This is a genomic window from Salmonella sp. GDC200615 (assembly GCF_050574145.1).
GTDB classification, from domain to species: Bacteria; Pseudomonadota; Gammaproteobacteria; order Enterobacterales; family Enterobacteriaceae; genus Salmonella; species Salmonella enterica.
Genome location: NZ_CP192247.1, coordinates 115,343 through 230,685 on the forward strand (window position 1 = coordinate 115,343; position 115,343 = coordinate 230,685).

96 protein-coding genes, 1 tRNA gene, 1 other RNA gene and 11 pseudogenes (2 of these 109 running past the window's edge) are annotated in these 115,343 nt (G+C 51.9%); 61 read left to right on the forward strand and 48 right to left on the reverse strand.

What is annotated here, in order from left to right:
* The 10 genes and pseudogenes from rfaQ to ACQ29O_RS00605 form a co-directional block, all read left to right on the forward strand.
* Positions 1–766 carry the 3' portion of a lipopolysaccharide core heptosyltransferase RfaQ gene (gene rfaQ / locus ACQ29O_RS00560; RefSeq protein WP_001522125.1) on the forward strand. Its footprint begins 305 nt before the window's first position, so only the last 766 of its 1,071 coding nucleotides appear in the window; its start codon lies beyond the left edge, outside the window; its stop codon occupies positions 764–766.
* Positions 763–1,887 (forward strand): glycosyltransferase family 4 protein, encoded by a 1,125-nt coding sequence (locus ACQ29O_RS00565; RefSeq protein WP_001261577.1) that lies wholly within the window; start codon positions 763–765, stop codon positions 1,885–1,887. Before rfaQ ends, ACQ29O_RS00565 begins: the two co-directional genes overlap by 4 nt.
* Positions 1,880–2,677, forward strand: coding sequence for a lipopolysaccharide core heptose(I) kinase RfaP (gene rfaP / locus ACQ29O_RS00570; protein ID WP_000229830.1), 798 nt, complete (start codon positions 1,880–1,882; stop codon positions 2,675–2,677). Before ACQ29O_RS00565 ends, rfaP begins: the two co-directional genes overlap by 8 nt.
* Before the next feature lie 55 nt (positions 2,678–2,732).
* Positions 2,733–2,894 (forward strand): annotated as a pseudogene (locus tag ACQ29O_RS00575) (glycosyltransferase family 8 protein); the annotation flags it as partial.
* A 117-nt stretch (positions 2,895–3,011) separates the two neighbouring features.
* On the forward strand, positions 3,012–4,091 hold the full coding sequence (gene waaB / locus ACQ29O_RS00580) for a lipopolysaccharide 1,6-galactosyltransferase (RefSeq protein ID WP_000683976.1): 1,080 nt from the start codon (positions 3,012–3,014) through the stop codon (positions 4,089–4,091).
* 5 nt (positions 4,092–4,096) lie between these two features.
* Positions 4,097–5,110 carry a lipopolysaccharide 3-alpha-galactosyltransferase gene (waaO, locus tag ACQ29O_RS00585; protein ID WP_000088475.1) on the forward strand — a complete coding sequence of 338 codons (1,014 nt, stop codon included), beginning with the start codon at positions 4,097–4,099 and terminating at the stop codon, positions 5,108–5,110.
* A 17-nt stretch (positions 5,111–5,127) separates the two neighbouring features.
* On the forward strand, positions 5,128–6,141 hold the full coding sequence (gene rfaJ, locus ACQ29O_RS00590; RefSeq protein WP_000376870.1) for a lipopolysaccharide 1,2-glucosyltransferase RfaJ: 1,014 nt from the start codon (positions 5,128–5,130) through the stop codon (positions 6,139–6,141).
* A 22-nt stretch (positions 6,142–6,163) separates the two neighbouring features.
* Positions 6,164–6,862, forward strand: a complete 699-nt coding sequence (gene rfaY, locus ACQ29O_RS00595; RefSeq protein WP_000582808.1) for a lipopolysaccharide core heptose(II) kinase RfaY — start codon at positions 6,164–6,166, stop codon at positions 6,860–6,862.
* Positions 6,863–7,011: 149 nt separating this feature from the next.
* Entirely contained in the window at positions 7,012–7,821 is an 810-nt protein-coding gene (waaZ, locus tag ACQ29O_RS00600) for a 3-deoxy-D-manno-oct-2-ulosonate III transferase WaaZ (RefSeq protein WP_000536017.1), read from the forward strand.
* Positions 7,822–7,920: 99 nt separating this feature from the next.
* Positions 7,921–9,066, forward strand: coding sequence for a lipopolysaccharide N-acetylglucosaminyltransferase (locus ACQ29O_RS00605; protein WP_001747197.1), 1,146 nt, complete (start codon positions 7,921–7,923; stop codon positions 9,064–9,066).
* Positions 9,067–9,123: 57 nt separating this feature from the next.
* Here ACQ29O_RS00605 and rfaL read toward each other — a convergent pair whose 3' ends face one another.
* The 4 genes from rfaL to rfaD are packed head-to-tail and all read right to left on the reverse strand — an operon-like array spanning position 9,124 to position 13,312.
* Positions 9,124–10,338, reverse strand: coding sequence for an O-antigen ligase RfaL (rfaL, locus tag ACQ29O_RS00610; RefSeq protein WP_000958456.1), 1,215 nt, complete (start codon positions 10,336–10,338; stop codon positions 9,124–9,126).
* A 39-nt stretch (positions 10,339–10,377) separates the two neighbouring features.
* Complete coding sequence (gene rfaC / locus ACQ29O_RS00615; RefSeq protein ID WP_001264619.1) at positions 10,378–11,331, reverse strand: lipopolysaccharide heptosyltransferase RfaC; 954 nt, start codon at positions 11,329–11,331, stop codon at positions 10,378–10,380.
* Complete coding sequence (gene rfaF, locus ACQ29O_RS00620; protein ID WP_000699205.1) at positions 11,331–12,377, reverse strand: ADP-heptose--LPS heptosyltransferase RfaF; 1,047 nt, start codon at positions 12,375–12,377, stop codon at positions 11,331–11,333. Before rfaF ends, rfaC begins: the two co-directional genes overlap by 1 nt.
* 2 nt (positions 12,378–12,379) lie before the next feature.
* Entirely contained in the window at positions 12,380–13,312 is a 933-nt protein-coding gene (gene rfaD, locus ACQ29O_RS00625) for an ADP-glyceromanno-heptose 6-epimerase (RefSeq protein WP_000587775.1), read from the reverse strand.
* Between the two features lie 202 nt (positions 13,313–13,514).
* On the opposite strand from rfaD, the gene kbl reads away from it, so the two are divergent.
* From kbl to ACQ29O_RS00640, 3 genes are all read left to right on the forward strand, one after another.
* Positions 13,515–14,711 carry a glycine C-acetyltransferase gene (gene kbl, locus ACQ29O_RS00630; protein ID WP_001213799.1) on the forward strand — a complete coding sequence of 399 codons (1,197 nt, stop codon included), beginning with the start codon at positions 13,515–13,517 and terminating at the stop codon, positions 14,709–14,711.
* A 9-nt stretch (positions 14,712–14,720) separates the two neighbouring features.
* Positions 14,721–15,746, forward strand: coding sequence for an L-threonine 3-dehydrogenase (tdh, locus tag ACQ29O_RS00635; protein WP_000645994.1), 1,026 nt, complete (start codon positions 14,721–14,723; stop codon positions 15,744–15,746).
* A 293-nt stretch (positions 15,747–16,039) separates the two neighbouring features.
* Positions 16,040–17,074 carry a glycosyltransferase gene (locus ACQ29O_RS00640; RefSeq protein ID WP_000798202.1) on the forward strand — a complete coding sequence of 345 codons (1,035 nt, stop codon included), beginning with the start codon at positions 16,040–16,042 and terminating at the stop codon, positions 17,072–17,074.
* On the opposite strand, the gene ACQ29O_RS00645 is transcribed toward ACQ29O_RS00640, so the two are convergent.
* Genes ACQ29O_RS00645 through gpmM form a run of 3 tightly spaced genes read right to left on the reverse strand, consistent with a single transcriptional unit; the run spans position 17,061 to position 20,864 of the window.
* A complete protein-coding gene (locus tag ACQ29O_RS00645; RefSeq protein WP_001135519.1) occupies positions 17,061–18,023 on the reverse strand; it encodes a divergent polysaccharide deacetylase family protein in 963 nt (320 codons plus the stop codon). The two genes, ACQ29O_RS00640 and ACQ29O_RS00645, sit on opposite strands and share 14 nt — an antisense overlap.
* A 3-nt stretch (positions 18,024–18,026) precedes the next feature.
* Positions 18,027–19,286 carry a murein hydrolase activator EnvC gene (gene envC / locus ACQ29O_RS00650; protein ID WP_231849108.1) on the reverse strand — a complete coding sequence of 420 codons (1,260 nt, stop codon included), beginning with the start codon at positions 19,284–19,286 and terminating at the stop codon, positions 18,027–18,029.
* Between the two features lie 33 nt (positions 19,287–19,319).
* The gene (gene gpmM / locus ACQ29O_RS00655) at positions 19,320–20,864 is read right to left on the reverse strand and encodes a 2,3-bisphosphoglycerate-independent phosphoglycerate mutase (RefSeq protein ID WP_000116576.1); all 1,545 of its coding nucleotides are present in this window, start codon (positions 20,862–20,864) and stop codon (positions 19,320–19,322) included.
* Positions 20,865–21,111: 247 nt separating this feature from the next.
* Here gpmM and ACQ29O_RS00660 point away from each other — a divergent pair, with 247 nt between their 5' ends.
* From ACQ29O_RS00660 to cysE, 5 genes are all read left to right on the forward strand, one after another.
* Positions 21,112–21,543 (forward strand): rhodanese-like domain-containing protein, encoded by a 432-nt coding sequence (locus tag ACQ29O_RS00660; RefSeq protein WP_001156179.1) that lies wholly within the window; start codon positions 21,112–21,114, stop codon positions 21,541–21,543.
* A gap of 86 nt (positions 21,544–21,629) precedes the next feature.
* Positions 21,630–21,881, forward strand: a complete 252-nt coding sequence (gene grxC, locus ACQ29O_RS00665; protein ID WP_001273795.1) for a glutaredoxin 3 — start codon at positions 21,630–21,632, stop codon at positions 21,879–21,881.
* A gap of 43 nt (positions 21,882–21,924) precedes the next feature.
* A complete protein-coding gene (gene secB / locus ACQ29O_RS00670; protein ID WP_000003370.1) occupies positions 21,925–22,392 on the forward strand; it encodes a protein-export chaperone SecB in 468 nt (155 codons plus the stop codon).
* Positions 22,392–23,411 carry an NAD(P)H-dependent glycerol-3-phosphate dehydrogenase gene (gene gpsA, locus ACQ29O_RS00675; RefSeq protein ID WP_001076596.1) on the forward strand — a complete coding sequence of 340 codons (1,020 nt, stop codon included), beginning with the start codon at positions 22,392–22,394 and terminating at the stop codon, positions 23,409–23,411. Before secB ends, gpsA begins: the two co-directional genes overlap by 1 nt.
* Positions 23,412–23,488: 77 nt before the next feature.
* Entirely contained in the window at positions 23,489–24,310 is an 822-nt protein-coding gene (gene cysE, locus ACQ29O_RS00680) for a serine O-acetyltransferase (RefSeq protein WP_001112114.1), read from the forward strand.
* Between the two features lie 82 nt (positions 24,311–24,392).
* Here cysE and ACQ29O_RS00685 read toward each other — a convergent pair.
* Both ACQ29O_RS00685 and ACQ29O_RS00690 read right to left on the reverse strand, forming a co-directional pair.
* Positions 24,393–25,703: pseudogene (locus ACQ29O_RS00685) on the reverse strand (MFS transporter).
* A gap of 73 nt (positions 25,704–25,776) precedes the next feature.
* Positions 25,777–26,973 carry an L-talarate/galactarate dehydratase gene (locus tag ACQ29O_RS00690; RefSeq protein WP_001218249.1) on the reverse strand — a complete coding sequence of 399 codons (1,197 nt, stop codon included), beginning with the start codon at positions 26,971–26,973 and terminating at the stop codon, positions 25,777–25,779.
* 317 nt (positions 26,974–27,290) lie between these two features.
* On the opposite strand from ACQ29O_RS00690, the gene ACQ29O_RS00695 reads away from it, so the two are divergent.
* On the forward strand, positions 27,291–28,295 hold the full coding sequence (locus ACQ29O_RS00695; RefSeq protein ID WP_001537635.1) for a LacI family DNA-binding transcriptional regulator: 1,005 nt from the start codon (positions 27,291–27,293) through the stop codon (positions 28,293–28,295).
* A gap of 67 nt (positions 28,296–28,362) precedes the next feature.
* Here the strand turns inward: ACQ29O_RS00695 and trmL are convergent, their stop codons facing one another.
* The 7 genes and pseudogenes from trmL to ACQ29O_RS00730 form a co-directional block, all read right to left on the reverse strand.
* Positions 28,363–28,836 (reverse strand): tRNA (uridine(34)/cytosine(34)/5-carboxymethylaminomethyluridine(34)-2'-O)-methyltransferase TrmL, encoded by a 474-nt coding sequence (gene trmL / locus ACQ29O_RS00700; protein WP_000932336.1) that lies wholly within the window; start codon positions 28,834–28,836, stop codon positions 28,363–28,365.
* Between the two features lie 65 nt (positions 28,837–28,901).
* The gene (lldD, locus tag ACQ29O_RS00705) at positions 28,902–30,092 is read right to left on the reverse strand and encodes an FMN-dependent L-lactate dehydrogenase LldD (RefSeq protein ID WP_000586995.1); all 1,191 of its coding nucleotides are present in this window, start codon (positions 30,090–30,092) and stop codon (positions 28,902–28,904) included.
* Positions 30,089–30,865 carry a transcriptional regulator LldR gene (gene lldR / locus ACQ29O_RS00710; protein ID WP_000636698.1) on the reverse strand — a complete coding sequence of 259 codons (777 nt, stop codon included), beginning with the start codon at positions 30,863–30,865 and terminating at the stop codon, positions 30,089–30,091. Before lldR ends, lldD begins: the two co-directional genes overlap by 4 nt.
* A complete protein-coding gene (lldP, locus tag ACQ29O_RS00715) occupies positions 30,862–32,517 on the reverse strand; it encodes an L-lactate permease (RefSeq protein ID WP_001055311.1) in 1,656 nt (551 codons plus the stop codon). The genes lldR and lldP overlap by 4 nt, the downstream gene beginning before the upstream one ends.
* A 298-nt stretch (positions 32,518–32,815) precedes the next feature.
* Positions 32,816–36,924, reverse strand: a pseudogene (gene sadA, locus ACQ29O_RS00720) (trimeric autotransporter adhesin SadA).
* A gap of 43 nt (positions 36,925–36,967) precedes the next feature.
* Complete coding sequence (locus ACQ29O_RS00725) at positions 36,968–37,651, reverse strand: DUF3251 domain-containing protein (RefSeq protein WP_000549457.1); 684 nt, start codon at positions 37,649–37,651, stop codon at positions 36,968–36,970.
* Positions 37,652–38,138: 487 nt separating this feature from the next.
* Positions 38,139–38,501, reverse strand: a complete 363-nt coding sequence (locus ACQ29O_RS00730; protein WP_000665687.1) for a YibL family ribosome-associated protein — start codon at positions 38,499–38,501, stop codon at positions 38,139–38,141.
* Positions 38,502–38,791: 290 nt separating this feature from the next.
* On the opposite strand from ACQ29O_RS00730, the gene ACQ29O_RS00735 reads away from it, so the two are divergent.
* Entirely contained in the window at positions 38,792–39,001 is a 210-nt protein-coding gene (locus ACQ29O_RS00735) for a hypothetical protein (RefSeq protein ID WP_001062558.1), read from the forward strand.
* A gap of 9 nt (positions 39,002–39,010) precedes the next feature.
* Here ACQ29O_RS00735 and mtlR read toward each other — a convergent pair whose 3' ends face one another.
* The 3 genes from mtlR to mtlA form a co-directional block, all read right to left on the reverse strand.
* Positions 39,011–39,601, reverse strand: a complete 591-nt coding sequence (mtlR, locus tag ACQ29O_RS00740) for a mannitol operon repressor MtlR (protein ID WP_000193201.1) — start codon at positions 39,599–39,601, stop codon at positions 39,011–39,013.
* Entirely contained in the window at positions 39,598–40,746 is a 1,149-nt protein-coding gene (mtlD, locus tag ACQ29O_RS00745; protein ID WP_000645377.1) for a mannitol-1-phosphate 5-dehydrogenase, read from the reverse strand. Before mtlD ends, mtlR begins: the two co-directional genes overlap by 4 nt.
* 220 nt (positions 40,747–40,966) lie before the next feature.
* Complete coding sequence (gene mtlA / locus ACQ29O_RS00750; protein ID WP_020937251.1) at positions 40,967–42,883, reverse strand: PTS mannitol transporter subunit IICBA; 1,917 nt, start codon at positions 42,881–42,883, stop codon at positions 40,967–40,969.
* A 475-nt stretch (positions 42,884–43,358) separates the two neighbouring features.
* On the opposite strand from mtlA, the gene ACQ29O_RS00755 reads away from it, so the two are divergent.
* The 3 genes from ACQ29O_RS00755 (at position 43,359) to selB (ending at position 47,304) form a co-directional block, all read left to right on the forward strand.
* Positions 43,359–43,967, forward strand: coding sequence for a glutathione S-transferase (locus ACQ29O_RS00755; RefSeq protein ID WP_000766681.1), 609 nt, complete (start codon positions 43,359–43,361; stop codon positions 43,965–43,967).
* 98 nt (positions 43,968–44,065) lie between these two features.
* Positions 44,066–45,457, forward strand: coding sequence for an L-seryl-tRNA(Sec) selenium transferase (gene selA / locus ACQ29O_RS00760; protein WP_000200193.1), 1,392 nt, complete (start codon positions 44,066–44,068; stop codon positions 45,455–45,457).
* Positions 45,454–47,304: a selenocysteine-specific translation elongation factor gene (gene selB / locus ACQ29O_RS00765; RefSeq protein WP_000582388.1), complete on the forward strand. Its 1,851-nt coding sequence runs from the start codon at positions 45,454–45,456 to the stop codon at positions 47,302–47,304. Before selA ends, selB begins: the two co-directional genes overlap by 4 nt.
* Positions 47,305–47,551: 247 nt before the next feature.
* Here the strand turns inward: selB and ACQ29O_RS00770 are convergent, their stop codons facing one another.
* Positions 47,552–48,433 (reverse strand): ROK family protein, encoded by an 882-nt coding sequence (locus ACQ29O_RS00770; RefSeq protein WP_001188269.1) that lies wholly within the window; start codon positions 48,431–48,433, stop codon positions 47,552–47,554.
* 168 nt (positions 48,434–48,601) lie between these two features.
* Between ACQ29O_RS00770 and aldB the strand changes: the two genes are divergently transcribed.
* Positions 48,602–50,140 carry an aldehyde dehydrogenase AldB gene (gene aldB / locus ACQ29O_RS00775; RefSeq protein WP_020937252.1) on the forward strand — a complete coding sequence of 513 codons (1,539 nt, stop codon included), beginning with the start codon at positions 48,602–48,604 and terminating at the stop codon, positions 50,138–50,140.
* Between the two features lie 117 nt (positions 50,141–50,257).
* Here aldB and ACQ29O_RS00780 read toward each other — a convergent pair whose 3' ends face one another.
* Positions 50,258–52,213, reverse strand: a complete 1,956-nt coding sequence (locus tag ACQ29O_RS00780; protein ID WP_001101503.1) for a glycoside hydrolase family 127 protein — start codon at positions 52,211–52,213, stop codon at positions 50,258–50,260.
* Between the two features lie 263 nt (positions 52,214–52,476).
* Here ACQ29O_RS00780 and ACQ29O_RS00785 point away from each other — a divergent pair, with 263 nt between their 5' ends.
* Entirely contained in the window at positions 52,477–53,292 is an 816-nt protein-coding gene (locus ACQ29O_RS00785) for an AraC family transcriptional regulator (RefSeq protein WP_000891818.1), read from the forward strand.
* A gap of 160 nt (positions 53,293–53,452) precedes the next feature.
* On the opposite strand, the gene araD is transcribed toward ACQ29O_RS00785, so the two are convergent.
* From araD to yiaK, 10 genes and pseudogenes are all read right to left on the reverse strand, one after another.
* A complete protein-coding gene (gene araD / locus ACQ29O_RS00790; protein ID WP_000893174.1) occupies positions 53,453–54,148 on the reverse strand; it encodes an L-ribulose-5-phosphate 4-epimerase in 696 nt (231 codons plus the stop codon).
* Positions 54,142–55,002, reverse strand: a complete 861-nt coding sequence (locus tag ACQ29O_RS00795; protein ID WP_001244035.1) for an L-ribulose-5-phosphate 3-epimerase — start codon at positions 55,000–55,002, stop codon at positions 54,142–54,144. Before ACQ29O_RS00795 ends, araD begins: the two co-directional genes overlap by 7 nt.
* Positions 54,995–55,657 (reverse strand): 3-keto-L-gulonate-6-phosphate decarboxylase UlaD, encoded by a 663-nt coding sequence (gene ulaD, locus ACQ29O_RS00800; RefSeq protein WP_000089527.1) that lies wholly within the window; start codon positions 55,655–55,657, stop codon positions 54,995–54,997. The genes ACQ29O_RS00795 and ulaD overlap by 8 nt, the downstream gene beginning before the upstream one ends.
* Entirely contained in the window at positions 55,654–57,150 is a 1,497-nt protein-coding gene (locus tag ACQ29O_RS00805; RefSeq protein WP_000074094.1) for an FGGY-family carbohydrate kinase, read from the reverse strand. The genes ulaD and ACQ29O_RS00805 overlap by 4 nt, the downstream gene beginning before the upstream one ends.
* A 3-nt stretch (positions 57,151–57,153) precedes the next feature.
* Positions 57,154–58,140: pseudogene (gene yiaO, locus ACQ29O_RS00810) on the reverse strand (2,3-diketo-L-gulonate TRAP transporter substrate-binding protein YiaO).
* Positions 58,141–58,151: 11 nt separating this feature from the next.
* Entirely contained in the window at positions 58,152–59,429 is a 1,278-nt protein-coding gene (gene yiaN, locus ACQ29O_RS00815) for a 2,3-diketo-L-gulonate TRAP transporter large permease YiaN (RefSeq protein WP_000301822.1), read from the reverse strand.
* Positions 59,430–59,431: 2 nt separating this feature from the next.
* A complete protein-coding gene (gene yiaM / locus ACQ29O_RS00820) occupies positions 59,432–59,905 on the reverse strand; it encodes a 2,3-diketo-L-gulonate TRAP transporter small permease YiaM (RefSeq protein WP_000832316.1) in 474 nt (157 codons plus the stop codon).
* A gap of 138 nt (positions 59,906–60,043) precedes the next feature.
* Positions 60,044–60,976, reverse strand: coding sequence for a DUF4862 family protein (locus ACQ29O_RS00825; RefSeq protein WP_000794979.1), 933 nt, complete (start codon positions 60,974–60,976; stop codon positions 60,044–60,046).
* Positions 60,977–60,999: 23 nt separating this feature from the next.
* Positions 61,000–61,464, reverse strand: a complete 465-nt coding sequence (locus ACQ29O_RS00830) for a YhcH/YjgK/YiaL family protein (RefSeq protein ID WP_000576102.1) — start codon at positions 61,462–61,464, stop codon at positions 61,000–61,002.
* Between the two features lie 11 nt (positions 61,465–61,475).
* A complete protein-coding gene (yiaK, locus tag ACQ29O_RS00835; protein ID WP_000869008.1) occupies positions 61,476–62,474 on the reverse strand; it encodes a 3-dehydro-L-gulonate 2-dehydrogenase in 999 nt (332 codons plus the stop codon).
* Between the two features lie 229 nt (positions 62,475–62,703).
* On the opposite strand from yiaK, the gene yiaJ reads away from it, so the two are divergent.
* Positions 62,704–63,504, forward strand: coding sequence for an IclR family transcriptional regulator YiaJ (gene yiaJ, locus ACQ29O_RS00840; protein WP_000081337.1), 801 nt, complete (start codon positions 62,704–62,706; stop codon positions 63,502–63,504).
* A gap of 116 nt (positions 63,505–63,620) precedes the next feature.
* Entirely contained in the window at positions 63,621–64,094 is a 474-nt protein-coding gene (locus tag ACQ29O_RS00845) for a 4Fe-4S dicluster domain-containing protein (RefSeq protein ID WP_001078822.1), read from the forward strand.
* Positions 64,095–64,130: 36 nt separating this feature from the next.
* Here the strand turns inward: ACQ29O_RS00845 and avtA are convergent, their stop codons facing one another.
* Both avtA and ACQ29O_RS00855 read right to left on the reverse strand, forming a co-directional pair.
* Positions 64,131–65,381 carry a valine--pyruvate transaminase gene (gene avtA, locus ACQ29O_RS00850; protein WP_000144381.1) on the reverse strand — a complete coding sequence of 417 codons (1,251 nt, stop codon included), beginning with the start codon at positions 65,379–65,381 and terminating at the stop codon, positions 64,131–64,133.
* Positions 65,382–65,554: 173 nt separating this feature from the next.
* Positions 65,555–67,582, reverse strand: coding sequence for an alpha-amylase (locus tag ACQ29O_RS00855; RefSeq protein WP_000761307.1), 2,028 nt, complete (start codon positions 67,580–67,582; stop codon positions 65,555–65,557).
* Between the two features lie 315 nt (positions 67,583–67,897).
* On the opposite strand from ACQ29O_RS00855, the gene ACQ29O_RS00860 reads away from it, so the two are divergent.
* Positions 67,898–68,722: a protein bax gene (locus tag ACQ29O_RS00860; protein WP_001575119.1), complete on the forward strand. Its 825-nt coding sequence runs from the start codon at positions 67,898–67,900 to the stop codon at positions 68,720–68,722.
* Between the two features lie 60 nt (positions 68,723–68,782).
* Here ACQ29O_RS00860 and xylR read toward each other — a convergent pair whose 3' ends face one another.
* Complete coding sequence (gene xylR, locus ACQ29O_RS00865; protein WP_000459821.1) at positions 68,783–69,961, reverse strand: D-xylose utilization transcriptional activator XylR; 1,179 nt, start codon at positions 69,959–69,961, stop codon at positions 68,783–68,785.
* A 363-nt stretch (positions 69,962–70,324) separates the two neighbouring features.
* Between xylR and xylA the strand changes: the two genes are divergently transcribed.
* The 3 genes from xylA to ACQ29O_RS00880 all read left to right on the forward strand — a co-directional run bounded on the left by xylA (position 70,325) and on the right by ACQ29O_RS00880 (position 73,729).
* On the forward strand, positions 70,325–71,647 hold the full coding sequence (gene xylA / locus ACQ29O_RS00870; protein ID WP_001149571.1) for a xylose isomerase: 1,323 nt from the start codon (positions 70,325–70,327) through the stop codon (positions 71,645–71,647).
* Positions 71,648–71,746: 99 nt separating this feature from the next.
* Entirely contained in the window at positions 71,747–73,201 is a 1,455-nt protein-coding gene (gene xylB, locus ACQ29O_RS00875; RefSeq protein ID WP_000275327.1) for a xylulokinase, read from the forward strand.
* A 174-nt stretch (positions 73,202–73,375) separates the two neighbouring features.
* Complete coding sequence (locus tag ACQ29O_RS00880; RefSeq protein ID WP_000340935.1) at positions 73,376–73,729, forward strand: YiaA/YiaB family protein; 354 nt, start codon at positions 73,376–73,378, stop codon at positions 73,727–73,729.
* Positions 73,730–73,751: 22 nt separating this feature from the next.
* On the opposite strand, the pseudogene ACQ29O_RS00885 reads toward ACQ29O_RS00880, so the two are convergent.
* Positions 73,752–74,746: pseudogene (locus ACQ29O_RS00885) on the reverse strand (acyltransferase).
* A 165-nt stretch (positions 74,747–74,911) separates the two neighbouring features.
* On the opposite strand from ACQ29O_RS00885, the gene ACQ29O_RS00890 reads away from it, so the two are divergent.
* The 7 genes and pseudogenes from ACQ29O_RS00890 to ACQ29O_RS00920 all read left to right on the forward strand — a co-directional run bounded on the left by ACQ29O_RS00890 (position 74,912) and on the right by ACQ29O_RS00920 (position 80,708).
* A complete protein-coding gene (locus ACQ29O_RS00890) occupies positions 74,912–75,214 on the forward strand; it encodes a YsaB family lipoprotein (RefSeq protein WP_000605594.1) in 303 nt (100 codons plus the stop codon).
* Positions 75,215–75,352: 138 nt separating this feature from the next.
* Positions 75,353–76,264: a glycine--tRNA ligase subunit alpha gene (glyQ, locus tag ACQ29O_RS00895; protein WP_001168551.1), complete on the forward strand. Its 912-nt coding sequence runs from the start codon at positions 75,353–75,355 to the stop codon at positions 76,262–76,264.
* A 9-nt stretch (positions 76,265–76,273) separates the two neighbouring features.
* Entirely contained in the window at positions 76,274–78,343 is a 2,070-nt protein-coding gene (glyS, locus tag ACQ29O_RS00900) for a glycine--tRNA ligase subunit beta (protein ID WP_001291748.1), read from the forward strand.
* 389 nt (positions 78,344–78,732) lie between these two features.
* Positions 78,733–79,131: pseudogene (locus ACQ29O_RS00905) on the forward strand (transposase); the annotation flags it as partial.
* Between the two features lie 171 nt (positions 79,132–79,302).
* Positions 79,303–79,770, forward strand: a complete 468-nt coding sequence (locus ACQ29O_RS00910) for a GNAT family N-acetyltransferase (protein ID WP_000702452.1) — start codon at positions 79,303–79,305, stop codon at positions 79,768–79,770.
* Positions 79,771–79,947: 177 nt separating this feature from the next.
* A complete protein-coding gene (locus ACQ29O_RS00915; RefSeq protein ID WP_000965886.1) occupies positions 79,948–80,235 on the forward strand; it encodes a DUF1778 domain-containing protein in 288 nt (95 codons plus the stop codon).
* On the forward strand, positions 80,223–80,708 hold the full coding sequence (locus ACQ29O_RS00920; protein WP_000533909.1) for a GNAT family N-acetyltransferase: 486 nt from the start codon (positions 80,223–80,225) through the stop codon (positions 80,706–80,708). The genes ACQ29O_RS00915 and ACQ29O_RS00920 overlap by 13 nt, the downstream gene beginning before the upstream one ends.
* A 370-nt stretch (positions 80,709–81,078) precedes the next feature.
* Here ACQ29O_RS00920 and cueP read toward each other — a convergent pair whose 3' ends face one another.
* The 3 genes from cueP to ACQ29O_RS00935 form a co-directional block, all read right to left on the reverse strand.
* Entirely contained in the window at positions 81,079–81,618 is a 540-nt protein-coding gene (gene cueP / locus ACQ29O_RS00925; protein ID WP_000047147.1) for a copper-binding periplasmic metallochaperone CueP, read from the reverse strand.
* A 172-nt stretch (positions 81,619–81,790) separates the two neighbouring features.
* Positions 81,791–82,003, reverse strand: coding sequence for a transcription antiterminator/RNA stability regulator CspE (gene cspE, locus ACQ29O_RS00930; RefSeq protein WP_000014594.1), 213 nt, complete (start codon positions 82,001–82,003; stop codon positions 81,791–81,793).
* A gap of 287 nt (positions 82,004–82,290) precedes the next feature.
* Positions 82,291–82,581, reverse strand: coding sequence for an HTH-type transcriptional regulator (locus tag ACQ29O_RS00935; protein ID WP_000455790.1), 291 nt, complete (start codon positions 82,579–82,581; stop codon positions 82,291–82,293).
* Between the two features lie 438 nt (positions 82,582–83,019).
* On the opposite strand from ACQ29O_RS00935, the gene ACQ29O_RS00940 reads away from it, so the two are divergent.
* Complete coding sequence (locus tag ACQ29O_RS00940; protein ID WP_000190524.1) at positions 83,020–83,730, forward strand: DUF3053 domain-containing protein; 711 nt, start codon at positions 83,020–83,022, stop codon at positions 83,728–83,730.
* A 49-nt stretch (positions 83,731–83,779) separates the two neighbouring features.
* On the opposite strand, the gene ghrB is transcribed toward ACQ29O_RS00940, so the two are convergent.
* Entirely contained in the window at positions 83,780–84,742 is a 963-nt protein-coding gene (gene ghrB, locus ACQ29O_RS00945) for a glyoxylate/hydroxypyruvate reductase GhrB (protein ID WP_000804673.1), read from the reverse strand.
* 218 nt (positions 84,743–84,960) lie between these two features.
* Positions 84,961–85,623, reverse strand: a complete 663-nt coding sequence (locus ACQ29O_RS00950) for an OmpA family lipoprotein (protein WP_000747548.1) — start codon at positions 85,621–85,623, stop codon at positions 84,961–84,963.
* 152 nt (positions 85,624–85,775) lie between these two features.
* Between ACQ29O_RS00950 and ACQ29O_RS00955 the strand changes: the two genes are divergently transcribed.
* Positions 85,776–88,109, forward strand: a complete 2,334-nt coding sequence (locus tag ACQ29O_RS00955; protein WP_020937254.1) for a molybdopterin guanine dinucleotide-containing S/N-oxide reductase — start codon at positions 85,776–85,778, stop codon at positions 88,107–88,109.
* On the opposite strand, the gene ACQ29O_RS00960 is transcribed toward ACQ29O_RS00955, so the two are convergent.
* Together ACQ29O_RS00960 and tag are read right to left on the reverse strand one after the other, a co-directional pair.
* Positions 88,078–88,518, reverse strand: a complete 441-nt coding sequence (locus tag ACQ29O_RS00960; RefSeq protein WP_000619902.1) for an N-acetyltransferase — start codon at positions 88,516–88,518, stop codon at positions 88,078–88,080. The two genes, ACQ29O_RS00955 and ACQ29O_RS00960, sit on opposite strands and share 32 nt — an antisense overlap.
* On the reverse strand, positions 88,496–89,077 hold the full coding sequence (gene tag, locus ACQ29O_RS00965; RefSeq protein WP_001188418.1) for a DNA-3-methyladenine glycosylase I: 582 nt from the start codon (positions 89,075–89,077) through the stop codon (positions 88,496–88,498). Before tag ends, ACQ29O_RS00960 begins: the two co-directional genes overlap by 23 nt.
* A 156-nt stretch (positions 89,078–89,233) precedes the next feature.
* On the opposite strand from tag, the gene ACQ29O_RS00970 reads away from it, so the two are divergent.
* The 10 genes and pseudogenes from ACQ29O_RS00970 (at position 89,234) to ACQ29O_RS01015 (ending at position 98,172) form a co-directional block, all read left to right on the forward strand.
* Complete coding sequence (locus ACQ29O_RS00970) at positions 89,234–89,938, forward strand: autotransporter outer membrane beta-barrel domain-containing protein (RefSeq protein WP_000637061.1); 705 nt, start codon at positions 89,234–89,236, stop codon at positions 89,936–89,938.
* A gap of 32 nt (positions 89,939–89,970) precedes the next feature.
* Positions 89,971–90,096, forward strand: a pseudogene (locus ACQ29O_RS00975) (oxalate/formate antiport family MFS transporter); the annotation flags it as partial.
* A 358-nt stretch (positions 90,097–90,454) separates the two neighbouring features.
* Positions 90,455–90,979: a long polar fimbria major subunit LpfA gene (gene lpfA / locus ACQ29O_RS00980; RefSeq protein WP_001747186.1), complete on the forward strand. Its 525-nt coding sequence runs from the start codon at positions 90,455–90,457 to the stop codon at positions 90,977–90,979.
* Between the two features lie 84 nt (positions 90,980–91,063).
* Positions 91,064–91,762, forward strand: coding sequence for a long polar fimbrial chaperone LpfB (gene lpfB, locus ACQ29O_RS00985; RefSeq protein WP_001082122.1), 699 nt, complete (start codon positions 91,064–91,066; stop codon positions 91,760–91,762).
* Positions 91,763–91,784: 22 nt separating this feature from the next.
* Positions 91,785–94,312: pseudogene (gene lpfC / locus ACQ29O_RS00990) on the forward strand (outer membrane usher protein LpfC).
* A gap of 17 nt (positions 94,313–94,329) precedes the next feature.
* The gene (gene lpfD, locus ACQ29O_RS00995; protein WP_000914252.1) at positions 94,330–95,409 is read left to right on the forward strand and encodes a long polar fimbrial protein LpfD; all 1,080 of its coding nucleotides are present in this window, start codon (positions 94,330–94,332) and stop codon (positions 95,407–95,409) included.
* 5 nt (positions 95,410–95,414) lie between these two features.
* Positions 95,415–95,941: pseudogene (gene lpfE, locus ACQ29O_RS01000) on the forward strand (long polar fimbrial protein LpfE).
* Positions 95,942–96,158: 217 nt separating this feature from the next.
* Positions 96,159–97,850, forward strand: coding sequence for a kdo(2)-lipid A phosphoethanolamine 7''-transferase (eptB, locus tag ACQ29O_RS01005; protein ID WP_001269258.1), 1,692 nt, complete (start codon positions 96,159–96,161; stop codon positions 97,848–97,850).
* 90 nt (positions 97,851–97,940) lie between these two features.
* Positions 97,941–98,017 (forward strand) — tRNA-Pro (locus tag ACQ29O_RS01010).
* A gap of 36 nt (positions 98,018–98,053) precedes the next feature.
* Positions 98,054–98,172: non-coding RNA, RtT sRNA (locus tag ACQ29O_RS01015), on the forward strand.
* On the opposite strand, the gene ACQ29O_RS01020 is transcribed toward ACQ29O_RS01015, so the two are convergent.
* A complete protein-coding gene (locus tag ACQ29O_RS01020) occupies positions 98,163–99,170 on the reverse strand; it encodes a LacI family DNA-binding transcriptional regulator (protein ID WP_000290704.1) in 1,008 nt (335 codons plus the stop codon). The genes ACQ29O_RS01015 and ACQ29O_RS01020 overlap by 10 nt on opposite strands.
* 149 nt (positions 99,171–99,319) lie before the next feature.
* Between ACQ29O_RS01020 and ACQ29O_RS01025 the strand changes: the two genes are divergently transcribed.
* From ACQ29O_RS01025 to dppF, 7 genes are all read left to right on the forward strand, one after another.
* Positions 99,320–100,444 (forward strand): aryl-sulfate sulfotransferase, encoded by a 1,125-nt coding sequence (locus tag ACQ29O_RS01025; RefSeq protein ID WP_000940807.1) that lies wholly within the window; start codon positions 99,320–99,322, stop codon positions 100,442–100,444.
* A 57-nt stretch (positions 100,445–100,501) separates the two neighbouring features.
* Entirely contained in the window at positions 100,502–101,827 is a 1,326-nt protein-coding gene (locus tag ACQ29O_RS01030; RefSeq protein WP_001136079.1) for a uracil-xanthine permease family protein, read from the forward strand.
* 555 nt (positions 101,828–102,382) lie between these two features.
* A complete protein-coding gene (gene dppA, locus ACQ29O_RS01035; RefSeq protein ID WP_020937256.1) occupies positions 102,383–103,990 on the forward strand; it encodes a dipeptide ABC transporter periplasmic-binding protein DppA in 1,608 nt (535 codons plus the stop codon).
* 156 nt (positions 103,991–104,146) lie between these two features.
* Positions 104,147–105,166 (forward strand): dipeptide ABC transporter permease DppB, encoded by a 1,020-nt coding sequence (gene dppB / locus ACQ29O_RS01040; protein ID WP_253336153.1) that lies wholly within the window; start codon positions 104,147–104,149, stop codon positions 105,164–105,166.
* A 9-nt stretch (positions 105,167–105,175) separates the two neighbouring features.
* The gene (dppC, locus tag ACQ29O_RS01045) at positions 105,176–106,078 is read left to right on the forward strand and encodes a dipeptide ABC transporter permease DppC (RefSeq protein WP_000084690.1); all 903 of its coding nucleotides are present in this window, start codon (positions 105,176–105,178) and stop codon (positions 106,076–106,078) included.
* A gap of 10 nt (positions 106,079–106,088) precedes the next feature.
* Positions 106,089–107,072, forward strand: coding sequence for a dipeptide ABC transporter ATP-binding protein (dppD, locus tag ACQ29O_RS01050; RefSeq protein WP_001196509.1), 984 nt, complete (start codon positions 106,089–106,091; stop codon positions 107,070–107,072).
* Complete coding sequence (gene dppF / locus ACQ29O_RS01055; protein ID WP_000103563.1) at positions 107,069–108,082, forward strand: dipeptide ABC transporter ATP-binding subunit DppF; 1,014 nt, start codon at positions 107,069–107,071, stop codon at positions 108,080–108,082. Before dppD ends, dppF begins: the two co-directional genes overlap by 4 nt.
* A gap of 100 nt (positions 108,083–108,182) precedes the next feature.
* Here the strand turns inward: dppF and ACQ29O_RS01060 are convergent, their stop codons facing one another.
* Together ACQ29O_RS01060 and ACQ29O_RS01065 are read right to left on the reverse strand one after the other, a co-directional pair.
* Positions 108,183–109,481 (reverse strand): aromatic amino acid transport family protein, encoded by a 1,299-nt coding sequence (locus ACQ29O_RS01060; protein ID WP_001150168.1) that lies wholly within the window; start codon positions 109,479–109,481, stop codon positions 108,183–108,185.
* 117 nt (positions 109,482–109,598) lie between these two features.
* Positions 109,599–109,751 (reverse strand): annotated as a pseudogene (locus ACQ29O_RS01065) (PLP-dependent transferase); the annotation flags it as partial.
* A 372-nt stretch (positions 109,752–110,123) separates the two neighbouring features.
* Here ACQ29O_RS01065 and ACQ29O_RS01070 point away from each other — a divergent pair.
* Positions 110,124–110,231, forward strand: a complete 108-nt coding sequence (locus ACQ29O_RS01070) for a type I toxin-antitoxin system toxin Ldr family protein (RefSeq protein ID WP_001669334.1) — start codon at positions 110,124–110,126, stop codon at positions 110,229–110,231.
* A gap of 81 nt (positions 110,232–110,312) precedes the next feature.
* Here the strand turns inward: ACQ29O_RS01070 and bcsG are convergent.
* The 3 genes and pseudogenes from bcsG to bcsE form a co-directional block, all read right to left on the reverse strand.
* Positions 110,313–111,992: pseudogene (bcsG, locus tag ACQ29O_RS01075) on the reverse strand (cellulose biosynthesis protein BcsG).
* The gene (bcsF, locus tag ACQ29O_RS01080; protein WP_000988321.1) at positions 111,989–112,180 is read right to left on the reverse strand and encodes a cellulose biosynthesis protein BcsF; all 192 of its coding nucleotides are present in this window, start codon (positions 112,178–112,180) and stop codon (positions 111,989–111,991) included. Before bcsF ends, bcsG begins: the two are co-directional and overlap by 4 nt.
* Positions 112,177–113,748 carry a cellulose biosynthesis c-di-GMP-binding protein BcsE gene (bcsE, locus tag ACQ29O_RS01085; RefSeq protein ID WP_001205762.1) on the reverse strand — a complete coding sequence of 524 codons (1,572 nt, stop codon included), beginning with the start codon at positions 113,746–113,748 and terminating at the stop codon, positions 112,177–112,179. The genes bcsF and bcsE overlap by 4 nt, the downstream gene beginning before the upstream one ends.
* A 244-nt stretch (positions 113,749–113,992) precedes the next feature.
* Between bcsE and bcsR the strand changes: the two genes are divergently transcribed.
* The 3 genes in view from bcsR to bcsA are tightly spaced (each overlapping or abutting the next) and all read left to right on the forward strand, a layout consistent with a single transcriptional unit that may run on beyond the window.
* Positions 113,993–114,196 (forward strand): cellulose biosynthesis protein BcsR, encoded by a 204-nt coding sequence (gene bcsR / locus ACQ29O_RS01090; RefSeq protein ID WP_000282616.1) that lies wholly within the window; start codon positions 113,993–113,995, stop codon positions 114,194–114,196.
* Entirely contained in the window at positions 114,197–114,949 is a 753-nt protein-coding gene (bcsQ, locus tag ACQ29O_RS01095) for a cellulose biosynthesis protein BcsQ (RefSeq protein ID WP_000996127.1), read from the forward strand. It begins immediately after the preceding gene.
* On the forward strand, positions 114,946–115,343 hold the beginning of the coding sequence (bcsA, locus tag ACQ29O_RS01100; protein WP_020937259.1) for a UDP-forming cellulose synthase catalytic subunit. It continues 2,227 nt past the right edge of the window; 398 of the gene's 2,625 nt are visible here — the first part of the coding sequence; the start codon lies at positions 114,946–114,948; its stop codon lies beyond the right edge, outside the window. Before bcsQ ends, bcsA begins: the two co-directional genes overlap by 4 nt.

Here is a 115,343-nt window from a genome sequence, read left to right on the forward strand (position 1 = left end):
TATTGTGCGTTTTTTAAACGCAAAAATAAAAATCTCGCAGGATTTCGGTAATCGTCAGTCTGCTTTATGGAAAAAGAGCTTTACGCATTTAGTACCTTATGCGGGAGAACATGCTGTTGAGCGCACATTATCCGCGCTAAAGCCGTTAGCGCTAAAACAGTATGTCACGGAAACCACCATGAGCTATCGCCCGGAACATTGGGAAAACATGCGACAACAGCTCAAACAACTTGGTGTGACCCGACAATATGTTGTTATTCAGCCTACGGCACGGCAGCTATTTAAGTGCTGGGATAATGATAAATTCTCGCAGGTTATTGATGCCGTGCAGCGCCGCGGTTATCAGGTTGTACTGACGTCAGGCCCGGCCGCAGACGAGATGGCCTGCGTGGATGCTATTGCACGCGGCTGTGAGACAAAACCGGTTACTGGTCTGGCGGGTAAAACTCGCTTTCCTGAATTGGGCGCATTGATTGACCATGCGGATCTCTTTATCGGCGTTGATTCGGCCCCCGGTCATATTGCCGCAGCAGTCAAAACGCCGGTCATTTGTCTTTTTGGCGCGACGGATCATGTATTCTGGCGTCCCTGGACCGACGACATCATTCAGTTTTGGGCAGGAAATTATCAGCCGATGCCTGAACGGCATGAGCTTGATCGTAATAAAAAATACCTTTCCGTGATTCCGGCTGAAGATGTTATCGCCGCGACGGAAAAAATGCTGCCGCATGAGGCACGCCCCATAGATTTGGACAGCCTGCTATGAGAGTTGCCTTTTGCTTATATAAATATTTTCCTTTTGGCGGTCTGCAGCGTGATTTTATGCGTATTGCTCAAACCGTGGCGGCGCGAGGTCATCAGGTTCGTGTTTATACTCAGTCATGGGAAGGGGAATGCCCGGATAACTTTGAATTAATCCGCGTGCCGGTTAAATCCCGGACGAACCACGGTCGTAACGCAGAATATTATGCCTGGGTGCAACACCATTTGCGCGACCACCCTGTCGATCGGGTGGTTGGATTCAATAAGATGCCGGGCCTTGATGTGTATTACGCCGCAGACGTGTGTTACGCCGAAAAAGTCGCACAGGAAAAAGGATTTTTCTATCGCCTGACATCACGCTATCGGCATTATGCTGCTTTTGAACGCGCCACGTTTGAACACGGCAAGCCGACGCAACTATTAATGCTGACGAATAAGCAGATTGCTGACTTCCAAAAACATTATCAGACTGAAGCGGAGCGTTTCCATATTCTTCCTCCGGGGATTTACCCGGACAGAAAATATAGCCAACAGATCCCAAACAGTCGTCAAATTTATCGTCAGAAAAATGGTATCTCAGAACAGCAAAAATTACTGTTGCAAGTAGGGTCTGACTTTACCCGTAAAGGTGTGGATCGCTCTATTGAAGCGCTGGCATCGCTACCCGAATCTTTACGGCAAAATACGGTGCTCTATGTTGTCGGGCAGGATAAGCCGAAGAAGTTTGCAGCACTGGCTGAAAGAAGCGGCGTCGGCACGAATGTGCATTTTTTCTCCGGACGTAATGATATCGCGGAGTTAATGGCGGCAGCCGACCTTTTACTGCATCCAGCCTATCAGGAAGCTGCTGGTATTGTTTTGCTGGAAGCCATTACTGCTGGTTTGCCGGTGCTGACAACCGCGGTGTGCGGTTATGCACATTATATTGTGGATGCAAACTGTGGCGAAGCGATGACTGAACCATTCCGCCAGGATGCGCTAAATGAGGTTTTACTCAAAGCGCTGACACAGCCTTCCTTACGCAACGCCTGGGCTGAAAATGCGCGGTATTATGCTGATACCCAGGATTTATACAGCTTACCGGAGAAGGCCGCGGATATTATTACAGGTGATTTAGATGGTTGAGCTGAAAGCGCCGTTAACCACACTATGGCGCGGTAAAGATGCTTTTGAGGAAGTAAAAACGTTACAGGGCGAAGTGTTCAGAGAGCTGGAGACGCGTCGAACATTGCGGTTTGAGCTGGACGGTAAAAGCTACTTCCTGAAGTGGCATAAAGGTACTTCGCTGAAAGAAATTGTGAAGAACCTGATTTCGTTACGTATGCCTGTTCTGGGCGCTGACAGAGAATGGCACGCCATTCATCGTCTACATGAGCTGGGCGTTGATACGATGCACGGCGTTGGTTTTGGTGAAAAAGGCGTAAACCCGCTAACCAGAACATCATTTATTATCACCGAAGATTTAACGCCTACCATTAGCCTTGAAGACTACTGCGCTGACTGGGCTGTTAATCCACCGGACGCGCAGGTGAAGTGGATGATCATTAAGCGTGTTGCGACTATGGTACGTAAAATGCACGCCGGGGGAATTAACCATCGCGACTGTTATATTTGCCACTTTCTTCTGCATTTACCTTTCACTGGTCGCGAAGAGGATTTAAAAATCTCCGTAATCGACCTGCATCGCGCGCAGATACGCCAGCGTGTTCCCCTTCGCTGGCGTGACAAAGATTTAATTGGGCTTTATTTTTCTTCAATGAATATTGGCCTGACTCAGCGAGATATATTCCGGTTTATGCGTGAGTATTTCTCTCTTCCCCTGCGAGAGATTTTGCAAAAAGAATCGGGGTTGATTCACCAGGCGGATGTTAAAGCCGCTCGAATTAAAGAAAGAACAATAAGAAAAAATCTGTAATTATAATAATTATGCACTCAGTGAGTAATTTATGAGTGAGACAAGGATAGACAGAATGTCTGACATTAAAAGTTATATTTCAAACCAAAAAAACATAATTCAACATGATGATTTTTTTGGAAGAGGACTGGACATTGCTCTTTGCTTTGATCATGGTTTTATAATGCCAGCAGGTGTGGCAATATATTCCATTATCGAAAATAATAAAGATATTGAATACGCCTTAAAGCAAAAAAAGAGATGTCAGGTAAAAATTACTCCATAGGGTTATATTACTATTTTTGCTATTTAATATCTAAAGTCTTTAGATTAAGGTTTTAACTCTGGGGTATATATGAAAATAGCATTTATTGGCGAAGCGGTATCTGGTTTTGGAGGGATGGAAACCGTTATTAGCAACGTTATCCATACGTTTGAAAATAGCTCTCCGAAAATCAACTGTGAAATGTTTTTCTTTTGTCGTAATGACAAAATGGATAAAGCATGGCTAAAAGAGATTAAATATGCGCAATCATTCTCAAATATAAAATTAAGTTTTCTTCGTCGAGCTAAGCATGTTTATAATTTTAGTCAGTGGCTGAAAGAAACGTCACCGGATATTGTGATATGTATTGATATCATCTCATGTCTTTATACCAATAAAGCACGAAAGAAAAGTGGTAAACAGTTTACTATTTTCTCGTGGCCGCATTTTTCGCTCGACCATAAAAAACATGCAGAATGTATAACGTACGCGGATTATCATCTGGCCATAAGTAGTGGTATTAAAGAACAGATGATGGCACGGGGTATCTCAGCGCAAAATATTAGCGTCGTTTATAATCCTGTCTCTATTAAAACAATCATTGTGCCGCCGCCTGAGCGCGATAAACCCGCTGTATTTCTCTATGTAGGGCGTCTTAAATTTGAAGGACAGAAAAGAGTTAAAGATTTATTTGATGGCTTAACTCGTACGACAGGGGAATGGCAGCTACATATTATTGGTGATGGCTCAGATTTTGAAAAGTGCCAGGCCTATAGTCGGGAGCTTGGTATTGAGCAGCGTGTGATCTGGTATGGTTGGCAAAGCGCGCCGTGGCAAGTCGTACAGCAAAAAATAAAAAATGTCACCGCGTTACTACTTACCTCTGCGTTTGAGGGATTTCCTATGACCCTGCTGGAAGCAATGTCATATGGAATTCCGTGTATTAGTTCTGATTGTATGTCTGGCCCGCGCGATATGATTAAACCCGGTTTGAATGGTGAGCTTTACACTCCGGGTGCTATAGATGATTTTGTAGGACACCTTAATCGCGTTATTTCTGGTGAAGTAAAATATCAGCATGATATTATTCCCGGCACGATTGAGAGATTTTACGATGTGCTATATTTTAAAAATTTTAATAATGCAATATTCTCGAAATTACAAAAGTGATCACTATGAGCAGAAAATATTTTGAAGAAGAAGTCATTCAACAGACTTTAGATTATAACTATGCACAACATAGTGATGCTGCTAAATTTAATATAGCTTATGGGATTGATAAAAACTTTCTTTTTGGCTGTGGTGTCTCTATTGCATCGGTTCTCCTCGCTAACCCAGAGAAGGCGTTAGCTTTCCATGTTTTTACCGATTTCTTTGGCTCTGAAGACCAGCAGCGATTTGAGGCATTAGCAAAACAGTACGCTACGCAGATTGTTGTTTACCTAATCGACTGTGAGCGCTTAAAATCGCTACCCAGTACCAAAAACTGGACCTATGCAACATACTTTAGATTCATTATCGCCGATTATTTTTCAGATAAAACAGATAGAGTACTTTATCTGGATGCAGATATTGCATGTAAGGGGAGTATTCAGGAACTTATTGATCTTAATTTTGCTGAAAATGAGATTGCGGCTGTCGTTGCTGAAGGCGAGTTGGAATGGTGGACTAAGCGCTCGGTTAGCCTGGCAACGCCTGGGCTGGTTTCTGGCTATTTTAATGCCGGTTTTATTTTAATTAACATACCTCTTTGGACCGCAGAAAATATCTCTAAGAAAGCGATTGAAATGCTAAAAGATCCAGAGGTAGTACAGCGCATAACGCACCTTGATCAGGATGTATTAAATATATTGTTAGTGAATAAAGCGCGTTTTGTTGATAAAAAGTTTAATACACAATTTAGTCTTAACTATGAATTAAAAGATTCAGTTATTAATCCAGTCGATGCTGAGACTGTATTTGTTCATTATATCGGACCAACGAAGCCCTGGCATAGTTGGGGGGCTTACCCTGTGTCACAATATTTTTTACAGGCTAAGAGCAACTCACCGTGGTCTCATTGTGCACTTTTAAATCCAGTCACTAGCCATCAGTTACGTTATGCGGCAAAGCATATGTTTAATCAGAAGCATTATACTTCGGGTATAAATTACTATATAGCCTACTTTAAACGTAAACTTCTTGAATAAAACCCATAGGTGATGTAATGGATTCATTTCCTGAGATAGAAATAGCTGAATATAAAGTTTTTGATGAAAGTAATAATAATAATGATGATAACGTATTAAACATTTCTTATGGTGCTGATGAAAACTATCTTGATGGTGTGGGGGTATCAATCGCTTCAGTTGTATTAAACAATAATATCCCGCTCGCTTTTCACATTATTTGTGATTCATACTCCCCGTGTTTTGTAAAATATATAGAGCGTTTAGCCGTACAGCATCACATAAAAATTTCTCTTTATCTTATTAAAGTAGAAAGCCTTGAGGTATTGCCTCAAACTAAAGTATGGTCGAGAGCAATGTATTTTCGTTTATTTGCTTTCGATTATCTCAGCAAGAAGGTAAATACCTTACTTTATTTGGATGCCGATGTTGTATGCAAAGGATCTTTGCAAGATCTTCTACGGCTTGATTTGACAGAGAAGATTGCTGCGGTCGTAAAAGATGTTGATTCCATCCAGAATAAGGTAAATGAGAGATTAAGCGCTTTTAATTTACAAGGTGGTTATTTTAACTCCGGCGTGGTTTTTGTTAACCTGAAATTATGGAAAGAGAATGCCTTAACCAAAAAGGCATTTTTACTTTTGGCAGGTAAAGAGGCTGACTCTTTTAAATATCCCGATCAGGATGTTTTGAATATTCTCCTACAGGATAAAGTCATTTTTCTACCGCGACCATATAATACCATTTATACTATCAAAAGTGAGTTGAAAGATAAGTCACATAAAAAATATAGCAATATAATTAATGATAATACTGTTTTAATTCATTATACGGGCGCTACAAAACCATGGCATGCCTGGGCAAATTATCCTTCAGTTATCTATTATAAAAATGCACGACTGAACTCGCCCTGGAAAGATTCTCCTGCAAAAGATGCGCGTACCATAGTCGAATTTAAGAAGCGATATAAACATCTTCTCGTGCAGGGTCATTATTTTAAAGGCCTTATGGCTGGAAGCGCATATCTTTATCGTAAACTTTTCCACAAATAATTCCCCTGCCTAAATCTCTATTATGATTATTGAAAAAAAGATTAAAAACTATACCGTCTTTGTCAAAAAAGACGGTGAAAAATACATTGAGATATTCAAAGATTTTCTATCTTATAATCATCAGGTTATTAAAGTCTTCCGTAATATAGAAGATACAAAAGTTGTATTGATTAATACAGACTACGAAAAATATATTCTCAAGGTATTTAGTCCAAAAGTAAAAAATACTGAACGATTTTTCAAATCGTTAGTAAAAGGAGATTACTACGAAAAGCTTTTTCATCAGACAGATCGTGTTCGGCGAGAAGGGTTTACGGCGCTTAATGATTTTTACCTGCTGGCGGAAATTAAAACATTACGCTATGTAAAAACATACGTGATGATAATTGAGTATATTGAAGGTATTGAACTTGTTGATATGCCAGAAATTTCTGACGAGGTGAGAGGGAAAATCAAACAGTCGATATATTCTCTGCATCAGCATGGTATGGTTTCGGGCGATCCCCATAAAGGTAACTTTATCCTGCAAGGCAATGAGATCAGAATTATCGATTTGTCCGGAAAAAGACCTTCCAGACAACGAAAAGCAAAGGATCGTATTGATTTAGAAAGACATTATGGTATCAAAAATAATGTGAGAGATATCGGATTTTACTTATTGATTTATAAGAAAAAACTTCGAAATTTCTTGCGTCGTATTAAGGGTAAGGAAAAGCGCTGATCAATGTAGCACGTTTGGTTTAATTTAAGGGACTGACTGACTTTTATTTGCTGCAGCGTTATGACATACTTGAGAGAATTTGAGATGTAATATTAGTTATTGAATATAACATTTATTTATAGGTTGCATGATAAAAATACGAGTTTTTTATGGGCAGCGTTAACTTCATAACTCACGCCGATGTTCTGCAACTTATTGCGAAAAGAACGGCTGAAGATTGTATTATTTTTCTTTCTGGTCCTACGTCCAGAAAGACGCCGCTGTCCTTGTTACGAATGAAAGATGTCATTGCAGTCAATGGTTCTGTTCAATATTTGCTAAACAATAACGTCAAGCCATTTTTGTACCTTCTGACGGATGTTCGCTTCCTCCATCGCCGGCGCGAAGATTTTTATAACTTTAGCCGTAACAGTCAGTTTACTATCGTCAATCTTGATGTGTACGAACAGGCTTCAGTGGATGATCAAAAATATATTGAAGAAAACTGTTTAATTATTCGCTCCTTTTATCGCCGAGAAAAAGGGGGCTTTTTAAAGAAAATTAAATTTAATATCCTCAAGCGGGTTCATAAAGCATTACTTATTTCAGTTCCCCTTTCGAAAAGAGGGCGACTGGCTGGATTTTGCAAGGATATCAGCATCGGGTATTGCTCTTGCCATACTATTGCTTATACCGCTATTCAGGTTGCTTATTCCCTCAAGTATGGCCGTATTATATGTTCTGGGCTTGACTTAACAGGGAGTTGCCCACGTTTCTATGACGAATCTACCAGCCCTATGCCATCTGAGCTTAGTAAAGACCTGTTTAAAATACTGCCATTTTTTACTTTTATGAGAAAAAATGTGAGTGATTTAAATATCTTTAATTTATCAGATGATACTGCAATTCATTACGATATTATTCCATATATTACAGCCTCGGAACTTGAGGATGAAATATATTACGATAAAATTGTCTAGACACTAGATACATCATTATTTTGAGTTGCTTCGGCACGCATTTCTTTTTCTATAACATTTCTTTTTCTATAAAGTTAACTATTCTGGATTATAGCTATTATGATTAAAAAAATCATATTTACTGTTACTCCTATATTTTCAATTCCTCCACGTGGCGCGGCTGCGGTAGAAACCTGGATTTACCAGGTTGCAAAACGACTATCAATACCGAATGCTATTGCTTGTATAAAGAATGCTGGCTATCCTGAATATAATAAAATAAACGATAACTGTGATATTCATTACATCGGGTTTAGTAAAGTTTATAAGCGTCTTTTTCAGAAATGGACTCGTCTCGACCCACTACCCTATTCCCAGCGCGTCCTTAATATTAGAGATAAAGTGACTACCCAGGAAGATAGCGTCATTGTTATTCATAATAGTATGAAACTGTATCGGCAGATCAGAGAGCGCAATCCGAATGCAAAACTGGTTATGCACATGCATAACGCATTTGAACCAGAACTTCCTGATAAGGATGCAAAAATTATCGTGCCCAGTCAGTTTCTTAAAGCGTTTTATGAAGAAAGATTGCCCGCCGCTGCTGTTAGTATTGTGCCTAATGGTTTTTGTGCTGAGACTTATAAAAGAAACCCACAAAATAACCTCCGTCAGCAATTAAATATTGCGGAAGATGCCACCGTTCTCTTATATGCCGGGAGAATTTCGCCTGATAAAGGCATCCTGTTGCTTTTGCAGGCGTTCAAAAAATTACGTACCTTAAGAAGTAATATTAAACTTGTCGTTGTTGGCGATCCTTATGCAAGCCGCAAGGGTGAAAAAGCAGAGTATCAAAAGAAAGTACTGGACGCCGCAAAAGAGATTGGAACTGATTGTATTATGGCTGGGGGGCAATCTCCTGACCAGATGCATAACTTCTATCATATAGCCGATCTGGTTATTGTGCCATCTCAGGTTGAAGAAGCATTTTGCATGGTGGCTGTAGAAGCGATGGCAGCAGGAAAAGCGGTTCTTTCCAGCAAAAAAGGGGGGATTAGCGAATTTGTGTTAGATGGCATAACGGGCTATCACCTCGCAGAACCTATGTCGAGCGACAGTATAATTAATGATATTAACCGTGCGCTTGCTGATAAGGAACGCCACCAGATTGCCGAAAAAGCAAAATCCCTGGTGTTTTCAAAATACAGTTGGGAAAATGTAGCTCAGCGTTTCGAGGAGCAGATGAAAAGCTGGTTTGATAAGTGATTGAGTCCGGACGATGGAAAACGCGCTGATACCGTAATAAGTATCAGCGCGTTTTTTTTATCTATTTCTTAGCGCCAACAGAAAACCAGTAATGATACCAATTTGAGCAATATCGACCTGTTCAAAATTGCCACGAACGATATAAAAACCGACGAAAGATAAAAATAGCAAGAGATGAGCATTGTAGGGGCTTATCTCTACTTTCCTGAAGGTAGAGCTGGCTGTTTCCCTGATGATAGCGCCATATAAATAGGCCAGGCTCGCCAGACCCAATATGCCTGCACTAAACCAGATGTACAGAATGGTATTATGCGGACCGATAGATTCTTTAAAGGTCCACGTTGGATAATCGACAACGCGTTTATTATAAACACCATCATACATATCATTACCATAGCCGTAGCCCTTGATCGGGTTTTCCTGAATCAGTATCCACGCGGTGCCCTGGGTTCCGTTAGTATAACGATATGAGCTATCTGTCTGCTGTAATTTATACAGTAAATGTTCTGGGTCTGGTTTGTTATTATGTTGAGTGATAACCAAAGCGCCGATAATGGCTAATAAAATGGCACCAACTCCTATTAACTTCCATTGGCGGTTCAGTATTGCCCACAGAACACCTACTATAAGCACCGCCAACCATGCCCCTCGCGATAGGGTTCCCAGGATAAAGAAAAGGTAGATGGCGCTAAGCACCAAAAAAACCAACTTAATTGCATTTTTTCTAAACAGCCAAATATTCAATAATGCTGGAAATAAGAAAACCATGGAATCGGACATATGTCGATGCGCATAGCTTATGAATGGCATAATCCCTTTATTATAGTCCTCGATATACAGAATACTCTCTGCAAGGCAGCGAAGTCCTAAACTTGTTAAAAAGGAGAAAAGTACTATTTTCGCAACCGTTTCTTTTGTTTCATCTTTTAATAGTACGGGAATTAATAAAGTATATAATAAGAAACCCTCCAGTACCGTATTTTCAAATTCCTTGAAGCTTTCTTTCATATCTGGCGATATGAGTATGGAATAAACAAGGATTAATGATAATACTGCTACGCTATAAAATACGCTATTTTTGAAAAGAGGGGGGAAACTTTTCGGTGAGCGTGAGACCTGATAAATCGCGGTGATAACCATAAGTATGATTATCAAATGTTTATAACGCGTAATACCATCCAGAAAATACGTGGCAACAAAAAGAAAAACCAGCGCTTTATTCCAGATCGGTTTCCATTTCTCTTTATTTAACGTTAATGATGTGGTTAGCATCTTTTCTCCACAATAGGTTTGGGATGAGACAGTGTCTCTTTAATGAATCTTTCCAAATACGCTTGTGGCATCTAAATTCGCCAGGTTTTTTTCTGGTGAGCAGCATGCCATTTGGTTCTTCCCATAACCTCCAATTAACCCAGGGTCCGTTGGGCCATATAGCGTAATATTCGGTCTGTCGAGCGCGGCGGTGAGATGGCTCAGGCCGGTATCAACCGATACGACAAATTTTGCGCCAGCCAGCACTCTGGCGACCTCCTCCAGGCTCATGCGCGGTAACACATCCACATAGTCAAAGCCTTCGGCCAGTCGTTTAGCCCGGGCCTCCTCATGAGGCGCGCCCCAGGGAAGTTTTATCCGTAATCCGGTGTTGCCCACCATACCGATAAGCTCGCGCCAGTTTGCTTCCGGCCAGTGTTTATCATCGCGGGTCGTGGCATGTAAAAATACCGCATATGGATCGCTGACCGCCTGCTGGCAATGCAGAAAATGTTTTGCGATGGCATAATCGCCCTGCGACTGCGGTTTATCGTATCCCAGGCTTTTGGCGAACAGCTCGCGCGTCCGCTCAACCGCATGTTGTTGCTTTGCGATATGGTGTTTACGGTTATAAAACAGGCTGGCCAGCGGTTCGCGGGCAGTACTCCAGTCCATACCGTGCTTTATCCCATGCGCCAGACGCGTCACCAGCGCCACGCTTTTCACCAGCCCCTGCGCATCAATCACAGCGTCGTATTGGTATGCGCATACCGCCCGATGAAAGGCTGTGCGTTCCGCTTTAATGGGCGCGGAAAACCAGGCTTTGCGCCAACGGCGAATAGCGACGGGAATCACGCGATCGACAGCACTGTGCCAGGACGGAATTTGCGCAAACCCTTCTTCGACAACCCAGTCAAATTGAATCCCTGGAATAGCCTGTTGCGCGTCGGTAAGCGCAGGCAGGGTATGTAATACGTCGCCCATCGATGATGTTTTAACGATCAAAACCCGCATTAAACGCCCTCTTCCGACAACAGCGAATGAAGCTCTTCCAGAACCCGCTGCGGCGTGATATCGATCAGGCTCTGGTGATAGCCTTGCGCCGTATCGCCTTTACGCACTTTGTGATAACCCGTAATGAGACGAATCACCCGGGCCTTATGAGACAGCGGTGGCGTGAAATCCGGGCTACTTGGGCCATACAAGGCGACCAGCGGGCGGTCGAGCGCCGCCGCGACGTGCATCAGCCCGGAATCGTTGGTGACGATGGCTTTACAGGCGGCTATCAGAATGACGGCCTGTTCCAGCTGGGTTTCCCCCGCCAGGTTGCGACACCATGCCTGCTGCTCGCTATTCAGCGCCGCCAGGATCTCATTTCCGGCTTCATGGTCTTTTGCCGAGCCAAACAGTACGACCCGGTACCCTTCGTTAATGAGCTGCTTTGCCAGTTCGGCGTAGTGATAGTGCGGCCAACGTTTTGCCGGGCCAAATTCCGCGCCGGGGCAAAAGCCGATCAGAGGACGTTCAGAAGATAGCGAAAAGTCGCTGCGTATCAACGACTTTTCACCCTCGCTAACCAGGAGCTGTGGCCAGAGTAGCGGCTGCGGCAGATCTTTCGCCGTGCGCATCACCCCCTTGTCATAGGCCAGCGCCACGTAGCGCTCCACCATCAGCGGCCAGGCGTCTTTATCAAGGACGCGCGCATCGTTCAGCAGGCCATAGCGCATTTCGCCGCGCCAGCCGGTACGGTGCGGGATATTGGCAAAGAAAGGAACCAGCGCCGATTTAAACGTATTTGGCAGCACCCAGGCGCGATCGTAGCGCTTCTCACGCAGGCTATGGCCCAATCTACGGCGCTCGCCGATTTCCAGCGCGCCGTGGCCCAGCGGCATGGGTATCGCCTCGTTAACTTCCGGCATACGCGATAACAACGGACGACACCAGGCTGGCGCCATCACGTCGATTATCGCCTGGGGATAGCGCGCTTTAAGCGTGCGATAGAGACTTTGCGACATCATCATGTCGCCCACCCAGGACGGGCCAATGACCAAAATTTTCATACTTACGCGTCGCGGTTCAGCCAGGCCATATACTCCGTGACGCCTTCGGCGACGGTCTTAAAGGGTTTGTCGTAGCCCGCGTTGCGCAGATTGGTTAAATCCGCCTGCGTAAACGCCTGATAGCGACCTTTCAGCTTATCCGGGAACGGAATGTATTCAATGCTGCTTTTTTTATGGTATGCCAGCGTCGCGTCGGCGACGGCCTGGAAAGATTCCGCACGGCCTGTGCCCAGGTTAAAGATGCCGGACTTGCCGCTTTCCAGGAACCACAGGTTAACGGCGGCCACATCGCCCACGTAAACGAAGTCGCGCTTGAAGTTTTCGCTGCCTTCAAACAGTTTCGGGCTTTCGCCGTTGTTTAACTGTGTATTCAGATGAAATGCCACGCTTGCCATGCTGCCTTTATGGCCTTCACGTGGTCCATAGACGTTGAAATAGCGGAAACCGACAATCTGCGAGTTCGCTTCTGGCAGGATCTGGCGCACATATTCATCAAACAGGAATTTAGAATAGCCGTAAACGTTAAGCGGTTTTTCGTATTCGCGCGATTCGATGAAATCAGACGTGCGACCGCCATAGGTGGCGGCAGAAGAGGCGTAGAGGAACGGGATTTCGCGTTCAAGACAATAGTGCAGGAGCTCTTTGGAGTATTGATAGTTATTATCCATCATATACTTGCCGTCCCACTCGGTGGTGGAAGAGCAGGCGCCTTCATGGAAAATAGCTTCGATATCGCCGAGCTCTTCTCCGGACATAATCTGGATCAGGAAATCTTCCTTATCCATATAGTCAGCAATGTTCAGATCCACCAGGTTTACAAACTTGGTGCCGTCTTTCAGGTTATCCACCACCAGAATATCGGTGATACCTTTATCATTCAGGGCCTTAACGATATTGCTGCCGATAAAGCCCGCGCCGCCGGTAACGATGATCATAACTGTAACCTTTGAATTATGGTGTCAGAGACTGTCTCAGACATGAATGCTCTTATCATAACACTATTCATCCATTCACTGATAACCCGTGAGGATACGCGTGATTTATGCTGCATTTTAAAGAAGTGATGACGCGTCATCTCGTATCAACGTATCGCTTTGGGTAATATGTGCTGAAATTTGCCCAGTCTGGAGAATCGCAATGCGTGGGGATTTTTACAAACAGTTAACCAACGATCTGGAAACCGCCCGGGCGGAAGGATTGTTTAAAGAAGAGAGCATTATTACGTCTGCGCAGCAGGCGGATATCACCGTGGCGGATGGAAGCCACGTTATTAACTTTTGCGCCAATAACTATCTCGGGCTGGCGAATCACCCTGAGCTGATTAATGCCGCAAAAGCGGGTATGGACAGCCACGGTTTCGGTATGGCGTCCGTGCGTTTTATCTGCGGCACCCAGGACAGCCACAAAGCGCTGGAGCAAAAGCTGGCAAGCTTCCTCGGCATGGAAGATGCGATTCTGTATTCCTCCTGTTTCGACGCTAACGGCGGCTTGTTTGAGACGTTGCTGGGCGCGGAAGACGCCATTATCTCCGACGCGCTGAACCACGCGTCTATCATTGACGGCGTGCGTTTGTGTAAAGCGAAGCGCTATCGCTATGCCAACAACGATATGGCAGAGCTGGAAGCGCGGCTGAAAGAGGCGCGTGAGGCCGGCGCGCGTCATGTCCTGATCGCCACCGACGGGGTGTTCTCAATGGATGGCGTCATCGCCAATCTGAAAGGCGTCTGTGATCTGGCCGATAAATACGATGCGCTGGTGATGGTTGATGATTCTCACGCGGTAGGCTTTGTCGGCGAAAACGGTCGCGGTTCCCATGAATACTGCGACGTAATGGGCCGCGTAGATATTATTACCGGTACGCTGGGCAAAGCGTTAGGCGGCGCATCCGGCGGTTATACCGCGGCGCGTAAAGAGGTCGTTGAGTGGTTGCGTCAGCGTTCCCGCCCATATCTGTTCTCCAACTCCCTGGCGCCGGCAATCGTGGCGGCTTCTATTAAAGTGTTGGAGATGGTGGAAGCGGGCGCAGAACTGCGCGATCGCTTGTGGGCGAACGCCCGGCAGTTCCGTGAGCAGATGTCTGCCGCGGGATTTACGCTGGCAGGCGCGGATCACGCCATCATCCCGGTAATGCTGGGAGATGCGGTTGTCGCGCAGAAATTTGCCCGCGAACTGCAAAAAGAGGGCATTTACGTTACCGGTTTCTTCTATCCGGTCGTACCAAAAGGTCAGGCGCGTATTCGTACCCAGATGTCTGCGGCGCATACGCCTGAGCAAATTACGCGTGCGGTAGACGCGTTCACGCGTATTGGTAAACAACTGGGCGTGATTGCCTGAGGATGTAAGATGAAAGCGTTATCCAAACTGAAAGCGGAAGAGGGCATCTGGATGACCGACGTTCCGGAACCGGAAGTCGGCCATAACGATTTGCTGATTAAAATCCGTAAAACAGCCATCTGCGGTACTGACGTTCACATCTATAACTGGGATGACTGGTCGCAAAAAACCATCCCGGTTCCGATGGTCGTGGGGCATGAATATGTCGGCGAAGTGGTCGGCATCGGTCAGGAAGTGAAAGGCTTTAAAATCGGCGATCGCGTCTCCGGCGAAGGTCATATCACCTGCGGTCATTGCCGCAACTGCCGTGGTGGTCGTACTCACCTGTGTCGCAACACCACCGGCGTGGGCGTCAACCGTCCCGGCTGCTTCGCGGAATATCTGGTCATCCCGGCGCTCAATGCGTTTAAAATCCCGGATAACATTTCTGATGATTTAGCCTCTATTTTCGACCCGTTTGGTAATGCGGTGCATACGGCGCTGTCTTTCGATCTTGTCGGCGAAGATGTACTGGTATCGGGGGCGGGGCCAATCGGCGTAATGGCCGCCGCGGTGGCGAAACATGTTGGCGCGCGTCATGTGGTGATTACTGACGTCAATGAATACCGTCTGGAGCTGGCGCGCAAAATGGGCGTCACCCGCGCGGTCAACGTCGCGAAAGAGAGCCTGAACGACGTCATGGCGGAGCTGGGAATGACCGAAGGATTCGATGTGGGTCTGGAGATGTCCGGCGCGCCGCCGGCGTTTTGTACCATGCTGGACACTATGAATCACGGCGGTCGTATTGCGATGCTGGGGATTCCGCCATCAGATATGTCTATCGACTGGACAAAAGTTATCTTTAAGGGCTTGTTCATTAAAGGTATTTATGGTCGTGAGATGTTCGAAACGTGGTACAAAATGGCGGCGCTGATCCAGTCCGGTCTGGATTTGTCACCGATTATCACCCATCGTTTCTCTATTGATGATTTCCAGAAAGGTTTTGACGCCATGCGTTCAGGCCAGTCAGGAAAAGTTATTCTGAGCTGGGATTAATATGTATAGAGACCCGATGATATTTATCGGGTCTGATATACGTTTCATCGTAAAAGGTTGGTGTCATTCGCCAACCTTTTTTGTTAGGGAAAATCTGGAAAGCCGTAAAGAATTGTCATAGACATCAAGCATTCGTAATTGCGCTTTACTCTTATTTTACTCGCTAACGTAACGCTCTACTCTGAGTTTTGTGCTTGCTTTTTACTGTAAAAATTAATTATGGCGGCTTAATAGTTTCTTAATAGAGCCACAGTATAAAGGCAGGGTAAATTAAGGTTTTTCTGGTAATCGTTATGAAAAATAGTAAAACCAAAGTGAGTATCATTGTCCCGTTATATAATGCGGGAGCGGATTTTAATGCTTGCATGGCGTCATTAATCGCGCAAACGTGGTCGGCGCTGGAAATTATTATTGTGAATGATGGATCGACGGATCATTCCGTTGAGATAGCAAAACATTACGCGGAACATTACCCGCATGTTCGACTGCTTCATCAGGCCAATGCTGGCGCATCTGTCGCCCGTAATCTTGGCCTGCAAGCAGCGACCGGCGATTATGTCGCCTTTGTCGATGCAGATGACCTGGTCTACCCGAAGATGTATGAAACGCTGATGACCATGGCGCTTAACGATGATCTGGACGTTGCGCAGTGCAACGCGGACTGGTGCGTCCGAAAAACCGGGCACGCCTGGCAATCTATTCCGACCGATCGCCTGCGCTCCACCGGGGTATTAAGCGGACCGGATTGGTTGCGTATGGCGTTGGCCTCGCGGCGCTGGACGCATGTTGTCTGGATGGGCGTTTATCGACGTGCGTTAATTACCGATAACAATATTACTTTCGTTCCCGGACTACATCATCAGGACATATTATGGTCGACGGAAGTTATGTTTAATGCCACGCGCGTACGTTATACCGAACAATCATTATATAAATATTTCCTGCATGATAATTCGGTAAGCCGTTTGCAAAGACAAGGCAGTAAAAATCTTAATTATCAGCGGCATTATATTAAAATTACGCGGTTATTAGAAAAGCTCAATCGTGATTATGCCCGGCGTATTCCGATTTACCCGGAGTTTCGCCAGCAAATTACCTGGGAAGCGTTACGCGTTTGTCATGCGGTACGTAAAGAGCCTGATATTTTGACCCGCCAGCGTATGATTGCCGAAATTTTTACTTCTGGCATGTATAGACGGATGATGGCTAACGTCCGCAGCGCGAAAGCGGCTTATCAGACGCTGCTCTGGTCTTTCCGGCTGTGGCAATGGCGCGACAAAACCTTGTCACACCGTCGTATGGCCCGTAAGGCGCTCAATCTGTCTTAGCGCTCACGTTTTTAGGCGCGGCGATTTTCCCCCAGCCTTGCCACTGGTGCTGAAACCAGACAACCACGGAACTTTGCGTAATGCTCTCGCCGATGACGCTGAAAAAGCGCGTAGCGTAGACCGGTTGCAGCGGTTTTTTCGGCTTGCACATCTTCACGCCGCGGAAGGGATTGCGCGGCGCGTCAATTTTCTGCGGCGTCACACCAGGTCGGGACGTATCTACCTGCGGTTCGTTGAGCAGGCTGCCTGGACGTACCAGGGTGATATCCGCCGGCAGGCGATAAACCATCTGTTGCAGCACGCGAACCGTTGCGGGATGCGGATGACCAATCGCGATAGCGGAACCGTTGCGACGGGCCAGTTCGATAGCGCGATTAAACTGACGGCGGATATCCGCCTCGTTTTGCGTATCGTCGAGGAACACTTTACGCTTGATCACTTTCACACCCGTACCGGATGCCGCGCGCATCGCCTGGCTATTGCCAATCGTCATGCTGTCGAGAAAATAGAGATTGTAATGTTCCAGCGCCTGCATAACTTTTTGCATACCGAACAGGCTGGAGGTCATTGCGCTGCCCATGTGGTTATTAAGCCCGACGGCATACGGCACGTTGTTTACCGCCTCGCGGATAATGCGCTCGATCTCATCGCTGCTCATATCTGGTCGCAGCGTATCCTTCTCCAGCGGCTGTTTGCTTAGCGGCGCCATCGGCAGATGGATTAACACCTCATGCCCGCTATTGTGCGCTTTAGTTGCCATTTCGCGCGCGTGCGGCGCGTTGGGCAGTACGGCGACGGAGATGTTTGGCGGCAGCGCCAGAACCTGGTTTTCCGTGTGCGGGCGATAGCCAAAATCATCAATCACGATGGCGAGCTTGCCAGCGAAAACGGGATGTGCAAACGCCAGCAAAGTGGCCAGCGTGAGAATGGAGCGACGAAACTGAGGCAAAACTTATCTTCCCAACCACGGCTGTGGATTGACGGCCTGACCCTGGCGACGAATTTCGAAATAAAGCGAAGGTCTGCCCTGACCGCCGCTACTGCCCACAAGGGCGATAGGTTGTCCGGCGCGTACCTGCGCGCCTACGCTGACCAGCGCGCTCTGATTATAGCCGTAAAGGCTCATATCGCCTTTACCATGCTCCACGACCACCACCAGGCCATAGCCTTGCAGCCAGTCCGCCAGAATCACCCTGCCGTCGGCGATGGCTTTGACCTCGGTGCCTTCCGACGCGCCGATCACCATCCCCTTCCAACGTAGCTCACCCTGCAGCCGTTCGCCATAGCGATGCAATATCGGGCCGCGTACCGGCCAGTATGCCTGACCGCGAGGCGCGCCCAGACCGCCGGTGCGGGACATTAGCGAACGCTCGCTTTCCGTCGGCTTATAGGTGCTGCCTTTACGCGAGGCTTCCTGCTGCTTATCGCGTACCGCCTGCGCTTCGCGGGCTTCACGCTCCGCTCGCGCTTTGGCCGCCGCTTCCGCCCGCGCGATACTGTTGCGTAGGCGTGATTCGTTGGCGCGCAGTTCGCTTAACTGTTGCTGGCCTTGCTGAATAGACGACTCCAGTCCGGCAAGCGTTTTCTTACGTTCATTACGCGCCTGCTCCAGCTTCGCCTGTTGGGCGCGCTGCTCATACAGCAACGTTTGTTGTTGGCTTTGCTTCTCTTCCAGCTCGGCTTTTTGCGTGGCGACCTGTTCGCGAGTCTGCTTCAGTTCGGCGATAGTCTCCTGGCGCGCCTGGTTCAGATAGCCGAAGTAGGCCTGCAGGCGTTGCCCACGCTGGCTCTCTTCTCCGCTAAGAATAAGCTGAATGCCGGTGTGTTCGCCCTGGCGGAAAGCGGCGTCCAACTGCGCGGCGAGATTACGCTCCTGGCTGGCTTTTTGCTGCTCCAGTTTGGCAATTGAGGCGTTCATCTCATCAATTTGCGCGTTTAACTGATCCAGAGTGCTTTGCGTTTCGCGCAGCTTACGCGCTACGGCCGAGATGGCCTCTTCCTGGGCTTTCAGTTGTGCCAGGAGGCTGGCGCGCTGTTGCTGCTGCTGGCGTACGTCGCGTTCTTTCGCGGCGATATCGGCCTGAATAGATTTGAGTTGATCACGGTCATCCGCGTGGGCGGAAAAGGCGCACAACAATACGCCAGCGCTAAGTACGCTGGCGTAGAACAAAGGCCTGACTGAAAACGTTTTTAGTTTCACGGCCTGTTGAATGGTGTTAATCGCCTTTCCCCTCATGGGGAGGGATTATTCCACGATGAACAGCGGCTTACCAGTCATCTCTTGCGGGATTTCCATCCCCATCAGCGACAGCATGGTAGGCGCAATGTCTGAAAGTTTGCCGCCTTCAACCGCCTTCACGTTTTTCTCGCCGACATAAATCAGCGGCACCGGCAGGTTGGTGTGGGCGGTATGCGCCTGACCGGTCGCCGGATCGCGCATCTGCTCCGCGTTGCCGTGGTCCGCGGTAATCAACAGTTGTCCACCAACGGACTCAACCGCTTTTGTTACCTGTTCAATGCAGTTATCCAACGCTTCAACCGCTTTGATGGCGGCTTCCATCACGCCGGTATGACCGACCATATCGCCGTTTGGATAGTTACAAATGATGGTGTCGTACTTACCGCTTTCGATCGCCGCGACCAATTTTTCAGTCAATTCTGCAGAGCTCATTTCCGGTTGCAGGTCATAAGTGGCCACTTTCGGGGAGTTGATCAGAATGCGCTCTTCGCCAGCAAACGGTTCTTCTACGCCGCCGTTAAAGAAAAAGGTTACGTGCGCATATTTTTCCGTTTCGGAAATACGCAGCTGAGTTTTGTCGTTTTTCGCCATCCATTCGCCAAAGGTATTCGCCAGCGACGCTGGTGGGTAGGCAACGGCAGTTTTGATGTCGGCGGCGTATTCGGTCAGCATCACGAAGTTCAGATTAACCACTTTCTTACGCGCAAAGCCGTCGAAATCAGCATTAACGAAAGCGCGGGTAATTTCGCGCGCGCGGTCAGCGCGGAAGTTCATGAAAATCAGCGTGTCGCCGTCTTCCATCGCCGCATCAGCCTGGCCCTCGGCGCGGATAACGGTCGCTTTGACAAACTCATCGTTTTCATCACGAGCGTAAGCGGCCTGCAGGCCAGCCACAGCGGTATCTGCCTGGAATTCGCCCTGCGCCAGGGTCATCAGATCATACGCTTTTTCCACGCGATCCCAACGGTTGTCGCGGTCCATAGCGTAGTAACGACCGACGATAGACGCCACGCGGCCTTTGCCCAGCGCGGCGAATTTGTCTTCGAATTTTTTCAGCGAGGCTTCAGCGCTGCGCGGCGGCGTGTCGCGACCATCGAGGAAGGCGTGCAGATAGATTTTTTCTGCGCCGCGCTCTGCGGCCAGCTCCACCATCGCCATAATGTGATCTTCGTGGCTGTGGACGCCGCCCGCGGACAGCAGACCCATAATATGAACCGCTTTACCGGCGTTTTTCGCCTGGTCTACCGCATTGGTCAGGACTGGGTTAGCAAAGAAAGTACGTTCTTTAATTTCAACGTCCAGACGCGTCAGGTCCTGATAAACGATGCGGCCTGCGCCCAGGTTAACGTGGCCCACTTCGGAGTTGCCCATCTGGCGGTCAGGCAGACCCACTTCCAGACCGGATGCGTCGATCAGGGTATGCGGACGTTTTGCCCACAGAGCATCCATCACCGGGGTTTTGGCGTTTAAGATAGCGTTATCCTGCTGTTCTTCACGGTAGCCGTAGCCATCCAGAATCACCAGTACCATAGGTTTTTTAGAAACCGACATTGCGACAACCTCATACTCAATAGACAAAATAATTGCGTAATTTTACTACAGCTGAATCGATAAAATAGCCTCAGAAGATCAAAGAAAGGGATCGCGCTGGCGTGAGAAGGCAAGTAATAGCGTGATTTTTTTTCGTAGCGCCCCGCAAAAATGCATTCCAGTGCACGCTCTGGCTGTATTTGCGCCACTGCGCAGGTATACTCCTTTCCTGGTTTTTTAATCACTACGTCGGGAGTTGTTACCCCCCATGCAAGAAATTATGCAATTTGTTGGCCGTCATCCCATACTGAGTATCGCCTGGATTGCGTTACTGGTGGCGGTTTTATTTACCACGTTCAAAGGTCTGACTTCAAAAGTTAAGGTGATTACACGCGGCGAAGCCACGCGCCTTATCAACAAAGAGGACGCCGTTGTTGTGGATTTACGTCAACGTGACGATTTCCGTAAAGGCCATATCGCTGGCGCGACTAATTTGCTGCCGAGCGAAATCAAAGCCAACAATGTTGGCGAACTGGAAAAGCACAAAGACAAGCCGATTATCGTGGTCGACGGTTCTGGTATGCAGTGCCAGGAATCCGCTAACGCGCTGACAAAAGCCGGCTTTGAAAAGGTCTTTGTGTTGAAAGAAGGCGTAGCAGGCTGGAGCGGCGAGAATCTGCCTCTGGTGCGCGGTAAGTGATTACCCGTCGTTTTCATGGCGCAAGGGGAATGACTTGCCTTTGCGTCGACATGAAATCCATCGGGTAAAAAAACAGGAGCGAAGTCATGGCCAATATTGAAATCTACACCAAAGCAACCTGCCCGTTTTGCCATCGTGCAAAGGCGCTGTTAAACAGCAAGGGCGTGAGTTTCCAGGAAATTGCGATTGACGGCGACGCCGTGAAGCGTGAAGAGATGATCAAACGTAGTGGCCGAACGACGGTTCCGCAAATTTTTATTGATGCACAGCACATTGGCGGTTGTGACGACTTGTATGCGCTGGATGCGCGTGGTGGACTGGATCCGCTGTTGCGTTAAGGCGTACTCAAGTATTTAAGGACAACACTAAAGGGTTTTACACATGTCAGAACAAAATAACACTGAAATGGCTTTCCAGATCCAACGTATCTATACCAAGGATGTTTCTTTCGAAGCGCCAAACGCACCGCATGTTTTCCAGAAAGATTGGCAGCCAGAGGTTAAACTGGATCTTGATACGGCATCTTCCCAACTGGCGGATGACGTTTATGAAGTTGTGCTGCGTGTTACCGTAACGGCTTCCCTGGGGGAAGAAACCGCGTTCCTGTGCGAAGTTCAGCAGGCCGGTATTTTCTCCATCAGCGGTATTGAAGGTACTCAGATGGCGCATTGCCTGGGTGCATACTGCCCGAACATTCTGTTCCCGTATGCTCGCGAGTGCATCACCAGCCTGGTTTCACGCGGTACGTTCCCGCAACTGAACCTTGCGCCGGTCAACTTTGATGCGCTGTTCATGAACTATTTGCAGCAGCAGGCTGGCGAAGGTACTGAAGAACATCAGGATGCCTGATGAACCAAAGTAATGCGTCAATGACAGTCATCGGTGCCGGCTCGTACGGCACCGCTCTTGCCATCACTCTGGCGAGAAACGGCCACCAGGTTGTCCTGTGGGGCCACGACCCAAAACATATCGCGACCCTGGAGCACGATCGCTGCAACGTCGCGTTCCTTCCCGATGTGCCTTTTCCCGATACGTTACACCTGGAAAGCGACTTAGCAACCGCGCTGGCGGCCAGTCGTAACATTCTGGTGGTGGTGCCAAGCCATGTTTTCAGCGACGTGCTGCGGCAGATTAAACCGCTGATGCGTCCGGATGCGCGTCTGGTATGGGCGACCAAAGGCCTGGAAGCGGAAACGGGGCGCCTGTTGCAGGATGTCGCTCGCGAGGCGTTAGGCGATCAAATCCCGCTGGCGGTGATTTCCGGTCCGACGTTCGCTAAAGAGCTGGCGGCGGGTTTGCCGACGGCAATCTCGCTGGCCTCAACCGATGAGACCTTTGCCGACGATCTCCAGCAACTGTTGCACTGCGGAAAAAGTTTTCGCGTCTATATCAATGCGGATTTTATCGGCGTGCAGCTTGGCGGCGCGGTGAAAAACGTGATTGCGATTGGCGCGGGGATGTCTGACGGCATCGGCTTCGGCGCGAACGCCCGCACGGCGCTAATCACGCGTGGACTGACCGAAATGTCGCGGCTTGGCGCAGCGCTTGGTGCCGATCCCGCCACCTTTATGGGGATGGCGGGTTTAGGCGATCTGGTGCTGACCTGTACCGACAACCAGTCGCGCAACCGTCGTTTTGGCATGATGCTTGGCCAGGGCATGGACGTTAAAGGCGCGCAGGATAAGATTGGCCAGGTGGTCGAAGGCTATCGCAATACGAAAGAAGTTCGTGAATTGGCGCACCGTTTTGGTGTTGAAATGCCAATAACCGAGGAAATTTATCAAGTATTGTATTGCGGAAAAAACGCGCGCGAGGCAGCATTAACGTTATTAGGTCGCGCCCGCAAGGAAGAGCTGAGTCGCCACTAGCCGTAAGGAACTGTTTGCATAAACGACCCAACCCGCACAGAACGGGTTGGTCGTTTTCTGCCCGTCTGGAGTAAGCCATGCCGTGTGAAGAACTGGAAATCGTCTGGAAGAATATTAAAGCTGAAGCCCGCGCTTTAGCTGACTGTGAGCCTATGTTGGCCAGTTTTTATCACGCCACGCTACTCAAGCATGAAAATCTGGGCAGTGCGCTGAGCTATATGCTGGCAAATAAACTGGCTTCGCCCATCATGCCCGCTATCGCTATCCGTGAAGTAGTTGAAGAAGCCTATGCCGCCGACCCGGAAATGATCGCGTCGGCAGCCTGCGATATTCAGGCCGTGCGCACTCGCGATCCGGCGGTGGATAAATACTCCACGCCGCTGTTATATCTGAAAGGCTTTCATGCGCTACAGGCCTACCGCATTGGTCACTGGTTGTGGAATAAAGGTCGCCGCGCGCTGGCTATCTTCCTGCAAAATCAGGTTTCGGTCTCGTTTCAGGTGGATATTCACCCGGCAGCGAAAATTGGCCGCGGGATTATGCTCGACCATGCCACCGGTATTGTGGTGGGGGAGACGGCGGTTATTGAAGATGATGTGTCGATCTTGCAATCCGTCACCCTGGGCGGTACCGGGAAAACGAGCGGCGATCGTCATCCTAAAATCCGCGAAGGCGTGATGATTGGCGCGGGCGCGAAAATTCTTGGCAATATCGAGGTGGGGCGCGGCGCGAAAATTGGCGCAGGTTCCGTCGTTTTACAGCCTGTCCCGCCGCACACTACCGCCGCAGGCGTTCCGGCGCGTATTGTCGGCAAGCCGGGCAGCGATAAGCCGTCGATGGATATGGACCAGCATTTCAACGGGCTACACCATACGTTTGAGTATGGCGACGGCATCTGAATTGCGCGGTACAACTAAAAAACGCTGTTCCGATGGAGTGCAATCCCGGAACAGCGGAGCGAAGAATTCGCAATGTGGACAATCAGGCTGCGGATGATGTCAGCGTAATGCGATCCAGCGGGCCGACGATAAACAGATATGAAATGAGACCAATAAGTCCCATCGAGCCAACGTATAAAATGGCAAAGTCGAACGACTGAGTATTGGCAAGAATCACGCCGATGACCAGCGGCGTAACGATGCTTGCCATATTGCCGCACATGTTAAATACGCCGCCGGCAATACCCAGAACTTCCTTCGGCGAGGTGTCGCTGAGTACGCACCAGCCCAGGTTACCAAACCCTTTGGCAAAAAAGGCCAGACTCATCGCCGCAATGACCACAAATTCTGAAGAGGTGTAGTTGGCGATCACAATTACGCAAGAGAGCAACATACCGCAGATAACAGGCAGTTTCCGCGCGACGGTAAGGCTATAGCCGCGTTTGAGTAGCCAGTCGGAGAACACGCCGCCGAGCAGGCCGCCAATAAAACCGGCAATGGCTGGAATACTGGCCACAAAACCGACTTTCAGAATCGACATGCCTTTCGCCTAGTACAGATAGGTCGGGAACCAGGTCAGGAAGAACCAGGTGATAGAGGTGACGCAGAATTGCCCGATATAAACACCGATCATCATCCGGTTAACACAGACGGTTTTAATCTGCGCGAACGTTATTTTCTGCGGCTCCTTTTTACAGCCCAGAGAGGGCTCGCCACCACCGCTACGAATATAGTCAATTTCCGCTTGATTAACTTTTGGATGGTGCATCGGATCTTTGACTTTCATTAACCAGAATATACCGAGCATCACGCCAATAGCGCCAATATAATAGAAGACAAAATGCCAGCTTAAATTATGCAGAATGATCGTCATTAGCGGGGTGATAATGCCCAGCGAGATATATTGCGCAGCCTGATAAACTGAAGTAACGAAACCTCGTTCATTATTGGGAAACCATTGTACGCTTAAACGACTGTTCGCCGGAAAGGCAGGCGCTTCAATCGCGCCCATCAGCAGACGTAGAATAACCAGTACAATTAATGGGCTGCCATACAGATAGATCGTTCCCTGAAACATGGTTACTAACGACCAGCCAATCAATGCGCAACCGTAAACCAGTCGTGAACCGTAGCGGTCTAATAGCCAACCGCCGGGTAGTTGCATAATGACATAGGCAATACCAAATGAGGAGAAGGCCAGGCCCATCGCTTCCGGATCAAAACCTAATACTTTATTCATTATTGGGGCAACTACGGATAGAGTTGCGCGATCCGCATAATTAAATACGGTAGCAAGAAATAAAAATATAAGAATGGTATGACGCACTTTTGTGCGCTTTATTATTGTGTTCATTATCTACTCCTCAGATAAGGGCAGAATGCATCCTGTAAGGTAAGAGAGGCGGGACGGATTCCCGCCAGTCGGGTTAAGGGCGTTTGCCAAATTCACATGTTAATTGTGTCCAGCGGCGCGCTTGTTCACTGAGCGTGAAACCCAGACCATGACGATCGGAAATCCACATGCGGCCATCGCGCAGCTCAAGTTGCTCGTTGAATAATGGGTTCAGCCACTCGAAATGTTCCAGCCACGGCTCCAGGGGATACGCTGCGGAAAGGTGCAGGTGTACTTCCATCGCAAAGTGCGGCGCCAGCTTACGCCCGTGTTTCGCCGCCAGATCCATAATCTTCAGGAACGGAGAGATACCGCCGACACGCGGCGCATCTGGCTGAACGAAATCGCTGGCATTGCCCAGAATCAACTGCTCGTGTTCCCGGAAACTGGTCAGCATTTCCCCGGTGGCGATAGGCGTATCCAGCGCGGCGGCAAGCTGGGCGTGGCCTTCAATGTCGTAAGCATCTAATGGTTCTTCAATCCAGATAAGATTGAACTGTTCCATTTTACGCCCCATGCGGATAGCCGTTTCGCGATCCCACTGCTGGTTAGCGTCAACCATTAACGGGAACTCATCCCCAAGCGCTTCACGTACTGCGGTTAAGCGGCGAATATCCTCAGCGCAGTTGGGTTGTCCGACTTTCAACTTAATACCGCCAATGCCATTTTCGCGGGAAATCACCACATTTTTCAGCACTTGATCGAGCGGTGTATGCAAGAACCCCCCTGAGGTGTTGTAACACTGAACGGAGTCGCGGTGCGCGCCCAACAGTTTTGCCAGTGGCAGACCGGCACGTTTAGCCTTCATATCCCATAGGGCGATATCGATAGGGGAGATAGCCTGTACCGCCATCCCGCTACGCCCCACCGAGGCTCCGGCCCACAGCAGCTTGGTGTATATTTTGTCGATATCATTGGGATCTTCGCCCAGTAGATTATCGGCTATCTCTTTGGCGTGAGCATAAATACCCTGGCCGCCAGCACGTTTGGAGTAGCTAAAACCAACGCCCTCAAAGCCGTCGCGACTGCGGATTTCGGCAATGATGATTGCCACTTCGGTCAAAGGTTTCTGGCGCCCGGTCAGTACCTTCGCGTCACTCACTGGCGTCGCCAGCGGTAGAAAAGCCAGTGATAGCTTCACCCATTCGATACGATCGCCGGTTTCTGCCGCGGTTCTGGTATTCGCCGCTTTTGCATACGTTACGGCGTCGGAATTCGCGCTTAAAGCCATTTTTTTCTCCTGATAATCACAAAATGATTGCGCTAACATTTTTATTATTAAGCGAACGCAGGATCCAGAAAGTTGATGTTGATTTGAACATTTGATCACATATGTCGTATAAAAAGCAGGATTTATTGCAAAATGGATCACGATCCAAAAATATCTGGGGAAATGCATAATACAAAATGATGGCGCTATCATTTTGTAATGACTGAGCTTGATAAGCTACTGTATTTACGGCCTTTCCTGATGCGAAGCTGGCAATAGCCGCAGGCATGATGAATAATGCGCGGATAAATCAGCCAATCTTTGCAGGGGCATCAGACGTGAAGAGAACCAAATCACCTCGTGCGCCGACGCTGGAAGATGTAGCACGTAGCGCCGGGCTGTCTCCGATGACAGTCAGCCGGGCATTGAATTCGCCACAACTGGTTCGCCCCAAAACGGTTGAGAAAGTCATGCAGGCGGTTCGCGTCACAGGCTACATACCCAACGCGTTAGCCGGTGGTCTGGCGTCGCGACGGAGTAAATTAATCGCTGTCGTCGTGCCGCAAATTAACAACAACATGTTTGTCGATACCATCCAGTCACTGAGCGATGAACTGGCCCGACGCGGATATCACATATTGCTGTGCGTGGCGGGATATACCGAACAAACGGAAGCGGAGTTGGTGGCGACACTGCTTTCCCGCCGCCCCGATGGCGTGGTGCTTACCGGGATCCATCACACGATAGAACTGAAAAAGGTCATCCTGAACGCGGCTATTCCGGTGGTGGAAATTTGGGACTTAACGCCCACGCCGCTTGATATGCTGGTCGGTTTTTCCCATGAAAAAGTCGGGCAGGCGACGGGGGAGTATCTTTTGAGTAAGGGCTATCGTCGTCCCGGCTTGTTGTGGACCGCCGATCGCCGAGCCGCGCAACGTAAGCAGGGGTTATGTAGTGTTCTTCAACGCCACGCTATTCATGCCGTACCGCAGGTAGATGTCCCCCTTCCGGCATCGCTTTCGCTGGGGCGCAGCGGTTTAAGCCAGCTTTTTGACGAAGGGACGTTTGATGTCATTGTTTGCAGTTCTGATACCCTGGCCCAGGGGGCGATGATGGAGGCGGAAAGCCGTGGTTTGCGCATCCCGCATGATTTAGCGGTTATTGGTTTTGGCGACCTTGATTTTGCCGCCAGCAATCGACCGTCAATTACTACCGTAAGCGTTGACAGACGCGCCATTGGCCAGCGCGCCGCTACGCTGTTGGCCGATCGTATTGAACAGAAACCGTGCGCAGAAGCTATTGTGGATATTGGCTTTCATTTGATTGAGCGAGAGTCCGCATAAACGGGAACATGCCATCGGGATCGGCCAGGCCGGATCAGGCGTCAGCTGCCATCCGGCATTGAATATATTACGACCGTAATACCGCGCCGGAGTATCCTAACTGGCGCCACGCTTCATACACCACCACCGACACCGCATTCGACAGGTTCATGCTACGGCTATCCGGCATCATCGGAATGCGAATCTTCTGCTCTTTAGGCAACGCATCGAGAATGCTGGCGGGCAGGCCGCGCGTTTCCGGGCCAAACATCAAATAATCGCCATCCTGATAGCTTACGGCGCTATGGGCGGGCGTGCCCTTTGTCGTCAACGCAAACAGGCGCTGCGGGTTTTCGGCGGCGACAAAGGCGGCATAATCGTGATGGCGCTGAACCGCGGCGAATTCGTGATAGTCCAGCCCTGCGCGGCGTAAGCGCTTATCATCCCAGGTAAACCCCATCGGTTCGATGATGTGCAGACGAAAGCCGGTATTGGCGCAAAGACGAATGATGTTGCCGGTATTCGGCGGGATTTCTGGTTCGAAGAGTACGATGTTAAGCATGATGCCCCCTTAAATGCGGGGGGGCAGAATAGCAGAAATTTACCGGGCTCTCACGCGCCAGGCGTTCAGGCGGTATCGCCTTTGCTCATTGGCGCCAGCGCGGCGGGCAAACTTTTCCCCAGTTCCTGCACCAGTGAATCGCCACTGATTTCGCTAATGGTTTTCGCGCCGGTCAGGGTCATAGCGACTTTCATCTCTTTCTCGATCAGGTCCAGCAGATTGGCGACACCCGCTTTTCCTGCCGTCGCCAGCGCGTAGAGATAGGCCCGACCCAGCAGTACGGTATCGGCCCCCAACGCAATCATACGCACGACATCCAGCCCGTTACGGATCCCGCTATCCGCCAGAATGGCGATATCGCCTTTCACCGCATCGGCAATGGCGGGCAGGGCGCGGGCGGAAGAGAGCACGCCATCGAGCTGGCGGCCGCCGTGATTCGACACCACGATACCGTCAGCGCCGAAACGTACCGCATCGCGGGCATCTTCTGGATCGAGGATCCCTTTGATCACCATTGGGCCGTCCCAGAATTCGCGTATCCACTCCAGATCTTTCCAGGAGATGGACGGATCGAAGTTATTTGCCAGCCAGCCGATATAGTCCTCAAGGCCGGTCGGTTTACCCAGATAGGCGGAAATATTGCCTAAATCATGCGGGCGACCGTTCAGGCCGACATCCCACGCCCATTTAGGGTGCATCACCGCCTGCCAGTAACGGCGCATGGCGGCGTTTGGGCCGCTCATCCCGGAGTGGGCGTCACGGTAGCGCGCGCCCGGCGTTGGCATATCCACGGTAAAGACCAGCGTGGAGCAACCCGCCGCTTTCGCACGTTCAAGCGCGTTGCGCATAAAGCCCCGGTCACGCAGCACATAAAGCTGGAACCACATCGGGCGCTTAATGGTTGGTGCAACTTCTTCTATCGGACAGACGGAGACGGTGGAAAGGGTGAACGGAATGCCCTTTGCGTCTGCGGCGGCGGCGGCCTGTACTTCGCCGCGACGGGCGTACATGCCGCACAGGCCTACCGGCGCTAATGCCACCGGCATCGACAACGTTTCGTTAAACAGGGTCGTTTCCAGGCTTAAATCGGACATATTTTTCAGCACGCGCTGGCGCAGAGCGACTTGCGACAGGTCTTCCACATTTCGGCGCAGGGTATATTCCGCATACGCGCCGCCGTCGATGTAGTGGAAGAGGAAAGGAGGCAACGTGCGCTGAGCTGCGGCGCGATAATCGCTGGCTGCTGAAATAATCATGATTTATTCTCCCTGGTCATCTCATTATGGTCGCCGGGCAGGCGGGTAATACGCGCCTGGCGGGCCTGGTCTTCATCAAATCGTTTAATCGTGGTGTGGACAAAACTGAGGTGCGCCATCATCGCTTTACGCGCGCCCTCGGCGTTACCGTCCAGAATGGCGTCCATCACTGCCTGGTGTTGTTCCGTCAGCTTTGAGAATACGGGCGGAACGAGATACATACGCTGGCGACTCTGTTTGACGGAGGATTGCAGGACGTCGAAGAAACCGCGCATGGTTTGCAACAGCACCACATTGTGCGAGGCTTCCGCGATCGCCAGATGAAAGCGCACGTCGGCCTGGGAGGCGAGATCCGGGTCTTCGCTGAGCGTCGCATCAAAGCAGAGTCTGATTTTCTCTTTGTCGGCAGCGGTGGCACGCATGGCGGCGTGCCAGTCCGTACTGGCTTCAATGGCGTGGCGGGCCTCCAGAATGTCGAAACTGTAGTCCGGATCGTTCGCCATCAGCATTTTCAGCGGTTGCACGATATTCTGTTCAGACCAGGTTTCGTGCTGCCAGCGGACAAATGTCCCGCCGCCGCGACGACTCACCAGCACGCCTTCACTGACCAGCTTCGCCAGCGCTTCGCGTAAAGAGTTGCGTGATACGCCAAGCTGTAGAGCCAACTGGCGCTCGGCGGGCAATTTCATGCCCGCTTCCAGGTTTTGTTCTTCAATCAGCGCCCGCACGCGAGAGGCAATCTCGTCTGACAGGCGTTTTGGCATCACAATCACGGAATCATCCAGGTTAAAACATAGGCCTGAAGCGTAGTGATCACGCCCACCATACAGGTGAAGATCAGGCTGTGTTTGACGGTAAAACGGAACAGATCGGACTCTTTCCCTACCAGTCCCACCGCCGCGCAGGCGATGGCGATAGACTGCGGCGAGATCATCTTCCCGGTTACGCCTCCAGTGGTGTTCGCCGCCACCATCAGCACATCAGAGACGCCGATTTGCTGCGCCGCGGTAGCCTGTAGAGAGGCAAACAGCGCGTTAGATGAGGTGTCGGACCCGGTCAGGAAGACACCCAGCCAGCCGAGGAACGGCGAGAAGAACGTGAAGGCGCTGCCGGTGTGCGCCAGCGCTAACGCCAGCGTGGAGGAAAGCCCGGAATAGTTCGAGATAAACGCGAACACCAGCACCATGCCGATGGAGTAAATCGGCAACGCCAGCTCTTTCAGCGTGCTGCCAAAGGTCTGGATTGCGGCTGAGGGCTTCATTTTCAGCCAGACGATAGACAACAGCGCGGCAAACAGGATCGCCGTGCCGGTGGCGGAGAACCAGTCAAATTTATACACCGCCGCGTAAGCGGTCGCTTCGTGTACGACCGGCGGCATACGGGCGACCAGTTTATCGAGATACGGTACCGGAACGTTAATTACCCAGTCATACAGCGCGCCGCCGGGGGCAAACAACGCTTTAAACGGCGGTACGCTCCAGAGAGTGACCGTGGCGGTCAGGAACAGAAACGGCGACCAGGCACGAACAATTTGCCCTGTCGTATAGCGGGTGCGGGCCAGCGTCTGATCGACCTGCGACGCGCCCATATCGCCGAAGCGGAAGATGCGTACCGGCTGCCAGCGTTTGAGGAACAGCGTCAGACACACCAGAGACACCAGTGAAGAGATGATGTCCGGCAGTTCCGGCCCGATAAAGTTGGAGCTGAGATACTGGGCGATAGCAAACGAGCCGCCAGCGACCATCACCGCAGGCCAGGTTTCTTTCACGCCGCGCCAGCCGTCCATAATCGCCATAATCCAGAACGGGACGATAATGGTCAGGAACGGTAGCTGACGACCGACCATCTGACCGATTTCAAAGCTGTCCAGGCCCGTGACCTGTCCGGCAACCAGAATCGGGATCCCCATCGCGCCAAAGGCGACTGGCGCGGTGTTTACAATCAGGCACAGCCCTGCCGCATACAGCGGATTAAAGCCCAGACCCACCAGCAGCGCGGCGGTTATCGCCACCGGCGCTCCGAAACCTGCCGCGCCTTCAAGGAACGCGCCGAAGCAGAAGCCGACAATCAGCATTTGCAGACGCTGGTCGGGGGTAATCGACAGAATTGACGAGCGAATAATGTCAAACTGCCCGGTCTTGACCGAAATTTTATAGACAAAGACCGCGGCGATGATTATCCAGGCTATCGGCCATAGCCCGTAGAAGAAGCCATACACGACCGATGCCAGCGCGTGATCGACCGGCATTTTATAGAACAGCAGCGCGACGGCGAGCGCGATAACCACCGTCCACGAAGCGGCAACATAGCCTTTCAGCTTGAGTTTAATCAGGGCGAAAAAGAAGAACAGGATTGGGAGCGATGCGATCAGGCTGGAAAGCCAGATATTACCCGCCGGGTCATAGTTTTGTTGCCAGAGGTTCATTGCAGGTCTCCTGAGAACCACACGCATAATGGGATGAATCTTTGCTCATCTCGTTGAAGTCACATTATGTGTAAAAGTGGTCCTGCCAATATTGTTGTGTATGGATAATGACAACAAATAGTTAACCAGATGTTATTTATTGGCAACGGTATTGTAGAGTTAATTTAGTGAAATGTGAGTAGGCTGTGGTAACTGGCTAAAATTGGTAGGGCCAATTGAGGGGAGAGGACAGCAAAGGGAAGTGAAAAGGCAATGGCATTATGCCATTGCCTTTGATGTCGGGAGTGTTGTTACTTCATTACCACTGGAAGCCCGCGCCAATGGCCGCAGAGTAATCGCCCTGGCTGTTGCTGGTTCCTTGCAATTTATACACCCAGCCCCCGCTTTCACTTACCATGGAGACACCAATGGCGACGGCACTTTCACCATTAAACGTACCGCCAGCAATCGAGGTCATGTTGGCGCCCGGGGCGTAGGCTTGTGGCAGACCGGCCATCGCCATCGCTGAAGCGATACCGCCGCTCATCTTGTTTTCTACTCCTTTGATTTTGCTGTTCATTTCCCCCATTTTCTGGTCGGTATAGGTGTTTGCTTCTTCGACGCTGCGTTTCAATTGCGCATAGTTAACCGCATCCGTATCATTCACCGCCGCTGAAACATTGCCGATCCGAGTGGTGCCGCCACTCCCGTCTCCCAGGTTGAGCACGCTATAGTTAACCGAGCCATCTGCATTGGTTTCATAACGCACGGAGCCTGCTTCTGAGGCTTTCAGTTGCGCCACATTAACCGCGTCAGTGTTGTTCACCCCTGCGGCAACGTTGGTAATACGGCGTTGTTGAGTAGAAGAGCCAACAGACACAGTATTAGCTTCATCTGCGACGGAATTTGTGCCTAACGCCACGCTGTTTTCAGCGGCAGCAATAGAGCCAGAGCCAATCGCGACGCTGTCCGCACCCTGGGCATTTGCATCTGCGCCATCGGTGTTGGTCTTGAAGTACTTGGTGCTACCGGTAGTGACGATATCGCCAATGCCGTTTTCGATATTGGTGACGCGGGTATCCAGATTCGATACCTGAGTATTCAGGTTAGTAATGCTCTGGGTATTCCTGGAAACCTGCGCGTCCGTTACTTTCAATTGACTCACGTTAACGGCATCGGTATCTGCCGAACCCGCCGCGACGTTAGTGATCTGACGTTGACCGTCTTCACTGCCGACAGAGAACTCACCGACAGAGTTCTGCGGTGTGTCCATGTTGTAGGCGGTGTAGTCAGTCTGTGCGCCGCGAGTGGTCTGAGAACCATTACCCATTGCAATACTGTTTGCATGATTGGCGCGTGCGTTAGAACCGATAGCAATACCGTTGATGGCATCAGCCATCACCAGTGTATTCAGACCAATACCAATACCTGCATCAGCATTGACGATGGTCTTCGCACCCATTGCCAGTGAGTCAGTTCCGACAGCCAGTGAATCTTCTTCCGTTGAGTTTGCGTGGTAGTACTTGGTCGGTGTAGTAGTGACCGCACCAATGGCATTTTGTAACTGACGAACTGTTACCGCATCTTGCGCTTCAGAGCCGTCAGCAACGTTGGTAATTTGACGATAGCTTTCTCCATCCGTCCCCAATGACAACGCGCCCAGCAACTCTCTGTCTGTTGTATTGTAGCCAATGACGACGCCATCGCTTGTTGCGCTCGTTTCTCGTATACCGGTTGTAATAGCGCGGTTAGAGGTGGAGCCACTGCCCAAAGCGATACTGCCCTCAATGCTGCTGCTGTTTTGGCCAAGAGCCAGACTGCCAGCGCCAGAGGCGACGGCGTCGTAACCTACTGCCGTTGCGCCGTTACCCGTTGCGTATGCATCCTGGCCTTCAAGCCCATTATCATTCGTACGGATGTATTTCACGCCGGTACCATTTTCCGTGATATAGGTTTCGCTGGTATCGCCGGCTAGTTGGCTAATAGATTCACTATACTGAGAAATCAGCATGTTAGTTTCATAGAGCTGAGAGCCATTAACAGCGTCAGTACTGTCACTGGCGATTTCACCTGCAGCCACATTGGTTATCTTATTGGTACCGCTGGTACCGTGGCTGGCGCTGAACGCGCCTTCTTCGTCATCCCAGCTCAGTGCATCGGTACCAAGATTGGTGATGGACGTATTGATATCCGCGATAGCAGAGGTGTTTTGATCCACCTTCTGGTTAGTTTCACACAACTGTGAGCCGTTTACCGCGTCTGTACTGTCCTCAGAAAGCGCCCCGGCGGCGACATTGGTTATTTTACTGGTGCTTCCACCGTGGTTTGCGCTGAAAGCGCCGATGTCTTCGTCCCATAACAGAGCGTTATCAGTGAGGCCGGTAATGGACGTATTAATGTCGGAGACAGAAGTATTCAGGTTCTCAATCGCGGTGCTGTTCTGAGTGATGTTAGTGGTATTGGCGGCGATATCGGTCGTGTTCTGATCCACTTTTTCATTGGTTTCGAACAGCTGCGATCCGTTAACGGCGTCGGTACTTTCTTCAGACAGCTCTCCGGCAGCAACGTTGGTGATTTTGTTTGTCGTACTACTTCCGTGGCTGGCAGAGAACGAACTCGTTGTCTCATTCCAGCTCAGGTTGTCAGAGCTAAGATTGGTGATGGACGTATTAATATCTGCGATAGCAGAGGTGTTTTGATCCACCCTCTGGTTGGTTTCATACAACTGGGAGCCGTTTACCGCGTCTGTACTGTCCGCGGCCAGGGTGCCCGCCGCCAGATTGGTGATCTTGCTGGCGCTTCCGCTACGGCTGGCGCTGAATGTGCCAGAGGCTGCATCCCATAACAGGGCATCATCGGTGAGCGTGGTGATGGAATCGCTCAGGTTGTTGATATTGGTGGTGTTGGTGGCAATATCAGTGGTGTTCTGATTGATGCTGTTGGTATTGGTGGTGATATCAGCGGTGTTCTGATCCACTTTCTCATTTGTATCAAACAACTGGGAGCCGTTAACGGCGTCGGTGCTGTCAGCGGCCAGGGTACCCGCCGCCAGATTGGTGATTTTGCTGTCGTTTCCGTTGTGCTTAGCGCTGAATGCGCCAGAGGCTGCATCCCAAAGCAGTGCATCATCGGTGAGCGTGGTGACGGAGTCGCTCAGACTGTTGATATTGGTGGTGTTGGTGGCGATATCAGTGGTGTTCTGATTGATGCTGGTCGTATTGGCGGCGATATCGGTTGTGTTCTGATTGATGCTGTCGGTATTGGCGGTGATATCAGCGGTGTTCTGGTTAATGCTGTCGGTATTGGCGGTGATATCAGCAGTGTTCTGATCCACTTTCTCGTTCGTATCAAACAACTGGGAGCCGTTAACGGCGTCGGTGCTGTCTGCGGCCAGGGTGCCTGCCGCCAGATTGGTGATTTTGCTGGCGTTTCCCGTGTGGCTAGCGCTAAAGGCGCTGGTGCTGTCATCCCACAACAGCGCGTCTTCGGCTAATCCTGCGACAGAGGCCTCTGTGTTAGTGATAGACGTGTTAAGTGCGCTTAATGCACTGCCTACGTTATTGTAGATGCCTGTGCCTACCTCGTAGAGGGGCGCATTCACTGTACCATCAGAATTAACGGAAGCCCCTCCGCCGAGTCGATCGGCGACGGATTGACTTAAAGAATAAATTTGCGCACCTGTAACGGCATCGGTACTGGTGGAATTGATGTCGCCTTTAGCAACGTAGGTGATCTGCCGCTGAGTGGTGCTGTTACCCACGGCGACGGAATTGTCTTCCTGGGCGATAGAGCCCGAGCCAAGGGCAACTGAGTTGGTGCCTACCGCTTTTGCGCCATTACCAAAAGCAGCGCTGTCGTCGCCGCTCGCAGTAGCTTGATAACCTAATGCGGAGGAAGTTGCTCCGCTCGCGACAGATTTATAACCTAACGCAACCGATTTTGCGCCGCTCGAATTGGCATACACACCCATTGCCATTGAATAACTTCCACTGGCTGAGGATGAGGCGCCCATTGCAATGGCCCGGTCACCGGCAGAAACCGATTTTACGCCAAGCGCTAACGAAGAGTCGCCGGTGGACTGGCTGTAGGAACCAATGGCGGTACTCCATTTCCCCATCGCGGAGGCTTTATAACCCATTGCGGCGCTTGCGCCATCAACGTTGGTGTAAGTATTGGCTGTGGCATCGGTACCAATTGCAATCCACCCTTTTCCTCCAGTCTGGGTACCCGTTGGAGTAACGCCGTCGCCTGTATCGTTTCCTGCGTTGGCCAGTGCATCCGCAGAAACCATAATGCTGCTAGGACCGATGAGTGCGGAAACCGCCAGCTTTCTGCGGCCGTTTTTTTGCCGCGGCTTTTTGCGGTTTCGCTGGTGACAACAAATGTTCCCGTAGCGGCATTCCAGAGGACTTTAAATATTCTATTCATGAATGAGTAATTTCCTTTTCTAAAATAATTGTATCAATGGCTATTATTTTTTTGGCTTCTTTTTTGTATCGTTAATAGGTTGTATGCTGTCGAATATGACATTCTCCATGTCAATACCTATTTTTAGATACTTAAGATTATTGGGCGATACGCCTTTTAATGTTAGCGTGACGTTTGTCCATGCTCCCGGTAAGAGTTCGATTGTCGAGTCCATTTTCGTGTTGAGCAGGAGTTGTTTCCAGCGAGGCAGATCTTTTGCCTCGGAAGGTTTTTTCGTACCCCATGTCATATTAAACGCAAGGTTTGATACCGGAATGCTGAGTAAGTTAACTAAATCAAGATGAATAACACTTCCATTATCTATTGGCTCAATAGATAGAATACGCCCGGCTAATCCGATATTGCCGTTGTTAATAATAAAATAGTGCGTTTGTGATGGGTCCAGTTCTGTATAGTCGAATAGCCGTTGTTTGCGTTCAACGCGGCCAACGACTTCGGTGACCTTTTTGGTTGTGTTGATAATCGTAGCTTGTTGTTTTTCTAACAGATTTATCTTTGCTTCTTGTTCTTTTTGTTGTTTTTCTAACAGGTTTATCTTTGTTTCTTGTTCTTTTTGTTGTTCTTTCATTTCTTCAACAAGGTGTTTATCTGCGAAGTAATCACAACCAGATAAAAAGAATGTGAATCCCAACGCAAGCAGGGGGATAAATTTTCCATTTTTGTGCATATGAAATATCCTTGTTAATAATTTATATAATATAAATAGTTAACCTGTTATTTATACAACTAGCTCATCATTCAGCGAGTATTGCCAATAACTCATTACCGTATGGTTAGAATGAAAACATTCGTCGCTTCTATAGAAGCGCGCAAAAACCCGACGTTATTTATCAATTGCTCATAGCAATGCTTTATAAAAATATAATTATAATGTTTATGTATGGGGATTTTTTTCAGGGATGATAATGTTATTTAATTTTGCGGGTCAATCATATTCTGCGGGGTATGAGAAAAGAGGATGAAAAAATTCATTTTATAAATACAAACAGGCACGATAGTGGGATTTTTCATCCTGAAAAAGCAGGGATTACCGTTAAAAATGAACTTGTATATAATCGGTGTAAATACTTCCATGAAAAATTCGGAATATAGCCCGATGCTCTCAAGACATCCTCCGTACAACGGGTGTCCTGAGAGCCTGGGATGCGGAAGGTTTAGAACTCGCTCTTCGCGAAACCTGTCATCTCTTTGAGCCCCATTTCCCGGCCCAGCGCCGTCATCGGGTGGACAACAATCAGGCCACGCACGCTTTTCTTCAACTTGCCCATGTCGGCCTGCTCTTTTTTAGTGATCGCGCGGCGAAACGGCAGGTTCATCAGCTTCTGCGCTTCTTTACTCAGTTTCTGGCTGTGTACTTCGCGCAGACGGATAATTTCTGCTTCCAGCGTCTCTTTTTCTTTTTCCAGCTCCGCGTATTTATCGGCGGATTCAACCAGAGAGAGACCTGCCTGCTGGTGGCGAATAGCGTCAAGACGATCGCTCAGGCGTTTAATTTCGTTTTTTTCAACTTCTTTCATGGGATAGCTTCTGATAGAAATGGGATAGATACCTTATAGTATGCGCGCAGTGAGTGATTCTTCACAACTCATGACGTAAAGATAATCAATTATGGCAAGTATTACACTGCTCATTATTTAATTATCTCGTTGAGAATAAAATCCTTTTTGTCGAAAGAAAAGATGAAGCGCCCTTTTGTCGGCAAGAAAAGCGATTAAGCACATTTTCCTCAATGACAACGCTAAATTGATCCTAAACTCAAATAAGCGACCGCGGGAGTCAGACGCGGGTCCCACATGGAGGATCTATCATGGCAAAAATAGGTGAGAACGTACCACTTCTTATTGATAAAGCCGTCGATTTTATGGCGTCCAGCCAGGCGTTCCGTGAATACCTGAATAAAACGCCGCCGCGTGATTATGTTCCTTCCGAGGTGCCGTCGGAGAGCGCGCCCATTTATTTGCAGCGTCTGGAATATTACCGGCGGCTGTACCGACCAAAAGAAGAAGAAAGAGGTTAACGGCGGGATTTACTTTTGAAAGGCCTTTTTTAAGCTGATTTTAGAAATCAGCTCGGTCAGAGAGAGGACCATCGTCGAACGCACCGCCTGCTGGTAGCGCTGAATTTGCATGGCGTATAGCGCCGCGTCGGACGTATCAAAATGCGGCGGCGGCGGTAGCGCCATGACGCAGTGCAGTTCGCCAAACGGCCCGAGGATTTCATCGTCGGTAAAGGCGTACTCATTGCCGTCGTGATTCAGCTCTTCGCGCAGCGCCATTAACAGCTCCGCATCTTCATATTCGGTGCGGCTGAGTACGCCCAGGCCATAGATAAGTTTCAGACGTACCGAAAGATCGCCCAGCGGCCCGTCGCCATCCAGCAACGGTTCCACAGCGTATTTCACGGCATAGTCGTCTTTGCGAAACACCTGGAGCACCAGAATATTCACCGCCTCGGTCAATAACTCGACGGCGGTAATCAGGAAGCTCCGTACGGTTTTGCCAGCATTCAGACGCTCAAGCACACGATTTTCAAAGGCCTGGGTTTGTTCCATTATTGCCTGCATATCTGACAATCTGTTATTTGGGCGCAGGCTAACCTGCGCCGGATTCTGCGTCATTTGGTCGCGTTATATGCGTTAACCGCCTCCGCCACCACATCGCTATTGGCATCCAGCCCGGAAATTTGCGCCAGCGCGGCCTGCGGGCCTTTTTCGGTAATCAGTGCCGCCAACTCTTGCGCCTGCGGATCTTCATCGCTACGGAAATGCATCGCCGCCGCGATCCCTTTGACCAGATTCACATGCGGCAGACCATATTCCAGGGTGCCAAGCAGCGGTTTGATCAGACGGTCGCCCGCGCTGAGTTTGCGTAGCGGCTGACGACCTACGCGTTCGACGTCATCTTTCAGATACGGGTTTTCAAAACGACCGAGGATTTTCTGAATGTATGCCGCATGTTTGTCGGCATCAAAACCGTAGCGTTTGATCAGCACCGCGCCGCTTTCTTCCATCGCGCCTTTCACCACCGCGCGAATACTCTCATCGAGAATAGCGTCGCGAATGGTTTGATGACCGGCTAATTTGCCGAGGTACGCGGTTATAGCATGACCTGTGTTCAGCGTGAAGAGTTTACGTTCGACAAATGCCATCAGGTTATCCGTTAACTCCATCCCCGGGATGTTTGGCAACGCGCCTTTAAACTGGGTTTTATCGACGATCCACTCGCTGAAGGTTTCTACCGTCACTTCCAGCGGGTCATGGGTAGCAGAAGCAGATGGCGGCACGATGCGGTCAACGGCGGAATCGACAAAACCGACGTGCTGTTCAACCCAGGCTTTATCGCCATCCGCCAGCGCATTCATTACGTGGCCTTTCAGCTGTGTGGTGCCGCGCACCATGTTTTCACAGGCGATGATATTCAGCGGGGCATCCACGCCCTGCGCCTTACGTTTTGCCAGCCCTTTAGCGATGGCCGGAGCGATACGCTCAAGCACAACCGGACCCACGGCAGTAGTGATTAAATCAACGTGGGCAATCAGGTCGACAACATCATCGCCGATGCTGCTGACAGCGTTGACGCCGGAAACGGTATCCACCTGCTCATTTTCACCCACAACATGAACCTGATAGCTATGACGGGCATTCAGGGCATCGAGTACGACCTGATTTACATCCGCAAACGTCAGTTGTATCCCCGCGTCAGCCAGCAGTTTGCCGATAAAGCCACGACCGATATTACCTGCGCCAAAATGTAATGCTTTCATAGTATTAACCTTCATTAATGTTTTTACCCGAGAGGGCTGGGGCGAGGCTTTTCCCTCAACCTAACCCTCTCCACAAGGGAGAGGATATCGCCTTCATATTTCGAACTGCAGATGCGTTGGCTCTCCTCGCTCACCCCAGTCACGTACTTATGTACGCTCCTGGGGATTCACTGCGTTGCCGCCTTCCTGCAGCTCGAACTATTTTGGGGATACTTAACTGTTAAGCTTTTTTACCTGCCAGCAGTTCCAGCACTTCATCCACGCTGGTGGTGTGCGCCAGACGTTCGATCACGGATTCATCATCCAGCGCGTTGGTCAGGCTGGTGATGACCTGGATGTGCTCATTGTTACGTGCGGCGATACCAATGACCAGACGGGCAATATCGTCTTCTTCTTCACCGAAGCGTACGCCTTCCGGATACTGGCAGAACACCACGCCGGTTTTCAGCACGCGGTCTTTCGCTTCTACCGTACCGTGCGGAACTGCGATGGATTCACCGAGGTAAGTCGGTGTCAGCTTTTCGCGGTCCAGCATCGCCTCGACGTATTCCGGCTCAACATAGCCGCCTTTCATCAGTTGTTCACCGGCAAAGCGAATCGCCTCTTCTTTGTTAGCGGCTTTACGGCCCAGGAAGATATTCTCCGCACCCAGTTTGAACAGGTTGTTATCACCCTCCTCAAAGCTGTCTTTCAGATGATCGCGTACTTTCTCTTCATTAGTATTGTGGCGCTGTGCGGCAACCAGACGTTCGGTCAGGCTGGTGTACAGGCCGCTATCCAGGAAGTTGGTCAGCGAAATATGCTGCGCCTGCGGTACCTGACGCATCGCGCGCTCGGTAAGGTCACGGTGAGTAATGACCAGATCCACATCCGGCGGCAGATTGTTAATGGCGCTGTTGGTGACGGAGATCTGGCTCAGGCCCGCATCCTGTACTTTCTTACGCAGTACCCCTGCGCCCATCGCGCTGGAACCCATACCGGCATCGCAAGCCACGATGATTTTACGCACATGGCTCAGGTTGTTGGTCACGTCGCCAGCCGCCAGCGGAGAGGCGCCTTTAGATTCCGCTTTCATGTCCTGCATACGACGGGTGGCCGCTTCAATGTCATCTTCTTCTTTCACTTTGCTGGTTTTCAGCAGAATTGCAGAAACCACGAAGGAGACCGCCATTGCCGCCACGATGGCAGCGATGTTAGCGAAGTAAGCGCCTTTTGGCGTCATCGCCAGTACGGCCAGAATGGAGCCAGGAGAAGCCGGAGAAACCAGACCGCCGTTCAGGATGGTCAGGGTGAATACGCCAGTCATACCGCCGAGAATCACCGCCAGAATCAGGCGTGGGTTCATCAGCACGTACGGGAAGTAGATCTCATGGATACCGCCCAGGAAGTGGATAATTGCCGCGCCGCCCGCAGACTGTTTAGCGCTGCCGCGACCGAAGAACATGTACGCCAGCAGGACGCCCATCCCTGGACCCGGGTTAGCTTCAATCAGGAAGAAGATGGATTTACCCATCTCATGGGACTGCTGGATACCCAGCGGTGAGAAGATGCCGTGGTTAATCGCGTTATTGAGGAACAGGATTTTCGCCGGTTCAACAAAAATGGACGCCAGCGGCAGCATATCGTGCGCCACCATGAAGTTAACGCCCGCCGCCAGAATTTTGGACAGGACTTCAACCGCCGGACCAATACCGAGGAACGCCAGGATGGCGAGGATCATACCGATGATGCCAGCGGAGAAGTTGTTCACCAGCATCTCAAAACCGGATTTGATCTTACCGTCTACCCAACTGTCGAATTTCTTAATGCAGTAGCCGCCTAATGGACCGGCGATCATCGAGCCGAGGAACATCGGCATATCCGCGCCGACAATAACGCCCATGGTAGTGATAGCGCCCACCACGCCGCCGCGTTCGCCGCCAACCAGACGACCGCCGGTATAACCGATGAGCAGCGGCAGCAGGTAGGTGATCATCGGACCAACCAGTTTCGCCAGCGTTTCGTTAGGCAACCACCCTGTTGGAATAAATAATGCGGTGATAATACCCCACGCGATAAACGCGCCGATATTAGGCATCACCATATTGCTGAGGAATCGACCAAAGCTTTGCACTTTGATCTTAATATCGGATGACATAAAAACACCCCTTCTTATGTTGCTGTCGCGCAGGCTGAAAGCCCGAGGTTTGTTAATGTAGCGGCAGAGGTAGCCGGACCCTGTAGTGTAGATACTGCGCAATCTGGCACTGAATCGTTCAACTGTCCAGACAGGGACAATTTATGTGATTTGTGTCACATAAATATAGGGGGTAGAGAGGTAATTGATGTGATATTGATCACAAATTGGCTGTGTAAAAAAACAACGAATCTAATTTTTAGCCCTTAAAAGACCATTTTATGTGAGATATTTCACATTTTTATTTTGGTGCTTTGTTGAATTTTTGTGATCCTCTTCACAAGAAATTTTAAGCCCGGGTAACGTCAATACGATCCGGCAAACATTTTGTCGCGAGCCCTCTCACGTTATGTCATTCAGCAACCTCCTTTTGTGTCTCTTTTCGTCTTATTTGAGCCATACTATGATTTTTACTGGTTGGCAAAAAGGACACGGCATGAAACTCATCGGTAGCTACACCAGCCCTTTTGTGCGCAAAATCTCTGTTCTGCTGCTCGAAAAAGGCATTACCTTCGAATTTATTAATGAACTACCCTACGAGGCGGATAACGGCGTGGCGCAATACAACCCTCTGGGTAAGGTGCCAGCGCTGGTGACGGAGAAAGGGGAGTACTGGTTCGATTCGCCGATCATCGCGGAATATATTGAGCTGCTGGATATCGCGCCAGCGATGCTCCCGCGTGACCCGATGGCAGCGCTTAAAGTTCGCCAGCTTGAAGCGTTGGCTGACGGCATTATGGATGCAGCGTTGGTTTCTGTACGCGAACAGGCGCGCCCGGCGGCGCAACAATCGGAAACGGAACTGTTGCGCCAGCGGGAAAAAATCAACCGCAGCCTGGATATGCTCGAAAGTTATCTGAGCGACGGGACGCTAAAAACGGATACGGTCAATCTGGCGACTATCGCGATTGCCTGTGCGGTAGGCTATCTCAACTTCCGCCGGGTCGCGCCTGGCTGGTGTGTTAGCCGCCCCCACCTGGTCAAACTGGTCGAAACGCTTTTTCAACGCGAAAGCTTTGCCCGCACCGAAGCGCCAAAGGCTTGACGCGCATTATGTCCGCCTGAGCAAACTCACGTTACAATCCCCCTTATGTCGATATCCCTCTCCCACCAGGAGAGGGCCACCAACAGCCAGGCATTTTCATGACAAGCGAAACGCGTACACTCTACAGCCAGCTTCCTGCTATCGATCGTTTATTGCACGATAGCGCCTTTCTTTCTCTGCGCGATCGGTATGGCCATACCCAGGTGGTTGATCTGCTTAGGCGGATGCTTGACGACGCGCGCGACGTCATCCGGAATACGCAAACGCTTCCCGACTGGTACGCAGACTGGGCGCAAGAGGCAAAACTCCGGCTGGAAAATGCGGCGCAAAGCGCGCTGCGCCCGGTGATTAACCTGACGGGGACGGTGTTGCACACCAATCTTGGCCGCGCATTGCAGGCGCAAGAAGCGGTTGAGGCGGTAACGCAGGCGATGCGCGCGCCGGTGACGCTGGAATACGATTTAGATGGCGCCGGGCGGGGGCATCGCGACCGGGCGCTGGCGACGCTGTTATGCCGAATCACCGGGGCGGAGGACGCCTGTATCGTCAATAACAATGCGGCGGCGGTATTGCTGATGTTGGCGGCGACCGCCAGCGGCAAAGAGGTGGTAGTTTCGCGTGGCGAGCTGGTCGAAATCGGCGGCGCGTTTCGTATTCCGGATGTTATGCGCCAGGCGGGCTGTACGCTGCATGAAGTGGGCACCACCAACCGGACGCATGCGAAAGATTACCGTCAGGCGGTAAATGAAAATACCGGGCTGTTGATGAAGGTGCATACCAGTAATTACAGCATTGAGGGCTTTACCAAAACGGTAGAGGAAGCGGAACTGGCGGAAATCGGGCGAGAGCTGGATATTCCGGTGGTGGCGGATCTGGGCAGCGGTTCGCTGGTGGATTTAAGTCAATATGGCTTACCCAAAGAGCCGATGCCGCAGCAGCTCATTGCCGCAGGCGTCAGCCTGGTAAGCTTCTCCGGCGATAAGTTGCTGGGCGGGCCGCAGGCCGGGATTATCGTCGGCAAAAAAGCGATGATTGCCCAACTGCAAAGCCATCCGCTGAAGCGCGCTCTGCGCGCTGATAAAATGACGCTGGCGGCGCTGGAGGCAACGTTACGTCTGTATCTGCACCCGGAAGCGTTGGCGGAGAAATTACCCACCCTGCGTCTGTTAACTCGCAGTGAAGCGTCGATTCGCGAACAAGCGCAGCGGTTACAGGCGCGGCTGGCGGCACGTTACGGCGATGAATTTGCGCTGGAGGTTAAACCCTGCCTGTCGCAAATCGGCAGCGGTTCATTACCGGTAGACCGCCTTCCCAGCGCCGCCATGACCTTTACCCCGCACGACGGGCGCGGTAGTCGGCTGGAGGCGCTGGCGGCCCGCTGGCGCATGCTGCCTGTACCGGTCATTGGCCGAATTTATGATGGCCGTTTATGGCTGGATATGCGCTGTCTTGAAGACGAAAGCCGGTTTATGGAGATGATGCTGAAATGATTATTGCAACTGCCGGACACGTAGACCACGGTAAAACGACGTTGCTCCAGGCGATTACCGGGGTCAATGCCGATCGCCTGCCGGAAGAGAAAAAACGCGGGATGACTATCGATCTGGGCTACGCCTATTGGCCGCAGCCGGATGGTCGTGTGCTGGGCTTTATCGATGTGCCTGGGCATGAAAAATTCCTCTCTAACATGCTGGCGGGCGTAGGCGGTATCGATCACGCTTTGCTGGTGGTCGCCTGTGATGACGGCGTCATGGCGCAAACGCGCGAGCATTTACAGATCCTACAACTGACGGGTAATCTCCAGCTCACCGTCGCGCTGACCAAAGCCGATCGCGTGGACGAGGCGCGTATCGGTGAAGTACGTGAAGAGGTGCTGGCGGCGCTCGACAACTATGGCTTCGCCGATACCGTTTTATTTGTCACCGCCGCCAATGAAGGACGCGGTATTGCAGAACTTCGCGCTCATTTACAGCAGCTTCCTGCACGTTTACACGCCGCGCAGCATCGCTTCCGTCTGGCTATCGACCGTGCGTTTACGGTGAAAGGGGCGGGACTGGTGGTGACCGGAACGGCGTTGAGCGGAGAGGTAAACGTGGGCGATACGCTATGGTTGACCGGCGTTAATACGCCGATGCGCGTACGAAGTCTACACGCGCAAAATCAGCCCACCGACCATGCGTATGCCGGGCAACGTATTGCGCTCAATATTGCGGGCGATGCGGAGAAGGAGCAGCTTAACCGCGGCGACTGGCTGCTTTCCGATGCGCCGGTGGGGGAAGCTTTTTCCCGGGTGATCGTTTCTCTGGCGCTTCATGCGCCGCTTTCCCAATGGCAACCGCTACATATTCACCATGCCGCCAGCCATGTGACCGGTCGCGTCTCTTTGCTGGAAGGCGGGCTGGCCGAGCTGATCTTTGATACGCCGTTGTGGCTGGCCGATAATGACAGACTGGTGCTGCGTGATATTTCCGCACGCGCCACCCTTGCCGGCGCACGCGTGGTGACGCTTAAGGCGCCGCGTCGCGGTAAACGTAAGCCAGATTATTTGCACTGGCTTTCAACGCTTGCCGCTGCGCAGGACGATAGCGCGGCGTTGGCCATTCATCTGGAACGCGGCGCCGTCAACCTGCCGGATTTCGGTTGGGCGCGTCAGCTTAATCCTGTCGGTATGCGTCAGCTTATTGAGCAACATGGTTTTATCCAGGCCGGAGACAATCTGTTAAGCGTGCCCGTCGCCGCCCGCTGGCAGCGTAAGATTCTTGATACGCTGGCGACCTACCACGAACAGCACCGCGATGAACCGGGGCCGGGACGCGAGCGTTTACGCCGCATGGCCCTGCCGATGGAGGATGAAGCGCTGGTTCTGATGCTGATCGAGCGGATGCGCGACGACGGCCTGATTCATAGCCATCACGGTTGGTTGCATCTGCCGGATCATAAAGCAGGATTTAGCGATGAGCAGCAGGCCGTCTGGCAAAAAGTCGAACCGCTATTTGGCGATGAGCCCTGGTGGGTACGCGATCTGGCGAAAGAGACCGGAACGGAAGAACAATTGATGCGGCTGGTGCTGCGGCAGGCGGCACAGCAAGGCATCATTACCGCGATCGTAAAAGATCGGTACTATCGTAACGATCGGATTGTCGCTTTCGCCAATATGATCCGCGAGCTGGATCAAGAGAGAGGATCAACGTGTGCGGCGGATTTTCGCGACAGGCTGAATGTAGGGCGGAAACTGGCCATTCAGATCCTTGAATATTTTGACCGGATTGGGTTTACACGACGTCGTGGGAATGATCATTTATTACGTGATGCGTTATTATTTCCGCAAAAAGAATGAAATGGTTAAATTAAATAACAAATGAAGCAATACAATTATTGCGTTGCTTTTTATTTTTCTGGCTTCTTAAAATAGCCAGCGTGAACCTGTTATCAGAATAATTTTGCCCGTATTCTTTGCGCCTTATTCAGGCGACTCACGATGAGATTGTGGAACTTTATCGCACGGCGATGTAACGCCTTTGCCCGGTGGCGCGGACGCTTACCGGGCCTGCGTAGACGATGCAGGCCGGATAAGGCGTAACTCGTTAGCTTCGGGCGAGCTTTTGCTGCGCCAGCCAGACGGCGCCCAGCCTGCCCGCCTGATTTCCCAGTTGGCAGGGCTGAATCGGCACCTGGAGCGCCTCCCACATTTCAAACGTTTCAAGATGCCGCGTCAGGAGCGGGTAGAGCTTTTCCTGTTCGCTTATTCCTCCGCCGATCAGCACCACGCCCGGATCAAACATAGAGATCACGCTGTAAACGCCGCGTGAAAGATAACGCGCCCAGTCATTGACCGCCTCACGCAGATGAACATCGGTCGCCATTCGTTCGAAGATCACATCCGCAGGCGGCATCTCTTCGGCAGGCAGCGCCAGCGCCTGGCGGCACGACGCCATTAATCCGCTGGTTGACGCGATTTTATGCATACTTTCGCCATTATTCCCGACCGGCATGACGCCGAATTCACCGGCGTGAAAATGCGCGCCGCGATACAGTTCTCGTCCGACGATAATACCGCCGCCAATGCCGGTTCCAATGGTAATACAGACCAGATTGTCATAATGCTGCCCGGCACCTCGCCACATTTCGCCCAGCGCCGCACAGTTCGCGTCGTTCTCCACGACCAGCGGCAGATCGGTCAGCCCGCTGAACAACTCCATCAGGTTGACGTCATCCAGGTAAGCCAGCGCGCCCGCTTTTGCCGCATGGCCGTTATGGGGATTAATATGGCCGGGGAAACTAACCCCGATTGCCGCAATGTCATAGTCCTGTTGGCAACGCGCCACCACATCCTGCCATTTGCGGGTAAACGTGGAGGCGTCCTCTGGCGTATCGAATTGATGATGGGTTAATTCTTCGCCGTCACTGTTAATCACGCCATATTTGACGTGAGTTCCTCCCACATCAATACCGATATATTGCTGCATAGTGTTCTCCGTACGTTAAACAGGCACCTGTTTAGTATGGCTAAAACCAGACGGAGAAACGTAAAGGAAAGTAATTCGTGATTGCTGTCGTAAAGCGGGAAATCATTGGCGAAAAATTCACCAGCACCGTCTACCCTTGTGGAGTACCTTTACAATAAGGAGTTGGTCATGACGAACAATCCCCCTTCAACACGTATTCAGCCAGGTGAATACGGGTACCCACTGAAGTTAAAAGCCCGCTATGACAATTTTATTGGTGGTGACTGGGTTGCGCCCGCCGACGGCGAATATTATCAAAACCTGACGCCAGTGACCGGCCAGCCGCTATGTGAAGTCGCTTCCTCCGGTAAAAAAGATATCGATTTAGCGCTCGACGCCGCGCATAAGGCGAAAGATAAGTGGGCGCATACGTCAGTACAAGACCGTGCCGCTATCTTGTTTAAGATCGCCGATCTGATGGAACAAAACCTCGAACTGTTGGCGACAGCGGAAACCTGGGATAACGGTAAACCGATTCGTGAAACCAGCGCCGCCGACGTACCGCTGGCGATCGATCATTTCCGCTATTTCGCCTCCTGTATACGTGCGCAGGAGGGCGGGATCAGCGAAGTTGATAGCGAAACTGTGGCCTACCATTTTCACGAACCGCTTGGCGTCGTGGGACAGATAATCCCGTGGAACTTTCCGTTGTTGATGGCAAGCTGGAAAATGGCGCCAGCGCTGGCGGCGGGTAACTGCGTGGTGCTTAAACCGGCACGCCTGACGCCGCTTTCCGTTCTGCTGTTAATGGAAGTCATTGGCGATCTGTTACCGCCGGGCGTCGTCAACGTCGTGAACGGCGCGGGCGGCGAGATTGGCGAATATCTGGCGACCTCGAAACGTATCGCGAAGGTGGCGTTTACCGGTTCGACGGAAGTGGGTCAACAGATCATGCAGTACGCCACGCAGAATATTATTCCAGTGACGCTGGAGTTAGGCGGCAAGTCGCCCAATATCTTCTTCGCCGACGTGATGGATGAGGAAGATGCGTTCTTTGATAAAGCGCTGGAGGGATTTGCCCTGTTTGCCTTTAACCAGGGCGAGGTGTGTACCTGTCCAAGCCGTGCGCTGGTCCAGGAGTCCATCTATGAGCGCTTTATGGAGCGCGCTATTCGCCGGGTAGAGAGCATTCGCAGCGGGAACCCGCTAGATAGCGGTACACAGATGGGGGCGCAGGTCTCCCACGGCCAGCTTGAGACTATCCTCAATTATATCGATATCGGTAAAAAAGAGGGGGCCGATATTCTGACCGGTGGGCGACGCAAGGAGCTGGATGGCGAACTTAAAGAGGGCTATTACCTTGAGCCTACCATTCTGTTTGGTAAGAACAATATGCGCGTCTTTCAGGAGGAGATCTTTGGCCCGGTGCTGGCGGTAACCACCTTTAAAACCATGGAGGAGGCGCTGGAAATCGCTAACGATACCCAATACGGCCTGGGCGCTGGCGTCTGGAGCCGCAACGGCAATCTGGCCTATAAGATGGGGCGCGGCATTCAGGCCGGGCGCGTATGGACCAACTGCTATCACGCCTATCCGGCACATGCTGCGTTCGGCGGCTATAAGCAGTCGGGCATCGGGCGCGAAACGCATAAGATGATGCTGGAACACTACCAGCAAACCAAGTGCCTGCTGGTGAGCTATTCCGATAAGCCGCTGGGGCTGTTCTGACGCAAGAGGTAATGCCCGATGGCGCTGCGTTTATCGGGCCTACAAAAATTCATCGCAATATACTGATATTGCAAATCTTGTAGGCCGGATAAGGCGCAGTCGCCATCCGGCACAGTATTACCGCTCGTTAACCCAAATCCGCATTTCGCCCTCGCCACGATTGGCCCAGCTAAACCACGGAATGAACGTTAGCGTCTGCGGCTGGCGCGATGACGGCGCGTTATCGTAGTGCCACAACGCCTGATGCTGCGCATCTGGGGCGCTTTGCTTCTCGCCTTCAGCCTGAATCAGCATCTTATGCGCAAAAAGCCCTTTGCCCTCAAAGACCCGGAACTCACTCTCTTTCGGTAACCACAGATTATGCAGTTCTTCGCCGTTATCGGCCTGCTCAAGGCAATAGACCAGCGGCCCGCGCTGAATGGCGACCTTACCGGCGACGTGACGCGCCAGCGGATTGCCATACACGCGGCGAACCGGCATCGGCAGCGTCAGGGTTATCGTATCGCCCTCCTGCCAGGTCCGACGGATATGCAGATAACCTTTGCGAATATCCTGCTCCACTTCCAGCCCGTTGAGCGTCACTTTTGCCTCAGGGCACCAGTCCGGCAGACGTAGCGCCAGCGTGTGACGTACCGGCTGCACAGAGTCGATGGCGATCTTCACCTGCTCTTGCCACGGGTAGTTCCCGCCAATCCGCAGTTTGAGCGCGCCATTTCCAACCGGTATTTCCATGCTGTTACCCACGTACATATTGATGTACAGCGCATCCGCACGCGGCGTGTAGATGTAGTGACCAAGGGAGGTGAGCACGCGGGCGATATTCGGCGGGCAGCAGGCGCAGCCAAACCAGCGCTGGCGGATGGGCTTAACGTGATCGTAAATATGGTTGAATTTTAACGATTTTGGATGCACTTCCAGCGGGTTGACGTAGAAGAAATGCTTGCCATCCAGCGCCATACCGCCGAGGACGGTGTTGTACAGCGCGCGCTCCATCACGTCGGCGTACTGGCTATCGGCTTCCATTTCCAGCATCCGGCGGGCGAACATCATCAGGCCGATTGAAGCGCAGCTTTCCGCATAGACCGAATCATTCGGTAAATCGTAATCGCTGCTAAAGGCTTCGCCGCTGCTCTGCGAGCCAATCCCGCCGGTGATATACAGCTGACGCTGCGCCATATTTTTCCACAGGCGCAGGCAGTCCTGGCGTTTGCCTTCATCGTTGCTCAGGCGAGCGAGATGCGCCACGCCAGTCATCAGATAGACAAAACGTACCGCGTGGACAATGGCCGTCTGCTGCTGCGAAATTGGCAGATGCGCCTGGCTGTAGGCTTTGTCTTTGACCATCCACGCCGGGCCGTAGGTATGCCAGTACGAGGTCTGGCCGCGTTTTTCGTACTCTTCGTCGTAGAAGTGCGGTTGGACGCCGCGCTGCCCGATAAAGTAGCTTGCCAGCGCCATATAGCGCGGCTGCTCTGTTACCTCATACAGACGCATCAGCGCCAGCTCAATTTCCGGGTGGCCCGGATAGCCGTGTAGCTGATTTTCGCCAGGGCCGAAAGTGCTGTCGATATGATCGGCCAGGCGACAAACGACGTCTAGCAGCCGACGCTTGCCAGTGGCCTGAAAGAAGGCGACGCCCGCTTCAATCAGGTGCCCGGCGCAATAAAGCTCGTGGCACTCCGCCAGGTTGCTCCAGCGTTCTTGCGGGGCTTTTGCCGTAAAGTACGTATTGAGATAGCCATCGTCACACTGCGCGGCGGCCACCAGTTCAATCACCTCATCGGCGGTTTTCTCAAGCGCTGGATCGGGCTTCTGGCACAGTGACCAGGCAACCGCTTCCAGCCATTTCGCCACGTCGCTGTCCTGAAAGACCATGCCGTAAAAGTCGCCCGTCTGCTGGCCTGCGGCAATGCGGAAATTTTCAATGGCATGGCTGGGTTCAGCCTCTGGAATACGATCGTTTAACGCATCCCACTGGTAAGGAATAACCACATCGCGAACCAGTTGTTGATACTGTCCGAGGAACGGATCGCTGACCGTCAGTTTATGCAGATCGACTTCCAGTACGTTCATTTCGTGCTCCTTAAGGCTGTAGAGGTCATAGATATTCCTCGCTGACGGGGTATTTTATGGCAGTAATTTTTATTTTCGCGTTATGACCTGATTCATTTTGCCCAGATAGCGGTGAGCGACAAGGCGATAAAAGAGTAAAAAAAGATGACGATTCCGACCCGTATTTAAAAATGTGAGATGGATCGAGTGAAATGACTATTTTTAGTTAATAATCAAAAGCTAATATGAAATACGGTGCTGAATGAGCGGGAAATGACATATTAATGCTCGAATTATCCATGACATTACCGATTAAAGTCCAAAACGGCGGATTATTTATTTCTCGCGGCATTGGGCGTCATCCTGCCAGGCGTCTGCAATCGTGGGAAATTATATTTGTGGAAAAAGGCTGCCTGAAAATTCAGGAAGAAGAATGTGTTTTCTGTGTCGAAGCCGGGGAAAGCCTGTTGCTTTGGCCGCATCGCCGCCATATTGGCGTTGAGGAGTTTCCCGCCGATCTTAAATTTTACTGGCTCCATTTTGAGGTCAAAGCGCCGGACAGCAACCCGCGCTGGCTGACGCATCTTTCCGTGCCGCAGCATACCCAGGTTGCCGATCCGCAGGCGCTGATTGCGCTTTTTCGCCAGTTTATGAACGAGCAGGAAAAGCACCAGCGCAGCCCGGCGCTGGAGTTCATCGTGCTGCTGATTTTGCAGCAGCTCACCGTTGACGCCCGGCAGAATGAAAACGCCGAGGCCGCTGGCGTGTCGCTGGCCTGGAAAGTACAGCAGTTGATTCGAACGCACTATCACCTGCCGCTTTCCAGCTCGGTTCTGGCGAAAGAACTGCATTGCAATGTGGATTATCTGGGACGCGTTTATCGGCGGGTATTTCACCTTACGCTAACGGAAGCCATCCACCGCCAGCGGGTGCGCGAGGCGGAAAAGTTGCTGATTAGCGACGCGCGTTCGTTAAAAGAGGTGGCGGAACGGTGCGGTTTTAATGACGTTGGTTACTTTCGCCAGATCTTCCGCAAGCACACCGGCCTGACGCCTACCGCCTGGAAGCGGCGCTACAGTAAGGAACACGTTAATTCTTGAGTATAATCTTTGGCCCTCTGACAACGCGGTTGCAAACTGAATGCCCGATGGCGCTTTGCTTATCGGGCCTACAAGAGTTCATCACAACGTATTGATATTGCACATCTTGTAGGTCGGATAAGGCGCAGCCGCCATCCGACACAGGCTGTGACTGCCGGTATTACTGCCCGTAATAGGCATTCGCGCCATGTTTACGCAGATAGTGCTTATCGAGCAGTTCAGGCTGCATATCCGGCAGCTGGGGGGCCAGCTGGCGCGAGAACAGCCCCATATAGGCGCACTCCTCAAGCACCACGGCGTTGTGGACGGCATCGGCGGCATTTTTACCCCAGGCAAACGGGCCGTGTGAATGAACTAATACCGCCGGGATTTGCGCCGGATCCAGACCGCGCTCTTCAAAGGTTTTAATAATCACCTCGCCGGTCTGATACTCGTACTCGCCGTTAATCTCCTCAACGGTCATCAGTCGGGTACAGGGGATCGCGCCATAGAAATAGTCGGCGTGGGTGGTGCCCCAGGCGGGCAGATCGAGCCCGGCCTGCGACCAGATCGTCGCATGGCGGGAATGGGTATGCACGATCCCACCGATCTGCGGATAGCGGCGATAGAGCGCCAGATGGGTCGCGGTATCGGACGAGGGTTTTTTGTTGCCTTCAACGACCTTACCGCTGGCGATCTCTACCACCACCATATCGTCGGCGGTCATCACCTCATATTCGACGCCGGAAGGCTTAATGACCATCAGCTTGCGCGTCTCATCGACCGCGCTGACGTTGCCCCAGGTAAAGGTGACCAGCCCGTGCGCCGGGAGGGCCAGGTTGGCCGCCAGCACCTCGGCTTTCAGTTGCTCTAACATGTGAAACCTCCTTCCTGCATCCGTGATTCAATCCAGCGGCGGGCCTGGATAATTTCCAGCACCGGCTCACTGGCTTTCTCTGTCCACATCTCAATCAGAAATGAACCGCGATAATTCAGCTCATGCAGCGTTTTAAAAATGCCCACAAAATCAACGCATCCTTCGCCAAACGGCACGTCGCGGAACTGGCCGGGGCTATCGCCGGTCACAGGCAGCGTATCTTTCAGATGAATTGCGGCGATACGGTCGATACCCAGCTTCAGCTCGGCGGTCACGTCGTTCCCCCAGGCGCTGAGGTTGCCGACGTCTGGATAAACGGTGAACCACGGTGACGAAAGCATCTCGTCCCACTTTTTCCACTTGCTGATGGAGTTCATAAACGCGGTATCCATGATCTCCACCGCCAGCATCACCTGCGCCGCTGCGGCCTGTTCCACCGCCCACGCCAGCCCTTCGGCGAAACGTTGCTGGGTGCCTTCGTCGTGCTCTTCGTAATAGACGTCGTAACCTGCCAACTGGATGGTGCGGATACCGAGATCGCGCGCCAGGCGAATGGCTTTGGTCATGATTTCACGCGCCCGCTGGCGTACCGCTTCGTCGCGGCTGCCAAAAGGGAAGCGACGATGGGCGGAGAGGCACATCGACGGGATGGCGACGCCGCTTTCCAGCATCGCGTTCACCAGCGAAGCGCGTTGGGCCGAGGTCCACTCCAGGCGTGAGAGACGTTCGTCGGTTTCATCCACCGACATCTCAACAAAATCAAAACCGCAGCTTTTTGCCAGCACCAGCCGCTCTGGCCAACTGAGATCTTTCGCCAGTGCTTTCTCGTAAATACCTAATGGATGATTACGCATGCTTTTCTCCCCAAATGGCGTCAATTTGGGCGTGGAATTCGGCGGCGACCTGCGCCGGATGGGCGGCACCTGCCAGCGCGCGTCCGGCGATAAATGCCTTAACGTTAATGTCGCGGAACAGCGGCAGATCCGCTGGGGTAATGCCGCCGGTAATCGATAGTTCAAGGCCGATGTCGGACAACGCCTTCATGCGTGCCAGGTCCGCTTCTCCCCACTGTTGCCCGCTGGCCTGCGCATCGCGTCCGCGATGATAAATCGCCTGACGCACGCCGGTGCGATACCAGTCTCGGGCGTCGTCCAGCGTCCAGTTGCCGAACAGCTCCATTTGAATTTCACCGCCGCAGGATTGCGCGACGGCGTGGCCTTTCTCGACGGTCGCGAGCGGCGCGGCGCAGATGATAGTCATCCAGTTGGCGCCAGCGCCAAAAGCCTGCTGCGCCAGGGTTTCACCAGCATCGGCCACTTTCCAGTCGGCGACGATGATTTTTTCCGGGCACTGCGCTCGCAGGGCTTTCACCGCGCTAAGGCCTTCGGTTAAACAAAGGATGGTTCCGGCCTCAACGATATCGACATGATCCTGTAGCAGGGCGACATCGCGTTGGGCTGCTTCCAGACTGGTGTGGTCGAGCGCCAGTTGCAGTAATGGTCGGCTCATAATGCGTGCTCCTTAATACGGGCGTGATAGCCCTGTAGTGCTTCAATCAAATCCTGGTATTGGCGGTATTTGCGCTGGTAGAGGGCGTGCGCGGTCATGTCCGGCAGCAGCGTGCGCACCGGGTGCTGCAGGTCGCGTTGGGCCTCGCGGAAATCGCGATATACGCCGGTGCCGACGCGGGCAGCCAGCGCCGCGCCGAAGCAGCCGGTCTCCTCCACCTGCGGCAGCTCAATGCGTAAACCGCTGACGTCCGCCAGCATCTGCATCCAGACGTCGGAGTGGGCCGGGCCGCCGGTAACGCGCAGGGCGCAAACGTCGGTAAAGCGTTCACGCATGCGGTTGAGGTGGGTCATATGGCTGAAGACCACGCCTTCATAAATCGCCTGCAGCAGGTGGGCGCGGGTGTGCAGCGCCTGCATGCCGTAAAAGCCGCAGGTCATCTCCAGTCCGGCATTGCTGCCGTAGAGAAACGGCAGAAAAAAGAGGTCGCTACCGGCTTTCGGCAGGCTGGCGACCGCCTGGTTGATCTCGTCAAAAGAGAGGTCGCCCCACTGGGCGGTAAACCATTCGAGGTTGCCGGAGGAGGTCGGGCTGGCTTCGTGAACGATATACTGCCCGTCATTGACGTTGCGGCCATAGACGTAAGGATGGGCCTCATGGTCGCTCAGGCCGTGAGCGATGCCGCTGGTGACGGCCCAGGTGCCCATCACCGCATTGAGCGTTGACTCATCCTCAATACCGGCGCAAAGGGCGGTGGAAACCACATCAAACAGGCCGCCGACGACGGGGGTGCCCGCCGCCAGACCGGTGATGGCGGCTGCCTGAGCGGTGATCTCCCCGCAGATTTCGGCTGAACCCACCACGGGGGGCAGCGCGCTGTCGATTTCACTGATGCCCAGCCACTCGGTCAGACGCGGGTCGTACTGGCCCGTCGCCATGTTGTAGAGGTTGGACTCGGAGATGTTGCTCTCCTCACAGCCTTTCACGCCGGTTAAGCACCAGCGCAGATAGTCATGCGTCATCATGACGCTGCCTATCTGCGCGTAGCGCTGCGGCTCATTCTCTTTTACCCAGCGTAAAAGGGAGACCGGATGCCCGGTCCACAGGGTTTGCCGAGTCAGCGGGTAGAGTTTTTGCGGAACCGCTTCTTTTTGCCAGCGCTGGACAATTTCCATGGCGCGACGGTCGGAAGAGAGTATCGCTTTACCTAATGGCCGATCGCTTTTATCTAACAGGAACAGGCCCTTACCCTGAGCGGAAATACCCAGACCGCGGATTTGTGAGCCGCTCACCCCCGTGTGCGTCAGCAGTTTGCTGATGACCGAGCCGCACTGTTGCCACAGTTCGGTCATATCGCGTTCAACCCAGCCTGGCTGCGGGCTTAAAGCGTGCAGCGGCAGGCGTTGCACCGCTACTTCCCGGCCTGCGCCATCGTACAACCCGGCTTTTAGCCAACTCCCACCACAATCTAACCCCAGCCAGTAGTTGCTCATGACTTATTGCACCTCGTCCACGGCTTTCAGGAGATCGGCGCCCTGCGGGTTGTCTTTCAGGAACATATCGCGCACCTGGCTGCCCAGCGCATCGCTGAAGGCTTTACGGTCGATATCGGTCAGGACTTCAACTCCGGCTTCTTTCATGCCATCGATAATTTTTTGCTGATCTTCGGCGACCAGTTTGCGCTGATAGTCACCCGCTTCTTTGGCGGAACTCAGCAGTGCCTCCTGGAACTGCGGGCTTAAAGCGTCGAATTTGGCTTTATTGATCACCAGCAGCAGAGGCGAATAGGCGTGATGAGTGAGGGAGAGGTATTTCTGTACCTCATAGAATTTCGCTGACCACACGACGTTGATAGGGTGTTCCTAGGCATCAATCGTACGGGTTTCGAGGCCGGTATAGACTTCGGAGAACGGCATCGGAATAGGGTTCGCGCCGAAGATTTTAAAGGCCGCGATATTCATTGGGCTGTTGTTAGTGCGGATTTTTAAGCCTTTCAAATCGCCCGGCGTTTTTACCGGCGCGCGGGAGTTGGTGACGTCGCGCCAGCCGTTTTCCCAGTAGGCCAGCACTTTTAACCCTTTTGAATCGAGTGATTTTTTCAGTTCATCGCCGACTTTGCCGTCGAGCGTTTTATGCGCATGCGCGGTATCGCGAAACAGGAAGGGGACATCAAGTAAGTTGAATACAGGGGCCAGGCCGGTGAAATTGTTCGAACCGGACATTTCCATATCAATAGTTCCGCCGCGCACCCCGCTGATCATTGCCTGGGCGTTACCTAATGTGCTGTCAGGAAAGAGTTTTAGCGTTAATTCGCCGTTAGTTTTTTCTTTTAATAATTCGTTAAATTTTTTCGCGGCAATATGTTGGGAGTCAGTTTGCGGTGTTTCATAACCAAAACGTAAAGATTGCGCCGCCAGAGACGACACGCTGAAAACCGTCAGACCAGCTATCAATAATGAACGAGCAATAACGTGTAATTTCATAATATTATCCTTTAATTAATCCATTTAAGCGGTGTGATAATTAGCTCGGGAATAAAAATAAATAAAACCAGCAGCGACATCAGTACGACAACGTAAGGGAATACGCCTCTTACCGCGTCATCAAATTTCAATTTTGCTACCCCGGAAATAACGTTGAGGACGTTGCCAACGGGCGGTGTGATTAATCCAATAGAGCAGTTAATAATGAACATGACGCCGAAATAAATCGGGTCAATATTGGCTTCTTTAACTAATGGCAATAATACAGGGGTAAGAATTAACACCGTTGGCGTTAAATCCATCACCATACCGACGACCATAATTGAGATCATAATGACGATAAATAAGAGTCGCGGAGAGTCGACCAGCGGCTGCAGCAAATCTGACACCATCATGGGTAATTCCGCGATCGTAATCAGCCAGGCGGATACCTGGGCCGCGGCCACCAGAAACATGACGACTGACGTCGTTTTGGCGGCATTGACCAGCACGTGGTAGAGACTGGAAAACGTTAATTCCCGATAGATAACAACGGCGACAAAGAGGGCGTAAAACGCGGCAACCGCCCCTGCCTCCGTTGGCGTGAAAAGTCCGGAACGGAAGCCGCCGATAATAATCACCGGTAAAAACAGCGCCCAGATACCTGAAACCAATGATTGCCAGATTTCACGCGGTGTTGCTTTAGGCTGAGAAGGGAGATTTAATCGCCCGGCCTGCCACCACCAGGTGAGCATAAGCGCCGCGCCCATCATGATGCCCGGTGCGATCCCGGCCATAAACAGCTTGCTGATCGACAAGCCGCTGGAAACGCCGAAGATAATAAAAGGAATCGAGGGTGGAATAATTGGCGCAATGATCCCGCCGGAAGCGATTAACCCAACGGAGCGGTTGATCGGGTAGTTTGCGGAGCGCATCATCGGCACCAGCAGCGCGGCGACCGCAGCGGTATCTGCTACCGCAGAGCCGGAAAGGCTGGCCATAATCATTGCCGCAATAACGCCCACGTAGCCCAGGCCGCCGGGTTTATGGCCGACCAGCTTCATCGGCAGGTCGACAATTCGCTTTGACAGGCCGCCCGCGTTCATGATTTCACCGGCCAAAACAAAAAAGGGAATAGCCAGCAGGGAGAAACTGTCCGCGCCGTTAACCAGGGTTTGCGCCATAATCTGCACGTCAAACATATCCAGGTATGCCATCAGAGCAGCGCCGCAAAGCAGCAGCGACCAGGCGATGGGTAAACCTATCGCGATCCCGCCGAGCAGGCAGCAGAGAAATATCACCACGGCCATGATTAGGCTCCTTGCTGTGGTTGTTGAAAGGAATCGTTACGCGTTATTAAGTGATAAAGCCGACGCAGCTCGATTAACGCGATGGCAACGCTTGTGGGCAGACAGGCGATATACATCAGGCCGATCGGTAAACCGAGGATTGGCGAGTGATCGCTCCAGTCCTGCAACGCTTTTTGCAGGCTGCCCCAGCCTAATGCGAGGCATAACAATAAAATCAGCGAATGTGTCAGCAGCGAGAGTCGACGCTGATTCGCTGGCGAAAGTTTTTCCACCACAAAAGTGACCTGAACGTGAGCGTTATCCATAAATGCAACGATGGCGCCAATAAACGTCAGCCATACAAATAGATAACGTGATAGTTCATCTACCGACAAAATACTGCTCTCAAAACCGTAACGTAAAATAACGTTAATAAATACAATGCAGGAAAGTACGGCAATTAATACCGCAAGTATGCCCTCAAGTACCCGCTTCATAACGACTCCATCAGGTTATAGAAACTTATCTCTTTCGATGCTGAATAGTGGAGCTTAATTTCTTATGTTTGGTTTATATTAGGTCGGCGCAACGTTGAGTTGCAGGCCGAGAATTAAGGTGATGATGTTTAATTCAGGTTAGCGGCGTGTGGCCTTTTTCATTATGTTAATACCATCGCGTAATATATTTATGCGGTGATTAATATCGGCACTGGCATTGATTTCCAACAATTTAATACCGGTAAACTGCAACAGTTCGGGAGCGGCGGCGGTAATGAGTTCTTGAACATGTTTCTCCGTCATCAGGCTTTGTGGACAGAAAGGTGCAAACGGAGCATGGAGGTCCTGCCATTCGCCGTATTCTCCATCCAGCGTTGTACCGGAGAACATCAGCGCCCCGAGTTTTCCAGCCTGTTTGGCCTGCTGCGTATGGATCAGCGGTAGAGAGGTATCCCGCCCTTCAATAGCCGAGCGCGCCCAGTTAATGCAGACGCTTATGTCATAGTCGGCAATAGTTTCCAGTACGTTTACTAACGGTAAGAATCCTTTGCGCGGTGCGGGGCCGGTCATCGCGTCGCAGTGTTCAAGCACCAGGTCGCAGGACCAGTCCCAGTTGGCAATCTCTTTTAATGAGCGCGCAAAGGCGTCGGTTGCCTGCGCCACGTTCGGATTGCCCCCCAGCGGGGCGGCATGAAGCTCAAGGGCTATGACTTTGCCGGTATTGTTCCCATTGATTTTATTGATCTTCTGATGCAGATGACGATAGTACTCCACGCAGGCTTTACGCTGTTCCTCGTCACTGGACGCTAATCCAAAACCGCCGTTTTCGCTACGGCGGCGCATGGTTTCCATTATCGCGGTGACCACGATTTGCCAGTTCCCTGGTGTATGGCGCAATAACCACTCGTCGCCGAGCGGGTGAAGATGTTCAAGACAAGGCTGCTCCAGCCCCCGGATATCCGGAGTATCAGAGAGTTGCCGCCAGAATTCCGTCTCTTCCTCTTCACTCTTCTGGTGAAATGAGGGTGCACAAGGGTACGCACCGATAATATAACCGGTATTATTTTTCATTTTGTGCTCCAGTAAACTCTATTTTATAAAACGTCTATGGCGACTTTTACGACTATTTTCCGTATCGGCGTAGCAATGCTTTTATTACAACCGGGACGATGAACATCCTGCGGGAAAAACAGGGCATAACTTCCCGGTATCATTTCAATGAATGATTCATGTTCACTGTCGTGATAAAAAATAATATCGCGCTGTTCTAATAATGACTCGCTGATTTGATTATTACCGGTATCAATGGCAACCCCAATTGTCTCTTCGCCCCATGCCAGAAACTGAATATCCAGATAGCGGCGATGGACTTCCGGACGATTTTCAGCAGCATCGCGGGTGGTCATATCGATAATCTGCGCGAAGATATTTTTGCCGTCGATTTCCACTACGCCAGGTTCCAGCGTGCGAAAGTCCGTATTGCGCAGGAAATCGAGCGCCTGCTCTATGGCCGACGGTAGCCGGCACGGATTAGGCTGCGCAATATGTCCAAAAATCATGATGTGGCTCCTTACAGCGCCTGAATTTTGGCCCAGACGCTGTCGTCAATGGTGATACCGTGACGGCGGTTGTCATCCAGCAATTTGGTAAATTCGTGGCCGGGCAGCCGAATCGCGACGTTGTCGTCGGCGCGTTCAGCAGTGGTGATGAAATCCATAATCCGCTGCAGTTTGGCATCGCGGGTTGCGCCATCGATCAGCTTATCCACTTCTATGGCGATGAAAATCTGTGAGACGCCATACTCATCGCTGTTTTCCTGGGTCACTTCGGCAACGGAAGAGCCGTTGGAAAGCAGGGTGGCAATCATGTCCAGCACAATCGACAGACCAGATCCTTTCCAGTAACCCATTGGTAAAATGCGGCGATTTTTCTCGATAACGCCCGGTTCTTTGGTCAACTGACCGTTATCGTCGAAACCGCCATCCACCGGCAGTTCGCGGCCCGCCAGACGGTTAACTTCTAACATTCCGTAGGAGAACATCGACATCGACATATCCACCATCGTGATCGGCGTGGAAGGGATAGCGACGATCAGCGGATTGGTACCGATACGGCACTCTTTCGCCCCCCACGGCGGCATGACGGCGATGGAGTTGGTCCAGCAAATGCCGATATAGCCTTTTTCCGCCGCCTGCCAGCCGTAGCTGCCGCCGCGCATCCAGTGGTTAGCATTACGTAACGCCACCAGGCCAATACCATGATCGGAAGCCAGCTCGATGGCCCGGTCCATCATCTTTTTCGCCGTCAGGTTGCCGATAGCGCGCTGAGCATCCCACTGTTCGATGGCGCCGAGGCTGGTAACTCGCTGCGGTTTAGCATCAGGAATAATGTCGCCGTTATCCAGTTGCTGGATGAAGCGGGGAAAGCGGTTCACGCCGTGGGAATAGACACCGGACTCGGTGGTGCGAGCGAACATTTCCGCGCAGGCGTCGGCGGTATCTTCCGCAATATTCCGCGACCGCAAGACGCGGTAGAAGGCCCCTTTTAACTCTTCGAAAGTTACTTTCATCCCTGTTCTCCTGGTCGATTGTTAGAAATTTTAGTATGTTTTTTTGTTGATAAATTTCATAATGCGAAATGTAGTTCCAAATATATAGATCAAAAATTGACATGGCAACGCCAGAGAAGCTTTTTAAAAAAGATTAAAATCATCGGGTTATGTTTTTTATGCTGATATCGTGAACTGCAACACACTTTGAGCTACCATCTGATCGCCCAAGAAAGGAGAGAGTTTTCTGATGAGCCAGAACAACGATAAAGAGAAGCCTGCGGGGAGTCAGAGCCTGTTTCGTGGCCTGATGTTGATAGAAATTTTGAGTAACTACCCGAACGGTTGCCCACTGGCGCACCTGTCGGAGCTGGCGGGGTTGAACAAGAGTACCGTCCATCGTTTGTTGCAGGGGCTTCAATCCTGCGGATACGTGACGCCAGCGCCGGCGGCCGGAAGCTACCGTCTGACGACAAAGTTTATTGCCGTCGGCCAAAAAGCCCTGTCATCGCTGAATATCATCCACGTTGCGGCACCGCACCTTGAGGCGCTCAACCTGGCCACCGGCGAGACGGTGAATTTTTCCAGCCGTGAAGATGACCACGCTATCCTGATTTATAAGCTGGAACCGACCATCGGTATGCTGCGCACGCGTGCCTACATTGGCCAGCATATGCCGCTGTACTGCTCGGCGATGGGGAAAATTTATATGGCGTTTGGTCAGCCGGATTATGTGGCGTCTTACTGGGAAAGCCATAAAGATCAGATCCAGCCGCTGACTCGTAATACCATTACCGATTTACCAGCAATGTACGATGAGCTGGCGCAAATTCGTGAAACCAGCATGGCGATGGATCGCGAAGAAAATGAACTAGGCGTTTCCTGTATTGCTGTGCCTGTGTTTGATATTCACCATCGAGTGCCTTACGCCATTTCTATTTCACTGTCGACGTCACGGCTAAAACAGATCGGCGAGAAAAATCTGCTCAAACCGTTGCGTGAAACCGCACAGGCTATCTCTAATGAGCTGGGATTTACCGTTCGCGAATAAGACAGCTCGCCAGGTTTTATCAGGCATCTGACAAAATTTGTCCGTTTGCGTAGTGGGATCAAAGCGGCGGGGAATGGCTCTCTGGCATTCTGGCGTTTTAACGCAGGGGGAGAACAATGAACCGGTTTATTATGGCGGATGCGTCGGCGTGTATCGGGTGTCGTACCTGCGAGGTCGCCTGCGTGGTGTCGCACCAGGAACAGCAGAATAGCGCGGCGGTGACGACGGCGGACTTTGTGCCGCGTATCCGGGTGATAAAAGAGGATAGCTTCACCACGGCCACGGTCTGCCATCAGTGTGAGGACGCGCCGTGCGCGAATGTCTGCCCGGTACAGGCGATTCGCCGTGATCGGGGGCATATCTTCGTGACGTCATCGCGCTGCATTGGTTGTAAAAGCTGTATGCTGGCTTGCCCGTTTGGCGCGATGACTGTGGTGGCGTCCGCGTCAGGCGCGCAGGCGATTAAATGCGATCTTTGCTGGCATCGGGAAGCGGGGCCGGCGTGCGTGGAAGCCTGCCCGACCAGTGCGTTACAGTGCGTTGACGCAACAAATGTGCAGCGCCAGCGCCTCTATTCTCAACCTTTCTGAACGTCGTTCCGGCCTGCATGATGACCGGAATAACCGTCAGCCTTCACGCCAGGCGCGTTCAATCTCTTCTGCCAGAATTTTTACGCCCGCCTCGATTTTGTCCGGTTCAGGCACGTAGTTCATCCGCATACACTGGTGTGTGTGCGGCCAGGGTTTATCCAGTCCGGGAAAGAAATAGTGGCCTGGCACCATCAGCACGCCGCGCGCTTTCAAGCGTTGATAGAGTAGCTCGGTGGTAATCGGCAGATCTTTAAACCACAGCCACAAAAATATTGCGCCTTCCGGTTTATGAATCAGGCAGCGTTCTTCGGATAAATAGCGACGAATGATCGCGATCGTCTGTTGAACGCGCTGATAGTAGAAAGGTTTGATAACCGTTTCCGACAGCCGCAGCAGATCGTTACGCTTAATCATTTCGCACATCATCGCCGGGCCCATGCCCCCGGGCGCAAGGCTGATGATGCCGTTCATGTTGGCAATGGCGGTAATCGTCTTATCATTGGCGATGATAATCCCGCAGCGGGAACCGGGCAGCCCCAGCTTCGAGAGGCTCATGCATAGGATAATATTGGGGTTCCACAGCGGGCGCGCCTCGCTAAAGATAATGCCCGGAAACGGTACACCGTAAGCGTTATCAATCACCAGTGGGATGTTGTGCTGATTCGCCAGTCTGTCCAGCTTCATCAGCTCTTCGTCGGTGATAACGTTACCGGTTGGGTTGGTCGGGCGCGAGACGCAAATCATCCCCGTTTCTTCGCCGATGTGCAGATGCTCAAAATCGACGTGATACTTAAACTGGCCTTCCGGCAGCAGCTCAATATTCGGGCGCGCCGAAACGAAGAGGTCGTCTTCCAGACCGGAATCTGCATAGCCGATGTATTCCGGCGCAAGCGGGAATAGTACCTTTTTCGTACTGCCGTCGGCGCGACGTCCGGCGAAGAGATTAAATAAGTAGAAAAACGCGCTCTGACTGCCATTTGTCAGCGCAATATTCTGTGGTTCGATATCCCATCCCAGCGTTTCACGTAGCAGTACGGCCAGTGCATTCAGTAGCGCCGTTTTTCCCTGGGGACCGTCATAATTACAAAGCGCATCAGCGGCTTTGCCGCTTTCTACCATATCTGTCAGTAGCGTCTGGAAATAATCCTGCATTGCAGGGATGTGTGCCGGGTTACCGCCGCCAAGCATGATGGCGCCTGGCGTGCGTAAGCCGTCGTTGAGATCCTCCATCAGGCGGGTAATGCCTGAATGGCGGGTAAATTTATCGCCGAAAAGTGAAAATGTCATAACGGGTGATCTATCGAACTGTCTGTCAAAGTGGATAACCATAACGCTACAAATGGCGGGGCGCAAATGGGGGTCAGGCGGTAGTATTGATGTTTTATGCTACAAATTTTTATCAGGTTAGTTTTTTATTTTGAAGGGGCTACCGGTACGCGAGGAGACCGGTAGCGCCACGATTAGCGGCGGCCCGCCCAGACGACCATCACCGTATCGTCGCCGTACTGGCGTACAAAACCGTACCCGTGTTTTAGCGTCAGCGTGGTTTGTTGGCCTGCGCCGATGGCGGGATGTCTGGCGCGGAACTGGCTAATACGCTGCCAGTGCGCGACGGCTGCGGCTGACTTTCCGCTCACGTCCTGCCAGTTCATATCTGAACGGGTGCCTTGCAGCGGGTCGGAGCCGGTGGGGCCGAAGGGACGAGCGGATTCATCGCCGTAAAAGATCTGCACCGCGCCTGGCGAAAGCAGCAGCAGTTCCGCCGCCTTATCACCGCCCTCACGGAAAAGGCGCGTATCATGCGAGGAGAGGTAACTTAATACGTTGAAATCCTGCATTTTATCCGCCATCTGCTGCCAGACTGGCCCCATTTCCGCTAGGCAATCGACCGCTTTCGCCGCCTGCTCCTGATAATCAAAATTGATCATCGCGTCGAAACCATAGCGATAATAATCACTTTTCATGACGCCGTGGCCCCACGCTTCGCCAGTCATCCAGAACGGGCTATCATCCAGCGCTTTGTCCGGATTGGCCTGCTTCCATTCATGTAACGCCGCGCTGGCCTGGGTTTTTAGCTGTTGCCAGGCAGGAAGCTCAACGTTTTTGGCAGTATCGACCCGGAACCCGTCAATGCCGTAATCATGCACCCACTGGCTTAACCAGTGAGTCAGATAATCCCGTGGCGTATAGCCTTCAATGAACTTTGCTTTAGTATCGGGTTTGTTGGCATAGAACGCGGGTAGACCGGAAGGCGTGGTAGATTCCGTTTTTATATCCGGCAGGAAGGCCAGCGACAGGGTTAAATCGTCAAATCCCGGACTGTCGTAGTCGCCAATATCGGTACGAATCCACTTTTTCCCCCACCATTTTTCCCAGGCGGCGCTGTCGCTGAAGTTGATGTAGTCGTTAAAGCTGTGCCAGCTTTGTCCGGCGGCGGGTCGCCAGTTTGTCCAGCGATCGCCGAGAATTTTTTGCCGTTCCGCGCCGGATAAATAGAGCGCGCCAAACTGATACTCCTGCATATCCTCCAGCGTAGCGTAACCGGCATGATTCATTACTACGTCAAATAAAATACGGATGCCGCGCTGGTGCGCGCCGTCGACCAGCGCGCGGAGATCGGCTTCGTTGCCCATATTGGCATCCAGCGTCGTCCAGTCCTGAGTGTAATAGCCGTGATAGGCGTAATGAGGAAAATCGCCTTTTGCTCCGCCGCCGACCCAGCCGTGGATCTGTTCAAACGGCGAGCTTATCCACAAGGCGTTCACGCCTAATTGCTGTAGATAGTCCAGTTTACTCGTCAACCCACGCAAATCGCCGCCGTGGAAAGTGCCAATCTCTTGCATACCATCCTTATGGCGACCATAGCTGTGGTCATTGGTTGGATCGCCATTGCGAAAGCGATCCGTAAGCACAAAATAAACGGTGGCGTTGCGCCAGTTAAAAGGCGCTGACGCATGGGTTTCCGCGCGTTCCAGCAATAAAAGCCCGTGACTGTCGGCAGGTTGCAGCGTGATTTGCCCGTTTTGGACGGTATCGGTTTGACCACTGTAATAATCGCGCACTACCGTCCCTTCCGGAAAGGTCTGGCGAACATCCAGCGTGAGCGGCGAACCATCCCAGACGGGACACTGGTAGGCGAGCTGCGCGGTGCGCTCAGGTTCAGTTTTTATCGATAACAACAGGGTCGGCGTACCGGAGCGGGTATCTACCGTTATCGTATAGTCGCCATCTTTAAACAAACGCCATTGCGGTGGCGCGCCTTCGCAGGGTTTTAACGACAACATTTGGTTGAGTTTTATGGCGCCGGAGGGCTGCCAGCACTGCTGGTCAATATGGAGCGTTAACGCGCGTGTACCTTTTGTTAATGCAGCATGGCTGGTAAAGCGCCCGGTTTCCTGCGTCGAGAACGTCGGAAAACCGGGTGAGGTCCATGATGAGGCGATCGCGATACCGGGTATCAGCGTCAGAGCGAAGGCGGCAAGTTTCATCACGCTATCCTTTGTGGGCAATATTCATCAGCTTGCCTGGTTTTTAGGCGAATGAACTCCTCCTCAGCAGAGAGTCGCGCAGGAGGAGGCGCGAGGGTGAGCGACGAGGCGCAAAAAAACGCCTCTATTTGCGATAAGCACCACATTTTATTGGCATTATTGCTGCCTGTTATCGTTAATAGTTGACATAGTTTCGGATTAAGACTATTCCCTGAGGTGCTTTTTAAGCCTATTTTTGCTAGAATTTGGGGTTCAAACCTCAACTTCGTGAAAAATAAAAGGTGTTGGAATGTATCAATCCGACCAGGAGACCTAATGATATTGACTCCCATGCGACGATATGGGGCAATGATTCTTATGTTACTCACCATCGCATTTTCGGGTGAGGTGCTGGCAAAGACGCACGCAACACAAACGAGTCAAAAGTCCCACATAACTGAGACAAGTTATAAACAGGTTAGCAGTAAACAAGAGTATTCTCGCAATAGTGCAAAGAGCAGTTCACTTCCTGATTTGCGAAAATACCCTTCCGGAACCCCCAGAAAAAAAGCGTTTCTCCGGACCGTTATGCCTTACATCACCAGCCAAAATGCCGCGATTACCGCGGACCGTAATTGGCTGATCTCAAAACAGTACCAGAACCGCTGGTCGCCGTCTGAACGCGCGCGTATGAAAGATATCGCGAAGCGCTATAAAGTGAGCTGGTCCGGCAACACGCGTCGTATTCCGTGGAATACGTTGCTGGAGCGCGTCGACATTATCCCAACCAGCATGGTGGCGACGATGGCGGCGGCGGAAAGCGGCTGGGGAACCTCTAAACTGGCGCGTAGCAACAATAACCTGTTCGGCATGAAGTGCACGAAAGGGCGTTGTACCAATACGCCGGGTAAGGTGAAAGGTTACTCGCAATTCGCGTCGGTTGAGGAGTCGGTGAGCGCGTATGTCGCTAACCTGAACACGCATCCGGCTTATTCCTCTTTCCGCAAGTCGCGCGCCCAACTGCGTAAGGCGGATCAGGAAGTCACCGCCACGGCGATGATTCATAAGCTGAAGGGTTACTCTACCCAGGGGTCGCGCTATAACAACTACTTGTTCGCGATGTACCAGGACAACCAGCGTCTGATCGCCGCGCATATGTAATTCTGTGTGCCGGATGGCGCTACGCTATCCGGCTTACAAGGCGTCTGTAGGCTGGATAAACTACAACAACGCTTCACTATGCTGGTCGCGATACTCCTTAGGCGTAGTGACGTACTCCTTTTTAAACACCGAATAGAAATATTGCAGTGACGGGTAGCCGCACATTTGCGAAATTTCGTTTATCGCCAACGTGGTGGAAATCAACAAACTACGCGCTTTTTCCAGCTTTTCGGCGTGGATCAGCGCATGTATCGTCTCGCCAACTTCTTCCTTAAAACGTTTTTCCAGGTTTGAACGTGAAATCCCAACCGCGTCCAGCACTTGCTCGACTTTAATGCCCTTACAGGCATGGTTACGAATAAAGTGCATCGCCTGGATAACCGCCGGATCGGTCAGGGAGCGATAGTCTGTCGAGCGGTGCGCAATGACGCGCACCGGCGGCACCAGAATGCGCTGTAACGGCATCTCTTCGCGCGCCAGCAAACGGTGCAGCAGCTTCGCCGCCTGATAGCCCATTTGCCGCGCCCCCTGCGCGACGGAGGAAAGCGCGACGCGCGACAGATAACGGGTTAACTCTTCGTTATCAATACCGATAACGCAAAGTTTTTCCGGCACCGGAATATGCAGGTGTTCACAGGCCTGCAATACGTGACGGGCGCGGGCATCCGTTACGGCAATGATGCCGGTTTGCGGCGGCAGCGTCTGAAGCCAGTCGGCGAGGCGATTTTGCGCGTGCTGCCAGTTTTCCGGCGCGGTTTCCAGCCCCTGATAGACTACGCCGCGGTATTTTTCCTCGGCGACCAGCTGGCGAAAGGCGTATTCCCGTTCCGCCGCCCAATGTTTGCGGCTGGAGTCGGGCAAACCGTAAAACGCGAAGCGGTTAACGCCTTTTTCTTTTAAATGCAGGAAAGCGCTTTCAACGAGCGCATGATTATCGGTGGCGATGTAATGAACGGCGGGATAATTTTCAGCAAGATGGTAAGAACCGCCGACCCCGACAATGGGTACGTCGACATCGGCCAATAATTGCGCGATATCGTCATCATCGTAATCGGCAATAACGCCGTCGCCTAACCACTCTTTAATGTTATCGATACGGGCACGGAAATCTTCCTCAATAAATATATCCCATTCGGATTGCGAGGCTTGTAAATATTCACCCACCCCCTCCACTACCTGACGGTCATAGGCTTTATTCGCGTTAAATAACAGAGTGATACGGTGACGTTTATCAAACATGAGGATATATCACTGCAAAAGTGAACCTGGACTCATGGATACTATCAAAACGGCTGACATAACGGTCTGGCTAATGATGACAAATTATTTTGCGCCTGAAACGTTATGCGAAATTCATCACAGCAAACGGCGGATGACAATTGTCATTTCTTATCTATATATTACGGTTTTTTGTTTATTTGCCAGGATTCGATCGCGATCGCTTTTTTCTTCTGTGGTTTTCAGCGTTTTTTTGAGAGCCAGAGCACATTTGGGGATTCTCTTAATAGCGGTGTGAAATAACGTAATTGAGCAATAAATCAGGAAATTCCAGTATGACGTTATGTCGTTTACTTGCCGTCTTATCTGATTATGGAGCTCACTATGCAGGCTTATTTTGACCAACTCGATCGTGTTCGCTATGAAGGCCCTCAATCGACTAACCCGCTGGCATTTCGTCATTACAATCCCGACGGGCTGGTTTTAGGTAAACGTATGGAAGATCACCTGCGTTTCACGGCCTGTTACTGGCATACCTTCTGCTGGAACGGCGCGGATATGTTTGGTGTAGGCGCGTTTAATCGTCCGTGGCAGCAACCGGGCGAAGCGCTGGAGCTGGCGAAACGCAAAGCGGACGTGGCGTTTGAATTTTTCCACAAACTGAATGTGCCTTTTTATTGCTTCCATGACGTGGATGTGTCGCCGGAAGGCGCGTCGTTGAAAGAATATAAAAACAACTTCGCGCAGATGGTGGATGTGCTGGCGGCGAAACAGGAGCAGAGCGGCGTAAAACTGCTGTGGGGAACGGCGAACTGCTTTACCAACCCGCGCTATGGCGCAGGCGCCGCCACTAACCCGGACCCGGAAGTCTTTAGCTGGGCAGCGACGCAAGTGGTTACGGCAATGAACGCCACGCATAAACTGGGCGGCGAAAATTACGTCCTGTGGGGCGGGCGCGAAGGTTATGAAACGTTGCTGAATACCGATCTGCGCCAGGAACGCGAACAGATTGGCCGCTTTATGCAAATGGTGGTCGAGCACAAACATAAAATGGGCTTCCAGGGCACGCTGCTGATTGAACCGAAACCGCAGGAACCGACAAAACATCAGTATGATTATGACGTTGCAACGGTCTATGGCTTCCTCAAACAGTTCGGCCTGGAAAAAGAGATCAAAGTGAACATTGAGGCGAACCACGCGACGCTGGCGGGCCATTCGTTCCACCATGAAATCGCGACCGCTATCGCGCTGGGTATTTTTGGCTCCGTTGACGCCAACCGCGGCGATGCGCAACTGGGCTGGGATACCGATCAGTTCCCGATTAGCGTTGAAGAGAACGCGCTGGTGATGTACGAAATCCTGAAAGCGGGCGGATTCACGACGGGCGGTCTCAACTTCGACGCCAAAGTTCGTCGCCAGAGCACCGATAAATACGATCTGTTCTACGGTCATATCGGCGCGATGGATACGATGGCGTTGTCGCTGAAAATCGCCGCGCGTATGGTTGAAGACGGCGAGCTGGATAAACGCGTGGCGAAGCGCTATGCCGGCTGGAATAGCGAGCTGGGTCAGCAGATTCTGAAAGGACAACTCTCCTTAGGCGAACTGGCGCAGTATGCGGAGCAGCATAATCTGGCGCCAGTACATCAAAGCGGTCATCAGGAGCTGTTAGAAAATCTGGTTAACCGTTATCTGTTTGATAAATAACCCTATCTACCGGGCAACTCCGCGTTAGCCCGGCCTGTAGTCGTGATTAGCCCGGTAAGCGTAGCGCTGCCGGGCGCTTTCAGTAAAGGAACCCACAATATGTATATCGGGATCGATCTTGGTACATCGGGTGTAAAAGCTATCCTGTTGAATGAGCAGGGCGATGTGCTGGCTACGCATACTGAAAAACTGACCGTATCGCGTCCGCATCCCTTATGGTCGGAACAGGAACCAGAGCAGTGGTGGCAGGCGACGGATCGTGCGGTTAAAGGTTTAGGTCGGCAACAGTCGTTAAGTGGCGTTCGGGCGTTGGGCATCGCCGGACAAATGCATGGAGCGACATTGCTTGATAGCCGTCAGCAGGTTCTGCGACCAGCGATTTTATGGAATGACGGACGCTGTAGCGAAGAGTGCGCCTGGCTGGAAAAACAGGTGCCGCAGTCGCGTGCGATAACCGGTAATCTGATGATGCCCGGTTTTACCGCGCCCAAATTAGTCTGGGTGCAGCGCCACGAACCGGATATTTTCTACCAGATAGACAAGGTTCTGCTGCCGAAAGATTTTCTGCGGCTGCGAATGACAGGCGTCTTTGCCAGCGATATGTCGGATGCGGCGGGAACGATGTGGCTGGACGTGAAAAAGCGCGACTGGAGCGACGTTATGCTCAACGCCTGTCATTTAACCCGACAGCAGATGCCAGCGTTATTTGAAGGTAGTGACATTACCGGAACGTTGCTGCCGGAGGTAGCCAGCGCATGGGGAATGCCAACAGTACCCGTGGTGGCGGGCGGCGGCGACAATGCGGCAGGCGCGGTCGGCGTAGGAATGATCGATGCCGGACAGGCGATGCTCTCGCTCGGAACATCGGGCGTCTATTTTGCCGTCAGCGACGGCTTTCTGAGTAAACCGGAGAGCGCAGTACACAGTTTTTGCCATGCGCTGCCGGAACGCTGGCATTTAATGTCTGTGATGTTGAGCGCCGCCTCTTGTCTGGACTGGGCGGCTAAACTCACCGGGCAGGAGAACGTCCCGGCGCTGATTGCCGCCGCACAGCAGGCGGATGAGCATGCCGATTCGATCTGGTTTTTGCCGTACCTGTCCGGCGAGCGCACGCCGCACAATAATCCGCAGGCAAAAGGCGTTTTCTTTGGTTTAACCCATCAGCATGGCCCGGCGGAACTGGCGCGGGCGGTACTGGAGGGCGTGGGATATGCTCTGGCGGACGGTATGGATGTGGTTCACGCCTGCGGCGTCAAACCCGCCAGCGTGACGCTTATCGGCGGCGGGGCGCGCAGCGAATACTGGCGTCAGATGCTATCTGATATTAGCGGGCTACAGCTTGATTATCGTACTGGCGGCGATGTAGGGCCAGCGCTGGGCGCGGCGCGTCTGGCGCAAATTGCGGTGAATAAACAGACTCCGCTCGCCGATGTATTGCCGCAGTTGCCGCTGGAGCAGGCGCATTATCCTGATGCGCAGCATCATGCGGTTTATCAACAACGTCGTGAAACCTTCCGTCGACTTTATCAGCAGCTGTTGCCGTTGATGTCATAAGTCAGAATGCCTTTCGGTTTTGGCCGAAAGGCATTTCCCGTAAATATTAATTCTATTGAATTATATCGAAGTAAGTATGTGTGTTTTCTGATTTTTATATTATTGCTGGGCAGGCGCCTTTTTCATCGCTATTTCTTCGCTTAATGTGTCTCACACAACCACAAGGAGAGTGAGATGGACGATCACGTTGCGCGCAGGAAACGGATATTCGGCCTGGGAATGTTAGTTGTCGGTGCAGTGGTATACCTGGTGGGACTGTGGCCAGGCTGTCATACATTAAGCGAAAAGGGATATTTTTTTGCGGCAATCGTCATGTGTGGTTTTCCAGTCTTAATTCGCCAGGAACACACGGGAAATGGCCGCTTGCTTTCTCGTTGCAAATCTTTGCTGTTGCTTGGCATCGGCATGGTCGCGGTCGGCGTATTTAACCTGGCGCTGGCGGGCGCGCTGAAAATACTGTGTCTGGTGGCGCTGGGGGTCAGTATATATGGAACCGATCTTTACGCTTCCTACAGTGATGATGAATGATGGCCGGAGCCATCATTGTCGTTTAGCTAACCCATTTCCGTTTATCAATACGCTGTAACAGCATGGAAAGTAGCAGGCTTCCTGTCACCGTCGCGGCAAAAACCCACACGATATCTAACGGCGGCCAACGTTTTAACTCCAGACCATTAGTACGTAGCGCATGGATAATCAGTGCGTGGAAACCATAAATGCCCAACGAGTGGCGGGAGATAAGCCCTAGTCCAGGTAACGTCCGCGCATTCAGCTTATTTTTAACTACCGTGAACAGTGAGACGGCGCAAATAAACACCATGGGACCGCAATACAGATACCAGGTATCGGCAAAATTTCCGCGCCAGCGTAATTCATGCAATGTGCCGCGAGAAATAACAAATACCGCGATGATGAACAGGGCAGCGCAGATAAGCGTCAGCGATGGCTTTTGCGTCTCCATCATGCCAATGGCGCGGCCCAGGATACCGTAGAGAATGTAGTAGAACGTGTCGCCGCTGATATACAGATTGATGGGCAACCATTCAACGCCGCCGATTTTTTGCGGCACAGTATTTGGGTTAGCAATAATACCAATGATCACCATCAGCATCAGGAGCATTTTGCCGCTCACGTTTTTTACCTGGATTAATGGCGATACCAGGTAGATCACCGCAATCGCAAAGAAAAACCACAGGTGGTAAAACACGGGTTTTTGCAGCACATTTTTTAGCGAAAGCTCGACGTTGATCGAAGTAAAAAGTGAAATGTAAGCCAGGGCGACAACGCTGTAAAAGATAAGGCACAGGGCGATACGTAAAAAATGCCGCGGTTGCGCGCAGCGCTCGCCAAAAAAAGATAGCCTGAAATCATAAAAAACAGGGGAACGCTAACGCGCGAAGCCGAATTCAGGACATTCGCAATATCCCAGTTTAGCGGGCTGACGCTGTGGGCGTTGGTGATGTACCACGTTGTAGTATGGATCATCACTACCATTAAACAGGCGATCCCTCGCAGGTTATCAATCCAGTTAATTTTAGGCTGCATCAGTTCCTCAGCTTCCGTTTGAATAGAGTTCCAGCGCGGTGGCTCACTGGAAAAATCCGACTTTCTACGCTACATCTTGTGATGGCGTAAGGAGATTCGCACAATGTTTCTGTTACCCACAAACCTTAATAATAAGACTGACCAGCAAACCAGACGGTAATAAAAATGATAATGAAGTATTTCTGTACTGTGATGATAGCCATCGCTCTGGTGGGATGCACTGCGACACCGCCACCGACGCAAAAAGCCCAGCAGAGTAAAGTGAGCCCAACACGCACGCTGGATATGGAGGCATTGTGTAAAGCTCAGGTGGCGCAGCGTTACAATACTGGCGCACAGAAAATTGCTGTTACCGGTTTCGAACAGTTTCAGGGGAGCTATGAGATGCGGGGTAATACCTTCCGTAAAGAGAGTTTTGTCTGCTCTTTTGATGCAGATGGGCAGTTTTTACATCTTTCTATGCGGTAAAAGCCGCGCCTGGTGAGGTGTGATGCCGCGAAATCCGGCAATTTTCGCTAAACAAACCGGTTTCATACTGTATATCTCGCATCCAGCGGGTATACTGGCTCCTTCCTTTAAATCCACACGTATCCAGCACGAAATAATATGCAAAAGTTTGATACCAGGACCTTCCAGGGCTTGATCCTGACCTTACAGGATTACTGGGCTCGCCAGGGCTGCACCATTGTTCAACCATTGGACATGGAAGTCGGCGCGGGAACTTCTCATCCAATGACCTGCCTGCGCGCGCTGGGGCCAGAGCCGATGGCGACTGCCTATGTGCAGCCTTCTCGTCGTCCGACCGATGGCCGCTACGGCGAAAACCCGAACCGCTTACAGCACTACTATCAGTTCCAGGTAGTGATTAAGCCGTCTCCGGACAACATTCAGGAGCTGTACCTCGGTTCTCTGAAAGAGCTGGGTATGGACCCGACCATTCACGACATCCGTTTCGTGGAAGATAACTGGGAAAACCCGACGCTGGGCGCCTGGGGACTCGGCTGGGAAGTGTGGCTGAATGGCATGGAAGTGACGCAGTTCACCTACTTCCAGCAGGTCGGCGGCCTGGAGTGCAAGCCGGTGACCGGTGAAATCACCTACGGTCTGGAACGTCTGGCGATGTATATCCAGGGCGTGGACAGCGTTTACGACCTGGTCTGGAGCGATGGCCCGCTGGGTAAAACCACCTACGGCGACGTGTTCCATCAAAACGAAGTGGAGCAATCCACCTATAACTTTGAATACGCCGATGTGGATTTCTTATTCACCTGCTTCGAGCAGTATGAAAAAGAAGCCCAGCAGCTGCTGGCGCTGGAAAACCCGCTGCCGCTGCCGGCCTACGAGCGTATTCTGAAAGCCGCCCATAGCTTCAACCTGCTGGATGCGCGTAAAGCTATCTCCGTCACCGAACGTCAGCGCTACATTTTGCGTATTCGCACCCTGACCAAAGCAGTGGCAGAGGCTTATTATGCTTCCCGTGAAGCCCTCGGCTTCCCGATGTGCAACAAAGACAAGTAAGAGGCGGCCATGTCTGAGAAAACTTTTCTGGTGGAAATCGGCACTGAAGAGCTGCCACCAAAAGCACTGCGCAGTTTGGCTGAGTCCTTTGCTGCGAACTTCACTGCGGAGCTGGATAACGCCGGCCTCGCGCACGGTAACGTTGAATGGTTTGCCGCCCCGCGCCGTCTGGCGCTGAAAGTGGCGAATCTTGCTGAATCTCAGCCCGATCGCGAAGTCGAAAAGCGTGGTCCGGCGATTGCTCAGGCGTTTGACGCCGAAGGCAAACCGAGCAAAGCGGCAGAAGGCTGGGCGCGCGGCTGCGGGATCACCGTTGATCAGGCCGAGCGTCTGAAGACCGACAAAGGCGAATGGCTGCTGTATCGTGCCCACGTGAAGGGCGAAAGTACCGAAGTGCTGGTGCCGAACATGGTAGCCACCTCGCTGGCGAAACTACCGATCCCGAAACTGATGCGCTGGGGCGCGTCTGACGTACACTTCGTGCGTCCGGTGCACACCGTGACCCTGTTGTTGGGCGATAAGGTCATTCCGGCGACTATTCTGGGTATTCAGTCTGACCGCGTCATTCGCGGCCACCGCTTTATGGGTGAGCCGGAGTTCACTATCGACAATGCTGACCAGTACCCGCAAATTCTGCTGGAGCGCGGTAAAGTCATTGCCGACTACGAAGCGCGTAAAGCCAAAATCAAAGCGGACGCTGAAGAAGCAGCACGTAAGATTGGCGGTAATGCCGACCTGAGCGAAAGCCTGCTGGAAGAAGTAGCTTCGCTGGTGGAATGGCCGGTGGTATTGACGGCGAAATTCGAAGAGAAATTCCTCTCCGTGCCTGCCGAAGCGCTGGTGTACACCATGAAGGGCGACCAGAAGTATTTCCCGGTTTATGACAACGCGGGCAAGCTGCTGCCGAACTTTATCTTCGTCGCCAACATCGAGTCGAAAGATCCGACCCAGATTATCTCCGGTAACGAGAAAGTGGTGCGTCCGCGTCTGGCAGATGCTGAATTCTTCTTCAATACCGACCGTAAAAAACGTCTGGAAGACCATCTGCCGCGTCTACAAACCGTGCTGTTCCAGCAACAGCTGGGCACGCTGCGCGACAAGACCGACCGTATTCAGGCGCTGGCGGGCTGGATTGCCGGTCAGATTGGCGCTGACGTCAACCACGCCACTCGTGCGGGCCTGCTCTCCAAGTGCGACCTGATGACCAACATGGTCTTCGAGTTCACCGACACCCAGGGCGTGATGGGGATGCACTACGCGCGCCATGATGGTGAAGCGGAAGATGTGGCTGTGGCGCTGAACGAACAGTATCAGCCACGCTTTGCCGGTGATGACCTGCCGTCTAACCCGGTGGCCTGCGCGCTGGCGATCGCCGATAAGATGGATACTCTGGCGGGTATCTTCGGTATTGGTCAGCATCCGAAAGGCGACAAAGACCCGTTTGCGCTGCGTCGTGCCGCGCTGGGCGTGCTGCGCATCATCGTTGAGAAGAACCTCGCTCTTGATCTGCAAACGCTGACCGAAGAAGCGGTGCGTCTGTATGGCGACAAGCTGACCAATGCCAACGTAGTCGATGATGTGATCGATTTTATGCTGGGTCGCTTCCGCGCCTGGTATCAGGATGAAGGTTACACCGTCGACACTATCCAGGCGGTACTGGCGCGTCGTCCGACCCGTCCGGCAGATTTTGATGCCCGCATGAAGGCGGTGTCTCATTTCCGCACCCTGGAAGAAGCCTCTGCTCTGGCGGCGGCGAACAAGCGCGTCTCCAACATCCTGGCGAAAGCCACTGAGCCGCTGAACGATATCGTCCACGCCTCCGTACTGAAAGAAGCGGCGGAAATTGAGTTGGCCAGACATCTGGTTGTGCTGCGTGATAAGCTTCAGCCGTACTTTGCCGATGGTCGTTATCAGGAAGCGTTGATTGAGCTGGCTGCTCTGCGCGCTCCGGTGGATGAATTCTTCGAAAATGTCATGGTTAACGCGGAAGAGAAAGATATCCGTATCAACCGCCTGACGCTGTTGTCGAAACTACGCGAACTGTTCCTGCAGGTTGCGGATATTTCGTTACTGCAATAAGCGTTCAGTTAAATAAACAAAAACCTGCTCTCGGGCAGGTTTTTTTATAACATAAATAGTATTAGTTGATTCGCTAATAATTCTGTAACTCATAGACGCGGTTATCTCTATTGATTGGCAAGAATTATTTCAGGAATACATTAACGCTGGCGGTACGGATATTGGCGTTAGAATAGCTGCGGGTGCTTGAGACTGTTTGTCTCAGGTATTCACCAAAAGGCAGACAGAGAAAATCCCCACCTGACTATACCCAAAATAATTCGAGTTGCTTAAAGGCGGCAAGGGAGTGAGTCCCCAGGAGCATAGATAACTATGTGACTGGGGTGAGCGAGCGTAGCCAACACATAAGCAACTTGAAGTATGAAGGGTATATAAATCAAAAGTGCACTGCGCCCATTATTGATCTCTTCAATAACGAAGCGATCTCCTGCAGTATTTCAGAACGTCCAACTATGCCGATGATCGATGACATGCTCATGAAGGCATTTGCCAGACTTGATGCGGGTACCAATCCGGTTCTTCATTCAGATCAGGGCTGGCAATACCGTCATTGATGGTACCAGTATCAGTTACGAGAGTTTGGCATCATCCAAAGTATGTCCCGCAAAGGCAACTGCCTTGATAATGCCTGTGCAGAATGTTTTTTCGGGACTTTAAAATCAGAAAGTTTTTACACCAGTAAATTTAAGGATATTGATGAACTTAAGATAGCTATTGAGGATTACATACGATACTACAATACCCGACGAATTAGCCTTAAATTTAACGGACTCAGCCCGGTTGAATAGCGCCTAAAGAGCTATCCAGGCAGAAATTAACAAGGTCTGTACAGGGATGCTATCAGGAAACCTGAACGTTGGTGGATACGGTCACGCAAATGTCTGCTATGAGCGAGGAACGGACGCCCTATTTCACAAAAATTAGTATTGTTCTACAAGTAACTCTCACAATGAGGTTTTATGAAAATCAGAAGGTTCAGTAATGGGGATGAAATATCGTTATTCAGAGTTTTTTTCTCATCTGTACATACGATCGCATCACACTACTACACACGTGAACAAATTGATGCCTGGGCCCCAGCAGATATCGACCTGGAGCGATGGGCCAATCACATTAAGGAATTACAACCTTTTGTTGTAGAGCTGGATGGTGAAATAGCTGGATATGCAGATGTTCAACCAAATGGATACATTGATCATTTCTTTGTATCAGGAACCTATTCAAGACAGGGGGTAGGGACACTACTGATGAATTGCATTCATGAGGAAGCCAGACAGCGTGGAATTAGTGAACTTACTTCAAATGTAAGTAAGGCTGCGGAAGTGTTCTTTCTACGACACGGCTTTCATATAGTGGAGCGAGGCTTTCCTATTTGCCGTGGAGTGACATTACAAAATGCTCTGATGAGGAAATGTTTGGCGAAATAATAGTCAGCCTGCAGAAAGGCAGCATTGTTCTTTTGCCTTGTTGAACTCAGTAAACCGCTACAATGAGCAATTTCCGCTTCTGGCACAAAGCGAACATCAGTATTCAAAAAATGAAAAACGACGACTTGATGTATACCGTTTGCTATACATGGTGGTTGTGCTATTCTTGTAAAGCAAATGCTATACAAGGGGTGTCTCATGAAATCAGATGTTCAACTTAACCTTAGAGCTAAGGAATCGCAGCGGGCGCTCATTGATGCAGCTGCGGAAATCCTTCACAAGTCACGTACAGATTTCATTCTGGAAACGGCCTGCCAGGCTGCCGAGAAAGTGATCCTTGACCGCCGTGTATTTAACTTTAACGATGAGCAATATGAGGAGTTCATCAATCTGCTTGATGCACCAGTCGCAGATGATCCCGTTATCGAAAAACTGCTGGCAAGGAAACCTCAGTGGGACGTGTAACAGCACCAGAACCTTTGTCCGCTTTTCATCAGGTAGCTGAGTTCGTCAGCGGTGAAGCTGTGCTCGATGACTGGTTGAAGCAAAAGGGCCTCAAAAACCAGGCTCTCGGAGCGGCCAGAACATTTGTGGTGTGCAAGAAAGACACGAAGCAAGTAGCCGGTTTTTACTCTCTGGCCACCGGTAGCGTCAACCATACAGAAGCGACAGGCAACCTTCGGCGTAACATGCCAGATCCCATCCCTGTCATTATACTTGCCCGTCTTGCCGTCGATCTCTCATTCCATGGAAAAGGGCTTGGTGCTGATTTACTTCATGATGCAGTGCTTCGTTGCTATCGGGTTGCCGAGAATATTGGTGTACGTGCAATCATGGTTCATGCACTTACCGAAGAAGCCAAAAATTTCTACATTCACCATGGTTTCAAATCATCACAAACTCAGCAGCGAACATTGTTCCTTAGGCTCCCTCAATAGAATGCAAAGACTGTTATGTTCAAATCGCTATAAGCGATAATTTGATAGAACGTCTAAGGTTAAATTCAGGAAGAATACGACGAACAAAATATTGATGAGACAGGAATCCGCGTGATGCAAGAAAGCAACGGAATGGATAATTCGATTGCGGACAATGTTATTTAGTTATAGCCAGAAACAAAAAAGAGCCCATGTATTAAATGGACTCTTTCGCTGATGCCTCGGTTAATCTGTCCAGGTTTTTGGGGTCAGTACAAAGTGAGCCCACCTCCGCCATTCTTGTGGCGTTATGCATTCTCAAGGCACTCTGTTAATTTTATCTTGTTGGCGTTTTATAGGCCCGATAACCCATTATGTTATCGGGCATTTTTTAACGTAATGGTAATTCCGTCAGACAGGTCTGGCTGTCATCTTTGGTGGCAATGGCATGTGACGCCGTTTTACCGTTGTAGCTTACTTCCAGCGTCCCTTCCATATTGCGCGGTAGCCAAACACCGATAAATCCGTTTCGATAGCTTTGCATCTCTTTTTGTACGATGACAGCGCCTTTACTGTCTGTCACTTTTACAGTGAACGGTTTATTCGGCATTTCTCCCTGACAGCCGGAAAGGCTGTGGTTAAAACAGGGGTGTGTCCGCCATTCATAGGGCGCAAAAGAGAGATAGAATTTGTCGCCTAACGGCAGCGTATAAATCTGCTCTCCGTCAGATAATTTGAGCTCGGTACTGGTAATCGACGCGGAGTAAGGCAAAGGACGGCTCTGCGGCGTCTGATCAATCGTATCCACGATCTGCTCAACCGTTTTTCCCGCCAGCCCATGTTGCGCCAGAAAAGCGGATTCTGAGGATGCCGCAAGCGCGGAGCCGCTGGCGCATAAACCCAAAAGTAATAACCATGATGATTTCGACATAACTTCAATTCCTTGTGAACAATCTCCTTGCCTACTATAGGGGTTCCCCTAAGGGAAAGGTCAAAGGGACGCAGGGTAAAGTAATGCAAAGTTATGCTGGGGGAGAGGGGGGAATTGGAATAAAAAAATCCCCGCCATCAGGCAGGGATTCAAAATTCTGAGCTTTTTAAGCTTACAGGCTGGTTACGTTGCCAGCTGCCGGGCCTTTAGCGCCGCTTTCGATGGTGAAGGAAACTTTCTGACCTTCGTCCAGAGATTTGTAACCATCGTTCTGAATAGCGGAGAAGTGTACGAACACGTCTTTAGAACCGTCATCAGGAGTAATAAAGCCGAAGCCTTTATCAGCGTTGAACCATTTTACGATACCAGTCATTTTACCGGACATAGTGTATTACCTTTTAAAAAATAAGTGTGCCTTTCGGCGTTATGGCGTGCTTTACAGATTTTTTAAGCGTTAAGGAAATGCGCACTACGAGGGGTATCTAATGGATAACTCTTGAAGGGACTTGCCTTACTAAACTGCTTTAATGGTCTGTACGTCAAACCGTTGAGCACATTAACTCATGTAATGCCGGGCGATGCAACTTTTATTTTACTTTATTTCTCCAGGCCAGTAATCGGGCGGGGAAAACGGTCCTTGCGCAGGACCGTTAAAACAGAAAGGGGTAAAAATTACTCCATCAATTGCTTACTTAAGCGTGGGTTCGCCTGTATCAGGCGCATCAATTTAAGCTCTGCTGGCGTGGGTTTTTCGCGTTTCGACTCCCATTCCTGAACCATGGCAACCGTTACGCCCAGCGCTCTGGCGAATTCATCTGTTTTTAGTCCCGTTCCTCTCCGTAACTGTTCAAATTCGGTAAAAGGATTGGGTTTTTGCGTCAGGGTGATCTTTCGCGTTTCATCTTTAAAAACAATTTGTTCCAGGCTGCTCAGCAGCTCAAACATCGGATCTTTATATTCCATTGAGAACTCCTGTAAATCACACAGCGGGATCGTGAAATGCATCGAAGCCTCTTAAGAATAGTCGGGAAACTTGCGGGTGGGGGGCGACGCGCCGCCAGGAAGCGCTATCGATTCGTTTCGATGCCTTACGCTACGCGACTTTTAGGACGCTAACAATTTGATCCAGGAAGGTATATCCGTCTTTCAGAAAATAATTGTAAAGATTAAAAAAATATTACATCCCCCGCTGGAAAGCTTTCTTGCCGCGTTTTTTATCGCAGTGTCAGGTCAAAAATTAACAATAAAATAACAAATTAAGCATTGATGCAGATAAACATAATTTTCCGCTACAAGATCGCGTGGAAAGGGTATCCTGCAAGCCTGACCTGGACTATCCTTGTAAGCCGTCAGGCACGCAGGTGTCGTTGTGCGCATTTTTGGGTGAAAGGAGTATTAACAATGGCGACAGGTAAGTCCTGCTCTCGCTGGTTTGCGCCTGTTGTGGCGTTATTAATGGTGTTTAGCCTGAGCGGGTGTTTTGATAAAGAAGGCGATCAGCGCAAAGCGTTTGTCGATTTCCTGCAGAATACAGCAATGCGTAGCGGAGAGCGTTTACCAACGCTGACGGCCGATCAGAAAAAACAGTTTGGTCCGTTCGTGTCTGATTACGCGATACTGTATGGCTACTCGCAGCAGGTAAACCAGGCGATGGATTCCGGTCTGCGCCCGGTGGTCGATAGCGTTAACGCCATCCGCGTTCCGCAGGATTATATGACGCAACGCGAGCCGCTGCGGCAGGCAAATGGTTCGTTAGGCGTGCTGGCGCAACAGTTGCAGAATGCAAAACTGCAGGCTGATGCCGCGCATGGCGCGTTAAAGCAGGCCGATGACCTGAAACCTGTGTTTGATCAGGTCTACAAAAAAGTAGTCACCGTGCCGGCAGATGCTTTGCAGCCGCTGATCCCGGCGGCGCAGATCTTTACGCAGCAGTTGGTACAAGTGGGCGATTATATTGCGCAACAGGGCGAGCAGGTGAGCTTCGTCGCGAACGGCATTCAGTTCCCGACCTCACAGCAGGCCAGCCAATATAATGCGCTGATTGGGCCGTTGGCCTCGCAGCATCAGGCGTTTAATCAGGCCTGGACGGCGGCGGTAAACGCAACCCAGTAATGACAGTCTGCCCGATAAGCGCAAACCAGCGCTTATCGGGCCTGTAGCGCTATCCCGCCGCCTGCGGGTTGACGCAGTTCTTCTCTATTTTTCCCTGCAGCGCATCAATCAAATTATCCACCGCACAGGCCATCATGTTGTAGCGCGTCTCATGCGTTGCCGAGCCAATATGCGGCACCGCGACGACATTAGACATGTTCAGCAGGGGCGAATCCACAGATAGCGGTTCCTGTTCAAAGACATCCAGACCTGCCGCATATATTTCACCGTTTTGCAGCGCGGCAATCAGCGCGTTTTCATCGGCCACCGGGCCGCGTCCGGCATTAATAAAAATGGCGGACGATTTCATTCTGGCAAACTGTGTTGCGCCAAACAGATGTCGCGTTTCTGCCGTTAGCGGCAGGATCACGCAGACAAAATCAGCCTCCTGCAACAACGTATCCAGATCGCAGTAGCGGGCGTTAAACCGGTCCTCCGCCTCCTGATGCCGCCGACGGGCGTGATAGAGAACCGGCATGGTAAACCCAAAGTGCGCTCGCTGCGCCAGCGCCATCCCGATACGCCCCATCCCAACGATACCGAGTGTTTTGTGATGCACATCGACGCCAAACCATGCCGGGCCAATGCTTTCTGTCCATTCACCCGCCTTAACCCGTTCTGCGACGTCCACCACGCGGCGGGCAGTGGCCAGCATCAATGCCATCACCGTATCGGCAACGGTTTCCGTCAAAACGGCAGGCGTGTGCATCAGGACTATTTTGCGGGCAGTAAGGGCGTCCACCTCGACATTATCGTATCCCACCGAGATGGTTGACGCCGCGCGTAGCGCCGGCATTTTTTCCAGCAGCGCGCGGTTAACGGTTTCGCTGGCGCCCAGAAGGCCTTGCGCGCTGGCAAATGCCTGCGCGTGTCGCGCTACCGTTTTCGGTACCTGGGTGACGGTAAAATGCGCCTCCAGGCGATGCAGCAAATCATCAGGCAGGGTTTTGTAGAGAATGATGGACGGCTTCATGCGACTCTCCGTAAATCAAAAGGTAAGCGCGGCATGCGCCAACCGGAACAGGCTTATTATTAACCCGCTTAGCAATAATCGACCAGCCGATTTTCCCGTTGTCGGCAGCCGTATCGTGGTAAATGGTGAATGAATACCGAATAATGCGAGGTGTATCCGGTCTGGCGAGGGAATAATGCAGGCCGGGTAAAGCATGCCGCCTTACCCGGTACGGTAGTTTACTGCAATGGACTCAAGGTAATTTCGACGCGGCGGTTTTGCGCTTTACCTTCTGCCGTACTGTTGCTGGCGATCGGGTTCGCCGGACCCATTCCGCTGGTACGGATACGGCTGGCGTCAACGCCCTGGGTGATCAGCGAACTGGCGACGGAGTCAGCACGCTGCTGCGACAGACGCATATTCAGATCGTGGCTACCGGTGCTGTCGGTGTAGCCCACCACATTGACGGCGGTCTTGGGATACTCTTTCAGCACCATCGCCACGCCGGTCAGCGTGTTAGCGCCTGCCGGTTTCAGCGTCGCGCTGCTGCTGTCGAAGGTGACATTATTCGGCATATTCAGAATGATATTATCGCCGCTTCGCGTCACGCTAACGCCTGTGCCCCGCATTTTGTCACGCAGTTTCGCTTCCTGTACGTCCATGTAGTAACCCACGCCGCCGCCCAGCGCCGCGCCAGCCGCCGCGCCAATCAGCGCGCCTTTACCGCGATCTTTTTTGGAGGAGGAGAGCGCGCCGATGCCTGCGCCGACCAGCGATCCAATACCCGCGCCAATGCCGGATTTACCTGCTTCGCGTTCGCCGGTGTAAGGGTTTGTTGTGCAGCCAGATACTGCCAGGGCGCCGCTCACGATGGCAGCAATCACAAATACACGTTTTTTCATCTTAAATCCTTATCACTTTTTTATTTTTACCACAGCGACCGTGGCGGTTGATTATGACGTCTGCACATGAAGAAAATTCCAGGGAAAACTCTGAAATTTGTAAGTAACATTGATCGGCAAAATAAATAATCCCAATAATTCAGGAGCGAACCTTGACCCACGCACCATCGCGTCATTCGGTATTGACCGCCGCACACTGGGGGCCAGTCCGCGTTGAAACCGACGGAGAACGCATTTTTGCCTCGTATGGCGAACTCCCGACGGCACACCAGAACTCCCTGCAAACCGTTGTGCATGACCAGGTGCACAGTAAAACGCGGGTTCGCTTCCCGATGGTGCGTAAAGGGTTCCTGGCTTCTCCCGATAAGCCGCAAGGCATACGCGGGCAGGATGAGTTTGTTCGCGTAAGTTGGGATGACGCGCTGGACCTGATCCACGCTCAGCACAAACGTATTCGCGAAAGTTATGGGCCATCGTCCATCTTCGCCGGCTCCTACGGTTGGCGTTCGAACGGCGTATTGCATAAAGCGGCTACACTATTGCAGCGTTACATGGCGCTGTCGGGAGGGTATACCGGCCATCTTGGCGATTATTCCACCGGCGCGGCGCAGGCTATCATGCCTTATGTGGTGGGTGGCAACGAGGTTTACCAGCAGCAGACTAGCTGGCCGGTGGTGCTGGAACACAGCGAGGTGGTGGTGCTCTGGAGCGCGAACCCGCTGAATACTCTGAAAATTGCCTGGAATGCCTCGGATGAACAGGGGCTCGACTATTTTGCGGCGTTGCGACAAAGCGGCAAGCGCCTGATCTGCATCGATCCGATGCGATCGGAAAGCGTCGACTTTTTTGGCGATAAGATGGAGTGGATCGCCCCGCATATGGGCACCGATGTGGCGTTAATGTTGGGGATCGCCCATACGCTGGTGGAAAACGGTTGGCAGGATGAAGCGTTCCTTGCCCGCTGCACAACGGGTTATGACCGCTTCGCCGACTATCTTTTGGGCACGACCGACGGTACGGCCAAAACAGCGGAATGGGCGGCGGAAATTTGCGGCGTTTCTGCGGTGAAAATCCGCGAACTGGCGGAAATATTTCATCATAACACCACCATGTTGATGGCCGGTTGGGGAATGCAGCGTCAGCAGTTCGGCGAGCAAAAGCACTGGATGATCGTTACGCTGGCCGCAATGCTGGGGCAGATTGGTACGCCTGGCGGCGGGTTTGGTTTTTCTTATCATTTTGCTAACGGCGGAAACCCGACGCGCCGCGCCGCCGTGTTAGCCTCGATGCAGGGAAGCATCCCTGGCGGGGTCGATGCGGTAGATAAAATACCGGTGGCGCGTATTGTCGAGGCGCTGGAAAACCCCGGTGGGTTTTACCAACACAATGGGATGGATCGCCGCCTCCCGGATATTCGTTTTATCTGGTGGGCGGGCGGCGCGAACTTTACCCATCATCAGGATACCAACCGTCTGATTCGCGCGTGGCAAAAACCGGAACTGGTCGTTATCTCGGAATGTTTCTGGACGGCCGCCGCGAAACACGCGGATATTGTTCTGCCTGCGACCACCAGCTATGAGCGTAACGATTTAACCATGACCGGCGACTATAGCAATCAGCATTTGGCGCCGATGAAGCAGGTCGTGTCGCCCCGGTGGGAGGCGCGGAATGATTTTGACGTTTTTACTGAACTGAGCGAACGGTGGGAAGCCGGCGGTTACGCTCGGTTCACCGAAGGAAAAAGCGAGCTGGCGTGGCTGGAGACTTTCTACAATATTGCCGCCCAGCGTGGCGCCAGCCAGGGGGTGACGCTGCCGCCGTTTGCCGCATTCTGGCAGGCTAACCGTTTACTGGAGATGCCGGAAAATCCCGCCAACGCGCAGTTTGTGCGCTTCGCGGATTTTCGCCGCGATCCTGATAACCATCCGCTAAAAACGGCCAGCGGCAAAATCGAAATCTATTCTGCGCGCATTGCCAGCTATGGTTATGCGGATTGTCCCGGTCATCCGATGTGGCTGGCGCCGGATGAGTGGCACGGGAACGCCGATGCGGGGCAGGTTCAGCTACTTTCCGCGCATCCGGCGCACCGTCTGCATAGCCAGCTTAACTACAGTTCGTTACGGGAGCGGTATGCGGTGGCCGGACGCGAACCGGTGACGATTCATCCGCAGGATGCGACAACGCGCGGAATCGTCGATGGCGATACGGTACGCGTCTGGAATCATCGCGGGCAGGTTCTGGCGGGCGCGGTCGTTACCGACGGAATTCGGCCTGGCGTTATCTGTATTCACGAAGGCGCATGGCCGGACCCTGAACCTACCGCAGGCGGCATATGCAAAAACGGCGCGGTAAACGTCCTGACAAAAGATCTTCCCAGTTCCCGGCTGGGGAACGGTTGTGCGGGCAACACCGCGCTGGTCTGGTTTGAGAAATATACCGGCCCGGCGCTACCGCTTACGGCGTTTGATCCGCCTGCCAACTCATAATCCAGGTGGGGTGGGCGGTATCCTCCTGCCAGGCGCTATCTTCAATACGAAAACCAAGCGCATGGTAGAAGTTTACGGCGGATTGATTTTTCTGGTAAACCTCAAGGCTCAGCAGAGGAAAACGTTGCTGGACATATTCCAGAAGCGCTTTGCCAATGCCGTGTCTTAACGCGTCGGGGGCGACAAACAGCGCCCCGACAAAACGGGCTTCCAGTACGCTGACGAAGCCTTTCAGTTGTCCATTTTCCTCCCATACCCAGGTTTGTGCGGCGGGTAAATAGACGTCGCGTACAATTGCTTCGCTCTCGTGCCAGTAACGTTCTTCGATAAAGGGATGGGCATAAATGGTACTTTTCATCCACAGCGCCAGAATAGACGCCATGTCTTCACTCTGGGATTTGCGAATCATGTTTTTCTCCCGGATGGCAAAAACAGCCGGTAATATGGTCGTTGACCAGTCCGCACGCCTGCATAAAGGAGTAACAGATAGTCGTACCGACAAACTTGAAACCGCGTTTTTTCAATGCCTTAGCAAGCGCATCGGACGCAGGTGTTGAGGTGGGGATCTTATCCAGGCTGGCCGCCTGGGTGATCTGCGGCTGGCCATCAACGAATGACCAGACAAAATCGGCGAAAGACTCGCCGTTTTGCTCCATCGCAAGCCAGGCGCGGGCGTTACTGATAATGGCCTGAATTTTACCGCGATGTCGTATGATGCCCGTGTTCTGCAGCAGGCGTTCAACATCCTCCTCCTGCATAGCTGCGATGCGTACCGGGTCAAACTGATGAAAACAGGCGCGATAGTTCTCTCTCTTTTTAAGCACGGTGATCCAGGATAAACCGGCCTGTTGACCTTCAAGACAGATCATTTCAAACAGCTTTCTGCTGTCAGTTTCCGGTACGCCCCACTCGTTATCATGATAGGCAATATAAAGGGGGTCCTGGCTGACCCAGTCGCAACGCTGCATAGACTTCCTCGTTATTGTGGTTACCGCGAAAATTTCCTTCAACCCGCCTTGACGGGCCCGCTAAAAGGACAATAGTTAATACAGGGCTGATGCCCGACATCCTTCATTCAATGACAATAATATCGCCGAATTCGGCTCTACTCTGGAGTCGCGTTGATGATTGTAAGAAAACGCCGTGGTCGCCGGACGTTGTGTTGTCTGGCGGGCCTTATGGCCTGCTCGTTTTTTATCAATACCACGTATGCCTGGCAACAAGAATATATCGCTGAAGCGGCTCCGGGGCATACGACGGAACGCTATACCTGGGACAGCGATCACCAACCGAATTACAACGACATACTGGCCGAACGTATTCAGTCTACGCAAAATACAGTGGGGCCGGTGCTTAGCCTGGCGGATGAAACCCCGCTTGATGCGACCAGCGGTATCAGTATGGGCTGGAATTTTCCGCTTTCCCGACGCGTGACCACTGGGCCGGTCGCGGCGCTGCATTACGACGGTTCGACGTCATCAATGTATAACGAATATGGCGATAGCGCGACGACATTAGCGTTTACCGATCCGTTATGGCACGCCAGCGTCAGTACGTTAGGCTGGCGGGTAAGCTCGCAGTTCGGCGATGTCCGTCCCTGGGCGCAAATCAGCTATAACCAACAGTTTGGGGAGAATATCTGGAAAGCGCAGTCCGGGTTGAGTCGTATGACCGCAGGAAATCAGGCGGGAAACTGGCTGGATGTCACCGTAGGCGCGGACGTGTTACTTAACCCGCACCTGGCGGCGTATGCGGCGTTTTCCCAGGCGGAAAATAGCGCTACGGATAGCGATTATTTGTATACCCTGGGGGTGAGCGCCAGGTTTTAACTTAAAAATTATAATCGAAACGCAGTGATAACAGCTCTTGTGGCGGAAGTAGGGTGCTAACCTTCTGCGTTATCTTTGCGCTGTTAATTATCTCGCTGGCACTTTCCACCACTATTCGCCATCCGCAGTGGGAGGGGGTTAGCGAAGCGTCTGCGTAACACATGCAACACCAGGCGTACAGCGCACCCATTTGGTGCCCTTTTTTTATTTAGCACAAATACCTAATCAATTGTAGTTAAAAAAACGTCTAATAAATAAGGAAGACATTTAACTTATTTATGAATAGGAAGAAATAATATATTAATTATATTAATTTATTCTTAATAAAAAATTACATTTATGTACGTTGCATTTGTAACATATTGATTTCTATTCTTTTTAAGATTAACTAACAATTGTTTTTATATATACTAATTATAGTATCCAATACCCACCTCTATACACTCCATTTCCTCACAGAATGCAGATAATCCTAAGGATGCGTTCTGTTATCTACCGTCATAAATGGAGTTTTTAATGAAAAAGGTTGTTTTTGCTCTGTCTGCTCTCGCTGTAGTTTTCACTTCTGCTTGCGCTGCTGAATCTGGTGACGGCACCATTAAATTCACCGGTGAAATCGTTGACGCGCCATGCGTCGTTTCTACTGACTCTCAGAACCAGGAAGTTGTGCTGGGTCAGGTTAAGAAAAATATCTTCAAAGCCATTGGCGACAAGTCTTCTTCTAAGCCTTTCCAGATCAAACTGGAAGACTGTGACATCACCTCTAATACCAAAGTTAACGTAAGCTTCAATGGCGTTGGTGATACAGACGATGCGACACTGGTTTCTGTTAACACTGAAGCAGGTGCGGCAACTGGCGTGGGCATCGGTATCTACGACAACGCTAACAAGCTTGTTGAAATGAACACCAGTAAATCCACCACTACGTTGGCTGCTGGTCAGACCGTGCTGTACTACACCGCTAACTACGTTGCAACAAAAGATACTGTAACCACTGGTTACGGTAACGCAGAAGTGGACTTCAACCTGTCCTACGAATAATCGAATTTTCGTTAATACAGACAATCATAATGGCAACGGAAATCCCGTTGCCATTTTTTCCAGCGGAGGCTCAGGAAGAGAATCATGAACCGCTCACGTTTGATATCTTGCACAGCACTGGTGCTGGCGTTGATTGCTCAAAACAGTTTTGCCGGAGGCGTGGCATTAAGCAGCACGCGTGTTATTTATGACGGTAGTAGAAAGGAAGCTTCTCTTACGGTAAATAATAAAAGCACCACGGATGAATTTCTCATTCAGTCATGGATTGATGATGCTAACGGTAATAAAAAGACGCCCTTTATCATCACTCCACCGTTATTTAAATTAAGCCCGACTAAAAATAACGTTTTACGTATTGTTAATACGACGAACACGTTACCGCAGGATCGCGAGTCCGTTTATTGGATTAACGTAAAAGCTATTCCTGCCAAAAGTGAAGACGCGGAAGCTAAAAACGTACTGCAGATCGCCGTATGTACCCGCTTAAAACTGTTCTATCGCCCGGCGGGCCTGAAAGGCAATAGCATGGACGGCTGGAACAAACTGCAGTTCACCAGCGCAGGGGCTAACCAGATCAAAGTGGAAAACCCATCTGCCTTTAACCTGACGTTTAATAAATTTTATGCCAACGGCCGTGATATTGAAAAAACGGGAATGGTTCCGGCAAAAGGCTCATTGAATATTGAGCTGCCAGCCGGCACCGGCAAGGTAAGCGAAGTTAAATACAACATTATTAATGACTTTGGCACGGCTGGCGACATGTTGACACAGCGCGTTAACTAACACGTTTTAAAGGATTATTACTATGACATGGACGCATCTTCCTCTGGGCAATAAGACCTCGCGTTTCACGCAGTCTGCGCTTGCGCTGATGATAGCGGGTACGCTCCCCGCGTATGCGGGAACATTTAACCCGCGCTTTCTGGAGGATGTGCCGGGTATTGATCAGCACGTTGACCTTTCAATGTATGAATCCAATAAAGCTGAACACCTGCCAGGTAAATACCGCGTCTCGGTGGTGGTCAACGAAAAAAAATGGAGTCTCGCACCCTGGAGTTTAAGGCAGCGACAGAGGCGCAGCGCGCAAAAATGGGTGAATCCCTGGTGCCGTGCTTAAGCCGCGTGCAGCTTGAAGATATGGGCGTGCGTATTGATAGCTTCCCGGCTCTGAAAATGGCCCCGCCTGAAGCCTGTGTTGCTTTTGACGACATTATTCCCCAGGCCGCCAGCCATTTCGACTTTGCAGACCAGACCCTGATCATGAGCTTCCCGCAGGCTGCGATGAAGCAGACAGCGCGCGGTACGGTGCCAGAATCGCAGTGGGACGAAGGGGTGAATGCCCTGCTGGTGGATTATAACTTTTCCGGCAGCAACGCCAGCTATGACGCACACGACAGTGAAACCAGCTACAACAGCGACAGCTACTATCTGAATCTGCGCAGCGGTATGAACCTGGGGGCATGGCGGTTACGTAACTATAGCACCTGGACGCGAAACGACGGTAACAACACATGGGATAACATTGGCACATCTCTAAGCCGTGCCATTGTGCCGTTGAAATCACAGCTGACGTTGGGGGATACCTCCACCGCCGGTGATATTTTTGACAGCGCTCAGATGCGCGGTGTGCAGTTAACTTCCGACGAAGAGATGCTGCCTGACAGCCAGCGCGGGTTTGCGCCCGTCATCCGGGGTATTGCCAAAAGTAACGCCGAAGTTACCGTTGAGCAGAACAACTACGTTATTTACCGTACGTTTGTTCAGCCGGGTGCGTTTGAAATTAACGACCTGTATCCAACCTCAAACAGCGGCGACCTGACGGTCACCATTAAAGAATCGGACGGCAGTGAGCAGAAGTTCGTTCAGCCGTTCTCCTCGGTGGCGCTCCTCCAGCGTGAAGGCCATCTCAAATACAGCCTTTCCGCCGGGGAATACCGTGCCGGGAACTATAACAGCGCCGAGCCAAAATTCGGGCAGCTTGATGCCATGTACGGCCTGCCGTATGGCTTTACCGTTTACGGTGGTGCGATCTTCTCTGACAACTATTACTTGCTGGCGGGAGGATTAGGTAAAAACTTCGGCTATATCGGCGCGATCTCCATCGATGTAACCCAGGCAAAAAGCAAGCTGGCAAATGAGGAGAATTCGGAAGGTCAGTCTTATCGTTTCCTCTATTCCAAGAGCTTTAACAGCGGTACCGATTTCCGTCTGCTGGGTTACAAGTATTCGACCAGCGGCTATTACACCTTCCAGGAAGCGACGGATGTGCGCAGCGATGCGGACAGCTCTTATAGCCAGTACCACAAACGTAGTCAGATTCAGGGCAACGTGACGCAGCAACTGGGCGCCTGGGGCTCGGTCTATTTTAACGTCACGCAGCAGGATTACTGGAACGATGAAGGTAAACAGCGTTCGCTGAATGCCGGTTATAACGGCCGTATTGGCCGCGTGAACTACAGCGTTGCTTACACCTGGACGAAAAGCCCGGAGTGGGATGAGAGCGATCGTTTACTGTCATTCTCCATGTCGATTCCTCTGGGACGCGTGTGGAGTAACTACCACCTCACGACCGATCAGCATGGCCGAACCAACCAGCAGTTAGGGGTGAGCGGCACCGCGCTGGAAGACCGCAATCTGAACTATAGCGTACAGGAAGGCTACGGCAGCAACGGCGTGGGTAACAGCGGCAGCGTGAACCTGGATTACCAGGGCGGCGTGGGTAGCGCCAGCCTGGGTTACAACTACAACCGTGACGGCCAGCAGGCGAACTACGGTTTGCGCGGCGGTGTGATAGCCCATAGCGAAGGTATCACTCTTTCTCAACCGCTGGGTGAATCCATGGCCATTATCTCCGCGCCGGGCGCGCGCGGCGCGCACGTGATCAACAACGGTGGTGTGGAAGTGGACTGGATGGGTAATGCGGTCGTGCCTTACCTTACTCCGTACCGTGAAACGGAAGTCTCACTGCGAAGCGACAGCCTGAACAACCAGGTTGACCTAGATACCGCCTCCGTCAACGTAGTGCCGACACGCGGCGCGATTGTTCGTGCCCGCTTCGATACCCGAGTGGGCTATCGCGTGCTGATGAATCTGACGCAGGCCAATGGCAAAGCGGTGCCGTTTGGTGCTACCGCCACGCTGCTGGATACCACAAAAGAGTCCAGCAGCATTGTGGGTGAAGACGGTCAGCTTTATATCAGCGGGATGCCGGAGAAAGGTGCCCTTCAGGTGAACTGGGGTAAAGACCAGGCACAGCAATGCCGCGTGGCGTTTACGCTGCCGGAACAACAGGATAATACCGGCGTGGTGATGGCGAATGCCGTCTGCCGGTAACAGGGAAGGAAACGATTATGTTGAAAAAGTTGATAATGTTTACGGGCCTGTTGGGCGGGTCGGTGCTGTTTTCGGGGCAGGCGCTGGCAGCGGCAGATTTTGGACCATGTACTCCTGAAGGTGGAACACATATCTTCAGTGCCACCATAAATAAAACAGTTTCAGATACGTCAAAGAACACAACGGGTGCGACCTTCGTAGATTTCGATAGCTGGAATTTAGGTGGAGCCTATGCGATGTCCTGTGAATGCCCTGATGATACCTCTCTTATAAATGACACCTTATTTAAGGCTGTGGTTCCTCTGGCCTTTGTTACGAATATAGAGAGTCGCTCCTATTACCAGATCAATAATAATATTGCCATTGCGAGCGATGTACTGATTTCGGGGGGACGAGGAGAATACGTTAACACACCGTTTGAGAATGTAGGTAACCTGACAAACAACCGCTCTCAGTGTTCGCAAAATGCAAGTAGTAAAGATGCAATATGGACATCCGGTGGCAAAGGTCACTTATCGCTCTATATTCTCCATCCGTTTGTGGGTGAAAGTATTATACCTAGCACCAAAATAATGGACCTTTTTGTGACAAAGAAACCCAGTGTATATGGCAGTATACCTGCGTCGTCTGTATATATCAGTGGTTCAATTACGGTACCTCAGGGCTGTGAACTCTCCAGCGGCAGCACGCTGGAAATTCCGTTTGGGGAATTTAAGGCCACTGATTTTAAAGATCGCAAAGGACAAGTTGCAAAGAACGCCACGAAATTCACCAAAGAGCTGCAGTTTAAATGCACCAATATATCGGATGGCATAAAGATCTTCCTGCGTATTGAGGGAGTGCCAAACGCTAATGATTCGAATGCCATCGACATGGGCAACCCGGATATCGGTGCCGTCATTGAGGGCGCTAACGGTAAAATTTTGGTGCCAAATGACGCCAGTGTTAATCAGGAGCTGAGCGTATCGGGTCTTGTTGATGACACGCACCGTACCGCCTCAACGACCATTTCGGCTTACCCCATCAGTACCACCGGCAAATTGCCGGCCGCCGGGGATTTCGAGGGAATTGCCACCATGCGTATTGATGTGGAGTAAGCAGGATGAAAAACCTTCATGCTTTGATGCCAGCGTGTTTACTGCTTACCGCTTCCGCGATGGCGGCACCGTCTAATATCGGTTCTGCTGGTGATATCCACTTTACCATTACTATTAAGGCGGCTACCTGTGAACTGGAAAACGACAGTATCGACGTCAATATGGAGGCCGTGGTGCTTCAGCGCCCGGTAAAAGTGGGTAAAGAGCTGAACCAGAAAAACTTTAGCATCGGCTTAAAAGATTGCGCGTATGCCACAAAGGCCAGCGTTACGATGGACGGTTCTCCGGACCCGACTGACCCCTCGCTTTTTGCCCTGGATAGCGGCGGCGCGACGGGCGTGGCGTTAAAAATTAAAACATCTGGTGGGGAGAACAATACCCCTCCAGTACCGACTCTACGCCTGTCGAACACACTGTCTGGTTTGATGGTACGAACAAGCTGAACTATATCGCCAGCTATGTGCCTGTTAAGCCGGATGCCACCGTTGGCACAGCGAATGCGACGGTGAATTTTAGCGTCACATACGAATAATCACTGAGGGCCAGTTCGCTGGCCCTTTTCCATTTTTAGTGATTTTTTGTAAAAATCTTCTCCGATCACACTCTCCGTTGCCACTTTCCCCTCTGCTTGTGGTCTACTTAACCGTGCTTGTAGACTTTCTTACATCTGCGTTAGCCGCATATTTACCTGTTTGATTACAGAATCGTTGTACAGGTCGTTTTTATCCCGATTCCCAGGGTTTGTTTGCATGAGATACATTAAATCGATGACGCAACAGAAACTTAGTTTCTTGCTTGCGCTCTATATCGGTCTGTTTATGAATTGCGCCGTGTTTTACCGCCGTTTCGGCAGTTATGCGCAAGAATTTACCATTTGGAAAGGCCTCTCCGCAGTTGTCGAACTGGGCGCCACGGTGCTGGTCACTTTCTTCTTACTTCGTCTTCTTTCACTGTTTGGCCGACGCGTCTGGCGTGTGCTGGCCACGCTGGTGGTGCTGTTTTCCGCTGGCGCCAGTTATTACATGACCTTCCTGAACGTGGTGATTGGCTACGGCATTATTGCGTCTGTTATGACCACCGATATCGATCTCTCGAAAGAGGTGGTGGGGCTGCACTTTGTATTGTGGCTGATTGCCGTGAGCGTGCTTCCGCTCATCTTTATCTGGAGTAACCACTGTCGCTACACGTTGTTGCGCCAGCTACGTACGCCGGGGCAGCGTTTTCGCAGCGCCGCTGTAGTGGTACTCGCAGGCGTAATGGTGTGGGCGCCTATCCGCCTGCTGGATATACAGCAAAAAAAGGTTGAACGGGCGACAGGCATCGACTTACCCAGCTATGGCGGCGTGGTGGCGAACTCCTATCTGCCTTCAAACTGGTTATCTGCGTTAGGGCTGTATGCCTGGGCGCAGGTAGATGAATCGTCGGACAATAATTCGTTAATAAACCCGGCCAGGAAATTTACCTATGTTGCGCCGAAAGATGGGGATGACACCTACGTCGTTTTCATTATCGGTGAGACGACCCGTTGGGATCACATGGGGATTTTCGGCTACGAGCGTAATACCACGCCGAAGCTGGCGCAGGAAAAAAATCTGGCGGCATTCCGCGGCTATTCCTGCGATACCGCGACGAAGCTTTCTTTACGCTGTATGTTTGTACGGGAAGGTGGGGCGGATAATAACCCGCAGCGTACGTTAAAAGAGCAGAATGTTTTTGCCGTACTCAAACAGCTCGGATTCAGTTCCGATCTGTACGCCATGCAGAGCGAGATGTGGTTTTATAGCAATACCATGGCGGATAATATCTCCTACCGCGAGCAGATTGGCGCCGAGCCGCGTAACCGTGGTAAAACGGTTGATGACATGCTGTTGATTGATGAGATGCAGAACTCGCTTGCCCAGAACCCGGAGGGTAAACATCTGATTATCCTGCATACTAAGGGATCGCATTTTAACTATACGCAACGTTATCCGCGCAGCTACGCTCAGTGGAAGCCCGAATGTATTGGGGTCGATAGCGGCTGCACGAAAGCGCAGATGATCAACTCTTACGATAACTCCGTGACCTATGTTGATCACTTTATTACCAGTGTGTTCGATCAGCTACGTGATAAAAAAGCGATTGTGTTCTACGCCGCTGACCACGGCGAGTCGATTAACGAACGTGAACATTTGCACGGTACGCCGCGCAATATGGCGCCGCCGGAACAATTCCGTGTTCCGATGCTGGTATGGATGTCGGATAAATATCTTGCCAGTCCGCAACATGCGCAGATGTTCGCTCACCTGAAACAGCAGGCGGAGATCAAAGTGCCGCGTCGTCATGTGGAACTGTACGATACGATAATGGGCTGCCTGGGGTATACATCGCCGAATGGCGGCATTAACCAGAACAACAACTGGTGCCATATTCCCGATGCGCAGAAAGTCGCCGCGAAGTAGGTTGTCTGCCGACTTTCTCGCCGATTGAATTGTATTTTGCGACTAAGGGATTGACGGGCGTGCGCCTGAGCAGTAAGATGCGCCCGCATTCGGTGATTGGCGCAGCCTGGTAGCGCACTTCGTTCGGGACGAAGGGGTCGGAGGTTCGAATCCTCTATCACCGACCAAATTCAGAAACCCTGCTCAATGAGCAGGGTTTTTTTGTATCTGAAGTCTGACGAGGATGAGAACCTCCGGGGGCAAGAGGTTCGACTCGAGCGAAGCGAGAGAACGTTGCGTCAGCAACGGCCCGCAGTGGCAAGTCATCCTCTGTCACCGGCAGGTTGACGCTCGCACCACCAGTTCAGGCATGATCCCGTCGCTGTAGCTGACCTTCTCACCCGACAGAACGGCAAACAGGAGCGTGATTGCCTGTCGCGCCACCTCATCAAGATGCATATTCACTGCCGTCAGCGGCGGCAGCGATTCGCGCGCGCGGATACCATCATAGCGGGTGACCACCCGCATTTGTTCAGGTATGGCGATGTCTTGTTCCTGAAAAGCGCGTACCGCGCCGCTGGCAAAGGTGTCGATCAGCACCAGCACGCCGTCAACGTCGGGATGTGCCTGTAATAGCTGCTGCGCGGCCTGGTAGCCGGCATTTTCACCCTCGCTTTCATTGAGAGAGTAGACGACGGGGGCCTGGCGTCCCGCGCACCAGCGCTGGTAAGCCGCTTCGCTCTCCAGAACTGATGTTCGCCGTGTGTTACCGACAAATAACGCACATTTGCTGGCGCCGGAGGCCTCCAGATGCGTTAGCAGAAGCTGTGCTGTTGCCGCCGAGTGCAGCTCCACCCACGGCACAGGCGTGTCGGTCCCCGGCGTGCGGCCAATGGTGACGCAGGGAATGCCCGCTTGCGCCAGCGCCTGGAGCTGCGGGTCGTTCTCCGCCGGCTCAATCAGGATCGCCGCGTCAAAGCTGACGGCATCCAGTGGATTTGCCCCCGGCGGCACCAGAATCAGCGCATGCTGTTTTTCCAGCGCCATCATCGCGGACGTTAACGCCACCTCCATCATAAATCCCAGTCGTGACGCGCCGGAGGCAATCGCCAGCGGCACCGAAGAGAGCAAGGCAATGGTATTGGTTTTGCCGGTTCGCAACTGGCGGGCGCGAATATTCGGCGTGTAGTTGAGCGCAACAATGGCCTCTTCAATACGCCGTCGCGTCTGCGGCTCGACAAAGCGGGTGTTGTGCAATGCATTGGATACCGTCCCTGGCGATACGCCTGCATGGCGGGCAACATCAATCAACTTTGCGCGTTTTTTATTTTGAACAGCCATCTGCTTCCTGACCTGCGAAAATTTGCGCACAGGGTAGCATATTTACCAGACGGTAACGTTTGCTTTTTTTCAGTGAGGATCGTAAAAAACTCTTCATTAAAACGTTTTAATGGGGTATTTTGGCGCAAATTTATTCCTCAGGAGGCGATGTGGCACACTTAACTCAGGACTCGACTTTTACCCTTGGACGCCGTCCGGCGGGCCTTATCTACGCTGATAAGGCGAAGAGCTTTGGCGGCTATACGCTTTTTGCGCCGCAAACCGCCGAAGGGCGGGTTTACCTGGTGGACGATCAGGGCGAAGTCGCGCATCAGTGGCAGCTTCCGGTTCGCGCCGGGCGTGATGCGGTGCTGCTGCCGAACGGTAATCTGGGTTATAACGGCAGCCACCGCACTTCAGCGAACCTCTATCCGGCGTGGGATCTCTGGCACGGCGGCGACTTCTACGAAGTGACGCCGGATAACGAAATCGTCTGGCACTATGAAGACATCTTCCATCACCATGATGCTCAGTGGCTGGAAAACGGTAACCTGCTGTATACCGCCGCGTCGCCGTTACCTGCCGATATCGCCGCCCGTGTTACCGGCGGCGACCCGCGCCGCGATGCGTCGGACGGCATCATTCAGAGCGACGTCGTCAAAGAGGTCAATCGCGACGGTGAAGTGGTCTGGGAATGGCGTGCCTGGGAGCATTTGAATCCGGAAGATTTCCCGATTCATGATATTTTCGACCGCCGCCACTGGCCGATGATTAACGGCCTGTCCGTCACCCGTGATGGCCTGGTACTGATGAGCCTGCGTACCACTTCCGGCGTCATTGCCGTGGATAAAGAGAGCGGGAAGGTTATCTGGCATGCAGGGCCGGAAGTCGTAGCGCAGCAGCACACGCCGGTTGAGATGGAGAACGGGTCGATTCTGGTTTTCGATAACGGCAACCTGCGTCCCGGCGTCACCTCGCCGCATTCCACGGTGCTGGAGTTCGATCCGCAGACCAAAGCGATTACCTGGCAGTATCGCGATATCTTCCCGCCGGCGTTTTTCTCGCCGTATATGGGGAGCGCGCAGCGGCTAGCGAACGGCAACACCTTTATCTGTGAATCGGCGTTTGGCCGCCTGTTTGAAGTCACCCCGGAAGGCGAAACGGTATGGGAATATATCATTCCGTTCTTTAATGAATATCCGGAGCACCTCAGTAAAGGCATTATTCCTGGAAAACAGAACAGCGCCTTCCGTGCGCATCGCTATGCCGCTGATGCTATTAGTTGGTTGAAATAATGCAGACCGCCAGCCCGCGCTGGCGGTTATTTTTTTGATGTTTTATGGGAGTTAATCATGCCGCAGCCTGGCCTTACTACGCCGGATAACGATGCATTACCCTGGCAAACCACCTTACTTTTGGCGCTTCAGCATGTGCTGGTCGTTGCCGCCACCCCCATTACCTCCGTCTTTCTGATCGCCAAAGCGCTCCACTTTACCGATACGGTGACCGCCTCGGTACTTAGCGCGACCTTTCTGATGTGCGGTCTGGGCGCTATTTTGCAAAGCCTGGGTGTGAAAGGGGTGGGCGCGCGTTTGCCGTTTATTATGGTACCGGGGGGCGCGCCGATTGCGATTTTCGTTGCGATCGCTTTACAGACCAATATCCAGACCGCGATTGGCGCCGTAATTCTGACCTCGCTGTTCTACTTTATCGCGTTGCCGATTTTCCGCCGCTGCCTGCACCATTTTCCCCCCTTTATCATTGGCATCATGCTGCTAATGGTGTCGATTAACCTTATTCGCCTGTACGGCGGGTTGATCATTGGCCAGCCAGGGAGCGCCGACTTCGCTCATCCAACCAGTATCATTTTATCGCTGGGGACTATCCTGATAACGCTGATTTTCGCGCTGGCGTTTAGCGGTATTTTACGCCAGCTGGCGGTGATGTTCGGCCTTTTAGCGGGAACGCTGCTGGGAATGGCGCTGGGCAGCACCGATTTTAGCGGTGTTAGTCACGGGCCGCTGTTTAGTTTCCCACAGCTTTTGCCGTTCGGCTGGCCGATTTTTGATCTCTCCGCCTCGCTGCCGTTACTGATTTACGCGGTCATCTCTATGGCTGAAGCAACCGGGCAAACGATTGCGACCGCGGAAATAGTCAATTCCACGCAAAATGTGCAGCAGGCGATTCCACGCACCATTCGTGGTGATGCGGTAATGTCGCTGCTGGGGGGGATTTTTGGCACCTCCTTAATTATCACCTCCGGCGAAAATATTGGGGTGGTACGCACCACTAATGTGAAATCACGTTTCGTGACTGCGGCTGCCGGAGGATTGTTAATCCTGATTGCCATATTCGCACCGTTGGTACGTCTGGCGACCTGTCTGCCAGGTTCGGTGGTGTGCGGTACGGCGGTGATTGTCTTCAGCATTATCGGGGTTATCGGTATTGATATGATTGCGCGTGAGCCACTGCATACGCCGGGTAAAACCTACGCGCTGGCGATGGGGCTGGCCATGGGAATGCTACCTATACTGGTACCCGGCCTGTATCAGAATTTCCCGGCGGGCGTACAGATGGTCTTTGGCAACGGCATGGCAGCGGGGACGTTGACGGCGATTCTGGTGAACTCGTTGTTTAACTGGAGCGAAAAGCGCACGCAGGCCAGGGTCAAAAGTTAGTTTTTGTGATCGCGGTAGGCCGCACGACGGCCTACTTATTTACAATTTTGTGACATATTCGATGGTGTTTTTCAATTTCCGTATAACTCTTTTTTGCACACGGCTTATGGATAACCTCAGCATTTTCGCCTGTGCGTTTTAGCGTTAGTGGTATTAATCGCTCAGATAATCAACATATCGAAAGAAATTTTTCAATTAATGTCTAATTGTTAATCACTAACTGTTGCAAAATATTAAGTGAATAACTCTGCCTTTCTGGCCATAGCACAAATTTCCCTGCTGAAAATACCCTTCTGAACTTTTTTTAATCTTTGTTTGTTAATTCTCACCGTTGTTGTAAAAGCTGGTTACCTGTATTGACGTTTTGACATTCTATTGACAGATTGTAGGGAATGAGGGGCATTTTATGGAGAATCCGCACTGCAACTCAGTCGATTATGCGAACGGAATCCTCACCTCTCACTACTGACCTGACCAGGTAAAAAACAAAAAAGGCCGGGCGGTAAAAGCCTTTGCAAAGGGCAAAACAACATACATCACAATTGGAGCAGAAGAATGAGTATTTCCTTGAAGAAGTCAGGGATGCTGAAGCTTGGTTTGAGCCTGGTGGCCATGACCGTTGCAGCAAGCGTGCAGGCCAAAACCCTGGTTTATTGTTCAGAAGGCTCGCCGGAAGGCTTTAACCCACAGCTCTTTACGTCTGGCACCACCTATGATGCCAGCTCCGTACCTATCTATAACCGTCTGGTTGAATTCAAAACCAGCACCACGGAAGTGATCCCGGGTCTTGCTGAGAAGTGGGATATCAGCGAAGACGGTAAAACCTATACGTTCCACCTACGTAAAGGGGTGAAATGGCAATCCAGCAAGGATTTCAAACCCACGCGCGAGCTGAACGCCGATGATGTCGTGTTCTCTTTTGACCGGCAGAAAAACGAGCAGAACCCGTACCATAAAGTGTCTGGCGGCAGCTATGAATACTTTGAAGGCATGGGGCTGCCGGATCTGATTAGCGAAGTGAAGAAGGTCGACGATCACACGGTGCAGTTTGTGCTGACGCGTCCGGAAGCGCCGCTCCTTGCCGATTTAGCCATGGACTTCGCCTCTATTCTTTCCAAAGAATATGCTGACAACATGCTGAAAGCCGGTACGCCGGAAAAAGTGGATCTGAACCCGGTCGGCACTGGCCCGTTCCAACTGGTGCAATATCAGAAAGACTCCCGCATTCTCTACAAAGCCTTTGACGGCTACTGGGGCACGAAGCCGCAGATTGACCGTCTGGTCTTCTCCATCACGCCTGACGCCTCTGTGCGTTACGCCAAACTGCAGAAGAACGAATGTCAGGTGATGCCGTATCCGAACCCGGCGGATATTGCGCGCATGAAAGAAGATAAAAACATCAACCTGATGGAGCAGGCCGGTCTGAACGTGGGTTATCTCTCCTATAACGTGCAGAAAAAACCGCTGGATGATGTCAAAGTTCGCCAGGCGTTGACCTATGCCGTGAATAAAGAGGCCATCATCAAAGCCGTTTATCAGGGCGCGGGCGTTGCGGCGAAAAACCTGATCCCGCCGACGATGTGGGGCTACAACGACGATATTAAAGACTACGGCTACGATCCGGAAAAAGCGAAGGTGCTGCTGAAAGAAGCCGGTCTGGAAAAAGGCTTCACCATCGATCTATGGGCGATGCCGGTACAGCGTCCCTATAACCCGAATGCGCGTCGTATGGCGGAAATGATCCAGGCGGACTGGGCGAAGATTGGCGTTCAGGCCAAAATTGTCACCTATGAATGGGGCGAATACCTCAAGCGCGCTAAAGATGGCGAGCACCAGACGGTGATGATGGGCTGGACCGGCGATAATGGCGATCCGGATAACTTCTTCGCCACTCTGTTCAGCTGCGATGCCGCCCAGCAAGGCTCCAACTATTCAAAATGGTGCTACAAGCCGTTTGAAGACCTGATTCAGCCTGCGCGTGCGACCGATGACCACAACAAGCGTATTGAGCTCTATAAACAGGCCCAGGTTGTGATGCATGACCAGGCGCCAGCGCTGATCATCGCTCACTCCACGGTTTATGAGCCAGTGCGTAAAGAAGTTAAAGGCTATGTGGTTGATCCATTAGGCAAACATCACTTCGAAAACGTCTCTGTCGAATAATTAAAAGAGCGCTGCGCCCCGGTGTTGTGTAGGCCGGATAAGCGCAGCGCCATCCGGCGTAATGCTTTATCCGCGATGCAGTTTGCGTGGGATAAGATTTGTGAGCAATACAGACTCACGGTTCCAGGCCGTGCGTCATGAGAGAGAATTCGGGTTATGTTGCAGTTCATTCTCCGACGTTTGGGACTCGTTATCCCGACGTTTATCGGTATTACCCTTCTCACCTTTGCCTTTGTCCACATGATCCCCGGCGATCCGGTGATGATCATGGCGGGTGAGCGAGGTATTTCCCCTGAGCGTCATGCTCAACTGCTGGCTGAACTCGGTCTTGATAAACCGATGTGGCAGCAGTACCTCCATTATATCTGGGGGGTGATGCATGGCGATTTAGGCATCTCGCTGAAAAGCCGAATCCCCGTGTGGGACGAGTTCGTGCCTCGCTTTAAAGCGACGCTGGAGCTTGGCGTCTGCGCCATGATTTTTGCCGTCGCCGTGGGGATTCCGGTGGGCGTGCTGGCCGCAGTGAAGCGCGGTTCTATCTTCGATCACACTGCCGTTGGCCTGGCGCTGACCGGTTACTCTATGCCTATCTTCTGGTGGGGCATGATGCTGATCATGCTGGTTTCCGTCCACTGGAACCTGACGCCGGTTTCCGGGCGCGTGAGCGATATGGTGTTCCTTGATGATACCAATCCGTTGACGGGCTTTATACTGATCGACACCGCTATCTGGGGCGAAGAGGGTAACTTTATTGATGCGCTGGCGCATATGATCCTGCCTGCGATGGTGCTCGGCACAATCCCGCTGGCCGTCATTGTGCGTATGACCCGTTCGTCGATGCTGGAAGTGCTGGGGGAGGATTACATCCGTACCGCACGCGCCAAAGGGTTGACCAGGATGCGCGTCATTATCGTCCATGCTCTGCGTAACGCTATGCTGCCAGTCGTCACCGTGATCGGCCTGCAGGTCGGGACGCTGTTGGCGGGCGCGATTCTGACAGAAACTATCTTCTCGTGGCCCGGTCTGGGGCGCTGGCTGATCGATGCGCTGCAACGCCGCGATTATCCGGTAGTGCAGGGCGGCGTGTTACTGGTAGCGACGATGATTATTCTCGTCAACCTGCTGGTAGACCTGCTGTACGGCGTGGTGAACCCGCGTATTCGGCATAAGAAGTAAGGGGCCATCATGTCACAGGTTACTGAAAATAATGTTAATGCCGCACCGGCGCCCATGACGCCATTGCGGGAGTTCTGGCACTATTTCAAACGCAACAAAGGCGCGGTCGTCGGGCTGGCGTATGTTCTCATCGTGATCCTGATTGCGGTGTTTGCCAACTTTATTGCGCCGTACAACCCGGCAGAGCAGTTCCGTGATGCGCTGCTGGCACCGCCGGTCTGGCAGGAAGGCGGCAGTTGGGCGCATATTCTGGGAACGGATGATGTTGGTCGCGATGTCCTCTCGCGCCTGATGTATGGCGCGCGTTTGTCACTGCTGGTCGGCTGTCTGGTGGTCGTCCTGTCGCTGGTAATGGGGATCATTCTCGGCCTGGTCGCGGGCTACTTCGGCGGTCTGGTCGATAACATCATCATGCGCGTGGTCGATATTATGCTGGCCCTGCCGAGCCTGCTGCTGGCGCTGGTGCTGGTGGCGATCTTCGGCCCCTCCATCGGCAACGCTGCGCTGGCGTTGACGTTTGTGGCGCTGCCGCACTATGTCCGCTTAACCCGCGCGGCGGTTCTGGTAGAGGTGAACCGCGATTATGTGACTGCCTCCCGCGTGGCGGGCGCAGGCGCGATGCGTCAGATGTTCGTCAATATTTTCCCGAACTGCCTTGCGCCGCTGATCGTTCAGGCGTCACTGGGCTTCTCTAACGCCATTCTCGATATGGCTGCCCTCGGCTTCCTGGGGATGGGCGCACAGCCGCCTACGCCGGAATGGGGCACCATGCTCTCTGACGTTCTGCAGTTCGCGCAAAGCGCCTGGTGGGTCGTGACCTTCCCGGGGCTGGCGATTCTGCTGACGGTACTGGCATTTAACCTGATGGGTGACGGGCTGCGTGACGCGCTCGATCCCAAACTGAAGCAGTAAGAGGTTCGAGATGGCGTTATTAAATGTAGATCAATTATCGGTGCACTTCGGCGACGAAGGGACACCGTTCAAAGCCGTCGACCGCATTAGCTACAGCGTGAAGCAGGGTGAGGTGGTCGGGATTGTCGGCGAGTCTGGTTCCGGCAAATCCGTCAGCTCGCTGGCGATTATGGGGCTTATCGATTACCCAGGCCGCGTGATGGCGGAAAACCTGCTCTTTAACGGACAGGATCTGAAGCGCATTTCCGAGAAGGAACGTCGCAACCTGGTGGGTGCTGAAGTGGCGATGATTTTCCAGGACCCGATGACCAGCCTCAATCCTTGCTATACCGTTGGCTTTCAGATTATGGAAGCCATCAAGGTACATCAGGGCGGGAACAAGAAAACCCGTCGTCAGCGAGCGATTGACCTGTTGAACCAGGTGGGTATTCCCGATCCGGCTTCTCGTCTGGATGTCTATCCGCACCAGCTTTCTGGCGGCATGAGTCAGCGCGTGATGATTGCGATGGCCATAGCCTGTCGACCAAAGCTGTTAATTGCTGATGAACCGACCACGGCGCTGGATGTGACCATTCAGGCGCAAATCATTGAGCTGCTGCTGGAGTTGCAGCAAAAAGAGAACATGGCGCTGGTGCTGATTACCCATGACCTGGCGCTGGTGGCGGAAGCGGCGCACAAAATTATCGTCATGTACGCCGGGCAGGTCGTCGAAACCGGCGCTGCGCAGGATATTTTCCGCGCGCCGCGTCATCCGTATACCCAGGCATTGCTACGTGCGTTACCAGAGTTTGCGCAAGATAAAGCGCGTCTGGCGTCGCTGCCGGGCGTGGTGCCGGGGAAATATGACCGACCGACGGGTTGTCTGCTTAACCCTCGCTGCCCCTACGCCACGGACAGATGTCGTGCGGAAGAACCTGCTCTCAACCAACTGGACGATGGACGTCAGTCAAAATGTCATTACCCACTCGATGATGCCGGGAGGCCCACACTATGAGTACGCATGAGGCCACCTTGCAACAGCCGCTGTTGCGGGCTATCGACCTGAAAAAACACTATCCGGTGAAGAAGGGGATCTTTTCTCCGGAACGGCTGGTAAAAGCGCTGGATGGCGTGTCGTTTAATCTCGAACGCGGTAAAACGCTGGCGGTAGTGGGGGAGTCCGGTTGTGGAAAATCCACACTGGGCCGCCTGCTGACGATGATTGAAACGCCAACCGGCGGCGAGCTTTATTACCAGGGGCAGGATCTGCTCAAACACGATCCGCACGCGCAGAAACTGCGGCGGCAGAAAATTCAGATTGTGTTTCAGAACCCCTACGGTTCCCTGAACCCACGCAAGAAAGTGGGGCAAATTCTGGAAGAGCCGTTGCTGATCAATACCAGCCTGAGTAAAGCGCAGCGTCGTGAAAAAGCGCTGGCGATGATGGCGAAGGTGGGGCTGAAAACCGAGCACTACGACCGCTATCCGCATATGTTCTCCGGCGGCCAGCGTCAGCGTATCGCTATCGCCCGCGGTCTGATGCTTGATCCGGACGTAGTGATTGCCGACGAACCGGTCTCCGCGCTCGACGTGTCGGTGCGCGCCCAGGTGCTGAACCTGATGATGGATTTGCAACAGGATATGGGGCTGTCTTATGTCTTTATCTCGCACGACCTGTCGGTGGTGGAACACATCGCCGATGAAGTGATGGTCATGTACTTAGGCCGCTGCGTGGAGAAAGGGACCAAAGAGCAGATTTTTAACAATCCACGTCATCCCTATACCCAGGCGTTGCTCTCCGCCACGCCGCGGCTGAATCCGGACGATCGCCGTGAGCGGATTAAGCTGACCGGCGAGTTGCCGAGTCCGCTGAACCCGCCGCCGGGCTGCGCCTTCAACGCCCGCTGCAGCCGTCGCTTCGGACCCTGTACGCAGTTACAGCCGCAGCTTAAAGAGTACGACGGCCAGTTGGTGGCCTGCTTTGCCGTCGATCAGGATGAAAACCCGCAGAAACCGTTGAGTTAATTGCGTTTTATGCCGGATGGCGGCTGCGCCTTATCAAGCCTACACCGTACCTGTAGGCCTGGTAAGCGTAGCGCCACCGGGCATGGCTCTCCGGTACGACTTATTCAATCAATTTTAATAACGGCGACAGGCACAACAATATTCCATATAACAGAATAAGCCAGGTTTTCAGGCCGCGTAATTTTTCCAGTTGCGCTACTTTATAAATCAGGAAAAAAGGAATAATACACGCGACAATGCCATAAAGCGGACTGCCTAACTGGAAAAAGACCAATACTGAGACGCGAAACGAAACCCAGATAACCAGAGTAACCACGATAAAGACACAGATACCAGATGTCAGTAACAGTGGGTTGACGTTTTTGACATCCATAATACGACTCAATACATTCAGTACAATACCTTTAAGCGCTTCGTGAAAACCTAAATAAATACCAAAGAACGCGGTAAGTACGGCAAAAATATTGAGGATGGTAGAGGTAATGTGGATGATATGGCCAGGGATTACCTGAGCTGCCAGCGCAAGGGCGGAAATATTCTGCTCGAACGCTGATACCGCCTCTTCATGGCTAATCGAAAAGGTAAACGAGAACGAGAAAAAGAGAATAATGGCAATCAGCGTAATATAGCTAATGCGATGCGTGCGAATCGCCATCCGGGTGGCCAGCACACGGTCAGGCTCGCGCTTACGATAGGCGATGTTCATTGGGTTTAGCACCTGAATGAAGACCGCAGAAAAGAAGCAAAATGGGATAGTGAGCAGTACGTCGCGAAAGAAAACCGATGCGGCGGGAAAGGCGGAAATATTATCAAGATTCCAGTGTGGGATCATAGCGAAACCGAATATCAGAATGATCCCGACTTTTACCACCACCATCGGGCCGGAAATTTTAAATAATAACTTTTCCCCGCCGGAGGCAATCGCCACCAGCACGGCGAAAATCGCGACTTTATAGATAATAGACTGCGAAAGATCGACCTCAGTAAGGCCGAAGGTTTTGATATAGGAGGCGCTATCAAACACCACCGACAGGGAATAAATAAACACCCCGTGGATAATCATAAGAAAATAGATTACACCGAGAAAAATGCCCCAGTTTTTGCCAAGATAGTGACTGATAATATCCGTATAATCGTCACAGGTTTCGCTTTCAGATAACGTTTTTAGATAAATATCCTGCACAATATAGGTAGCGGGATAGGCGATGATAAAAGCGGTAATAAATACCCAGATCCCCTTGAGACCGATTTGCACTGGCATTAAGACGGTACCTGCGCCGATCGCCATACCGATACACAAGAGCACCCAGCCAAAATCATATTTTGTAAACGGTAATCTCGTTGAAAGCGGTGTGGTCGTAGCGTTACTGTTATTTAATGGTAATGTGTCGTCCTGCATAGAGCCCCCTGCCCAAAATATAGGCAGCTCTCTCATAAAGAATGCTGCCTATAACCAGGCTATAGTGCCTTGATACCCGATGCGGCAAACCGGTGACAGCGGTTCGCCGAGCAATCGTCAGAATGCTGCTTTTCTGCTGGCGCGTTCAAGGTCATGAATAATATCGTCGGGATCTTCAGGTCCCGCTGAAAGACGGATAAGTTCGTCGGTAATACCTGCTTTTAGCCATTCCTCTGGCGCAACAGGCGAATATGTCATAGACGCAGGATGCTGAACGAGGGTTTCGGTATCACCGGGACTGGCCGCGAGGAGGCATAATTTACAGAATTGAGCGGCTGACTGCCAGCCTCAGAAATGCTGAATGTATTCTGGCAAATAAAAGTAATCGTCTGCGAAGCGTCACGCAGATTGCACGTTAGCGCCGTGCCGGGACGGGGATTTTGCCGTAATATCAGCAGCAAGCCGGGTTTACCCGGTGAGGCGCAATGTTGCGGGGGGGTGATCCCCGGCGGCATAGGTTGCTGGATAGAGAAAACCCCCGCACGTTGACTGGTATAAACTTGGCAACCTGACGGGGGCTAACTTGAACCCAAACACTTTAAGGATAGCCGCGAACGGTTGCCATTGCAACAAGGCGGCTATATGACGCTTACGCAGTTGGGCGTGGTCTTCTGGCACGATCTGGCAGCGCCGATCATTGCTGGCATTATCGCCAGTGTGATCGTCAACTGGCTACGTGACAGGAAGTAACGCGTTTTGAGCGTCTGTCCGCCGTAATGGCAACATGCGCCCGAACCAGGCCGCAGGGGAAACCTTGCGGCCTTTTTCGGTTTACTGCGGGTAAGGCACCCAGTCGCCGCCATTCATACGAACGTAGGGCTTACCCTGATACTGAATCACCACCGCATTAGCGTTTTCTGAAACCGGCGCGGTTTGCGGCAGATTGCTGGTCAGCTTGTTCCAGTTCACACTGTCTTCGGTAAAGAGCTTACCGTCCACGGCGCGTACGACCAGTTCGGAAATCGCCAGGTAGCTGCTCGGCTGGTTAATATCAATCGGCGCGCCCTCATGCGGGGCTTTCATGCCAAAAAATTTCACGCCCGCCGGGACGTTGGTGATGGAGGGGCTGGGAATATCGCGCAGGCCTGAGATCTGCATTCTGTCGCCCTTCAGCGCGCCGCCGTGCTCCGGTACGACGACCACCATCACCTTACGCCCGGATTTCTCCAGTTCGGTGAAGAAGGCGTCCAGTTCATCGAACAGTTTCTGCGCGCGGATTTTATAATCCGCCGTTTTGCTGACGCCGGGGAAGTGGTTGCCATCGTGCAGCGGCAGCAGGTTAAAGAAAGTCGCGGAGCGGGAATTGGCTTCACGTTATTCCCCTGTCAACCAGCGGTTCAGGACCGCCAGATCGTCATATACCGGCGAGCCGTCGAATGACAGCAGGGCGGTTGGCAGGCCGGACTGGTTCATCAGTTCGCTCTGCATACCGCCGTTTTCGCGAACTTCTTTCAGGAAGCCGCCAAATTCACCGTTATGATCCATCATCAGATGCTGAGTAAAGCCCAGTTTCGCCAGATTATCAAACAGATAACATTCGTTATTGGCTGGTTGATAAAGTCGGGTATGCGAAGGTTGACCACAGCTGGCGCGTAGCAGACGAATGGCCGCCGGGCCGCTGTAAGGCGTACCGGAATTAAAGTGTTTAAACAAAATGTCAAAGTGCGACCATAGCGGATGTGACATCAGGCCTGCCGCTTCGACATCCGACCAGGAGAGCGAACAAATATTGATGACCAATAGGTCGAACGGCTGCGCATCAGGCGGAAGTTGCGCCGGGAACGTCGTTTTCCGCTTTTCTTCCGCGGCATAGAAGGTGTTCAACCAGGCGTTCAGATTCGCGGTCGTCGGCGGCGCGGTTTGCGCAGGCATATCGCCGATGACCGGCTTATCGCCCGCTGTCGCGACGGTAGCGGCCGCGTTACCGCCAGTTGTCGTCACCGTATCGGTTGGCTGGCCTGCCGGCCACAGCGTAAAAACCGGGCCGGTTAATGTCAGGACATTCAGCCATACCATGATGGCGACCACAAACACCGTGACCCGAATCCACTGTGATAAAAAAAGCCAGGCAACCAGCAGTACGAAGATGGCGCCGATCATTTGCCAGTTAATAAAACGGGCGATCAGATCGAGCAGATAACCGGAGCTGAATTCCGCCACCTGCGTCCCCTGGCTCATAATGCTTTGCGGGCCGGGCAGCCAGGTATCGTGCCAGAACAGCGCGAAGCCGACGGGAATGGCAATCCAGTGGCGCAACCGGTGAAGGCGATACTTTGGTATTGGCATGAGCAGAAACGCCATGAATACCAGATTCAGTAAAGGATGAAAATTCAGATAGCCTGCCCACAGCAGGCCAAACTTGACCAGAAAATAGAAGTTCCAGCCGGAAAGACCGCGCCAGTACTGCCAGAGCGGAGAAGGCATTGATGGAGTTTGAGTATGCTGAGTCATTTTTTGTCTGCCTTGACTTTCGTAGCGCGGCGCAGAGTTCCGGCTGGTTTTACATAACGAGGTTTGGCAAATAGCAGCCGGGTCGTATCACTGATACGGCGTAGCGAATGACGCGCCAGATACCCCAGCGGAAAGAAAATCAGCGCGCAAAAAAGAATAATTTGCACGATATCGCTGATGGTCATCATGATGCACGCTCCGCGGTGTCGTCGAGCAATCGCAGGGGTTCAGGAATACGACGCCAGATGCGGCCATCGTGTTCGGCATTTATTACCGGGTCGGCGCGTTTTGCCAGCGGTAGCGGCGTTCCCCACAGTTCCGGCGACAATAAGCGCATCTGCACCAGCTCGGCGCTGATTTGTTTATCTTCGAACCAGACCATACGATTAGAGAAAATATCGCCCGTCGGCAAAGGGAAAATATGGTTTAACGCGGTATCCAGATCGTTGACCCGGCAGAATGATAAAAACAGCACCAGACGGTTGCCGCCGATGGTCATAATATCGCCGGTTCGGTTTGGCCGACATAATGTTAACGCCTGCTCAACCCGAATGCCCGGCACCGGGCGCAGCGCGACCAGAACGCCTTTCCCGTCGGCGGGGAGCAGGGTGTTGCTCATCATCGTATGGATGGCATCGCAGAAGATATCCCACGGCTGAAAACCGCGCAGTTTCAACGGCTGCGTCATTGACAGTAGCGTGGTGATGTCTTCCGGTACGTAACGGCTGAACTGCTGTCCCTGCACGCTTTCAATAAGCGTCAGGCAGCGTGAAAGCGGGGCGTTCCAGGGAATGATCATATTCGCGCCGCAGCCCAGCAGCAGGCGCTCATCGGTGGCGCGCAAACTGGCGATATTTTCGCGCACGACAATTTTCAGCGCGCTTCCCCGCTGGCGCCGCAAAGTATGAATGCGACGAGCAAGCGGCTCGATTTGGTTGTTCTGTGTAAGCGAAAAAATAATTGTCGCGGCCTGCGCCGTGCGCGCGTCGTTGAATAGCGCTTCGTTATTGTCGAAAAGCGTCCAGTGTTCCGAGAGCGGCGGCGCGCCTTCAAGGACGGCGACGTGGCTAAGAATGCGTTTTTCGTCGCTACGCGGCTGAATTGCCGTCTCCTCCTGATGGGATAGCGTCCAGCGCTCGTCCTGCTGACACAGCAATAACTGCTGTCGGGCGCTGACGCCTTTTTCGTTACACCAGAAGGCAATATCGAACAAATGTTGGTCGCCCTGAAAACGTAAATTGGCGAGGCCGAAAAGTGAGCGATACTCGCCCATCAACAACGAGGACTGTTTATCGCTATTATTACAAGGGTTAATAACCAACAATGAACAGTGATGAAAACGAGTCCATTTATTCATTTTTTCCAGCCATTTATGCAGGCTTTCTGACGTTATATTCCGCCACGTGTTATTTGCACAAATAAGAATGAAAAAGTAATGCGTCGGGTTAACAGAACAAAGCAAATCGTGGGGCAAAGAGTATAGCCCTTTTTCTGAATCCGGCATGGTAAATAAGCGGATTTTCTCCGGACCGTGAGATTCATCTAATTTGATTACTTTGCCAGGATCGCCTTCCATGCCGATGACGGCGACATTTGCATTCTCCGTTTGTGACGCAATCGTTTGATTCACCAGGCTGATGGCATCTTGCTGGCGATCGGCGTTAACCCACCAGACGCCGCCGGTTGGCATATGGCGCAGTTCATCCCATAATGATGAGATGCCGAGAGAAAATACGGGGTCCACAGTGTCCCTCATGTCACTATTTTAACTGTTTATCAGTTTACTAGCGAAAGCACAGAAATAAACCTAACATTGAAATTAAAACGCATCAGATTTAGCATGTGAATCAATTTGCCCGGCAGGATGCCCTGTAACTCTGCGCTTTGCATTTTTACACATTATAAATGATGTCACGGAAAGATGAAAAATGCGCGTTCTCCCGTATTGACGACGGGGCGTAATGCTGCCAGTGAGAAATATTTAAAAAGGAGCAACCAGAATGTATAACAATGAACCTGGCGCTCAGTCCGATCCAACGTTGGGCTACACTTTTCAAAATGATTTTCTGGCATTAAGCCAGGCGTTTTCACTACCCGAAATAGATTATACCGATATTTCCCAACGCGAACAGTTGGCGGCGGCGATTAAAAGATGGCCGCTCCTGGCTGAATTTGCGCAACCACATTCATTAAGGAAGCCATGAATGGCGATTCTGGGACTGCAGGGCGTGCGCGGCGGGGTGGGAACCACATCTCTCACCGCAGCACTCGCCTGGGCGTTACAAATCTTAGGGGAAAATGTCCTGGTGATTGACGCCAGCCCCGATAACCTGCTGCGCATGTCGTTTAACGTCGACTTCGTCCATCAGGGCGGTTGGGCGCGATCGTTGCTGGACGGCCAGGACTGGCGCGATGCCGGATTACGTTATACCTCACAGCTTGATCTACTGCCGTTTGGACAGCTCACCGCGCAAGAGCGGGAAAATCCGCAGTCCTGGCAGGAGACGCTGGGAGAGATCGGATCGGCTATCCAGGCGCTGAAAGCGAGCGGGCGTTATAGCTGGATTTTACTGGACTTGCCCTACGGCGCGTCACCGCTGACACGGCAGCTGGTGAGCCTCTGCGACCATACGCTGGCGGTAGCCCGGGTTGACGCTAACTGCCATATTCGCCTTCATCAGCAGGCGTTGCCTGCCGGAGCGCATATTCTGATCAATGACTTACGCATTGGCAGTCAGTTACAGGACGATCTGTACCAGGTCTGGCTGCAAAGCCAGCGCCGGTTGCTGCCCATTGTGATCCATCGCGATGAGGCGATGGCGGAGTGCATGGCGTCGAAACAGCCGTTAGGCGAATATCGCAGCGATTCGTTAGCTGCCGAAGAGGTGTTAACGCTGGCGAACTGGTGCCTGCTGCATGATGCGGGCGACAAAACGTCCGCCGGGAGCCTGCGATGAGCGCCCTTTCCCGGTGGCTGCTTATCCCGCCGGTTAGCGCGCGTTTGAGCGAGCGCTATCAGGGTTACCGCCGCCACGGCGCGTCGCCGTTTAGCGCAGCGCTCGGCTGCCTGTGGATGATTCTGGCGTGGATAGTTTTTCCGCTTGAGCATCCGCGCTGGCAGCGTATTCGCGACGAGCATAAAGCACTTTATCCGCATATTAACGCCGCCCGCCCGCGCCCGCTGGACCCGGCCCGTTACCTCATTCAGACCCTCTGGCTGGTGATGATCTCGTCGACTAAAGAACGTCATGAACCGCGCTGGCGGTCATTTGCGCGCCTGAAGGACGTTCGTGGACGTTACCATCAATGGATGGATACCTTACCGGAACGGGTGCGCCAAAAGACAACGCA

What these genes read in the sequence shown, in the direction of transcription:
- gpmM (WP_000116576.1), bottom strand. Translation starts at nt 20,864, where the DNA reads ATGTCGGTTTCTAAAAAACCTATGGTACTGGTGATTCTGGATGGCTAC.
- trmL (WP_000932336.1), bottom strand. Translation starts at nt 28,836, where the DNA reads ATGCTTAACATCGTACTCTTCGAACCAGAAATCCCGCCGAATACCGGC.
- rfaP (WP_000229830.1), top strand. Translation starts at nt 1,880, where the DNA reads ATGGTTGAGCTGAAAGCGCCGTTAACCACACTATGGCGCGGTAAAGAT.
- bcsQ (WP_000996127.1), top strand. Translation starts at nt 114,197, where the DNA reads ATGGCGATTCTGGGACTGCAGGGCGTGCGCGGCGGGGTGGGAACCACA.
- ACQ29O_RS00940 (WP_000190524.1), top strand. Translation starts at nt 83,020, where the DNA reads ATGGCGACAGGTAAGTCCTGCTCTCGCTGGTTTGCGCCTGTTGTGGCG.
- ACQ29O_RS00565 (WP_001261577.1), top strand. Translation starts at nt 763, where the DNA reads ATGAGAGTTGCCTTTTGCTTATATAAATATTTTCCTTTTGGCGGTCTG.
- ACQ29O_RS00970 (WP_000637061.1), top strand. Translation starts at nt 89,234, where the DNA reads ATGATTGTAAGAAAACGCCGTGGTCGCCGGACGTTGTGTTGTCTGGCG.
- xylB (WP_000275327.1), top strand. Translation starts at nt 71,747, where the DNA reads ATGTATATCGGGATCGATCTTGGTACATCGGGTGTAAAAGCTATCCTG.
- ACQ29O_RS00950 (WP_000747548.1), bottom strand. Translation starts at nt 85,623, where the DNA reads ATGAAAAAACGTGTATTTGTGATTGCTGCCATCGTGAGCGGCGCCCTG.
- ulaD (WP_000089527.1), bottom strand. Translation starts at nt 55,657, where the DNA reads ATGAGCCGACCATTACTGCAACTGGCGCTCGACCACACCAGTCTGGAA.
- bcsE (WP_001205762.1), bottom strand. Translation starts at nt 113,748, where the DNA reads ATGAGGGACACTGTGGACCCCGTATTTTCTCTCGGCATCTCATCATTA.
- ACQ29O_RS00725 (WP_000549457.1), bottom strand. Translation starts at nt 37,651, where the DNA reads ATGCACAAAAATGGAAAATTTATCCCCCTGCTTGCGTTGGGATTCACA.
- waaB (WP_000683976.1), top strand. Translation starts at nt 3,012, where the DNA reads ATGAAAATAGCATTTATTGGCGAAGCGGTATCTGGTTTTGGAGGGATG.
- dppF (WP_000103563.1), top strand. Translation starts at nt 107,069, where the DNA reads ATGAGTACGCATGAGGCCACCTTGCAACAGCCGCTGTTGCGGGCTATC.
- glyQ (WP_001168551.1), top strand. Translation starts at nt 75,353, where the DNA reads ATGCAAAAGTTTGATACCAGGACCTTCCAGGGCTTGATCCTGACCTTA.
- ACQ29O_RS00780 (WP_001101503.1), bottom strand. Translation starts at nt 52,213, where the DNA reads ATGAACGTACTGGAAGTCGATCTGCATAAACTGACGGTCAGCGATCCG.
- ACQ29O_RS01070 (WP_001669334.1), top strand. Translation starts at nt 110,124, where the DNA reads ATGACGCTTACGCAGTTGGGCGTGGTCTTCTGGCACGATCTGGCAGCG.
- ACQ29O_RS00830 (WP_000576102.1), bottom strand. Translation starts at nt 61,464, where the DNA reads ATGATTTTTGGACATATTGCGCAGCCTAATCCGTGCCGGCTACCGTCG.
- rfaC (WP_001264619.1), bottom strand. Translation starts at nt 11,331, where the DNA reads ATGCGGGTTTTGATCGTTAAAACATCATCGATGGGCGACGTATTACAT.
- ACQ29O_RS00825 (WP_000794979.1), bottom strand. Translation starts at nt 60,976, where the DNA reads ATGAAAAATAATACCGGTTATATTATCGGTGCGTACCCTTGTGCACCC.
- ACQ29O_RS00770 (WP_001188269.1), bottom strand. Translation starts at nt 48,433, where the DNA reads ATGCAGCAATATATCGGTATTGATGTGGGAGGAACTCACGTCAAATAT.
- ACQ29O_RS00855 (WP_000761307.1), bottom strand. Translation starts at nt 67,582, where the DNA reads ATGAAACTTGCCGCCTTCGCTCTGACGCTGATACCCGGTATCGCGATC.
- waaZ (WP_000536017.1), top strand. Translation starts at nt 7,012, where the DNA reads ATGGGCAGCGTTAACTTCATAACTCACGCCGATGTTCTGCAACTTATT.
- xylA (WP_001149571.1), top strand. Translation starts at nt 70,325, where the DNA reads ATGCAGGCTTATTTTGACCAACTCGATCGTGTTCGCTATGAAGGCCCT.
- mtlR (WP_000193201.1), bottom strand. Translation starts at nt 39,601, where the DNA reads ATGACGCAGAATCCGGCGCAGGTTAGCCTGCGCCCAAATAACAGATTG.
- ACQ29O_RS00960 (WP_000619902.1), bottom strand. Translation starts at nt 88,518, where the DNA reads ATGATTCGCAAATCCCAGAGTGAAGACATGGCGTCTATTCTGGCGCTG.
- ACQ29O_RS00735 (WP_001062558.1), top strand. Translation starts at nt 38,792, where the DNA reads ATGGCAAAAATAGGTGAGAACGTACCACTTCTTATTGATAAAGCCGTC.
- ACQ29O_RS00890 (WP_000605594.1), top strand. Translation starts at nt 74,912, where the DNA reads ATGATAATGAAGTATTTCTGTACTGTGATGATAGCCATCGCTCTGGTG.
- ACQ29O_RS00755 (WP_000766681.1), top strand. Translation starts at nt 43,359, where the DNA reads ATGAAACTCATCGGTAGCTACACCAGCCCTTTTGTGCGCAAAATCTCT.
- xylR (WP_000459821.1), bottom strand. Translation starts at nt 69,961, where the DNA reads ATGTTTGATAAACGTCACCGTATCACTCTGTTATTTAACGCGAATAAA.
- ACQ29O_RS00910 (WP_000702452.1), top strand. Translation starts at nt 79,303, where the DNA reads ATGAAAATCAGAAGGTTCAGTAATGGGGATGAAATATCGTTATTCAGA.
- dppC (WP_000084690.1), top strand. Translation starts at nt 105,176, where the DNA reads ATGTCACAGGTTACTGAAAATAATGTTAATGCCGCACCGGCGCCCATG.
- rfaJ (WP_000376870.1), top strand. Translation starts at nt 5,128, where the DNA reads ATGGATTCATTTCCTGAGATAGAAATAGCTGAATATAAAGTTTTTGAT.
- rfaD (WP_000587775.1), bottom strand. Translation starts at nt 13,312, where the DNA reads ATGATCATCGTTACCGGCGGCGCGGGCTTTATCGGCAGCAATATCGTT.
- mtlA (WP_020937251.1), bottom strand. Translation starts at nt 42,883, where the DNA reads ATGTCATCCGATATTAAGATCAAAGTGCAAAGCTTTGGTCGATTCCTC.
- ACQ29O_RS00605 (WP_001747197.1), top strand. Translation starts at nt 7,921, where the DNA reads ATGATTAAAAAAATCATATTTACTGTTACTCCTATATTTTCAATTCCT.
- ACQ29O_RS00860 (WP_001575119.1), top strand. Translation starts at nt 67,898, where the DNA reads ATGATATTGACTCCCATGCGACGATATGGGGCAATGATTCTTATGTTA.
- ACQ29O_RS00640 (WP_000798202.1), top strand. Translation starts at nt 16,040, where the DNA reads ATGAAAAATAGTAAAACCAAAGTGAGTATCATTGTCCCGTTATATAAT.
- tdh (WP_000645994.1), top strand. Translation starts at nt 14,721, where the DNA reads ATGAAAGCGTTATCCAAACTGAAAGCGGAAGAGGGCATCTGGATGACC.
- cspE (WP_000014594.1), bottom strand. Translation starts at nt 82,003, where the DNA reads ATGTCCGGTAAAATGACTGGTATCGTAAAATGGTTCAACGCTGATAAA.
- aldB (WP_020937252.1), top strand. Translation starts at nt 48,602, where the DNA reads ATGACGAACAATCCCCCTTCAACACGTATTCAGCCAGGTGAATACGGG.
- ACQ29O_RS00660 (WP_001156179.1), top strand. Translation starts at nt 21,112, where the DNA reads ATGCAAGAAATTATGCAATTTGTTGGCCGTCATCCCATACTGAGTATC.
- yiaN (WP_000301822.1), bottom strand. Translation starts at nt 59,429, where the DNA reads ATGGCCGTGGTGATATTTCTCTGCTGCCTGCTCGGCGGGATCGCGATA.
- lldP (WP_001055311.1), bottom strand. Translation starts at nt 32,517, where the DNA reads ATGAACCTCTGGCAACAAAACTATGACCCGGCGGGTAATATCTGGCTT.
- yiaM (WP_000832316.1), bottom strand. Translation starts at nt 59,905, where the DNA reads ATGAAGCGGGTACTTGAGGGCATACTTGCGGTATTAATTGCCGTACTT.
- lpfD (WP_000914252.1), top strand. Translation starts at nt 94,330, where the DNA reads ATGTTGAAAAAGTTGATAATGTTTACGGGCCTGTTGGGCGGGTCGGTG.
- mtlD (WP_000645377.1), bottom strand. Translation starts at nt 40,746, where the DNA reads ATGAAAGCATTACATTTTGGCGCAGGTAATATCGGTCGTGGCTTTATC.
- ACQ29O_RS00880 (WP_000340935.1), top strand. Translation starts at nt 73,376, where the DNA reads ATGGACGATCACGTTGCGCGCAGGAAACGGATATTCGGCCTGGGAATG.
- ACQ29O_RS00915 (WP_000965886.1), top strand. Translation starts at nt 79,948, where the DNA reads ATGCTATACAAGGGGTGTCTCATGAAATCAGATGTTCAACTTAACCTT.
- ACQ29O_RS01030 (WP_001136079.1), top strand. Translation starts at nt 100,502, where the DNA reads ATGCCGCAGCCTGGCCTTACTACGCCGGATAACGATGCATTACCCTGG.
- ACQ29O_RS01020 (WP_000290704.1), bottom strand. Translation starts at nt 99,170, where the DNA reads ATGGCTGTTCAAAATAAAAAACGCGCAAAGTTGATTGATGTTGCCCGC.
- tag (WP_001188418.1), bottom strand. Translation starts at nt 89,077, where the DNA reads ATGCAGCGTTGCGACTGGGTCAGCCAGGACCCCCTTTATATTGCCTAT.
- selA (WP_000200193.1), top strand. Translation starts at nt 44,066, where the DNA reads ATGACAAGCGAAACGCGTACACTCTACAGCCAGCTTCCTGCTATCGAT.
- waaO (WP_000088475.1), top strand. Translation starts at nt 4,097, where the DNA reads ATGAGCAGAAAATATTTTGAAGAAGAAGTCATTCAACAGACTTTAGAT.
- dppD (WP_001196509.1), top strand. Translation starts at nt 106,089, where the DNA reads ATGGCGTTATTAAATGTAGATCAATTATCGGTGCACTTCGGCGACGAA.
- gpsA (WP_001076596.1), top strand. Translation starts at nt 22,392, where the DNA reads ATGAACCAAAGTAATGCGTCAATGACAGTCATCGGTGCCGGCTCGTAC.
- bcsR (WP_000282616.1), top strand. Translation starts at nt 113,993, where the DNA reads ATGTATAACAATGAACCTGGCGCTCAGTCCGATCCAACGTTGGGCTAC.
- ACQ29O_RS00795 (WP_001244035.1), bottom strand. Translation starts at nt 55,002, where the DNA reads ATGCGTAATCATCCATTAGGTATTTACGAGAAAGCACTGGCGAAAGAT.
- rfaF (WP_000699205.1), bottom strand. Translation starts at nt 12,377, where the DNA reads ATGAAAATTTTGGTCATTGGCCCGTCCTGGGTGGGCGACATGATGATG.
- selB (WP_000582388.1), top strand. Translation starts at nt 45,454, where the DNA reads ATGATTATTGCAACTGCCGGACACGTAGACCACGGTAAAACGACGTTG.
- yiaJ (WP_000081337.1), top strand. Translation starts at nt 62,704, where the DNA reads ATGAGCCAGAACAACGATAAAGAGAAGCCTGCGGGGAGTCAGAGCCTG.
- cueP (WP_000047147.1), bottom strand. Translation starts at nt 81,618, where the DNA reads ATGTCGAAATCATCATGGTTATTACTTTTGGGTTTATGCGCCAGCGGC.
- lpfA (WP_001747186.1), top strand. Translation starts at nt 90,455, where the DNA reads ATGAAAAAGGTTGTTTTTGCTCTGTCTGCTCTCGCTGTAGTTTTCACT.
- glyS (WP_001291748.1), top strand. Translation starts at nt 76,274, where the DNA reads ATGTCTGAGAAAACTTTTCTGGTGGAAATCGGCACTGAAGAGCTGCCA.
- lpfB (WP_001082122.1), top strand. Translation starts at nt 91,064, where the DNA reads ATGAACCGCTCACGTTTGATATCTTGCACAGCACTGGTGCTGGCGTTG.
- ACQ29O_RS00805 (WP_000074094.1), bottom strand. Translation starts at nt 57,150, where the DNA reads ATGAGCAACTACTGGCTGGGGTTAGATTGTGGTGGGAGTTGGCTAAAA.
- ACQ29O_RS00935 (WP_000455790.1), bottom strand. Translation starts at nt 82,581, where the DNA reads ATGGAATATAAAGATCCGATGTTTGAGCTGCTGAGCAGCCTGGAACAA.
- grxC (WP_001273795.1), top strand. Translation starts at nt 21,630, where the DNA reads ATGGCCAATATTGAAATCTACACCAAAGCAACCTGCCCGTTTTGCCAT.
- ACQ29O_RS01060 (WP_001150168.1), bottom strand. Translation starts at nt 109,481, where the DNA reads ATGCAGGACGACACATTACCATTAAATAACAGTAACGCTACGACCACA.
- bcsF (WP_000988321.1), bottom strand. Translation starts at nt 112,180, where the DNA reads ATGATGACCATCAGCGATATCGTGCAAATTATTCTTTTTTGCGCGCTG.
- kbl (WP_001213799.1), top strand. Translation starts at nt 13,515, where the DNA reads ATGCGTGGGGATTTTTACAAACAGTTAACCAACGATCTGGAAACCGCC.
- dppB (WP_253336153.1), top strand. Translation starts at nt 104,147, where the DNA reads ATGTTGCAGTTCATTCTCCGACGTTTGGGACTCGTTATCCCGACGTTT.
- rfaL (WP_000958456.1), bottom strand. Translation starts at nt 10,338, where the DNA reads ATGCTAACCACATCATTAACGTTAAATAAAGAGAAATGGAAACCGATC.
- rfaY (WP_000582808.1), top strand. Translation starts at nt 6,164, where the DNA reads ATGATTATTGAAAAAAAGATTAAAAACTATACCGTCTTTGTCAAAAAA.
- araD (WP_000893174.1), bottom strand. Translation starts at nt 54,148, where the DNA reads ATGTTAGAGCAACTGAAAGCCGAGGTGCTGGCGGCCAACCTGGCCCTC.
- ghrB (WP_000804673.1), bottom strand. Translation starts at nt 84,742, where the DNA reads ATGAAGCCGTCCATCATTCTCTACAAAACCCTGCCTGATGATTTGCTG.
- ACQ29O_RS00785 (WP_000891818.1), top strand. Translation starts at nt 52,477, where the DNA reads ATGCTCGAATTATCCATGACATTACCGATTAAAGTCCAAAACGGCGGA.
- ACQ29O_RS00845 (WP_001078822.1), top strand. Translation starts at nt 63,621, where the DNA reads ATGAACCGGTTTATTATGGCGGATGCGTCGGCGTGTATCGGGTGTCGT.
- secB (WP_000003370.1), top strand. Translation starts at nt 21,925, where the DNA reads ATGTCAGAACAAAATAACACTGAAATGGCTTTCCAGATCCAACGTATC.
- dppA (WP_020937256.1), top strand. Translation starts at nt 102,383, where the DNA reads ATGAGTATTTCCTTGAAGAAGTCAGGGATGCTGAAGCTTGGTTTGAGC.
- ACQ29O_RS00730 (WP_000665687.1), bottom strand. Translation starts at nt 38,501, where the DNA reads ATGAAAGAAGTTGAAAAAAACGAAATTAAACGCCTGAGCGATCGTCTT.
- avtA (WP_000144381.1), bottom strand. Translation starts at nt 65,381, where the DNA reads ATGACATTTTCACTTTTCGGCGATAAATTTACCCGCCATTCAGGCATT.
- eptB (WP_001269258.1), top strand. Translation starts at nt 96,159, where the DNA reads ATGAGATACATTAAATCGATGACGCAACAGAAACTTAGTTTCTTGCTT.
- ACQ29O_RS00690 (WP_001218249.1), bottom strand. Translation starts at nt 26,973, where the DNA reads ATGGCTTTAAGCGCGAATTCCGACGCCGTAACGTATGCAAAAGCGGCG.
- yiaK (WP_000869008.1), bottom strand. Translation starts at nt 62,474, where the DNA reads ATGAAAGTAACTTTCGAAGAGTTAAAAGGGGCCTTCTACCGCGTCTTG.
- lldD (WP_000586995.1), bottom strand. Translation starts at nt 30,092, where the DNA reads ATGATTATTTCAGCAGCCAGCGATTATCGCGCCGCAGCTCAGCGCACG.
- cysE (WP_001112114.1), top strand. Translation starts at nt 23,489, where the DNA reads ATGCCGTGTGAAGAACTGGAAATCGTCTGGAAGAATATTAAAGCTGAA.